This window comes from Bradyrhizobium sp. USDA 3397, from assembly GCF_054060965.1.
The window spans coordinates 3030135-3145477 of sequence record NZ_JBSSDS010000001.1; the positions used below are offsets into that span (position 1 = coordinate 3030135).

The window sequence follows — 115343 nt, forward strand, 5'->3', positions numbered from 1 at the left end:
GGGCAGATGACGCTGCCCGATCTCGACGCCGGGCAGGTTCGTCGGGATCAGCGCCACGGTGATGCCGAGCTCTTCCCGGCTCCCCACGAGATGATCGGGATCATAGGCCTTGAAGGCAAGACCGAGCAGCGTCGCGACGGGACCGAGCGTGATGTAGCGCTTGTGCCAGTTGAGGCGAAGGCCGACGACCTCGCGACCCTCGAATTCGCCCTTGCAGATGATGCCGGTGTCGACCATCGAGGCAGCGTCGGAGCCGGCTTCCGGGCTGGTGAGGCCGAAGCAGGGAATCTCGCGGCCGTCGGCAAGGCGCGGCAGCCAGCGCTGCTGCTGCTCTGTGGTGCCGAAGCGCATCAGGAGCTCGCCCGGGCCGAGCGAGTTCGGCACCATCACGGTGACCGCGGCCGCGATCGAGCGGGTCGAGATCTTGCGAACCACCTCCGAATGCGCGTAGGGCGAGAAGCCGAGGCCGCCAAACTCCTTCGGAATGATCATGCCGAAGAACTTTTCGCGCTTGACGAAGTGCCAGACGTCCTGCGGCAGGTCGCGCGTTTCCCAGAAAATCTTCCACTCGTCGAGCATGGCGCAGAGCTCGTCGACGGGGCCATTGAGAAAGGCCCGCTCCTCGTCCGTCAGCGTCGCCTGCGGGACCTTCAGCAGCTTCGACCAGTCGGGGTTGCCGGTGAAGAGATCGGCATCCCACCAGACGTCCCCCGCCTCCAGCGCCTCGCGCTCGGTGTCGGACATCGCCGGCAGCACGCCGCGCGCCAATGAGAAGATCGGCTTTGTGATGGTGTCGCGGCGGAAGCTCATGGCGGACCTCATGCATCGGCGCGGTTGTCAGGCATTTTAGCGGAAATCGGCTGGCGGAGGCGAGCATCTCGCCTGCAACATTGACGCGGCCGGGCGGCCGCCCGAGCGATAACGGCGGGGGCGTGGGTCCAGTTCCGGGAGGGGAAATGGGTTAACTATTTGTCGACGTCATTCCGGGGCGACGCGCAAGCGTCGAGCCCGGAATCCATAACCACCATCGGGAGTATGGATTCCGGGCTCGCGCCTAACGGCGCGCCCCGGAATGACCGTGTTGAGGGAGAGGGCCTAATCCGGCCGCACCATCTCGAACATGTTTTCCGGCTTGATCTCGAAATAATCGCCGCGCCGGCCGGCGCGGACGATGGGGCGGGCGGCGGCGGTCTGGTAGACGCCGTCCTTGATCAAGGCCTTGTCGATGTGGACGGCGACGACTTCGCCGAGCGTCAGCCAGGCGTCGGCCTCCTTGCCATTGGCGCCCTTGAGGCGGACGATGTCGGACACCTTGCACTCGAACGCGACGGGGCTCTGGCCGACGCGCGGGACATTGACGAGCTTGCCGGGCACGGCGGTGAGGCCCGCGACCTCGAACTCGTCGACCTCGGGGGCGACATGCGCCGCGGTCGCGTTCATGTGCTTGGCGAGATCCATCGTCGTCAGATTCCAGACGAACTCGCCGGTCTGCTGCATGTTCTCGACCGTGTCCTTCCAGTTGGTCGAGGAGAAGCCGATGATCGGCGGCACGTAGCAGAACGCGTTGAAGAAGCTGTAGGGCGCAAGGTTGACGTGGCCCCTGGCGTCGCGCGAGGAGATCCAGCCGATCGGCCGCGGCGCGATGATGGCGTTGAAGGGGTCGTGCTTGAGGCCATGGCCCTTGGAGGGCTCGTAGAAGTACAGGTCTTTGTCGGTCACGCGCTGCTTCCTTTTCGTCATTGCGAGCGCAGCGAAGCAATCCAGAATCCCTCCGCGAAGACAGTCTGGATTGCTTCGCTGCGCTCGCAATGACGGAGTTTGTGGGTCCGTCCCGGTCCGCCTCCGGCGGTCATGCCCGGGCGATCAGTCTGCTTATAGGAGGAAACCCGCTGCCGCGTCAGTGGCGCGGCGACAGACCCGCGATGACGAAATCGATCATCTGGTCAATGGTCGGGCCCGGCTTGGTGGCGCACTGGGCGATCATCTGAGGGTGGAAGAAGCGCATCATTGCCGTGCATGAGCAGAGCGCGGCCAATTGCAGGTCGGGCGCCTCGAACTCGCCGGAGGCGACGCCTTGCGCGATCATCTGGCCGATCATTCCGGCAATGCACTCCATATGGGTGACGCAGACCTCCCAGTCCTCCTGCATCGCGATCTCGACCATCTCATGCAGCTTGTTGTCGCCGACATAGCGCTCGGTATTCATGCGATTGATGGTGATGAGCAGCTCGCGGAAGCGCGGCAGCACCGGACCGGGCCTTGCCACGATCCGCTGCGCCTCCAGCTCGACCTCGCCCATCAGCGAGCGGGCCACCGCCTGATGGATCGCCTTCTTCGATTCGAAGAAGCGATACACGTTGGCGGGGCTCATCCTGAGCTCCTTGGCGATGTCGCCGACGGTCGTCTTCTGGTAGCCGATCTGGCGGAACAGCCGCTCGGCCACCTCGAGGATGCGATCCCGGGTGTCGACTTCGATATGTTCCGAAACAAGGGCCATCAGTCAGGACTCGCTGGTCAGCAGTCTTCTCATCTATTCAGCCGCTTCGGCAAGCGGAATTGCGTGCGGGTCATCGCTCCCATGCTGCGGCGCGGCCGGCTGCTCGGGCGTTCCGGCCTCGTCCAGGCTCTTGCGGAACCACAGGGCGTAGAGGCCCGGCAGGTACAGCAGCGTCAGGAAGGTCGCGACGAACAGGCCGCCCATGATGGTGATCGCCATCGGGCCCCAGAAAGCCGAGCGCGTCAGCGGGATCATGGCGAGAATGGCGGCGAGCGCCGTCAGCACCACCGGCCGGGCACGGCGGACGGTCGCCTCGACGATCGCCTCGCGCCGGGTCAGGCCGTGGCTGACGTCGGTCTCGATTTGGTCGACCAGGATGACCGTGTTGCGCATGATCATGCCGGCGAGCGCGATCAGGCCGAGCAGCGCCACGAAGCCGAACGGGGCATTGGCGACGTTAAGGCCGAGCGAGGCACCGACGATGCCGAGCGGCGCGGTCAGGAACACCAGGATCAGCCGTGAGAAGCTCTGCAGCTGGATCATCAGCAGCGTCAGCATCACCATGACCATCACCGGGAAGAGGATGAAGATCGAGGCGTTGCCCTTGGCGGATTCCTCGAACGCGCCGCCCGGCTCGATCCGGTAGGCCGGCTCGAGGTGATCCATGATCGGCTTCAGCTTCGGCGTGATCTGGTTAGTGACATCAGGGGCCTGCACGCCGTCGACCACGTCGGAACGCACAGTGATGGCCATGTCGCGGTTGCGCCGCCACATGATCGGCTCCTCGTGCGCGTATTCGATCTTGGCGATCTGCTGCAGCGGCACGGCGACGCCATTGCGCGAGGTGATGGTGAGATCGCCGACGCCGCCGAGGTCGAGGCGCTCGGACGGGATCGCGCGGGCGACTACGCCGACCTTCTCGATACCGTCGCGCACGGTGGTGACCTGCGAGCCCGAGATCAGCATCGCCAGCGCCTGCGAGACGTCCTGCGGGGTCAGGCCCATGGCGCGGGCACGATCCTGGTCGACGACGAGCTTGAGGTAGGGCGACTGCTCGTTCCAGTCGAGCTGGACGTCCTTGACGCTCTTGTTCTCCCGCATGACTTCGCGGACCTGGTAGGCGATCTCGCGGACCTTGTTGGCGTCGGGGCCGATCACGCGGAACTGGACGGGAAAGCCCACCGGCGGACCGAAATTGAAGCGGTCGACGCGCACGCGTGCCTCGGTCAGGAAGCCCTCGGCAGCCGCGGTCTCGATCTTGGCCTTGATGCGCTCGCGCGCCTCGACGCCCTTGGCGACGATGACGATCTCGGCAAAGGCCTCGTTCGGAAGCTGCGGGTTGAGGCCGAGCCAGAAGCGCGGCGAGCCCTGGCCGACATAGGCGGTATAGGTCTCGATGTCCTTGTCGTCCTTGAGCAGCGTCTCGGCCTTCTTCACCGCCTTCTCGGTGACGTTGAAGGCGGTGCCTTCCGGCAGGCGAAGCTGGAAGAACAGCTCGGGCCGCTCCGACAGCGGGAAGAACTGCTGCTGGACCTGGCCGAAACCGACGATCGAGGCGACGAAGACGCCGACGGTCGCGACCACCACGGTGATGCGGTGGTTGACGCACCATTTCACGATGGCGCGCAGGCCCCGATACATGCGGGTCTCATAGACCGCGTGCGGATCGTGATTGTGGTGCGCCTTCATCTCGGGCAGCAGCTTGACGCCGATATAGGGCGTGAAGATCACCGCCACGAACCAGGAGGCGACCAGCGCGATCGCCACGATCCAGAAGATGCTGCCGGCATATTCGCCGACCGCGGAATTGGCAAAGCCGATGGGGAGGAAGCCAGCGGCCGTGACCAGCGTTCCCGTGAGCATCGGAAACGCAGTAGATTCCCAGGCAAAGGACGCCGCACGCATGCGGTCCCAGCCCTGCTCCATCTTCACCACCATCATCTCGACCGCGATGATGGCGTCGTCGACGAGCAGGCCGAGCGCGATGATCAGCGCGCCGAGCGTGATGCGGTGCAGGTCGAGCGACATCGTGTTCATGACGATGAAGACGATGCCGAGCACGAGGGGCACCGACAATGCGACCACGATGCCGGTGCGCCAGCCGAGCGCCAGGAACGAGACGAACAGCACGATGACGAGCGCTTCCATGAAGGAGTGCACGAACTCGCCGACCGCGTGCTCGACCACCTTGGGCTGATCGGCAATCAGCTTGACGTCGACGCCCTGCGGCACCGCCTTCATGAAGTCGGCCGTCGCCTTCTCGACCTCCTTGCCGAGCTCGAGGATGTTGGCGCCCTTGGCGGTGACGACGCCGATGCCGATGGCAGGCTTGCCTTCCTGGCGCACAACGAAGCTCGGCGGATCGACATAGCCGTGGGTGACGGTGGCGATATCGCCGAGACGGAACACGCGGCCGTTGCTCTCGACCGGCGTTTCGGCGACGGCCTTGGCACCGTCGAGCGCGCCGGTGACGCGCAGCGGGACGCGCTGCGAGGAGGTCTCGACCGTGCCGGCCGGCGTCACGTTGTTCTGCTTGGCGAGCGAATCGAACAGCGCCTGCGGCGTGATGCCCAGCGTGGCGAGCTTGGCGTGGCTGAACTCGACGAAAATGCGCTCATCCTGGTTGCCGTAGACGTCGACCTTGGTCACGCCGGGCACCTTGAGCAGGCGCTGGCGAAAACCTTCGGAGACCTTCTTGAGCTGGGCATAATCGGCGCCGTCGCCGGTCATCATGTAGAGGATGGAATCGACGTCGGAGAACTCGTCGTTGACGACGGGCCCGAGAATGCCGGACGGCAGCTGGCCCTGCACGTCGACCAGCTTCTTGCGCAGGAGATAGAAGAGGTAGGGCACGTCCTTCGGCGGCGTGTTGTCGCGGAAGGTGACCTGGAGCGCGGTGAAGGCGGGCTTGGAATAGGTCTGCACCTTCTCGAAATAGGGCAGCTCCTGGATCTTCTTCTCGATGGGATCGGCAACCTGGGTCTGCATTTCCTGCGCGGTCGCGCCGGGCCAGATTACGGAGACGTTGACCACCTTCACCGTGAAGAACGGATCCTCGGCACGGCCGAGCTTCTCGTAGGAGAAGAAGCCGGCGACGCCGAGGATGATCATCAGGAAGAGCACCAGCGTCGGATGGCTGACGGCCCAGGCCGAAAGGTTGAAGCGCTTCATCGCACTCTCCGAAAGACGATCCAGTTGCAAACAACGACAGCCGCTCTGTTCAAACCGTCGTCGCGAGGCAGCGAAGCAATCCAGGGGGCTGGGCAGGTTCTGGATCGCTTCGCCGCTTCAGCCTTTGCTTAGGGACAAAGGCCGAAACTCACCTCACACGACGTAACTCACTTCTTTTGTCTCGCCGATCCGGGGCGACCGCAGGGCGAACCCGGAAAATGACAGGACTAGAAACTCAGTGACGACACGATCCGCACCCGCTGGCCGGGATCGAGCTTCTGCACGCCGAGCGCGACGATCTTGGCGCCCTCTTCGACGCCGCCGGTGATGACGACGTCCTTGCTCTCGTAGGATTTCACCGTGACCGGCTTGAGCGTGACGCCACCGTTGTCGTCGACGACGTAGAAGGAGGGCTTGCCGCCTTCGTTGAAGAGCGCCGACAGCGGCAACCGCGCGACGCGCTCGGTCGCGGCATCCGACAGCGTCAGCGTCGCCGTCATGCCGAGCGCGACCTTGTCGTCGGCCTCGGGCAGCGAGAACTTTGCCAGATAGGTCCGCGTGGCGGGATCGGCTGCCGGCGCGATCTCGCGCAGCTTGGCCGTGTATTTCTTGTTCGGCTCGGACCAGAGAGTGACGCTGGCGACGCCCGACTTGGCGCGTCCGACCAGCGTCTCAGGGATCGCGACGACCGCTTCCTTCTCGGCAAAGCGGGCAACACGGATCGAAGCCTGGCCCGCGGCAACCACCTGGCCGGGCTCGATCAGCGTTGCGGTGACGACGCCGCGGGCGTCGGCGTTGAGCGTCGCGTAGGAAAGGGAATTCTTGGTCAACTCGACCGAGCGCTCGGCCCGGTTCAAGCGCGCACGGGCTTCATCGGCGGCGGCGCGGCTCTGGTCGAGCTGGGCGTCCGTGGTCCAGCCCTTGGCCTTGAGGTCCTTGGCACGCTGCTCGGCGGCGGCGGCCTGGGCCAGCACGCCGGTTGCGGCGGTCTGCTCGGCAACGGCCTGCTCGGCCTGGAGCTTCAGGTCGACCTCGTCGAGGGTGGCGAGCGGCTGGCCGATTTCGACTGTCTGGCCGACTTCGACGAGGCGTTTGGCAACCTTGCCGGCGACACGGAAGCCGAGATCGCTCTCGATCCTGGGACGGATGGTGCCGACGAAGCTGCGCTCCGGGGTCTCGGCAGCGTAGTGGGCGGTTGCCACCAGAACTGGCCGCGGCGGCTCGGCCTTCTCGGCGACGGTATCGTTGCACCCTGCCAGCGAAACGGCCATCAGGGCGAGCGCGGCTCCTGCGAAAAGCTTGGAATAGCTCGACAAAATCGACCGGACGAACATCGAAGGACACTCCTGCATCTCGATTGAGAGGAATGTCGACTGTTCACTGATAAAAGTCAATAATCGTCAGTCATCAGGAATGCGTGATCGTGAAGGGGAGTGATAAGGAGGGTAGGCTGGGCCGCGAGGTGTTATTGTAGGGTGGGCAAAGCGGAGCGTGCCCACCAGACTGCTCTGCGGAGAAGATGGTGGGCACGGCGCGAAGAGCGCCTTTTGCCCACCCTACAAAAATCCCCTCACCGCCCCCGGTCGGCGAACTCGTGCTTGCTGTCGTGTCCGCCGACGAACACCAGGATGCCCGCGATCAACGGCAGCACGGCGAGCACCAAGAGGCCCGTCGAGGTCTGCCCCGTCGCCTCCTTGACCCAGCCGATCAAGTACGGCCCGCCGAAGCCGGCGAGGTTGCCGATCGAGTTGATCAGCGCGATGGCGCCGGCGGCCGCCGTGCCGGAGAGCCAGGCAGTCGGCAGCGTCCAGAACACGCCGAAGCAGCAGAACACGCCGATCGCGGCCACCGTCAGCGCCACCATCGTCAGCGTGGGATCGGTGAGATAGGAGGAGATGCCGAGCGCGACTGCGGTGAGCAGCAGCGGCGCGCCGACATGCATGACGCGCTCGCGGCTCGCATCCGAATGCCTCGCCCACAGGATCATGGCGATGGTGCCGAACAGATACGGGATCGCCGTGACGAATCCGGTCTGGGCGTTGGTGAGGCCGAACGCCTTGACGATCTGTGGCAGCCAGAACTGCATGCCGTAGAGCGCGCCGACGAAGCCGAAATAGACCAGGCTGAGCGCGATCACCTTCGGTGAAGACAGCGCCTCGCCGAGTGAGAAATGCTTCACCGCCTGCTTGGCCGCGATCTCCGCATCCAGCTTCGCCTTCAGCCAGGCCTTCTGCTCGGCCGAGAGCCAGTCCGCCTTCTCCGGCTTGTCGGTGAGATAGAACCAGGTGACGATGCCAAGCAGCACCGATGGGATGCCCTCGAGGATGAACAGCCACTGCCAGCCTTTCAGCCCCATCATGCCGTCGAGCCCGAGCAACAGGCCCGAGATCGGCGCGCCGATCACGGTCGAGACCGGCACCGCGATGGCGAAGGCAGCAAGGAAGCGGGCGCGATATTCGGCCGGATACCAATAGGTGAGATAAAGGATGATGCCGGGGAAGAAGCCGGCCTCGGCGACGCCGAGCAGGAAGCGCAGGACGTAGAAGCTGGTGACGCCGCTGACCACCGCCATCAGCGCCGAGATGATGCCCCAGGTCACCATGATGCGGGCGATCCAGCGGCTCGCGCCGAATTTCTCCAGCGCAAGATTGCTCGGCACCTCGAAGATGAAATAGCCGATAAAGAAGATGCCGGCGCCCCAGGAGTAGATCAGCGGCGTGAACTTCAGGTCCGCATTCATGGTCAGCGCGGCGAAGCCGAGATTGACGCGATCGAGATAGGAGAAGAAGTAGGCCAGCACCAGGAACGGAATCAGGCGCCAGGAGATGGCACGGATGGTCGAGGTTTCGATGTCCGACTTGGTGGCACCGGTGGAACCGGCATAGGTGGTGGTCTGGCTCATTGCTTCCCCCGGGGTTGTTGCTTTTTTCGGGTCTGCGGCCGTTTTCAGCATCGCTAGCAAAGAGTCAATGGAGCAAGCAATGCACGAGACGCAGCCGGGCACGCCTGTTGCGCCTCTACGGACCTCACTGATCCGCGCTGCTTTTGGGATTGCGTTTGGCATGTGGATCGATCGCGTTGCCATGCGCGGTCCCGCAGGGTGGGCAAAGGCGCCGTAGCGCCGTGCCCACGTCTCGTCGTCGAATAGGCGGCGCGCTTCGCTTTGCCCACCCTACAAGACTGCCGTCGGAGACTCACTCCGCCAGTTGAAACCGTTCGAAACGGTCCAGCTCCTCCTCGATCACGCGCTTCAGCTCCTTGCGGCCCGCCGTCTTCCTGCCCTGCCCGACCCAGGTCCATTTCTGCATCAACAGCTTCTTGTTCTGCCGGTCGGTCTTGAGATCGAGCGCGGCGACGATCTCGTCCCCGACCAGCACGGGCAGCGCGAAATAGCCGAGCTTGCGCTTGGCTTTCGGCACATAGGCTTCGAACAGGTGGTTGTAGCCGAAGATGAGGTTGGTGCGCTTGCGCTGGATGATCAGGGGATCGAACGGCGAGAGGATGTGGACGAGATCGGGCGACACCTCATGCGGCTCAAGCGCTGCAGGCGAGGCCCAGTGCTCCTGCTTACCGGCGCCCTCGATCGCGACGGGCACGAGCTCGCCGCGGCGGACGCGCGAGGCGATCAGGCGCGCGACCGGCTTCTTGCTGGGCGCATCGAGATGGCAGACCGAATCGAGGCTGACCACGCCCTGCGAGCGCAACGCGCGGTCGAGCAGATAGGCCGTGATCTCGCTTGCCGGCGCCGGCTTCGGCAGCCTATCCCAGCCGAAATGACGCGTCGTCAACTCGTAGGTCTTAAGCATGCCCTGGCGCGCGCTGATGGTGACCGCCCCGGTATAGAAGGCGAGCTGCAGCGCCCGCTTCGAGGGCTTGCGGCTCTGCCACAGATGCTCCTTCTCGACGAGCACGTCGTCGTCGATGTCACGGATCGTCAGCGGCCCGCCGCGCAGCAGCCGCATCACCTTGCGCGTGTCGGCCGGCTTCACCGCGGCGAACCATTTGTGTCCCTCGCGGCGGTGCTCGCGCATCGCCGGCAGGAAGAAACGGAAGTCGTTCGCCGGCACGTAGGAGAGCGCGTGCGTCCAGTACTCGAACACGGTCTTGTCGACACTCTGGGCGTGGCGCAGATCGGCGCGGCGATAGGACGGGATCCGGCTGAACAGGATGTGGTGATGGCAACGCTCGATGACGTTGATGGTGTCGATCTGCACATAGCCGAGATGGGCGACAGCGGCCGAGACGGCCTCTGCGCCTTCGCCGAACGGAGCGCGGTCGGTCAGCCGCTGGGCATGCAGCCAGATCTGCCGGGCCTGTGTCGTCGAGAGCGGAAGCGGCTTGGGCGTGCGGGGCATTGCAGCGTGCAATGTAGCGGGATTCGCCGCGAGGCAAAGAAGCAGAGACGCGAAAAAGCCGCGCTGCCATCTGCTGCCAGCGCGGCCAGAACGTGTCAATTCGGCGGGAATGTCTTACTTTTTCGCCATCGCCTTCTCGGCACTCGCGTAGTGCTTGCAGGCGCCGCGCATGTTGCCTTTGCTCATGTCGGAATTGGCCGCAGCCATCGACTTCCGCGCTGCCATCTTGCTGGGCGTGTCTTCGCCGCCCAGTCCGGCAACGAGCTTTGCCATGTTCGCACTGGTGCACGCCATCTTGGCAGCCGATGCGGGGGTCAGAGCGAGTGCTACGAATGCCGTCGCGAGCAACAGGGTCTTCATCAAGTTCTCTCCTCGAATAGGCAGCCGGCCTGATGCCGGCTAACGCGACCGCCATTCTTCCGACACGAGTTTGCAGGGAAAAGACAATTTCGTTGCTGCGCTGCAGTGGTACCCGCTTTTCAGCGTGCGGCTTTTGGGCGCTCCCCGACGCTGCCGGTGGCAACCTCCGGCTCGCACATAGCCTTGCCGCGTCCATCCGCCTGGCAGCGATAGACACTGCCGGTGAGGCGATCGACCAGCCAGATGTCCTCGTCGGTCGGCCCTTCGAGCCCGACATAGCGGGAGGTCAGCCCGGCGATCAGTGTCGAGAGCAGGATGGCCACCGCGATCATCGCCGCACCGATATAGATGGGCATTGCGTTCAGGGTCGCTGTCCGATCCGGCGGGCCGCTGCGATGGAACTGATAGTCGCGCTGATAGTCACTTGACCTCGGCACAGGATGGAACTCGCCCCCTCACGTCAAATTATCCAATGATTGAAGGATATTAGGCGGGCATCTGGACGAATTCTTGTTCGCGGGCAGGCGGCGAGGCGACGCCTTTGCGACGTTCGGGTTTCCCAGAAACCCGCTGCGGCCGGCTCGAAAGCAAACTGCGAAATGATCGAACCGGACCACAGTGCCCTCGGCTCGCCATTTCGAATGTGACCGAGATCACATCGGAGCCGTTGAACCTCCCCTACGCTCGCAGCATCAAATCGCCATCAGGCGTAACAGCGAGGATACCACCATGACGCATTTCAATAAGTCTTTTGGACTGACGGCGATCACCCTGACAGCCGTCCTGTCGATGACGGCCGGCCTTGCGCTGGCTGGCGACAACAACATCTCCGCCGGCCAGATCGTCGATGCGCTGAAGCCGAAGCCGGCGACGCGCGGCCTGTCCGTTGGCCCCCAGACCGACACGACTGTGCAGGCCAAGGAAGCGACCTTCCTGAACACCGTGCGCAACCGCTCGACCCGGTCGCTCTCGACAGGCGAGCGCGAGCAGATCGCCGAGCTCGCTGCGACCAAGCCGAAGATCGATCTGGAGATCCAGTTCGACTACAACTCGGCCGACATCGCCAAGACCTCGATGGCCTCGGTGCAGGCGCTCGGCAAGGCGCTGTCCGATCCGGCGCTGAAGGGCTCGACCTTCGTGGTCGCCGGCCACACCGACGCGACCGGCGGTGAAGGGTACAATCAAGGGCTCTCCGAACGGCGCGCCGATACCATCAAGAAGTACCTGATGCAGAATTACGGCCTCAACGGCAACGATCTCGTCACCGTCGGCTACGGCGAGACCAAGCTGAAGGATGCTGCCAACGGCGCTGACGCCATCAACCGCCGGGTCCAGGTCGTGAACATGGACACCAAGACCGCAGCGAAGTGATTCTCGGCTCCTGGAGTAAAACACGCCGCCTGCCGCAGCCCGGCGGGCGGCGAAATCATATCCAGCTTTGGAAAAGCATCAGCCGGTTGAAGCTCTCCATCGAGGTGCCGACGAAGGCCGCGGAAATCGGCAGCATCACGGCAAAGCCGGCTGCCGCGACGCCGACATAGGTCCACAACAGCCAGCGCGGCAGACCCTCGCGGCGCAGCACATAGACCAGTGCCAGGGACGCCGCGGTCGCGGCCGGCAGATAGTAATAGATGAAACCCAGCGTGCGGGGCAGCAATGCCCAGGCGAGCCAGGGACCGAAATAGAATGCGGCGATCAGGAATGCATCCCAGCGCCGCGCCACGATGAAATCGCGCAGCACTATGGCGAGTGCGGGCAGAGCCGGCCACAGCACGAGCGGATTGCCGAGGAAGACAATCGCGGCGATGTGGTCCTCCGCGGTCTTGTCGAACAGGAACCAGACCGGGCGCGCGAGCAGCGGCCAGGACGGCCATGCGCTCATATAGGTGTGGCCGGCGATGGCCGTCGTGGTGTTGTCGGCAAAGATCCGCCGCTGCGCCTCGATCAAGTCCGGCAGCGACAATCCGTAGAGCGGAACGAAGGCGGCAAGATAAGCCAATGCCGGCAGGACGGCGAAGCAGAGCGCGACCTGATGCAGCTTCGGGCCGGGCCAAAGCTCCGGCCGATACCAGTCGTCCGGCTTCGCATCGGCGAACAGCGTGTGCCAGCCCTGCATCAGGCGGATCACCGCAACAATGACGATGCAGACTCCGAGCGGGAACAGGCCGCTCCATTTACACGCAGCCGCAAGGCCGAACAGGCTGCCCGCCACCGCGAACAGCACTTGCGGCCGCTCTCGTCGAAACCCATGCATGAAGGCGGCGGTGGCGAGCAGGCCGAAGCCGAGCGCAAAGATGTCCAGCATTGCGATGCGCGCCTGCACGTACAGCATCTGGTTGAAGGCTGCGATCAGCGCGGCGGCGATCGCCGGCGACTGCGCGCCGAACAACGCGAGTCCGCACAGATAGATCGCGACGATCGCGAGCGCGCCGAACAAGGTCGCGGGATAACGCCAGCCAAGCGCGTTGTCGCCGAACGTTGCGATCGATGCCGCGATCAACTCCTTGGCCAGCGGCGGATGCATCGGATTGAGCATCGGCTCCGACATTGCAGGCATCAGCATCTGGCGCGCCGCCGGGACGTAATGCACCTCGTCGAACACGAATTTTTCCGGCGTCGTGACTCCGATCAGCAGCACCAGATGCGCGATCAGGAAAATCGCGACAGCAATCACTGCACTCCGCGACACCGCAGGAACCGCAGGCAATTCGCGAATCTTTTGTGGGGCTGTGTTGCGTGGCAAATCGGCTTCACCGCGGAGAAAAATAAACTGCTTCCCGTCATTGAACGCATTCTGCCGCAACTGTCACTAAGCATGACGCACGTCCGCGCCGCTTGTGATAATTCCGCCACATCAGAAGCGCGCGCGTTCCGGTACGATCAGGGACACATCGATCGGTTGCGAAATGAATTTGCGTTTTTGCCTTTTCTCCACACTGCTCACGGCCGCAATCTGTGCGGCATCCGGCGCCGAAGCACAGACGCGCGTCGGCCAGGCTGTCGTCATCCAGAACGAAGTGGTGCGGGTCGCCGCGACCACCACGCCGATCAATGTCGGCGACAGCATGCTGCGCGACGAGACCGTGCGGACCGGCGCCGACAGCGCGGCGCGTTTCGTGATGGCCGACAGCACCAATCTATCACTCGGGCCGAGCGCCACGCTGAAGCTCGACCGCACTGTCTTCAACGACGAGCACAGCTATCGCGACGTCGCGATTCGCATGACCACCGGCGCCTTCCGCTTCGTCACCGGACGCTCCGACAAGGCCGCCTACAAGATCACGACGCCGCTCGCCACCATCGGCGTGCGCGGCACCACGCTCGATATTCTCTCGCAGCGCGGGCGCTCCGTCGTCGTGCTTCAGGACGGCGCGGCCAGCGTGTGCACGAAGAGCGCCCAGTGCGTGCAACTCACCCAGCCCGGCGACACCGCCATCATCACCTCGACTGGCGGCAAGGTGAGCATCACCAAGAGCAACACGCCGCCCTGGACCTTCGCCGCCAATTGCGCCGCGAGCGCCGGGTTGTGCGCAGTCAACCAGTACGCCGGCGCCTCGCCGACCATCACGCCTGCCGTCGAGGACGACGCCATGCTGTGCGGGCGCTGACGATGGCGAAGTTCATCGTCCGGCACCTCATCCTTGCCGTTGCGCTGGCCGCATCTGCGGCGTTTGCGCTCGTCACGTTCGATGCCCGCCCGGCGGCTGCACAGGCCTCGGAGTGCGGGTCCGAGTGCGGTGAACCAGAGCCCACTCCCTCCCCAACCTATTCGCCGTCGCCATATCCGTCCCCGACCTATTCCCCGTCGCCGAATCCCTCGCCCACGCCGACCCCTTCCCCATCGCCCAGCCCCTATCCGTCGCCTTCACCGAGCCCGGCTCCGTCGCCGTCGGGACCGACGGGCGCGGATTCCAGTGGCAATTCGATCGGCGGCCTTGCCAATCAGCGCTTCAATCAGATGATCACCAACCGGGTGCTCGGCACGGTGCTGCTCGGCGTCAACGAGCAGATCAATTGCGGCGACTGCATCAGCGCGTTCGGCTCGGCCGGCTCGTTCTCGGCCGGCATCCACGGCCGCAAGCAGCTGACCAACAATCTGTCGCTGCTCGCCGGCATCGCCTACACACACTACGAAGGGGGCGGCTACGAGATCACGAGCGCACCGATCGGCGCTTTCGCGTTGCGCTACGACTTCACCGATTGGGGCTCGTCGCGCCCGTTCTTCGACGTCGGCGCGATCCTGACGCCATGGGAGAAAGCGCGCTACACGCGCAGCTACGACACCAGCCTCGGGCCGGTGACCGTGACGAGCTCGACCAACGCGTCCAACTACGCCGTTTACGGCCGCGCCGGCTGGATGAGCCGCCTCTCGCCGCGCGACGAGGTCGCGGCCTCGATCGAGGTCTGGCAGCTCTGGCAACGCGTCTCCGGCTATCGCGACAGCGCGGTGGCGTTCAACCCGTTCGACGCCAGCATCGCTGATGGCACCGACCGCACCAGCCTCGTCAAGATCGGCGGCCAGTGGACGCATCTGTTCGGCAGCAACATCGAGACCAACATCAATGGCGGCTGGGTGCAGTCCTTCGCCAGCCACAGCGGCATCGTCGCCACAGTGACCGGCCAGGGCACGGTGGTGCCGACCATGGGCAACCAGGGCTGGTTCGAATATGGCGGCCGCCTCGGCTTCCGCGTGCAGAAAGGCTGGATCGTGGACCTCTTCGCCAACGGCACGCTCGGCCCGCAGCCGGTCGGCAACACCATCCACGGCGGCGTGGGGCTGCGGATCAATTATTAGCCGGCGAGAATCCTGCCTCACATTCCGCTGTCATGCCCCGGCTTGACCGGGGCATCCAGTACGCCGCGGCCCATCGGTTTAATCACTGCCGTCTCGGAGTACTGGATCGCCCGGTCAAGCCGGGCGATGACAGTGAGTATGTGGCGAGAGCGACCCGCCCTCACGCGGCCGACTTGCCCTCGAACGCCCGCCGCAACACCTCAACGTCCAGCTTGACCATCTTCATCATCGCCGCCATCGCGCGTGCGGCTGCGGCCTTGTCCGGGCTCGACAGGAACTCGAACATCACCTTCGGCACGATCTGCCAGGCCACGCCCCAGCGATCTCTCAGCCAGCCGCACTGCTCCGCCTTGCCGCCATGGGCGAGGAACGCGTTCCAGACGCGGTCGACCTCGGCCTGATCGTCGCAATGAATCATCAGCGAGATCGCGTGGGTGTATTCCATCTTCATCCCGCCATTGAGCGCGACCAGCGGCTGTCCGGCCACGGTGAACTCGACGACGAGCACGGAGCCTTCCTTGCCGGACGGGCCGTCCGCAACGTTGCGCTGAACGTGTGTGATCGTCGAATTCGGGACCAGCGAGACGTAGAATTTTGCAGCGTCCTCGGCATCGCCGTTGAACCACATGCAGGGCACGAGCTTGGACATGGTGAATGCTCCTCTTGAGGTCTGCTGTTTCGGCTCAGGCGTTCGCCAGGTCGGGCTGCAGAGGGGCGGCGGAAAGGTCCATCCAGTTCACGCCCCACATATGGCCGTCCGGATCCTCGAAGCTGCGGCCGTACATGAAGCCGTATTCGTCCTTCGGGCTGGGATCGGCAACGCCTCCTGCAGCCTCCGCCCTGCCAACGATGTCATCGACCTCGCTGCGGCTGTCCGCGGACAGGCAGAACAACGCTTGGTTGGAGATCCTGGCGTCCGCGATCGGCTTCGGCGTGAACTGGCGAAATTTGTCGTGAGTCAGCAGCATGGCGAAGATGGTCTCGGAAAAGACCATGCAGCTCGCGGTCTCGTCGCTGAATTGCGGGTTCTTGACCGCGCCGACCGCCTCATAGAAGGCAGTCGCGCGCTTGAGGTCGGTCACCGGCAGGTTGACGAAGATCATCTTGGGCATCGGAAGCTCCTTGGCGGGGTACTGGCCAAGGACGGATGGCCAGGCCGCCATCCGACATGACTTCCGACAAATTTTTGGACCCCGACTGCGGGGGGCCCTGTCGCGCCGCTCTCCGCGCCCCTGAAGAGACTTACTTCTTCTCGTTGGGATCCCGGTGCACCGGGTCGATCCACAGCACGGTCTCGGGCTTCTCGACCGGCTCAATGTCGAGGTTGATGGCCACCGCCTCGCCGTCGCTGCGCACCAGCACGCATTCCAGCACCTCGTCGGGGCTGGCGTTGATCTCCTGGTGCGGCACGTAGGGCGGGACGAAAATGAAGTCGCCAGGGCCGGCTTCCGCGGTGAATTGCAGGCTCTCGCCCCAGCGCATGCGCGCCTTGCCCTTCACGACATAGATGACGCTTTCGAGATGGCCGTGGTGATGTGCGCCGGTCTTGGCATCCGGCTTGATGCTGACGGTGCCCGCCCACAATTTCTGGGCGCCGACGCGGGCGAAATTGATCGCGGCCGCACGGTCCATGCCCGCTGTCGACGGCACATTGGTATCGAGCTGATTGCCGGGAATGACGCGCACGCCGTCATGTTTCCAGCGGTCATCATGATGATGACCATGGTCATGGTGGGAATGCGAATGGTCATGGCCGGTCATGGGACTTGCTTTCTGTTGGTTCCGTGCGCGGCAAACTAACCCAAAGCCGCAGCCGCAAGCCATACCAAAATCGGAACCCTCATAGCCGCCCAGCGTTGTCATTCCAAGCAAACTGAAAGGAGATTTCCATGGGCAGCACGACCGACAAGATCAAGGGCACCGCCAACGAGGCGATCGGCAAGGCCAAGCAGGGCGTCGGTGAAGCCACCGGATCCGATCGGATGAAAGGCGAAGGCGTGGTGCAGGAAGTGAAGGGCAAGGGCCAGCAGGCCATGGGCGATGCCAAGGACGCCGCGAAGGATGCGATGGATCGCGCCGCCGCTGCGGCTCGCCGCGCCGCGGAGTGACGCGCGCTGGATTGAAAAATGAAAAGACCGGCCGCAAGGCCGGTCTTTTTGCTTGTATCGATTTCATCCGTCATGGCCGGGCTTGACCCGGCCATCCACGTCTAGACCGCACGGCACGAAGATCGTGGATGCCCAGGCCTTCGCCTCGCCGAAGCCGCTTCGGCCGCGCAGGCGGGACGATGGCGGGCATGACGATGTAGAGACGTCAGTCACTTCACCGCGAGCAATTCCACGTCGAACATCAGCGTCGCGTTCGGCGGGATCACGCCGCCAGCACCGCGGGCGCCGTAGCCGAGCTGCGGCGGGATGATCAGCGTGCGCTTGCCGCCGACCTTCATCGAGGCGACGCCTTCGTCCCAGCCGGCGATGACGCGGCCCTTGCCGATCGGGAATTCGAACGGCTCCTTGCGGTCGACGGAGCTATCGAATTTCTTGCCCTTCTGGCCATTCTCATAGAGCCAGCCGGTGTAGTGCATCACGCAGATCTGGCCGGGCTGCGGCGAGGCACCGGTGCCGACGGCGGAGTCGATGATCTGCAAGCCTGAAGCTGTGGTCATGGTCTTTCCTGCGGTCTGGGCCGAGGCCGTGGTGGAAACGAAATGCGACACGCTGGCGATCACGGTGATCGCGAGTGCCGACATCAGGGCGAGGAGCGCGCGCTGGAAACGCTGCATAAAACACCTTCCGTTTGAGGCGGGAGGTGTCTAACCCAAGGCGGTCGCCGTTTCCACCCCCTTTAGAGCTCGATATCTTCGAGCCGGACCGGCAGCCTGCGGATACGCTGCCCCGTTGCGTGGTAGATCGCATTGCAGATCGCAGCATTGGTGCCGACATTGCCAAGCTCGCCGAGGCCCTTTGCGCCCAACGGGTTGATGTGATCGTCCTGCTCGGACAGCATAATCACCTCGACGCCGGGCACATCGGCATTCACGGGCACGAGGTAATCGGCAAGATTGTCGTTGACGTAGCGCGCATTGCGCTCGTCGATCTCGGTGGCCTCGAGCAGCGCCGAGGACATGCCCCAGATCAGGCCGCCCATGAGCTGGCTGCGCGCGGTGCGCGGATTCATGATCCTGCCCGCCGCGAACGCGCCGACCAGGCGGGGGCAGCGGATCTCGTGCGTGAAGCGATTGACGCGGACCTCGACGAACTCGGCGCCGAAGGCATAGGCGATCTGGTCCTTCATTTGATGGCCGCCGACCAGCCGGACCTGCCCGCTGTGCATGGCCCTGAAGGAATCCAGCGGCGCGCCCTCCGGCTTCCACTCGCCATATTCTTCGACCACGCCGACGCCGAGCGCATCGAACGCCTTCTCGATGTCGAGCGAGCGATCGCCCTTGGCCGCCTGGGTCGAGGGAGCCGGGCTGATGCCGACGGTCTCCTTGGCCTTGTCGGCAAGGCTGTCGCTGGGCATCAGCGCCTTGAACAGGCGCTGTCGGATCTGATCGCACACCATCATCACGGCCGAGCAGGTGCTGGCAGTGGAATTGGAGCCGCCGGCAACCGGCGCGGGCGGCAGGTCGCTGTCGCCCATGAAGACCGCAACCTTCTCCAATGGCACGCCGAGCCGCTCGGCAGCAGTCTGGGCTATGACGGTGTAGGCACCGGTCCCGATCTCATGGCCGGCGATCTCGACGCGCGTGCGGCCGTCGCGCTGCAGGCGCACGCGTGCGGCGGACGGTCCCGCCAGCGTCGGATAGCACGTGGCGGCGCAGCCGTAGCCGATCAACCAGTCGCCATCCGACATCGATTTCGGCTGCGGCGAGCGCTGCGACCAGCCAAACGCCTTGGCGGCTTCGTCGAAGCACGCCATGAGCGATCGCGACGTGTAGGGCTTGCCATCGATGGGATCCCTGGTGGCGTCGTTGATACGGCGAAGCTCGACCGGATCCATGTTCAGCTTCACCGCGAGCTCGTCCAGCGCGCTCTCCAGCGCGAACAGATACGGCACCTCGGGGGGCGAGCGCATGAAGCCGGGCGTGTTGCGATCGGCACGCACAATCGAGACTAGGCTGTCCACGTTCGGGCAGGCATAGAGCCGCGTCGTGGTCTTGGTGCCGCCGACGCAATAGGCGTCGGGGCGCGAGGAGACCTCGGCCCCCTCATGCCTCAAGGCGACCAGCCTGCCGTCGCGGCTTGCACCAAGCTTGATCTCGTGACGGGTCTCGGCGCGATGAGTGGTAATCGTGAAGCCCTGGTCGCGGGTCGGGACCAGCTTGATCGGACGGTTCAGGCGCCTGGCCATGGCGGCGATGATGGCGGTGCGCGGCGTCATCGAACCTCGCGACCCGAATCCGCCGCCGACATAGGGATTGACCACGCGCACCTTGTCGGCGTCGATGCCGAGCTGCTCGGCCACGCCGTTCTTCAGGCCATGGACATACTGGCTGCCCTCGTAGATGACGAGATTGTCGCCCATCCAGGTGCAGCTGGTCGTGAACAGCTCCAGCGGATTGTGATGCTGCGTCGGCGTGGCGTAGGAGGCGGTCAGCTTGACCTCGGCCGCGTCGAACGCCTTGGCGAAATCCCCGACCTTCGGGTCTTCCTTGAACTGCGAGTTTTGTCCTTTCGCGGCGGCTGTCGTCGTCCCCGGCGAATCGAAAGTCGCGCTGGGCGTAGCAGCGCTATAGCTGACCTTGACGCGGTTGGCCGCTTCGCGCGCGGCCTCGTAACTCTCCGCCACCACCACGGCGATGATCTGGCCGTCATGGGCGATCTCGGCCGATTTCAACGGCTGGATCGTGGTGCCGGCATAGCCGCCATTGCTGAACAGTTTCGACTCCTTCAGCTTCGGGGCGTTCTCGTGCGTGACGATGTCGATCACGCCGCGGACGCGCTTGGCATCGTCGAGGTCGAAGCGGTCGATGCGGCCCTTGGCGATGGCGCTGGTGACCAGGAACGCGTAGGCTGGATTGTCCAGCGGCATGTCCGAGGCATAGGTCGCCCGCCCCGTCACCTTTGCGGCCGCATCATAGCGCGGCACGGGCTGCCCCATATTTGTCTTCGGCCCGGGAGCTGCAGCGGTCATGGTCAGATCTCCATCGTTACGGCCTGCTGGAGCGCGCGTGCCACGACCCGCTTGCCGAGCGCAATCTTGAAGCTGTTGTGCCGGCGCCCGCGGGCGTCCGCGAAGGCGGCATCGGCCACGCGCTGTGCCAGAGCTTCGTCGAACCTCTGTCCCTTCAACAGCGCCTCGGCCTCACGCGCCCGCCACGGCACGGTGGCGACGCCACCGAGCGCGACGCGCGCGTCGCGGATCGTGCCGTCCTGAACGTCGAGCGCGATCGCGGCTGACGACAGCGCGAATTCGTAGGATTGCCGGTCGCGGGCCTTCAAATACACCGAGCGTGGCCAGCGGCCGGAAATCGAGAACGACGAGATCAGCTCGCCGGGCTGAAGCGCAGTCTCGATGTCGGGCGTGCTGCCTGGTGCCTTGTGAAGCTGCGCGAACGGCATGCTGCGCGTACCGGCCTTGCCGGTGATCTCGACCATGGCATCGAGCGCGATCAGCGCCTGCGCGAAATCGCCAGGATACGTCGCGATGCACTGATCGGAGGTCCCGAGCACCGCATGAATGCGATTAACGCCGTCCATTGCGGCACAGCCGGAGCCGGGATTGCGCTTGTTGCAGTTCTCATAGGAGACATCGCGGAAGTAGTTGCAGCGCGTCCGCTGCATCACGTTGCCGCCGAGCGTTGCCATGTTGCGCAGCTGGGCGCTGGCAGCAAGCTTCAGCGAATCCGCGATCACCGGATAGTTGCGCTGGATCTCGGTATGCGCGGCGACGTCAGACATTTTTGCGAGCGCCCCGAGGCGCAAGCCATCTCCGCTCGGCGCGATCGCCGACCAGGCATGGGCCAGCGGAGTGATGTCGACGATCGTGGTGGGCCGCATCACGTCGAGCTTCATCAGATCGATCAGCGTGGTTCCGCCGGCAAGCGGCTGCGCCGTCGCCTTCGTCAGCGGATCGTTGGCGGCCGCGGCGGCGCCCAGAGCCCGCACGGCCATATCTGGATCTGATGCCCTTTGATATGAAAACGGTCGCATGCGCCTAGCCTTTCATGATCTCGGGCTCGGCCTGCTTCACGGCGGCGACGATGTTGGGATAGGCGGCACAGCGGCAGATGTTGCCGCTCATGTATTCGCGGATCTCGGCCTCGTTGCCGGCATGGCCTTCCTTCACGCAGGCGATCGCCGACATGATCTGGCCGGGCGTGCAATAGCCGCACTGGAACGCATCGTTGTCGATGAAGGCCTGCTGCATCGGATGCAGGCGGTCGTCGGTGGCGAGGCCTTCGATGGTCGTGATCTCCTGTCCCTCGGCGGCGAGTGCCAGCGTCAGGCACGCCACCACGCGGCGACCGTCGATCAGCACCGTGCAGGCGCCGCACTGGCCGTGGTCGCAGCCCTTCTTGCTGCCGGTGAGCTTGAGATGTTCGCGTAAGGCGTCGAGCACCGTGGTGCGCGCATCGATGCTCAGGCGCTTGTCCTTGCCGTTGACGTGCAGCGTGACCTCGACGGGAAGCGACGGATCCTGCGCGGCCGGCGCCCGGGCATCCTCCGACGCCGCGCGCGCCGTGATCGGGATCAGCGCGCTGCCCGCCGCCCCGGCCATGAAGGCGCGCCGGTCGAATCCGGATGATCTGGAACCTGGTTTGTCGGGCATGGCAGGCCTCCGCCGCTGATCTGCAAAGCAGCGCACGCCTGCACCGCTCATCGCCCCTTAACCTCGAGCAATGGGCGCAGTTCCGGATGAGAGAAGGGCGGCGCAGCAAATGCCGCGCCGCCCTTCGTCAACTTTTCCTGATCGCGCGTGGGGAACTGCGCCGGCGATCAATAACCCAGCGCGCAGCCGTCCTTGCGCGGATCGGAGCCGCCGGTGAGCGTGCCCTTGTCCCAATCGATCCAGATTGCCTGGGCGCCGCCGAGCGGGCTGACCACGCTGGTGGTCTTGTGGCCGAGCTTCTTCAGGCCTTCGACGACGGCTGCTGGCACGCTGTCCTCGAGCTGATACTGACCCTCGTAGTGCAGGCCGCGCGGCATGTCGATCGCCTCCTGCACGTCGCAGCCGTAGTCGAGGATGTTGGTCAGGAGATGCGTCTGGCCGGTCGGCTGGTACTGGCCGCCCATGACCGCAAACGACATCGTGGAACGGCCGCCCTTGGTGAGCAGGCCCGGCATGATCGTGTGCAGCGGGCGCTTGCCGCCTTCGATGCAGTTGGGATGGCCCGGCTGGATACGGAAGCCGCCGGCGCGGTTCTGGAACAAGACACCGGTCTTGTTCGAGACGATCGCGGAGCCGAAGGAATGCGCGACCGAATTGATGAACGAGCAGACGTTGCGGTCCTTGTCCACGACCGTGATGTAGATGGTCGAGGGATTCATCGGCGGCGCCACGTTCGGCAGGTCGAGCATGCCGTCCATGCGGATCTTGCTGATGTGCTCGTCGACAAACCCCTTCTCGAGCATCTCGGCGACGTTGATCTTCATGTGCTCGGGAGAGGCGACATGCATCTCGCGGTTCATGTAGGCGATGCGTGCCGCTTCCGCCTCGAGGTGGAAGCGCTCGACGCTGACGGGCGCGTACCTGGTCAGATCGAAGCGCGACAGGATATTGAGCATCAAGAGCGCGGTGACGCCCGGGCCGTTCGGCGGGCACTGCCAGACGTCATAGCCCTTGTACATGGTGCCGATAGGGGTGGTCACTTCGGTCGTGTGCGCGGCGAAATCGTCGAGCGTGTGCAGGCCGCCGATGCCCCTGAGGGTCTCGACCATGTCCTCCGCGATCTCGCCCTTGTAGAAGGCGTCGCGGCCGTCCTTGGCGATCGCGCGCAGCGTCTTGCCGAGCTCGACCTGGCGAATGACGTCGCCGGCGACCGGCGGCTGGCCGCCCGGCAACAAATAGCGCACTGTGTTGGTACCGTTCTTCAGCTTCTCGAACTGGTTCTTCCAGTCGAAGGCGATGCGGGGCGCCACGACATAACCTTCCTCGGCCGCCTTGATCGCCGGCTGGAGCAGCCGGTCGAAACCGAACTTGCCGTGATCGCGCAGCACGGTGGCGAAGGCATCGATCACGCCGGGGATCGAGACCGCATGCGCCGAGGTCAGCGGCACTGAATTGATCTTGCGTTCGAGATACCAGTCGGCATTCGCGGCCTTCGGCGCGCGGCCGGAGCCGTTATAGGCGACGATCTTGCCCTCGCCCCGCGGCTGGATCAGCGCAAAGCAATCGCCGCCGATGCCGGTCGATTGCGGCTCGATCACGCCGAGCAGGGCCGAGCCGGCAACCGCCGCGTCCACCGCGGTGCCACCCTCGCGCAGCACCTCGATCGCGGCGAGCGAGGCCTGCGGATGCGAGGTCGCCACCATCGCATTGGTGGCGTGGACCGTGGACCTGCCGGGGAAATGGAAGTTTCTCATCGAATGTCTTGCTCTCTTGGCCGTCGGCGCGGTTGGCGCGCCATCTCGAAAACCGCGTCTACATGGCACATTCCCGCCCCGCGGGGCAATGCTGGCATACCAGGAAAATGGCTGCTATCCGCTGAGCGTATGGACCTTTTGCAGGCTCTTGCGATGCGGGTTTTCCGGGCGCGGGCCGCCTGCTAAACGAGCGGCCATGACGTCGAGCAATACGCCTTACAAGGTCTGTGCCTTCTATCAATTCGTCGCCCTCCCGGATTACCGCGAGCTGCGCGAGCCGCTGCGCGCCTGCTGCGCCGGCCTTGGGCTGAAGGGCAGCGTGTTGCTGGCGCAGGAGGGCATCAACGGCACGGTCGCCGGTGCACGGGAGGCGATCGACGCCTTCGCTCACGAGCTCGCACGCGGCGACATGTTCGCCGGCAGGCTCGATAATCTCGAATTGAAATTCTCCGCTGCGGAGGCGATGCCGTTCGGACGGCTGAAGGTGCGGCTGAAGAAGGAAATCGTCACGCTGGGCGATGCGGCCGCCGATCCGACGCGCCAGGTCGGCACCTATGTCGATCCGCGCGAATGGAACGCGCTGATCGCAGCACCCGATACCCTCGTGCTCGACACCCGCAACGCCTTCGAGGTCGCGATGGGCACGTTCGAGGGCGCGCTCGATCCCGGCATCAAGAGCTTCGGCCAGTTTAAGGACTTTGCCGCCGAGCAGCTCGATCCGGCACGGCACCGCAGGATCGCGATGTTCTGCACCGGCGGCATCCGCTGCGAGAAGGCGAGCGCGCATCTGCTCGCACGCGGCTTTGCCGAGGTCTATCACCTCAAGGGCGGCATCCTGAGATATCTGGAAGAGGTGCCGGAGGCGGAGAGCCACTGGCGCGGCGAATGCTTCGTGTTCGACGAGCGCGTGGCGCTCGGCCACGGCTTGCGCGAGAAAAACAAGGACGTAACGCGTGACGAATGAGATCAAGACGCTGAGCGAGCGCATCGACACGCTGGAAACGCGCCTCGCCTATCAGGACGATACGATCGAGACGTTGAACCAGACCATCACCGCGCAGTGGAAGCAGATCGACAGGCTGACGCGGCAGATCACCGAGCTCAATGCTCGGCTGCAGGACGCCGAGGCAAATGCGCCGGGGCCTGCCAACGAGCCGCCGCCGCATTATTGAGCGGTGTTACTGGCCGGACGCCTTGGGCAGCAGGTCCATGACCTCGCCGGACATTACCAGGCGGTTGCGGCCTGCGGCCTTGGCGGCATAGAGCGCCCGGTCGGCAGCTTCGACCAGCGCAGCGACCCCCGCGGTTCGTTCGAACGCCGGTCGGCAGGCTGCGCCGCCAAGCGAGGCAGTGACGCATCCAGCCGCCTGGTTGCTGCTATGGGCGAGGCCGGCCTCGTGAATGGCGATGCGGATCCGTTCGCCGACGCGGGCGCAGCCGGCGGCATCGATGTTCGGCATCAGCATGGCGAATTCCTCACCGCCGTAACGCGCCGCCAGATCGCCGGCGCGCTGCGCTTCGGCCGCGATGATCTTGGCGATCAGGCGCAGGCAGGCATCGCCCGCGGGATGGCCGTATTCATCGTTGTAGGCCTTGAAGTGGTCGACGTCGATCATCAGCAGAGCAAGGCTGGAGCGGTCGCGATAGGCGCGCGCCCATTCCTCCTTCAGGCGTTCGTCGAAACGACGGCGATTGGCGAGGCCGGTGAGACTGTCCTCGATCGCCAGCGTCTCGAGCCTGGTTTCCAGCCTCTTGTGCTCGGTGATGTCGCGGGAGATCGCAACCACACCGTCGACGCGGCCATCGTCCTTGCGTGTCACCCGCATGGTCGATTCGAGCCAGATTTCGCCGTTCTGCCGATGCGAGTTGCGGTAGGTGAGACGCGCCTCCTCCTTCTCACCGCGCTTCATCGCGTCGACGATCGCCTGGACCTCCGGCAGGTCTTCCGGATTGATACCCGCGAGGCAGGCGTGCCGATCAACTGATTTGGACGCCAGCCGACGACACGGACTGACGAGGGCGAGACATAACGCAGCCGCTCATCGAGGCCGATCCGCGTCACCATGTCGCTGGAGCCTTCGGCGAGCAGGCGGAAATGCGCCTCCGTCTCGGTCAGCGCGACGGCCATGCGCTGGCCGCGCTGCAACTGCCGCACCAGGACGCCGCCGATGACTGCGATCAGCATCACCAGCGCGAGCACGTAGAGCATGCGGGAGATCGCCGCCGCGCGCCACGGCGCGAGCAGCTCGTCCTTGTCGACGGTGGCGAGCAGGAGGAGCGGGAATCGACTGCTGCGATTGAAGAAGCTGACGCGTTCGGCACCGTCCAGCGGCGAGGTGAAATGATAAGCGCCGCTCGGCCGTTGCAGGCTCGGCTCGCGGAACAACGGCTTGTCGGCGACACTACGCCCGACGAACGTCTCGTTGCTGGGATTGCGCGCGACGATCAGTCCGTCGCCATGCGCCAGTGACACGGAGCTGTTGCGGCCGATTTCGAACTGCTTGTAGAAATGCGACAGATAGTTCGAGCTGATGGTCGCGAGCACCACGCCGCCGAAGCTGCCGTCCTGCTTGCTGAAGCGGCGTGACAGGGTGACGACCCATTCGCCGTCCAGCAGGCTCTTCACCGGACGGCCGACATGGGCCTCGCGCTTCGGCGAGAGCTGGTGATATCGGAAGAAGGCATCGTCGCTGAAGGTCGTGCCAATCGTACCGGGTGAGGTCAGCCAGTTGCCCCGATCATCGATGATGGCGAGGCTGTGAATGCGCGCGATCGCCTTCTTGCGCACATCCAGCAAGGTGCGCAGCTTCGCGATCGTGACCGGGGCGGTGCCATCCATCTCCAACCGGCTGACCACGCCGACGACACCGGAATCCAGGAGATCGAGGCTGTCTTCGGCATGCTGGGTCAGCGAACGGGCAACGTTCGCCATCTCCATCTCGGCGTCCTTAAGCACCGCATCGCGAGCCGTCCATTCACGCCAACCGCTGACGCCGAGGATGGTCGCGCAGGTCAGCGCGACGAAAGCCGCCGCGCGCAGCGGCAGGCGGCTCCATCCGGCTCGTTGGGTAGCACTCATGCGGCAGGGTCCTCCGATCGCTCGGAAACCTCTGCCGCTTGTGTTATTTAATTCTGAAATCGCTACCGGACTACGCGGCGGTTTCCGCCCTTTCCAGTAGTCTTACGGACGCGGCGATCGGCGCATCGCTAACAAGACATTAGCGGGCCGATCGGAATCCGGCGCCCGCCGCCGCTAGCTGAAGATGGCCTTGACCTTGGCCCAGAGCGAAGGATGCTCGGCATCGGCGTCGGCCTTCGAGGGCGTCGGCTGCGCCGCGCTCACGGGATCGGACGCTGGGAACGTGTCCCTCAGCCCGTCGTCGAGCTTGGACTGCCGATCGGCAGCGAGCGCCTCGCGCAGGTCTTCGGCGTGCTTATCGTGCGGCGCGGGGTTGAATGTCTCAGCCATGATCTCCTCCATTGGCTGGTCAACGCGGCCCGATTGCGCTGGTTCCACTGTTCCGCTGAGGGCCGCAGCGGTGTATCAGGAGGCACAACCTTTTTCAGGACCATTCGTGCCCCAGCCTTCGACGAAACCCTTCATCGACGTCCTCTCTGGCCAGCGCCAAGCCATCCCGCCCATGTGGATGATGCGCCAGGCCGGGCGCTACCTGCCGGAATATCGCGAGGTGCGCGCCAAGGCGGGCGGCTTCCTCGATCTCTGCTTCAACCCGGAGCTTTCCGCCGAGGTGACGCTGCAGCCGATCCGGAGGTTCGGTTTCGATGCGGCGATCATCTTCTCCGACATCCTGGTGATCCCCTATGCGCTCGGACGCTCGGTGCGGTTCGAGGTCGGCGAGGGCCCGCGGCTCGAGCCGCTGGACGATCCGGCCAAGGTGGCGACGCTGGCGACGCGCGCAGATTTCGGCAAGCTCGAGCCGGTGTTTGAGGCGCTGAAGATCGTGCGCGGCGCGCTCGATCCCGAGGTCGCGCTGATCGGCTTCTGCGGCGCACCGTGGACGGTGGCGACTTACATGGTCGCGGGCCACGGCACGCCGGACCAGGCGCCGGCCCGGATGATGGCCTACCGCCATCCGGAAGCTTTCTCAGAGATCATCGACGTCCTGGTCGACAACTCTATTCAATATCTGCTGGCACAGCTCGACGCCGGGGCCGACGCGTTGCAGATCTTCGACACCTGGGCCGGCGTGCTGCCGCCGACCGAGTTCGCGCGCTGGTCGGTCGAGCCGACGCGGCGTATCGTGGAGGGCGTCAGGGCCAAGGTGCCGGACGCGAAGATCATCGGCTTCCCGCGCGGGGCCGGCGCGCAGCTCCCCGGTTACGTCGAAGCCACCGGCGTCAACGCCGTCAGCATCGACTGGACCGCGGAGCCTGACTTCATTCGCGAGCGGGTGCAGAGCAAGGTCGCGGTGCAGGGCAATCTCGATCCACTGGTGCTGATCACGGGCGGCGCCGCACTCGATGGCGCGGTCGACAACGTGCTGGCCAATTTTGCTGCCGGGCGGCTGATCTTCAACCTCGGCCACGGCATTCAGCCGGAAACGCCGATTGCGCATGTCGAGCAGATGATCAGGCGCGTGCGGGGGTAGCGGTCGGCATCTCGGTTTGCGGCCATCCTTCGAGACGCGCGCTAGGGCGCGCTCCTCAGGATGAGGCTTGTGTTCACTTCGAAATCCCCTGGACCCTCATGGTGAGGAGCGCCGCCTTACGGCGCGTCTCGAACCATGAGCTGAGGGAAAAGAAAGCCGTCAACAAAAACCGCGAAAACAACCCCATGCACAGTACAAATCATTGAAGAATTTCGCACGGCGCAGCTTCAGATCCGGAAGCGACGAGATTTGACCCGTCGGGCAAAACAGGGGCATAATGGCATCATCGCCCCCATGAGAAAAGTTGGTGAGAGTCTAGCGCGGCCGGCTGCGCTCGATGATCTCCGCCGCCCCCTTCGCCAGCAGCTCGAGTCCCACCGCGCGGCCGAGCTCGCGCGGACGATTGGCAAAACCTGTGCCCCCGGCCTCGATGATGGTGTTGCCGGAGAGGTCGAGCACGGACGCCGTCAGCGCCATCCGATCGACAATGACGGTCGAAAATGCCGCCACAGGCGAATTGCAATGGCCGTTCAGCACCCACAGCACCTCGCGCTCGGCGTCGGCACAAGCATGCGCGGCGGGGTCGTCGATCGACGACAGGATTTGTCGCGTTTGCCAGTCCTGCGCGGCGCATTCGACGGCAACGATGCCCTGCCCTGCCGCGGGCAGCATCTCCGCTGCCCTGAATTCATAGGCAATGCGGCCAGACAAGCCGACGCGATTGAGGCCCGAGCGCGCCATGATCAGTGCGTCGGCCGGTCCGACCGCGCCGCCATCGGGCAGCCGCTGCTTCTCGCCGTTGTCGAGCTTGCGCACACGCGTGTCGGCGGCGCCACGGAAGTGGATCACCTCGACATCGGGGAACAGCCGCCGCGCATAGGCTGCGCGGCGCACCGCGTTGGTGCCGATCTTGAAACCCTTGCCGCGGGACTGCCGTAGCGCCTCCAGCGTCACACCCTCGCGCAGCACCAGCGCATCACCAGGCGGATCGCGCGACAGCGTGGCGCCGATGACGAGGCCGGGCGTGTCCTCGTTGCCCGGCATGTCCTTTAACGAATGCATCGCTGCCTGGAGCTCACCCGACAGCACGGCGGCGCGGATCTGCGCCACGAAGGCGCCGCCTTTGCCGCCATGCGGCAGCAGCTTGCTGGTCTGGTCGAGATCGCCCGTGGTATCGAACTTGACGATCTCGACGTCGAGACCGGGCACGGCGGCGGTCAGGCGGCGCGCAATCTCTTCCGTCTGTGCCAGCGCCATCGCGCTCTTCCGCGTGCCGATCCGAAATCGAGTAGCCAAGTCGAACTTCCTTTCAGGGCGAATTTATCGCGCATCCTCCAATATCATGTCGGACGCCTTCTCGGCGATCATAATGATCGGCGCATTGGTGTTCCCCGATACGAGGTCCGGCATGATCGAGCCATCGACGACGCGAAGGCCGTCGAGCCCCCTCACCTTCAGCCGCTGATCGACCACCGCGAGCGCGTCGTTGCCCATACGACAGGTCGAGGTCGGATGGTAGATGGTGCTGCCGCGCTCGCGGCAATAATCCAAGATCTCGGCGTCCGTGGATACCTTTTCGCCGGGGTCGTACTCACTGACCACGAAAGGCTTCAGCGCCGGCGCGTTCAGTATCTTGCGCAGGATCTTGATGCCCTCGACATTGGTGGTGCGGTCGGTCTCGGTGGACATGTAATTGATCCGGATCTCCGGCGGCACGGTCGGGTCTGCGCTCTTGATGCGCAGGGTGCCGCGGCTCTCGGGCCGGAGCTGGCACACCGAGGCGGTGAATCCGGAGAAGGCGTGCAGCTTCTCGCCCATCTTGTCGGTCGAGAACGGCAGGAAGTGCACCTGGATGTCGGGCGAGGCGAGACGCGGACTGGTCTTGAAGAAGGCGCCCGCCGTGCCGGCAGCGATCGTCAACCAGCCCTTGCGAAACAGCGCATAGCGTGCGCCGGCCATGGTGCGGCGAAGCGGATGATTGATGGTGTCGTTGAGCGTGATCTTCTGCGAGCAGCGCATGACGATGCGGACCTGCATGTGATCCTGCAGATCATGGCCCACGCCGGCAGCATCGAGCACCACCTCGATGCCATGCTTGCGCAGGAGATCGCCGGGCCCGACGCCTGAGAGCTGAAGCAGCTGCGGCGAGTTGTAGGCGCCGCTCGACACGACGACTTCCCGCCGTGCACGCGCGCGGCGCAAAGCTGCGCCCTGCCGGTATTCGACGCCGACGGCGCGGCGCCCCTCGAACAGGATGCGTTGGGCGTGCGCAGAGGTCTCGATCTTGAGATTACTGCGGGACTTGGCAGGCCCGAGATAGGCGACCGACGTCGAGGCGCGCCGGCCGTTGCGCGTCGTGGTCTGAAACAGGCCGACGCCTTCCTGCGTCGCGCCGTTGAAATCAGGATTGTAGGGCAGACCGCTCTCGACGGCGGCGTCGATGAAGGCCTTCGACAACGGATCGGTCACAATCATGTTGGACACCGGGAGCGGCCCGCCCGTGCCGTGATACTGATCGGCGCCGCGCGACTGATTCTCGGCCTTCTTGAAATAGGGCAGCACGTCGTCATAGCCCCAGCCGGTGTTGCCGAGCTGGCGCCAGCGGTCGTAGTCCTCGTGCTGGCCGCGGACATAGAGCAGGCCGTTGATCGAGCTCGATCCGCCCAGCGTTTTTCCGCGCGGCTGGAACACCTGGCGGCCCTTCAGCTCGGGCTCCGGTTCGGTCTGGTACATCCAGTTGACGCTCTTCTCCTTGAACAGCTTGCCGTAGCCGAGCGGGACGTGGATCCAGATGTTGGAATCCTTCGGGCCGGCCTCGAGCAGCAGCACGCTGTGCATGCCGTTCGCCGAGAGCCTGTTGGCGAGCACGCAGCCGGCGGAGCCGGCGCCGACGATGATGTAGTCGAATTCGGGATCGGTGGGTGCGAGCGAGGAAGTTGCGTTCATGCGCTACTGTTCTTCTTGTTGGCGTGGGCGTTTCGAGCTCGTGAGTAGCACAATCAAGCCCTGACGCGCAGCGCCTCGACCAGCGACTTGAACGCACGGGCATATTCCGCGCCGGCCTTTGCGACATCGACGCGTCCGGCGCAGGCGACCGCGGCCTCGGTCACCGCGCCGAGCAGCAGCCGGGCCAGCGGCTCGACCGGCTGGCGCGCGATCAGGCCAGCCTCCATCGCTGCGGAGAGCGCACGCGGCAGCTTGCCGCCAAAATGTTGTGCGTCTATCTCGCGCCAGCGCTCCCAGCCGAGCACGGCCGGGCCGTCACGCAAAATGACCTGGCCGGTCGGACCTTTCGCGGTGGCCGCAAAATAGTGCTGGGTGCCGGCGACCATGGCGGCGAGCACGTCCTTTTCAGTGCGCGCCGTGCGGTCGATCTCGGCAACGAGGTCGCGCGAGACCTGGTCGAACACGGCTGCGAACACCGCCTCCTTGGTCTTGAAGTGATGATAGACCGCGCCCTTGGCGACCGAAGCGCCTTCGGCAATGTCGTCCATGGTGGTGGCGGCAAAGCCGTGCGTCCCGAACAGGCGCCGCGCCGCCGCCAGGATCGCTTCCGATGTTGCCGCCCGCCGCTCCGCCTGTTTGGCCATGAGTCTCGTCTAGTTGAATTCGGTACAGCCGGCCAGTTGACTTTTCGACTATCGGTCGGTATTTACCGACTATCAGTCGGTTTTAATTGTGAGGTCGCCATGCCGAGCCGAGAGATCGTCGAAGCCTTTGCCAAGCGGCTGGAGGATGGCGACTTCGTCGGCGCCATCCTCGATTACTACACTCCGGACGCCGCGACCTATGAGAACCTGGCCGAGCCCGTGGTCGGGCGCGACAAGCTCGCGGACAAGGAGCGCGGCGTGCTGGCGGCGTTCAAGAAGGTCACGGCCGTGCGGCTCGGCCCGAGCCTGATCGATGGCGACGTCGTCGCCAGCCGCTGGAAATTCTCGTTCACCCACGCCGAGGGCGCGACGCGGACATTGGAAGAGGTTGCGTGGCAGACCTGGCGAGGCAATGAGATCGCCGAGGAGCGCTTCTTCTATGATCCGAAGCAACTCGGACGCTGAGCGGGAATGCCCTATCGGTACAGCACGACCACGGCCAGGCCGACGAGAGGCGCAAGAAACTGAACCGCCTGCCATGCAGATCCGTTGATGGACCACCGTCCATAGACGATCGTGCCGGCGGGCTGTGATGACGATCCGGCCCGATCCCCGAAGGCTTTCCATCGCACCTCGGCAGGACCGAGAAAATCTTCCGGCTTGACCGCCATGTCGGCGCTGCTCAGCACCACCTGCATCATCTCGCCTTTCGGCTGGAACATGGCCTCTGCCCCGGGTGGCGCGAAGAAGCTGCGCTTCGAGGCGATGTGCTGCTCATAGAAGTCCCGCCCTACCGTGACGGCCGCAGCGTATGGACTGACGTACGGCACCCCCGAGATGCCGGGAACGACCAGATGGCCCACCCCGCGCACCTCCTGCCAGGGAATGAAGAGACCTTTGAGCCATGGCCTGTGGAAGTGGATGCCCGCGGAAGACATGGAGACGACCGCCCGATCCGCGTAAAAGTGCCGGTAAGCTGAAAACGCGATCCATCCCAATCCCAAGTAAAGCATCATCCAGCCGAAAACATTCAGCGATGGGTTCACGAGATGGCTCCAATAGAGACTGCGCATGGCGCCGACATAGCTGGAGCGGCCGCTTGGCCCGCCGACCAACACGCTGATCACACCGATCACGCCGGAGACGATGATCAGGACAAGGACGCCGATCAACAATTCCAGCAGCAAGGGCAGGCCGGACCGTCCGATCAGGCTCGTCAGTGCATAGCCTGCGAATGCCAGACCCAATAGAGCCACATAGACGACGGCCAAAACGGCTCCATTCTGGCCGCGACTCTCGGCGTTAAGCGCGACCGCAAGGCCGGCGACGCAAGCCCACATCGCCCATGGGACCCGGTCCATCCGCCACTTGTCCATCGTGTATTCGACAGTTGCCGACACGTCGGCTGAAGGCTCGCTCATGGACAGGCCCCCGGGATTTCGAACGCATCCGTGCCGACGCGGCGCATGGTCGCCTGATCGGTCCAGGAACGTATCACGCGATCAATGAGACGTCTCGATCCGCTGACGAGCAAACGGCAGCGGAGCAATTGCTGTTGACGTCCGACTGGGAAGCAGATGATCCCCAGAGCACGGTGCGCTGCGATTGCGAGGGGCTTGTCATTTATCGACTGATCGGTCTATATATCCGCATGAGGCAAAACACCCCAGCGCCGTTGCCCCGTGGCCGACCGCGAAGTTTCGACATGAACGCCGCCGTCGAACGCGCGATGGATGTGTTCTGGTCGCGCGGCTATCACGCCACGGCGCTGCCCGATCTCCTTCGTGCGACCAGGCTGTCGCGGGGCAGTCTCTACGCCGCTTTCGGTGATAAGCATTCGCTCTTCTTGCGCGCGCTCGATCGCTACATTGCGGATGCCTTGGCGCGGATGGATGTCGAATTCGATCCTCGAAACGACCCGGTCGACGGCCTGCGGGCCTATCTTGCCGGCTACGTCGAGCGCACCAGCGGCAGCAATGGTCGGCGCGGATGCCTCCTGGTGGCCACGGCCATGGAACTGGCTGGCGGGGATGCCGAAGTCGGTCGACGCGTTGCGAGCTTCTTCAAGGCGATGGAGGCCAAGGTGACGGAGGCCCTGTCCCGCGCGAAAGCGGCGGGCAGGTTGGCCGACGGCATCGAGCCAGCAACGGCCGCCCGGGTTCTCGTCTGTTTCGTTGAAGGGCTGCGCGTGGTCGGCAAGACGGCACCGGTACGAACGACATCGCAGGCCGCCGTCGACGTTCTCATCGGTCGTTTCGTCAGGTAAGGACCCCGCAATGCTTCCGCTGATGATGGGCCTATATTTGGACTGATCAGTCTTGAAAGGGACGTGCGCCATGTCTGCCATCCAGATCGTCTGCGCGATCGCCGTTCCCCTGATCTGGGGTTATCAGTTCGTGGCCATCAAGGTGGGCGTTGCGGAGTTTCCGCCGCTCTTCTTCCTCGCACTGCGCTTTCTGGCCATCGCACTGCTGCTCGTGCCGTTCGTCGCCAGGCCCACGCATCGACAGCTCGGCCCGGTCGCAGCCATTTCGCTTTTCCTGGGCGGACTGAATTTCGGGCTCTTCTACGTTGGCCTTGGGCTCGGCTCTGGAAGCATGTCGGCCGTCGCATACCAACTCGCCACGCCCTTCACCGTCCTGTTGGCCTGGCCGCTGCTGGCGGAGAGACCGTCACTTGCCACCTGCGCCGGGGTGATGCTTGCATTCGTCGGCGTGACCGTGTTGGCGGCGGAGCCGGGCCAGTCCGCGAATCCCCTTCCGCTGCTGCTTGTGGTCGGAGCAGCTTTCGCCTTCGCGGTATCCAACGTGCTGACGAAACGCTACGGCCCCTTTGACCCCTTGATGCTGATGGGATGGTCGTCGCTGCTCACGGTGCCGCAGGTCATGTTGATGTCGCTGCTGCTGGAGTATGGACAAGCGGCGAGCCTTGCGACAGCGGGCGAACGGGGCTGGCTGGCGCTCGCCTACACGATCTTCGTGGGAGGAATTGTCGGGTTTGGCCTCTGGTTCTGGCTGATCGCCCGTTGCTCGATGGTCCGCGTCGCGCCCTTCGGTCTGCTGCTTCCGGTGTTCGCCTTGCTTTCGAGCGTACTGTTTCTCGGCGACCGACTGACGCCGAAGCTGATCGTCGGCGGACTGCTCGCGATGTCGGGGGTCGCCATCACTCAGCTGAGGCCGCGCCCTCGCCCCGTTTGATGTCCGGCTTGCCGGGCGTTTGTATCGATTTGTTATCGATACTTCGTGATGAACACGCAGAAGTGGTGGCGGCCGGCGCGCCAAACGGGGGATAATTCATAGTTCGTCAAAGGTTTGCGGCGAATTCTCGGTTACGCGCCCGACGAAAGACGCTCGCTGCCAGGCTCCTTAATGCGGACTCGAACGACCAACTATGTCGCACGGCTGTTCGCCGGCGATCTGTCGGCCTTTGGCGGTCCCGCAACCGACGAGGCGGTGGCCGGGCATATCCGCGCCGAGCAGATGTCGCTGGTGCTCGGCTATTCGGTCGGGATCATGCTGGCCAATGCCTGCAACGCCATTGTGCTAGCCATCGCGCTGTGGCAGTCGCCGGACAGGATGCCCGCCCTGATCTGGGCGGCGGCTGTCGCCAGCGCCGCGATCGGATTTGGCCTGCAATCCCACGTCGCGCGCCGCATCACCAAGCCGCAATTCGTCTCGCGTCGCGCGATGTATCGGCTGGTGCGCAACGCCTTCATCCTCGGCGCGGCCTGGGGCATCGTCCCGGTCGCCTTCTTCGCCGACGCTTCCAGCGGCGGCCAGCTCGTCATTACCTGCCTGTGCGCGGGCATGCTGGCCGGCGGCGCGCTCGCCTTCGCGACCATCCCGATCGCGGCGATCGCCTTCACGGCGCCGATCTTCCTAGGCATCGCCATCTGCCTCGGCCGGAACGGCGATCTCGCCTTTCTCCTCATCGCCTTTCTCGTCGTGATCTACGGCAGCGTCCTTTTGCGCGGCGTGTTCGTCAATTCGTTCTCGTTCGCGCGGCGCGTCATCCGGCAGATCGAGGCCGAGCGCACGGTGCGGCTCGATCCCCTGACCCACCTGCCCAACCGCGTCGCCTTCAACGAAACGCTCGATGCCGCGCTCAAGCGGCTGGCGCTATCGGGCGAGGAATTCGCGGTGCTCCTGCTCGATCTCGACCGCTTCAAGGAGGTCAACGACCAGTTCGGCCATCCCGCCGGCGACGAATTCCTGGTCCAGGTCGCCAGCCGCCTGCAACGCTGCACGCGCGCCGCCGAGCACGTCGCGCGGATCGGCGGCGACGAGTTCGCGCTGGTGATGGCCAATCTGACACGGCCCGAGGATGCGCTCGAGATCGCCGAACGCTTCGTCGCGGCGTTCAGCGAGCCGTTCCAGATCGAGGGCCGCCAGATGGTCGGCGCGATCAGCGTCGGCATCGTGCTGGCGCCACGCGACGGCAACACGCCGCTCGACCTCATGAAGAATGCCGATGCCGCGCTCTACCGCGCCAAGAAGGTGGGGCCGGGCACGGTCTGCTTCTTCGAACAGGCCGACGACAAATCGTCCCGCGAGCGCAAGGCGCTGCAAGCGGACCTCGCAGGCGCGATTGCGCGCAACGAGCTGTTTCTGGTGTTCCAGCCGTTCCTCGATCTCGGCACCAACCGGATCACCGGCTTCGAGGCGCTATTGCGCTGGCAGCATCCTTCGCGGGGGCTGGTACCGCCGAGTGAATTCATACCAATCGCGGAGGAGACCGGGCTGATCCACGAGATCGGCGAATGGGTCATCCGCCGCGCCTGCGCGACGGTTGCGGATTGGCCGGAAGAGATCAGGGTCGCCGTGAATTTCTCGGCCGCGCAATTCCACAACACCGCCATCCTCCAGACCATCGTGCAGGCGCTCGCCGACGCCAGGATCGCCCCGCATCGGCTCGAGATCGAGATCACGGAATCGATGCTGCTGGCGAAATACGGTTCGGCCGCGACGGTCCTGAACGCGCTGCTGGAGCTCGGTGTCACCCTCGCGCTCGACGATTTCGGCACCGGCTTCTCCTCGCTGACCTACCTCCGCAAGCTGCCGTTCAGCCGCATCAAGATCGACCAGTCCTTCATCCGCGACATGCTGGTGCAGCCGGACTGCGCGGCCATCGTGAAATCGGTGATCTCGCTTGCGAGCGATTTGCGGATCGGCGTCGTTGCGGAGGGGGTCGAGACCGCCGACCAGCTCGAATATCTCAGGCAGATCAGTTGCGACGAGGTGCAGGGCTATCTGATCAGCCGGCCGGTGGCCGCGGATGGGGTGATGGCGCTGCTGGAGACGAAGAAATATCGGGCGATCCACGCGGCGTAGGGCTCTACCGATTGGTCCTTCGTAGCCCGGATGGAGCGGAGCGCAATCCGGGACGAGTGTGCGCCGGAGCAACACCGCCCCGGATTTCGCTGCGCTCCATCCGGGCTACAGGGATTCCCCCAGAGGAGAGAACCCTCACCCGCGCCTTCGGCGCGACCTCTCCCGCAAGCGGGAGAGGTGGAGCCCGCGGCGCCGTCTGCTTGCTCCTAGGAGAGTCCCGCTCCGGCCTCCTTCAAACCGCATCCGCGCGCAGCAACGTATCTACCGTGATCGTGCCGCGCGCCCGAGAGACGCAGGTGCAGATCTTGTGGTTGCTCTTCTTCTCGTGGTCGCTGAAGAAGACGTCGCGATGGTCGATCTCGCCGTCGACGTCGACCACGTCGATGGCGCAGAGGCCGCATTCGCCGCGCTTGCAATCGGATATCACCTCAAAGCCGCTGGCATTGAGCACGTCGAGCATCGAGCGCTCGCGCGGGATCTCGAGCTCGACACCGGAGTCCTTGAGGCGCACCGTGAACGTTTCGGTCGGCAGCGTACCGCTGGAGCCGAAGGTCTCGTAGCGGAGATCGGGGAGCGGATGGCCGGCGCCGATCCAGGCATGGCGTGCGGCGTCGAGCATGCGCATCGGGCCGCAGAAGAGCGTCAGCGTGCCTTGCGGTAATGAGGCGAACAGCGCGTCGAGATCGAGCCGGCTGCCCTCGTCGCTGGCATGAACCACGAGACGATCGCCAAGCATTGCGCCGAGATCGTCGAGATAGGCGGCCTCGCGGCGCGAGCGTACGGCATAATGCAGCGTGACATCCGCCCCGCGCCGCGCCAGCGCCTGCGCGGCGCCGAGGATCGGGGTGATGCCGATGCCGCCGGCAATCAGGCAATAATTGTCGCGGGTCCAATCGACCGCGAGCAGCGAGGCGGGCTGGGTGATGTCGAGCCGCGCGCCCGGCTGCAAGGACCACATGTAGCGGGAGCCGCCACGGGAATCCTCGGCGCGGCGCACAGCAATTCGGAGGCCGTGCGAGGAGACCTCACCGACCAGCGAATAGGACCGCGTCTCCGGCAGGCCGTCGATGGTGATGCTGACATTGATGTGGCTCCCGACCGGATAGGCCGCGGCCTCGAACTGATCCGGCTTGATCAGGAATTCGCGGACGTTCGGGGTGAGATCGCGGGTGGTGACGAGCGTTGCCGGGGTCCAGGTCTCGATGAAGCGCATGGTGACTGCCCTCAATCGGTTGCGGTCTTGAGCAGCGCGAGCGCCGGCAAGAGGTCGAGATGGGTGCGGTTGCGCAGCGCGAGCCGCAGGTTTCGCACCGCGAGCCGGGCATGCTCGCGCATGACGGCCTCGGCGCGCGCGCCTTCGCGGTTCTCGATGGCGTCGATCACGACGCGATGGTGCTCCTGGGCGATGATCAGGATCTGCTGCGCCTCCGGCAGCGCCGATTGCGCCATCACGAAGCCGCTCGGCGAGGCAAACGGCAGCGCCGAGGCGCGGTCGATCTGCCGGATCAGCGGGGGGCTGCGCGACAGTTCCGTGAGCTGGGCGTGGAAGCGCGCATTCAGCGCGACGTAGGACGAGAAGGCATCGACCGAGATCGGCACCTGCCCCAGCAGCTCGTCGATCGCAGCAAGGCACTCCTTCAGCGGCTCGAGCTCGCGCGCGGAGACGCCGCGCTCGGCGGCAAAGCGCGCCGCCAGGCCTTCCAGTGTGCCGCGCAGCTCGATGGAATCGGAGATGTCGCGCTCCGAAAACGCCTTCACCATGAAGCCGCCGGAGGGGATCGCCTCCAACAGCCCCTCCTCCTCCAGCCGCACCAGCGCCATGCGCACCGGCGTGCGCGAGGCGCCTGTCGTCTCCACCGCCTGCAGCTCGGAGATGCGCTCGCCCGGCCGCAAGGCGCCCGACAGGATCTGGTCGCGCAGCGCGAGCTGCGCCTTCACGGTTTGCGAGATGGAGCGGTCGACCTCACGCTCGGCCATGTTCTACTCCGCGGCCTGAAGGTGCTTTGGGGCGTTCTCCTTCGCCACCATCCGGTCGATCAGCTTGCGCGACCACATCGCGCCGGCGTCGATGTTGAGGTTGTAGAAGATGCGGTCGGGGTTTTCGTCCATCGCGCGCTGCTGCGCTTCGAGGATCAGCTCGTCCTCGCGGAAGATGCCGGAGACGCCCTCGCGGATCTCGGTGGTGAGGCGCTGCTCACCGAGACGATAGTTGCGGACGAAAGACCAGAAGTAATGACAGGTCTTCTCGGTCTCCGGCGTGATGGTGTTGAGCACGAAGCCGTTGACGCCTTGCGAGCGGTCGCCTTCCGGTGCACCGGTCCCCGTCGGCGCGACGCCGACGTCGATCGCGATGGTGCACGGCGCCTCGAAGCGGATGATCTGCCAGCGGTCGACGAGGCCGGGCTTGCCGAGCTGCTTGGCCCAGAACGGCGGCGGCTCGATGCCCCGCATCCAGCGCGTCACCGTTACCGTCTTCTCGCCGTGGGTGACGTCGAACGGCGCCTCGGCGACGGCGTCGTTACCGATGGAGGAGCCGTGCACGAAGGTCTCATGGGTGAGGTCCATGAGATTGTCGAGCACGAGGCGGTAGTCGCATTTGACGTGGATGGTCTTGCCGTCGCCGGCCCAGGCCGGATCGTGATTCCAGTGCATGTCGGGGACGAGCGCGGGATCGGCGAGCGCGGGATCGCCCATCCAGAGCCAGACGTAGCGGTGACGCTCGACCACGGGATAGGCACGCACGCAGGCCGAGGGATTAATGGTCTCCTGCGAGGGCATGAAGGTGCAGCGGCCCTGCGCATTGTACTTGAGACCGTGATAGCCGCAGACGACGGTGTCGCCTTCAAGCCGGCCCTTGGACAGCGGCACCAGGCGATGCCAGCAGGCGTCCTCCAGCGCGGTCACCGTGCCGTCGGCCTTGCGATACATCACGACATGCTTGCCGCAGATCGTTCGCGGCAACAGCGCCGCCTTGACGTCGGCGTCCCACGCCGCGGCGTACCAGGCGTTCATGGGGAAGGGTTTTGTCATGTCTCACTCCCACGGCTTATGAATACGTTATGTATACAATAGCTGAAGGATAGAATTGTTCAAGATAGAATCAGCTCTACCTCAATACCTTTATCCTTGTGATTGTATACATAGCGGGGGAATGACCGCGTCCGGCTCCGGCTCCGCTTACCCTCCCCTGGAGGGAGGGCCCTCCAGGGGAGGGTAGGACAGCGGCGACCTCTCGGAACAACTTACGCCGCGAACACCTTGGCTAGGCCCGCCTGGGCGTCCTCCTGGATCCGTTTCAGGTGCTCGGGGCTGCGGAAGCTTTCGGCGTAGATCTTGTAGACGTCCTCGGTGCCGGACGGGCGCGCCGCGAACCAGCCGAAATCGGTTTCGACCTTGATGCCGCCGAACGGCTGGCCGTTGCCGGGCGCCTTGCTCAGCGTCGCACGAACGGGATCGCCGGCGAGGTCCTTGAGGCCGAGCTGCTCCGGCGTGAGGGACTTCAGGATGTTCTTCTGCGGCCCGGTGGCGGCAACGTCGATGCGGGCGTAATGCGGCATGCCGAACTCGGCGGTGAGATCATTGAAGATCTGGCTGGGATCGCGGCCGGTCTTGGCCATGATCTCGGCAGCGAGCAGGCCGAGGATGACGCCGTCCTTGTCGGTGGTCCACACCGCGCCGTCGCGGCGCAGGAACGAGGCCCCTGCACTCTCCTCGCCGCCGAAGCCGAAGCCGCCGGTGACGAGGCCGTCGACGAACCATTTGAAGCCGACCGGCGTCTCCACCAGCTTGCGGCCGAGCTTTTTGGCGACGCGGTCGATGATCGAGCTCGACACCACGGTCTTGCCGATCGCGGCATCCTTGCCCCAATCCGGACGGTGCGCGAACAGGTAGGAGATCGCGGTCGCCAGGTAATGGTTCGGATTCATCAACCCGCCGGTGCGCGTGACGATGCCGTGGCGGTCGGCGTCGGTGTCGTTGGCAAAGGCGACGTCGAAGCGGTCGCGCATGCCGATCAGGCTCGCCATCGCGTAAGGCGAGGAGCAGTCCATGCGGATCTTGCCGTCCCAGTCCACCGTCATGAAACGGAAGGTCGGGTCGATCGCCTCGTTCACGACCGTTGCGTTGAGGCCATAGCGCTCGATGATCGGATGCCAGTAATGCACGGCGGCGCCGCCGAGCGGATCGATGCCGATCTTGACGCCGGCGGATTTGACGAGGTCGAGATCGACGACATTGCCGAGATCGGCGACGTAAGGCGTGATGAAGTCGTAGGCGTGGACATTGGCGGCCTTGCGCGCCTTGGCATAGTCGATGCGCTTCACGTCCTCGAGCTCGCCGGCGAGATAGGCGTTGGCGCACTTCTCGACGGCAGCGGTCACGTCCGTATCGGCCGGGCCGCCATGAGGCGGATTGTATTTGTAGCCGCCATCCTCGGGGGGATTGTGCGAGGGGGTGATGACGACGCCGTCGGCGAGGCCGCTGGTGCGGCCTTTGTTATAGGTGAGGATCGCATGCGAGATGACGGGCGTCGGCGTGTAGCCGCCATCCTTGTCGATCATGACCTCGACGCCGTTGGCGGCGAACACCTCGATGGCGCTTGCAAGCGCCGGCTCGGCCAGCGCATGGGTATCGATGCCGATGAAGAGCGGGCCGGTCAGGCCCTTCTCCTTGCGGTAATCACAAATCGCCTGCGTGGTGGCGAGGATGTGGCCTTCGTTGAAGGTGTTCTTGAATGAGGTGCCGCGATGGCCCGACGTGCCGAATGCCACGCGCTGTGCCGGATCGGACGCATCCGGCTTGCCGGCGAAATAGGCCGTCACCAGCCGCGGAATATTGGTGAGCGCGTCCGGCGAGGCCTGCTTGCCCGCCGCGGGATGAACATCAGCCACTGGAATACCCTCGTCCTGTCGTGAGTGCGGGACACCATAGCATCGGCCAAGCCCCCGCCAAGAGCACAACACGCGCGAGCGGGAAGGCGTTCCTTGGCGGCGTTGCAGTCCCGATGAGCGGCCTTCGTGCTATGCTCGGCAGCACCGCCCGTCGAATCGTCTCATGATCCCTTCGCGCAAGCTGCTCGTGCTGATCGCCGGCCTCGCCCTGGCCGGTGCACCGGCGCGCGCCGCGGAGTTCTACACCGAGGACCTGCGCATCCCGATGGCGGAGGCCGGACCGCAGGGGCTGGAGGCCTTTCTGGTCCGACCAGTGGGGACCAAGCGCTATCCGCTGGCGCTGCTCAGCCACGGCTCGCCGCGCAAGTTCGAGGACCGCGCGACCATGTCGGCGCACAGATATTATGGCATCGCGCTGGAATACGCCCGGCGCGGCTTTGCGGCGCTGGTGGTGATGCGGCGCGGCTACGGCACCTCGCCGGGCGGGCGCGTCGACAGCGTCGGCAGTTGCGCAAGGGCCGCGTACCTGCCGGCGGCCGCCGTCGCGGTTGCCGATCTGCGCGCCGCGATCGATGCGATGGCGCACCGGGCCGACGTGACGACATCGGGCATGATCGCGGCCGGCCATTCCGCAGGCGGCCTTGCAACGGTGGCGCTGAGCGCACAGGCGCCGGCGGGCCTCGTCGCCGCGATCAATTTTGCCGGCGGCCGCGGCTCGCGCGAGACAGAGGATGTCTGCAATCCGGATGGGCTGGTGCAGGCCTTCGCCACCTTCGGCAAGACCTCGCGCGTGCCCATGCTGTGGGTCTATGCCAGCAACGATTCCTATTTCGGTCCCGATCTCGCGCGCCGGCTTCATGACGGGTTTCGCGCCGGCGGCGGCAATGCGAGCTTCGTGGGGGCACCGGCTTACGGCGAAGACGGGCATTATCTCTATTCGGTCGCGGGCCGGCCGCAATGGACGCCGTATCTCGACGCCTTCCTGCGCGAGCGCGGGCTCGGCCATGACCTGTTGAGCCTGCCCGATCCGCTGCCGCCGCCACGCCAGCTCAACGAGGCCGCGCGGGCCGAGTTCGCGCGCTATCTCGCCAGCCTGCTGCCGCACAAGGCCTTTGCGGTGTCGCCGAACGGCGGCTACGGCTGGCGCGCTGGACGTGCGACGACCGAGGAGGCCCGGCGCGACTCGCTGGCAGCCTGCATGAAATGGTCGCCCAGCTGCACGCTCTATGCGGTCGATGACCAGCTGGCGGAGCCGTCGCAGGCCAGTTCCACCGACCAGAGCGCCCGCGCGCGACCGTGACGCACACACGCCTGAGGCCGGTTTGTTAACTCCGGCGCTCTATGACAAGCCCATGCTGCGGGATCGGGCACGCTTCATTCTCGGCGCGACGTGGAAGCACGTCGCGGTCGTCCTGCTCGTGTCGACTCCGATCGGCGCACATGCGGCCGACGGCAGCAGCGAGCTCGGCGCCGGCGAAACGCCGTCGTCGCGGGCCACGATCCGGAAGATCATCGAGAGGGAAACCAAGAACACCAATCTGCCGGCCGATATCGCCGAGGCGGTCGTCTTCGTCGAAAGCGGCTACAACCCGGCGGTCATCGGCAGCGCGGGCGAAATCGGCCTGATGCAGGTGCGCCCCGAGACCGCGGCGATGCTGGGCTTCCGCGGCAGCAGCGCGGAGCTGGCCGAACCCGACGTCAACATCCATTACGGGGTGCTCTATCTCAGCCAGGCCTGGCGGCTTTCGGGCGGGGATCTCTGCCGCGCCCTGATGAAATACCGGGCGGGTCATGGCGAAGAGGAGATGACCGCGCGGTCGCAGGTCTATTGCAACCGGGCCCGCAACCGGCTTGTCGCGATGAGCGCGATGCCGGGAGAACGCGAAACTGCGGCTGCTCCGGATCCGGCGTCCACGGTTGCAGCTGCCGCTGCGGTTGCGGCCGCGGCGCCCGTGAAACCGGCGAGCCGCCCGAAGATGCCGGTGCAGCCCAAGGCGGTCTATGCTCGTTATCGTCAAGGCACCGCGGCCGCCAGCCGCGCCTATTGGGCCGCCCATGAGGCCAGGGTCGGCCAGATCAAGGCGCGCATCGAAGCACGTTGGAAGCGCGTCGCGTCGCGCTGACGGCGATGTCCTATTGTCTGAGCATGATCTTGCCGGAAAACCGCTGCACGCTTTTCCGGATCATGCGCTACAGCCGCTCGCTGAGCGCGAGCTTGTAGCCGACGCCGGTGACGGTCGCGATCACGGGCGTGCCGCTGCCGACGAGCTTGCGGCGCAGCCGCGCCACCAGCGCATCGACGGTGCGGATGTCGACCTGGCCTGGCGATTACTGACCACCTCGATCAGATAGTCGCGGCTGAGCGGCCTGCCGTCGGCGCCGACGAGCGCCGCCAGCAGGTCGAATGCGGCGCGCGTCAGCGCCACCGGCCTGCCGTCATTGCCAAGCAATTCGCGCCGGGTCAGGTCGATGATCCAGTCGCCGAACGCGATCGAATTGTGGCTGCGCGCCGCCTTGCGGTCGATCGAGCGGCGCCGCAGCACGCTGCGCGCACGCGCGAGCAGATCGCGCAGGTTGATCGGCTTGGTGACGTAATGGTCGCCGGCGACCTCGAGGCCGAGGATGCGGTCGACGTCGGTGTCGCGCCGCGTCACATTGGTCATGCTCTTGGCACATTAAGTATGAATTGGCCCACAATTCTCATTCCGCGCACCGTCGCGCCGACAGCCTCTCGATTCGGAACATCAGCTCGTACTTCGAGCGGCCGCCTGCGGCTTGCTCCCCTGTGAGCTTCGCATCTACTGTGCCTCCAAAAGCCTGCACTCGGAGGTGGCGCATGGAGGTCATACTGCTCGGCACCGGCGGCCCGCGCCCGGACCCGCGCCGCATGGCGACGACCACGCTGATAAGGCTTGGCGAGGAGAACATCCTGTTCGACGCCGGTCGTGGCGTCATGGTGCAGCTTCACAAGGCGGGCGTGCCGCTCGGCGCCATCAACACGGTCTTCCTCACCCATCACCATTTCGATCACATCGGTGATCTCTACGATGTGATGTTGAATTCGTGGATGCACGGGCGCAAGGACGCGTTGCGCGTCTACGGGCCGCCCGAGACCGAACGCCTCGTCAACACGCTGGTCACGCAGGTCTACGACAAGGACATCGCCTGGCGCGACCAGGGCGAGCCGACCTTCGGCGGCTGGAAGCCCGTCGCCGCAACGGACATCATTCCAGGCCCCGTGGTCGACACCGGTCGCTGGAAGATCAGTGCCGAACTGGTCTCGCATGGCGACGGCCTCGACATGTCGCCGGCCTTTCTGGCGCGCTGGATGTGTCTCGGCTATCGCTTCGAAGCGGAAGGCAAGGTCATTGCTATTTCCGGCGACACCGTCCCCTGCCCCGGGCTCGAGCGGCTGGCCGAGGGAGCCGACCTGCTGGTGCAGTGCTGCTTCCTCGCCACGCCGGAGATCAACAACGAACATTTGCGCCGGCTCGCGAAATATACGATCGCCTGCGGCGACACCGTCGGGAAGATCGCGGCCAAAGCCGGCGTCAAGAAGCTCGCGCTGACCCATCACCGTCCGCGCACCGACGATGCCATGCTGAACGCATTGCTTGATGACGTCAGGCGGGACTATGCAGGACCCGTCGTGGTCGGCGAGGATCTCACGCGCATCGAGGTCTGAGGATGATCGAAGATCGAAGCACGCGCGCCGCAACAAATCATGCGTGCGGAAGCCGTTCGGCGTCAGGACGATCCGACCTCGATCCGGTAGGATAACTCTTCCTCAGCGCCCGGCGCGATGTGCATCAGTCCCGGCTTGTCGGCGAACTCGCCATGGAAGCCGGCGGGACTTGCGTAGCCGCGCCAGGGCTCGATGCAGAGGAACGGCGCGCCTGACGGTTTCGACCAGACGCCGAGCTCGCGAAATCCGCGCCAGGACATTTTCAGCCATGGCCCGGTCGATGCACCTCCCGCCGCGGCATAGCGGACCGAAGTGCTCTCGATGCGGTCAAGGATGATGGCGTCGTCGACGAACAGGGAGTCCGACAAGGGAAGCGAGGTGCCTTTGACCGGGCTCGGCTCCGCTGCCGGCCGCAGCAATCCACCTTCGAGACGGCGGACCGGAGACGGTTCGGCGCTCGCGAAAGTCAGCGCATGGCTCTCCTTCGCCGCGCCGGGCTGCAGCGGCCAATTGAAGGCGGGATGACCGCCGAGCGAGGCCGGCAACGTCTCCTTGCCGGTGTTGGCGATCGTGAGCGTCAGATCGAGGCCGGACTCATCGAGAGCATAGGCCGCCGTCAGCCGGAACGGGAACGGATAGAGCGCGCGCGTCGTCTCATTGTCCTCGAGCACCAGGGTGCAACGGCTCTCGCCGCGTTCTGCCCACGCAAAGCGGCTGTCGCGGGCGAAGCCGTGCTGCGTCATCCGATACGTCTTGCCCTGATGCCGCAATTCGTCGTTGGCAAGGCGCCCGACGATCGGAAACAGCAGCGGCGCGTGACGCGGCCATTCCGGCCCCGCCTGCCAAAGGAATTCGGTGCCGCCGCCCTTCAGCGAGCAGAGCTCGGCGCCGTGCGCCTTGACGGTCGCGGTGAGCGAGCCGCAGCGGAAGGAGTGGGTGTCATCGGTCATGGCCGACCTCTACACCCCGGCCTGGCACGCAGCAAGGCGACGCCGGGCCATGCAGGCGGCGCCTCCGAGCCATGCCCGGCTGCGTCATATTTCTGTACCTAACGATTGCTCACGTGCGGCTCCTCCACCGCGAGCTCCCCGCGAACCCGGCCGGAACTCCATGAACCATCGTGGTCCTCAATTGAAATTCTTCATCAACGGCCGCTTTCTGTCGCAAAAGCTCACGGGCGTGCAGCGCTATGCCGCTGAAATGGTCAAGGCAATCGACGTGCTGCTCGCGTCGGAGCAGATTCCGGCCTCGCTGCGCAACGCAGACTGGCAATTGTTGAAGCCCGCGGATGCAAGCGAGGAACTTAATCTCGACCGGATCAAGATTCGCGCTGTCGGCCGGTTGCATGGGCACGCGTGGGATCAAATCGATCTCGCCCGCGCTGCCGCCGGAGGCCGCTTGATCAGCCTGGCCAATTCCGGGCCTGTCTTCCATCGCGACCATATTGTCGTGCTTCACGACGCCCAGGTCTTTCGCAGGCCCGACTTCTTCAATTGGCGCTATCTGACCGTCCATCGCACGATGGGCCGGATGCTCGCGCGGCACGCAAGCATCGCAACGGTGTCGGGATTTTCCCGCAAGGAGCTTGCGGACGTGCTGAATCTCTCGGCATCGCGCATTCCCGTCTTCCCCAACAGCGCCGAGCACTTTGCAGCCACGAAGCCCGATCCCAGCATCCTGGCCCGACTTGGCGTTCAGCCGCAGAAGTTCTTCCTCTTCGTGGGCTCGAAAACCAAGAACAAGAATCTGTCCGTCGCGATCCGCGCCATCCAGCTGCTCGACCGGGCCGACGTTCCCCTGGTCATTGTCGGCGGCGATAACAGCAAGGTCTTTCAGGATAATTCGGGCGAAGGGGCTTCCGGCCTGGTGCTGGCCGGCCGTCTGACCGACAGCGAGATTGCCGCGCTCTATGCGCACGCATCGGCCTTCGTGTTTCCCTCGCTCTACGAGGGGTTCGGCGTGCCGCCGCTCGAAGCCATGATCTTCGGCTGCCCGGTGATCGCCTCGAGGGCCGACGCCGTCGTGGAGACGTGCGGCGACGCGGCTGCGTATTTTGACGCCACTGATGCCGATGCGCTGAAGCAGCTCATGCTCGAAAGATTGGCAATCGGCGCGATCTCGGACCAGGAACGCCGGCGGCAACAGGATCGCCTTGCACTCTATTCGTGGAAGAAATCGGCGAAGACGTTGCTCGATCACCTCGCAGTGCCGGCGAACGTCGCCAGCGCTGCGTGAAACGAGGCGCGGTTCGCCTATCGCGCGCAACGGTTCTTGCACAAACGGTTTGCAACTCGCAGCTCTTTGCCTGGTTCCATGATTCTTTTTCTTCGTTCTTGCGGTGATCGCAAGCACGAGTGCCTTGGCGCAACATCACCACATCGCTGCCCCAATATCGCTACGTATTCGAGGAACTGTGTTTCGCACTAGCGAACACAGAACAGGGATACAGATGTCCGGCTCTCCAACGCGGCCCTACGCAAGGCAAACGATGAAAGTGCTGCACATCGCCGAAACGATCCGTGGCGGGATCGCGAGCTATCTGAACGAGTTGCATCCTCAGCAGCAGGCCAGCTTCGGTGCCGAGAACGTGCACTATGTTGTACCGTCGGATCATCGGGGCGACCTCGGTGCGATCGATGACAACCAGATTACAACATTCGAACGATCCGGCCGCAGCGTCGCCGGCCTATTCCAGATGCTGCGTGCCACCATGCAAGCGCTGGATGCCTTCAGACCGGACGTGGTGCACCTGCATTCTTCCTTTGCAGGGCTCGTGCTCCGGCCCGCGCTCGCAGCCCGCTCGGGCGGACCGCGCGTCGTCTATTGTCCGCACGGCTGGGCATTTTCGCGCGAGACCGGCCGCTTCAGTCATAAGCTGACGAAGGCGGCGGAGAACCTGCTTGCGCGCACCTCGGACCGAATCATCTGCATCTCCGGCGACGAGTATAGCGAGGCGGTGCGCGCGGGAATTCCTGCCGACCGCCTCACCGTGGTCCACAACGGCATCTCGAAGAGCCGCACGCCGCAGCCCGTCGCGGCTGACTGGACCTCGAAGAAGGTCAAGGTGCTGTTCATCGGACGCCTGGACCGGCAGAAGGGGTTCGATCTGCTGATCGAAGCGGCACGCGCGCTCGAGGATGTGCTGGACGTCCGCATGATCGGCGCCTCCGTCGTCAACAAGTACGAAGGTCCGACCGTCCCGTCCAACGTGTCCCTGTTGGGCTGGCTCGACCGCCCGACCATCGAGACCCAGCTCGAGGCCGCCGACCTCGTCGTGATTCCGTCACGTTGGGAAGCCTTTGGCCTCGTTGCGCTCGAAGCGATGCGGGCGGCCAAGCCCATCCTGGCGTTCCGTAGCGGAGCTTTGCCCGAGATCGTCGTCGATGGCGTGACCGGCGTGCTTTGCGAACCCGTCGCGGTCCAGCCGCTCGTGGATGGTTTCCGGCGCGCACTCGATCTCGATCTCAAGGTGCTGGGGCAGCGCGGCTACGACCGGTTCAAGCAGCTCTATGACGTCGAGAAGACGCATGCGCAATTGCAGCAGGTCTATGTCGAGCTGCTTCAGGACGACCAGACGCCCGTCGCAGCGAAGGCGGGGCTGCAGTCGGATCTCTCCAAGAATTTCTGATGGCTGCACCGCTCCCACGCACTTTGGTTCGCGACAGCCTCCGCCTCGCGAGCCTCATCGCATCCATTCTCCTTCCGGTCTCGGTCTGCGCACAGCAGGCGCAACCGCTCGATGCCCGATTCCTGCTCGGGGTCGGCACGCATCAGGGGCTGGGCGGCCCGGTGAGCGCGCGCGGATACGTGCCTTCGGAAAACGTCGCCCAGATCAAGCAACTCGGTCTCAATTCCTTTCGCGATGATTTTCCCTGGTCCGAGTTCGAGGTTGGGGGACGCCGGATGGGCTTCACACCCCGACTGGGCAGGCTCGAAGCGCAGGTCAAGGCCGGCGTCGCGCGCCCTCTCCTGATCCTCGCCTTCGGCCATCATCTCGTTCCGAATTCCTCGCCACCGACGACCGACGAGGCGCGGCAGCGGTTCGCCGATTATGCGGCGGCGGCGGCGCAATCGGTGGTGGCGCAGCATCCGCTGTTCGAGCTCTGGAACGAATGGAACCTGGCGGCGAAGAAAGATCCTGCGTTCTCGCCGGAAAACTATCGGGCGCTTGCCGAGGTCACGCGGCCGGTAGTCAAGCGGGTGGCGCCAAATGCGCCGTTCTTGGTGGGCGCGCTCGGCGACGATCTGGGCTGGACATGGACCGAGAAGATGCTGCGGACCGGCATTCTTCAATATGCGGACGGCGCATCGATCCATCTCTACAATTTCTGCATGGGCCCGAGCAAACGCACCTCGGCCGAAATCATAGAGCGGCTCACGGCGTTTCACCGCCTGGTCGGCCAGGCCAGCGGAAACCCCGATTTTCCGATCTATGTCACCGAGACCGGGTGGACCACGGCTGCCACCAATAAATGCGGCGTCAGCGAACAAGCCCAGTCCGACAATACGGCACAGCTCATCTTGTGGGCATCGACCGCGGCGCGCTGGCTCAAAGGAATGTGGTTCTACGAACTCAAGGACAGTGGAAAGGACGCATCGGACCTGGAGCACAATTTCGGGCTCTACCGTTTCGACAATTCGCCGAAGCCGGTCGCCTGCGCGGTTCAGGGCGCCTGGGCTTTCATCCGCTCCAGCCTGAGCGCCGAGAAACGCGAGCTCGCCACCGGCGTCGTGTCGATCAATGCAACGACGACGTCCGGCGCCAGAGTTGCGGTGTGGTCCGAGACTCCCGAGCGGCGTTACGAGGTCCGGATCAAGGGCGATCAGGACGGCGCAACCTTTGCGATGCCGTGCGACTCGGCCGCAAGACCTGCGTCCGGTGCCTGGATTCCGGTTTCGACCACGCCGGTCCTCATTGCAGCGAGCAACGGTGCCATGCCCGCTTTGGAGATAAGGCCGGCGCGGTAAGCGCGATTTTGCAAAACATGAGGTTCAGTGATGAAAGTTCTTTTGACGTCCACGCTTTATCCGACGCCTCAGGCCCCTAAGATCGTCGGCGGTGCAGAGATCTTCGCACGGCGCTTCGCCGAAGGCCTGGTGCAACGCGGAGACGAGGTCGAGGTGATCCGGGCCGCATCGTCTCCTGGGCAGGAGCGCGAAAGCTGCAACGGCATCAACGTCTATTCCGCGCCGGTCCAGAACATCTACCGGCCCTTCACGGAGCAGAAGAACGCCGTCTTGCGCAGCATCTGGCATGCTGTCGACGACTGGCAGATGCAGGCGCCGCTGATCGCGGAACGCATCCGGGCCTTCAAGCCGGACGTGCTGCACTCCAACAATCTGTCCGGTCTGACCACCGCGATCTGGCGCGTTGCCGCCCAGCTCGGCGTGCCGGTGCTGCACACGCTTCACGACTATTATCTGACCTGTCCGCGCTGCTCGCGCTTCGACAAGGGACGCTCCTGCGAGCACACCTGCACGAGCTGCAGCATCCTGACCTTCCATCGCAAGCGGGCGACGCATTGGCTCAGCGCCGTGGTCGGCGTGAGCGAGCGCGTGCTGTCCATTCATACCGACATGGGCATGTTCGCGGAGACGCCGATCCGCACCGTGATCCGCAACGCCTCGACCGAGCCGCCGCGCGAGCCCTACCCTCGCCCGGTCTGCACCACGGAAGTGACGTTCGGGTTCATCGGCCGGCTCACTGAGGAGAAGGGCATTGACAATCTGATGCGGGCACTTGCCATGCTGCCCCGGGATCGCATCCGGATGCTGATCGCCGGTCGCGTCAGCGACGAGGAACAACGGCGCCTCAGGGCGCTCGCGCCGGATGCGCGTATCGAGTTCATGGGATTCGTGGTGCCGGACGATTTCTACAAGCAGGTCGACGTGGTGATTGCCCCCTCGATCTGGCACGACCCTGGTCCGCTCGTCGTCGCCGACGCCAAGGCGGCCGGCAGGCCGCTGCTCGGAACGCGCTTTGGCGGCATGCCCGAAGTGATCGAGCATGGCGTGACCGGCTGGCTGACTGAAGCCGATCCTCGATCCTTGGCCGACAGCATGCTCGCAGTCGCCTCCGATCCGCACAAGATCGACGAGATCAGCCGGCGCCTGATCGCGGATACCAACAAATGGATATTTGCCGACGTGCTGTCGTCATACAAGAATCTGTATGAACAATTGCGCGAGCAGCGAATGTCGCGCGTGCGCGCAGCAACGACTGAAGCGCCGCGGGCCGTCGGCAAGGAGCGCCTCATTCCGAGATGACACGCCTCTTCGCGATGGCGGGCTACCTCTATCAGAGCGCCGCGGCGATCATCCTGATCTTCGCGATCAGTCATCTGTTGCCCGCCGCCGACTACACCAATTTCTCGTTGGCACTGGCCTCGAGCCAGTTGCTCTGCGTCCTGATGTTCGAGTGGCTGCAGCTCGCCGGATTGCGTTTCCTGGCAGCAGCCGGGGAGAACGAGGCGGCGCGGCTGAGGTGGTCGCTCTTTGCCGCGGGCCTGTCGAGCGCAGGCGCGCTCGTCGTGGTCGGCGGCTGCGCATCTCTGGCCAGCGTGCTCCCGGCCGGGATCATCGCGCTGGGCCTCGGCATCTCCGTGCTTCAGGGCCTGACCGACCTTTATTTGCTGTCGGTCCGCCTGTCCGACCGGCTGGGTGTCGCCTCCTCTCTCCTGGCGTTTCGCGCTACCGCCCTTCTGACCGGAGCCGCCGCGGGTGCGGCGATTTGGGGAACGGCGGAAGCGGCGCTGCTCGGCGTCAGTGCGGGCCACGCCCTGGGCCTGCTCGCGGGGCTGGTGGCCTATCGCACCCCCCTGGAGCGCGTTCCGCTGCGGACGATGCTGGCCGACTGGAAGGATTTCTCCCGCTACGGCATGCTGGCGGCGGGTGCGTCCGTCATCCATCTCTCGGTGCCGGTGCTGCTCCGCTTCATCATCATCGGCCGGCTGGGCGCGACGGGCGCCGGCGCCGGATTTTCGATCGCGCTCGACCTGCTGCAACGCCCGTTCTGGGTCCTCAATGCAGCGATCCACACCGTGAGCTATCCCGATGTCGTGAAGGATTTCGAGCACGGAACCGTCATGAGGTCGGTGCAATCGACGCGGCGGATGTTCGAGTTCATGGTCTGCACGACCCTCGTGCTGCTCGGCGGTCTCGTCGGCTTCATTCCGGATGCAGCCCGTATCCTGGTGCCGCGGGAGAGCCTTGATGGCTTCCTGACGACGGCACCTGTTGTGGCCGTCTTCTATTTCCTGCACACGCATCTCCAGGCGACCGTCGCGGTCGTTCCGCACCTGGAGAAGCTCGCAACGAGGCTCGTGATCGTTGCGGCCGGCCAGCTCGCGATCGTCGCTGCCGTCGCGCTGGCCGCGGCATGGGCCGGCCTGTCGCCGCAACAGGCGGTCGGCTGCGCTTGCCTCGCCACGCTCGCGACGATCGTGGTTGCGCTCGGTCCGACCCTGCGGTTCGAGGCATTCCCGCGCTGGTCACTGGTCGCGCAGGCGATGGTGGCCGCCGTCCTGATCGGATCACTCGGCGCGATGCCGACCGAGCCCGCGACATGGCTTGCCGGCAAGATCTTGATCGCCGGAATCGCGACAGCCGTCATCGGTTGGCGCGGAGATTTTCTGATGTTGGCCCGCCGCGACTAATTCGCCGCACCGGCATGGATCGGAACGCAGCGTGCGAGCAACTGAGCCGTTGGGCCACCGCGCTGATTCAGTTCCTGGACGGAACCATTGCGCCTCCCCGGTCCAACCAAATGGCAATATCCGGGAAAATACGGACGCAACCAACGCGATAGAATCTGTCAACTTACTCGCCCGTGAAAATGGCATCTGCCGGGTCCCTGTGCAATCCGATGACGCAGACGAAGAGTCGCACCCCAGCGCCGCGTTCGTATGACACGCTCTCAAGCCGAAGCGTTGGATCGAACTCGCACCGCTTGCGCATATATTTAGCAGCGTGAATCGTGGAAATCTTGAAAGCGCCTTTCTCACGCCATCCTGCACGGGCATCGCATCAGCATTCTGCTGCAACACGAGTCGAGCTGTTCCTGCGCAAGGAACCGCATTTCACTCGCGATTTGTAGCTTCGATTTTTATCTGAAATTCACACTCGACAGAGAAGCTTCGACGCAAATCCCTGCGAGCAATTTCGTTCGCGCTCAAACTCGAGTTTGCAATGTCTGATCAAACCATCCTGTCCGCCAGCGGCTTCATCAACTCCATCGGCGTCAATACGCACGCCGGTTTCGGATGGACCGGCTACAACAACCTCGCGCTGATGGCCGACAGCCTCGAATATATCGGCGTCACCCATCTCCGCGACGCGATGGGGACGAGCCCCGCTGCGCAACCGGTGGTCGAGGGCCTCGCCGCGGCCGGTTACAAGTTCGACTTCTTGGTCTCCTCCGCCCTGCCGCAGACGGGGACGGCCGGACTTCAGAAGTACATCGACTCGCTCGAGAAGTTCGCGGCGACCCACGCGGGCAGCATCAGCGCCATCGAGGGTCTCAACGAGGCCAATCACCAGCCCTTCAGCTACAATGGCAGCTCCAGCCTCTCGGCCGCGGCTCAGTTCCAGAGCGCGCTCTATCAGGCCGTCAATTCCAACGCGGCGCTCGCCAGCATCCCCGTCTACAATCTGTCATTGGCCTACAACGATCCGCAAGGCTACAGCCAGCTCGGCAACATGTCGGGCTCGGTCGACTATGCCAACGCCCACGCCTATGTCAGCACCGGCCTCAATCCGAGCAACTCCATTGCGGCGACGCTGAGCGCCGTCATGGGCGCGGCACCGGGAAAGCCCGTCGTCATCACGGAAACCGGTTATACCACGCAAAACAATACCCAGTATCTCGGCGTCAACGAGACGGTGCAGGCCAAATCGATCCTGAACACGCTGGTCGTCGCCTACAAGGCCGGCGCGAGCGCGACTTACCTCTACGAGCTGTTCGACCGCGACTCGTCTGCCGCCAACACCAATCCCGAAGCCAATTTCGGCCTGTTCAACTCCGACGGCACGCCCAAGCTCGCCGCGACGGCGATTCACAACCTGACGACCATTCTGGCCGACGACGGCAAGGGCGGCCTGCAGCCGACTGACCCATTGAACTACACGCTGAGCAACATGCCGGCCACCGGCAACAGCATGGTGCTCGGCAAGAGCAATGGCGCCTACGAACTCGTCGTCTGGGCCGAGCCGAAGCTCTGGAACGATGCCACCGATACCGAGCTGTCCAATGCGGCCCAGACGGTGACGGTGAACCTCGGCGCCGTCCATCATACCGTGAAGGTGTACGACACGCTGACCGGCACCACAGCGATCGCCAGCTACACCGACGTCAGCACCATCACCATTCCGGTCAGCGATCACCCGGTGATCATCGAGATCGACGCGCCCCCGACTACGCCGCCCGCCCCGGACACAAGGACCAGCGTCACCGGAACGGCTGCGGAGATCGTGCCGCAACTGTCCGATCTGAGCGACTCGACGGCGCTGCAGACAATCACCCTGACCGACTCCCACGTCCTGCAGGTCGCCTCGAAAGCGACCATGGACTACATGATCGCCCATTACGGCAACGCGCTGTCCAAGATCCAGGGCGGATATACGTTCTCGGTAACGAACTCGGCGGCGACCTGGACCAGCACGAAGACTTACGATTCGAGCGGCAAGCTGCTCTCGAAATCCGACACCGGCCTCAATTCAAGCGGACAGCCGACCTCGACCACCATCGTCCACAGCGACGGCTCCAAAGACGTGATCAGCTACACCGGCGGCGTGCAGACGAAATTCGTTCATGTCGGAACCGACGCAACCCGGACAACCGACACCTACAACACGGCCGGCACCCTGCTGAGCGAAGTCGTCCAGAAGTCCGACGGCTATTACTCCACCACGCTCTACACGAACGGCGTGAAGACAGCCGCCTATGTCAAGAACGCGGACCGCTCGCAGGACAACTATACCTACAACATCACGGGCAAGAGCTTCACCACCCAGGTGCAGCACCTCGACGCCTCCGGGAAGGTCACCTCGGTGATCCGCAGCCACGCCGACGGCACGCTGGACTCGACCCAGGTCTACAATAGTGACGGCAGCAGCGTGATCACGTTGTACAGCGCTACGGGAGTGAAACTGATCGAGACCGCCTACCATGCCGATCGCAGCAAGGATGTCTGGACGTACAACATCAAGGGCCAGAACTATACGACCCAGCACGACGTTTACGATTCGACCGGATTCCTCACGACCCTGACGCGCCTGCATGCCGACGGCAGCCTGGCCTTCGAGCTGATGCAAACCGCCGACGGCACCAAGACGACCAACTGGTACAATGCCGCCGGCAGCCTCACCAGCGAGGTGGTCCAAAAGGCCGACGGCTTCACCTCGACAACCCTCTACAGCAACGGCGTCAAGACTAAAGCCTATATCAAGAACGCCGACGGCAGCCTGGACAACTATGCCTTCGGCATCACCGGCCAGAGCTACACCACGCTGATCCAGCACATCGATCCGTCCGGCAAGGTCACGTCCGTCACCCGCAAGCACGCGGATGGCACGCTCGACTATACCCAGGTCGTCAACAACGACGGGAGCAGCGTCGTCACCATCTATGACTCGACGGGAGTACGGACGAAGCAATCCGAGTACCACGCTGATGGCAGCAAGGACGTCTTCCTCTACAACATCACCGGCCAGAACTACACGACCGAACACAATGTCTACGATGCAACCGGCTTTCTCACGACGCTGATCCGGAAGCACGCGGACGGCAGCATGGCGTTCAAGCTGGTGCAGAGCAAGGACGGGACCAAGACGACGGACTGGTACGATGCCAAGGGGGTCCTCACCAGCGAGGTGATCACGAAGGCCGACGGTTACAGCTCGACAACGGTCTATACCAACGGCCTGAAAACTGCGGCCTACATCACCAATGCCGACCTGAGCCAAGACAATTACACCTACAACATCACCGGCCAGAGCTATGCCACGCAGCACCAGCATCTCGATCCGACCGGCAAGACGACGGAGGTGACCCGCTGGCACGCCGACGGCACGCTCGACTATACCCAGGTCGTCGGCAGCGATGGTGGCAGCGTCGTGACCAATTACGACGCTGCAGGCCTCAAGAAGACACAAACCGACTATCACTCCGACGGCTCGAGGGATGTCTATCTCTTCAACGTCGTCGGTCAGAACTACACGAAAGAGCACGATACCTACGATACCACCGGTTTCCTGACGCACATCGTGCGGACCCACGCCGACGACAGCCTGGCATTCACCCTTGTGCAGAGCGCCGACGGCACCAAGACCTCGGGCTGGTATGACGCCAAAGGAATTATCACCAGCGAGGTGACGACCAAGAGCGACGGCTACAGTTCCACCACGGTCTACACCGGCGGTATCAAGACCGCTGCCTATATCAAGAACGCCGACGGCACGTCGGACAACTGGAACTACAACATCACAGGCCAGTCCTACACGACGCAGCACCAGCACCTCGATGCCTCGGGCAAGATCGTCGAGATCACAAGGACCCACGCCGACGGCACTCTGGACTATACGCAAGTCATCAACAATGACGGCAGCAAGCTGACCGACATCTATAACAGCGCCGGCATCAAGACCCAGGAGATCGCCAGCCACGCCGACGGCTCGAGGGACGTCTTCCTGTTCAACTTCAACGGACAGGCCGGCGTCACGCAGCACGAGAGCTACAACACCGCCAAGGCGCTCGAGTTCATCGATCAGACCAAGTCCGATGGCACCCACAACGTCACGGCCGTCGCCAGCGGCGTGACGATCCAGGGCGGGGCCGGCAATGACGTGTTCTCGGCGGCGCCGAACTCGACGACCATCGCGTACGACCACGGCCAGGACCAGATCCTCAACTTCCAGGCCGGCAGCGGGACGACGCACGACACGATCGCGATCTCGAAACTGCTGGCGGAGGACTACAGCCAGCTCCAGATCACGCAGTCCGGCACGAACGCGCTCATCACTTTCTCGGCGACCGATTCGATCCTGCTGAAGAACGTCTACGTCTCCAGCCTGACCAGCCACGACTTCGTGTTCGTCTAAGCACGGCGAAATCTGCCCAAACGGGCGCCAACAGCGCTAAGGGAGCCGGGACCGAGCAGGGTCCCGGCTCTGTTCGTTTGTCGCCTGCCTCATCGATGAGCAGAGCTGACTCCCATTCGCAATTGGATAGGCCCCATGAATTCGGGCGGGCCGCCGCGCTTGCGAACTTGCGTCACAATTCGACTCTAGAAGGGAAACGAACCGCGCAAGGACTCCGAGGCCCGATGGAAGCCAGTGAAGCAAGACGTTTTGTCGTTCTCGACTTCTACCGCTTCGTCGCCGCGCTCGGGGTCTTCATCTTCCACCTGAAGCTGATCGACAAGGGCATCTCACCGGCCTGGAACGGGTCCTATGGCCTGTTCGTGGACATGTTCTTCATCCTGTCCGGCTTCGTGATCTCCTATTCCTATCCTTCAAGCTCGACCGGCCTGCGCTCCTATGCGCGCTTTCTCGTTAGGCGGATCGCGCGGATCTACCCCTTGCATCTGCTCACCTTGTTGATATTCGCCGTGCTTGCTCTCATCGGCATATCCGGTCCGACCTCGCACGCGAGCTGGACGGATTTCATTCAAAACCTCTTCCTCGTGCAGGCGTGGGGTATCACAGATCATCTCAGCTTCAACTCGCCGGCTTGGTCCATCAGCGCCGAGCTGTTCTGTTACCTATTATTCCCATTGTTCATGCTGCTGGCCGGGAAGATCTCGCCGCTGATGCTCGCGATCATCGTCGCGCTCTCTTACGGCATCCTTGCCCATGCTCACCTGCCGATCTGGCAGGAACGCTCACAGATGTACGGGGCAACTTTCGATTTCGGGATGTTACGGGCGCTTCCGAGCTTCCTGAACGGGATTCTCCTAACCGTCCTGTTCAGGCTCTCGAGCGACTATCGCAAGAAGCCGGTTGCATTCGCCGGAATAGCGCTGTTTGCCGTCTCGATCCTGGTTCTCAACTTCTTTGCCAAGCCCGACCTTGCAATCATACTGTTCTCTCTCGCGATCCTCGTCACTGCCACGGGAGAAAGCGCCTTCGCGCGGTTTCCCGGCTCCGATTGGCTCGGCCGCCTCGGCAACACGTCATATGCCATCTACATGGTGCACGAAGTGCTGTTGATCCTGCTCTTCAAGCCGGCCTGGCACTATTTCGGACTTCAGCCAAGCATGTTTCCGGTGTTTGCATTGGTCTGCTGCATCGTTCTGACCGTCGTTGCCGACGTGACATATCGCTACGTCGAAGATCCCGCTCGAAGATTGATCAACCGGCTTGCGCCTGGCGGGGCAAGATCAGCCCGCGTCCCGAAGCCCGAGCCGCTCGGTCTTGCCGAGGCCAGACAGGCGGCCAACGCAAGCTAGCTGGTGCGTGCAAGCCGAATTCTGGCTAGGTCTTAGACGATCGCCGCACACGACCCCAGACTTCCTGGCATATCCGCACCACGGCCGGCCGGGCGACCGCCATGACAACGGCAAGATAGACCGAAGAACCAAGCAGCACGAGCGCGGCGAGACGCAGCCATGGCGACGCGGCCGGCATGGTTACGGAGGCAGCAACGACTGCGCATGCCATCACCGCGGAGCCCGCAAGTGCGGGCATCAGCGCCGCGGCATAGGGCCTGATGCCGAGCGACAAGATCCGCATCGAGGCTCCGGCGGATAGCGGATACAGCAACAAGGCGCGAACGACATAGCCGACAGCGATCGCGATAAGGCCAAATGGCGCAGCGAGGATGAAGATCGTTATGTTCGAAACCGCGTAGATCAGCGTCAGCCAAGTCTGCCAGTGCGGTTTGCCGAATGCCAGGATCACCGAGTGATTGTAGAGGCCGATCGTGGTCAAGAACCCGGTGATCGACATGATCGCGAGCAGAGGGGCGGCCTCGCCCCACTTGGATCCGAAGAAACCGACGATGAGATCCGGCGCCAGAGCCGCTATCCCCGCGAAAAGCGGGGCTGTCAGCAGTGACGTGTATTTGACGAAGTCGACCAGCGTCGAACGCGATGCTTCCCGGTCATGCTGGAGGCCAGCGATGGTCGAAAAGAACACGCGGTTCAACGCATTCCCGATCACGGTACTCACGGCGTTGACCAGGCGCTTGGCAAGGCTGTAGAAGCCCGCGCCGGCGGCGCCGGTATACCAAGTGACGAAAATCAGATCGGAATTGGCATTGGCAAAGTTCGTGATTCCCGTCAGTGCCACGTAGCGCGCATAACTCAGGAGATCGATGACAGCCTGCCGGCTGACCCGGAGCCGAGGGCGCCAGGGCGTCAGGATCCAAAGGCTGACCAGCGAGATCAACGAAGTCGAGACGAGCTGTCCGACCAGCGCAACGACCCCGTAACCCTGTATCGCCAGCGCGATCCCTACCGCCCCGCCGATAGAGATTGAAGAAAGCGAGCGGATGGCGAGGGATCGAAAGAGTTGATTGCGCGTCAGCCAGGCTTCGTGCGTCCGTGACAGGCCTTGCACAGCCACCACGATGCAAAATCCCTTGAGAACGATGGCAATATCCGAAAGACCCGAGAATCGTTCGATGGCGCCGCTCGAGGCGAACAGTGCGAGTGCTGCAAACAAGGAGAGGCCCGCGATGAGCCAAAACGAGGCAGTGTAATCCTCATCCTTCGGATCGGGACGCGCCTGGACGGCAATCGCGATGCTCTCGATCAGGACTGCCCTGCAGAACTCGAGCGCCAGCGCTCCCGTTGCCACGATGCCGAGAATCTGCGGCGACAGCAGCCGCGCCATGATCATGTAGATTGCGAGCGTGAGCGCCTGCCCGACCGCGGAATCGAGCGCCGACCAAATGACGCCCGAAACGATCGAGCGCGGCTTGATAATCTCGTGGCGCAATTGGAAGCCTGTCACAATTCGGGGTTAGGTCGACAACCGTCGATGAGCCATTGGCTGCTATGGTCCAATAGTCGCCTTGTTTACGAGGACACTACGGCAAGAAAGCAGCTACATCCGAGGCAGCATGAATTTTCGAGGCAATCTACGACGGCTGATCAACGAGGTCGGCTGCGACTTTATTCATCAACTGCCCTATCCGCACGTGGACTTGTTCTTCTGGCGTCCCGACGACGGAACGATCAATTTCGGTGATCATCTTTCGATCGTTGTCGTTGACCATCTCTTGCGGCAATTCGGCTATACGCTCGCCGATGAGGTGCCGCGGCAAGCGCGCTTGTTCGCGATCGGCTCCGTGCTCCACTACGCGCGAAATGGCGATGTGATCTGGGGAAGCGGCGTAAACGGACGCCCCGGCCAAGGTGACCTCAACCACCGCGTGCAGAATTTGGACGTGCGAGCGGTGCGCGGCCCCCGTACCCGGGAAGTTCTGCAGCGCCGGGGCATCGCGGTTCCCGAAGTGTTCGGAGATCCGGCGTTGCTACTTCCTCAGCTGTTTCCAAATCGTTTTCGCCCTACTGCCAAGAAGCCGTGGGTGTTTGTTCCGAATTTGCACGATTTGAGTCTCGTCGACCCTGGCGCCGATACGGTGGTCTCACCGCTGGGATCCTGGAACCGGCGAATTGACGCCATTCTCGAAGCTGAACTGGTTCTGGCCAGCTCGCTCCACGGCATCATCGTCGCCGAGGCATTCGGGATACCGGCTCGATACGTACGGCTGAGCAGCGGAGAGGCCGAGTTCAAGTATCATGACTATTATGAGGGCACCGGCCGGTTCGCCGTCGAGTTTGCGACGAGTATTGACGAAGGTCGCGAGATGGGGGGAGCTGCGCGCCTCAACTTTGATCATCGTGCCTTGATGAGTGCATTCCCGATCGACCTCTGGAGCGGAAAGAACTAACATGGCCAAGCGCCTCCGCGTGGCCATCTACGCGCCGCATTTTGCGGAATATTCCTACCGCCTCGCATCGGGATTGGCGCATCATTGCGACGTTCGGCTTGTGCTCAACCGCAAAGACGCGAACCAGCAATGGGAGCTTGCCGATATCGCCGTGACGGCGCCGTTCGAGACACGGATTCGCGACCTCAGTCTGCGGCGCGGCGGCGCAATCGGCATCCCTGCCTCGTTCATCGACATAATTTCCTTCCGCCCGGACGTGATCCATTGTCACGAAGTTCCCGAGATCTACACGTCCAAGCTGATTCAGCTCCTGCGTCCGCTCGGCATTCCCTTGGTACTGACCGTTCACGATGCTATCCCGCACTCGGAGGGCGGCTCCGGCACCTCGCCCCGTGAAGATGCCTGGCGCGGGCGCATGCGTGCGGCCGCCTCGATCGTCACGACGCACGGCGAGAGCTGCATTGCCGATTTTCATCGCGCCTCGCCCGACTTCAAGGGCGAGACGGTTTCCAGCATGCACGGCGTGCTGATGGTTCCGCCGGACAAAAGCTCGTTCACCGAGCCCGAATCCGGACGCATCCTGTTTTTTGGACGGATGTGGGCTTACAAGGGCCTCGACGTCTTCATCGACGCGATCGACATGTTGGCCCAGCGCGGCGTCACGCATGAAGCGATCGTCGCCGGGCGCGGCCCCGAGATGACACGGCTCGGCGCCCGGATGGAGGCAATGCCGACGGTCAAGACCATCAATGCCTACATTTCGCCTGCGGATACCGGACGTCTATTTCAATCTGCTACGGTGGTTGCCTTGCCCTACAAGGATGCATCACAAAGCGGGGTGCTCGCATCCGCCTATGGGAATGCGCGTCCCGTCGTCGCCAGCGCCACCGGTGGCATTCCCGACGTCGTGACGGACGGCGTCAATGGTCTCCTGGTTCCTCCCGGCGATGCCACTGCGCTCGCCGATGCACTCGAGCGCGTGCTGACGTCGAATTCACTCGCCGCAACGTTGGCTGACGGCGCGCGGCAGACCGCGGCCGGCCCTCTGAACTGGGACCACATTGCCGAACGGTTGCTTGGATCCTATCACAGGCTCGCCGGTCGTACCGTGAAGTGAGCGCGACACGCGCTCTCTCAAGCCGATTGCCCCACTTTCAGCGGTCGAAAGAACGTGCTGCGGAACGCGCCGTCCAGCAAGCGCCTCAGCCGGACCTCGATCAGTTCATAGCTGATCGCACTTGCAGCCAATGACATCACCAGCCCAAGTCCGATGAAAGCCGCCCATAGCAGCCAGCGGTCGACGCCGGCGGCAACCAGCTTCAGGCCAACCACTTGCAAGGGGAAGAGCACGAAGGGGTGCACGAGATAGAGGCTGTAGCTGATCTTGCCGATATATTGGAGCGCCGGCGTGCTCAGGGCCTTCCCGAGGCCAGATTCCGGGGCGAGCACCATGGCGAACAGCAGAAATCCGGGAATGAGGCCCACGAACGGATGAAACAGCACCAGGCTCGCATACAGCGCGGCCCCGCAGACGAGCCCTGCGACCAGACCGAGCCGTCCGGGAATGGAAATGCGAAATCCCGTCGCGCTGAACAGCATCCCGATGCAGAAGAACGCGGTGATAGGCCAGCGCATCAGGCAGGCCACGCCCAGCAGGATCAGAGGCGCAGCCAGCAGCCTACCGCCGGCGCGCCACATCGAGAATGTCAGCGCAAACCAGATGTAGAACGCCCACTCATAGGTCAGCGTCCAGGCATTCTGCTGGGCAATGGGCAGGCCGAGCGCGTCCTGCACGAAGAACAGGTTGGCCGCAAAGATCCCGAGATAGCTGGTGAGATCGATGCCGCGGAAGAATTTGTAGGCCACGATCGGCCCGATCGCGAACAGCGCAAGATGCAGCACGACGAACACTGGCATGATGCGCAGGACGCGGTCGAAGAAGAACCGCGACAGCGAACCGTGGCGTATCAGACTGGCCGGGATCAGGAAGCCGCTGATCATGAAGAACAGCTCGACACCGTGCCCGCCGACATTGATCACCGACTGCAGCCAGGGCCAGAGCGGCGGCAGAAAACCGGGATTGGGGATGTCGTACATGCCTGCCTTCGGCATGTCGTAGAAATGATCCATCAGCACGCTCAGCGCCGCGATGGCACGAAGGCCCTGGACCGAAGGAAGGAACGATCCATCATAGGCGGCGCCCGGCTGGTGAGGTGCCTTGATCACTCTGCGGCACCCTGGGTGCTGAGCACTGGCTCGAGGACGACAGGCTTTCTTCGCGCGGAGCGGAATCTTTGCCCGAAGGAAATGCTGGGCTTCTCGATGAACGTGTATGTCATCCAACTGACGAGGATCGACAATGCCAGGATGACGACCAGGAAGATCGACCATCCGAGGGGTCCGTCGCCGAACCATACCAGGCGATGGACGTAGACAATCGCGAACGGCGACATCAGATAGACCGAATAGCTGATCACGCCGACGAATGCCATCGGGCGCCAGGCCATCCGTTCGCCGAACACGGCAAAGCCGATGAAGACAACCGCCGCGCAGATATAGGCCGATCCGATCGAATAACTGTAGAAGAAATTCTCCTGATACACGCCGCCGAACCGGCGGTCGGACAGGGTGGCGGCGAAGACCGCATACAGAAGCGTGCAGACGGTCACATGCGTCCACCGCAGCTTGCCGCCAATGACGGTGTCGCGGATGATCTTGCCCAGGAACATCGCCGATAGGTTCAAGCCGACCTCCATCACCGAGGAGACTGCCCTACTCTCAACGAAAAGTGCAGCTGTGGTTCCCACCAGCGCGGCGGCAACGACGATGGTCACCGCCGTGAAGCGCCGGTTGAGCAGCCCCATCGCAAAGAGAATGGTGCATCCGACGTAAAACAAAAGTTCGATCGCCAGCGTCCAATAGAATACCCAGAGATTCGGGACGTTCACGAAAGTCTGCAACATCGTCACGTTAGCGGCGATCTGCCCCAGCGGAAAACTCTTCGAATCCAGCAGCTGCACCGACACGAGCCCGACAACGATCGAAGTCCAATAAGCCGGATAGAGCCGGAAGAAGCGGCTGATCGTAAAATCCCGCACAGGCGTGGCGCTGTCCGGGAAGCTGAACGGAATGACGAAGCCGCTCACGAAGAAGAACAACACGACGCCGAACCGGCCAAAGTTCATGTAGTAGCCGAATATGTCGTGGAGGGGCCCGTAATAAACACCCGTCGGGTGCTTTTCCAGGATGACCTCGAACACGTGCTGGACCAGGACGGCCAGCACGGCAATGCCGCGCAGCGTGTCGATGAATGCGAGCCGTTTATGCATAGTTCGTTCTCACCTGCTTCCGCTCGCCGCCGGTACATCCGGGCGGAAGCCTTCTAATGACGGCATCGGTGGCCGTACGATGATTGGCACGGCGTCGCCCGCCCGCGCCGTGGCGGCGCGCCGCGAGAACACTTCGCTGAAGCTCAACGCGATGATCAGCAGGCCGGACGCCGGGCCGTAATTCAGAACGGTGATCGTGAACAAGTTGACGACGAAGATCAGCGTCAGCTTGTAGACGTCGGTCGTGCCGAACGTCGCCCGGAATACCATCACCATGAATGCGACGAACGGGAGTCCGAACATCAGATACGTGCCGATGTAGAAATTGTCGACGGGAACCCAGAAGGGGGCGAGCGGCGAGAACAGCTTCTGCGGATAGTTGAAGCAGCCCACGCCGCAGCCAGTCACGAGACCAACGGGCATGAGCTGGCTCAGGTAGACGAACGGCAGTTGCCAGCTGTTGTTGATGCGGTCGACGATGCTGAACAGGGTCGTGTGCGGCACCGCGGCGGTACCCGAAGCGAGCACGATCATGAAGAACGGCACCAGGATCGCGGCAAACGACCACAATGCAATGTTTCGTATCGCGGAGAAGCGCGACTTCTCCGGGAGCATCCGCACGAACACCAGCAGAATCAAGTAGAGCACGAGGACGATCATGGTCGTCTTGCTGGTCGTCAGACGGATGATGTAGACCGCAAGAGAGCCGTACAGAAGGCACCAAATCGTGCTCTTACGGATCGACGTAATTGCGAAGGACACGAGTATGAAGAAGGCCGCCATGGTACTTTCGGCAGCAAAGCCCGTGAGACGCTGATCGTCACCGCCATAGGCCCACCATAAGCGACCCGCCTCACGAACGGCGCCGAAGGACTCATATTTGTATCCGACCCAGGGCATGAAGTAGAATTTCGTCAGCAGCACGCCGATCAGCGAGAGGTAGAACGTCGCGGCGATGACCGACAGCAACTTCTTGTAGGAGCCCAGACTGGTGTCGCAGAAACAAAATCCGACGAACACCGGGAGCATCATCTTAAACGACGACATCGCCGCGTTGACCGTCCCCAGCATGAAGTAGCCGAGCACCAGCGACAGCATGATCTGCACGAGGACAACTGCAGCCATGATACTGCGATTGCGCAAGATGCAATGCACGACGAACTGGACCAGGCACAGAAGCGCAATGCCATCCGGCACGAACCAAAGCGCGTCCAAATGCATGATGCTGGTGTAGTACCGCATCATACCGCCGAAGGCATCCCGGACCAGATAGGCTGCGAGCGCGATCGCCTCGATATTGAGGCTGATCAGCATCATCCTGCGGGGTTGCAGCGCGAAGGTGCTCATGCGCGGCTCAGTTGCTCAGCCGCGCCGATTGGGCGGGGGATGGCGCAAAATCCGGGGGGCTTCCGAATGCATTTCGCAGGAGCCTGCCGCCGGGAATTTCGACATAGAGATAGGTGAGGTGCGAAACCGCGAGCACGGCGGCCAGTGAAACGACGAGATTCAGCGTCGCCGGCAGGCCTGCCCAGATCGAATCCAGGGCGGCGATTCGCCCCGCCCCCACGCCCCGCACGAAGTATTCAGCCAGCAGCACCACGAGCGCGTGCACCATATAGATCGAGTACGAACGACGCCCCAACCAGATCAGCGGCTTGGCCACCAGGATCCGCGGCACCAGCAGCGCATCCGGAAAGGCCAGCAGGCTGCCGAGGAAGATCGCGAACATCACTGGCGCGAGGAAGGTCGCGGCAGGATTGGCCTCCGCCAGTGACACCAGGACGATGCTCGCGATCATGGCGACGAATTGCAATGCGCCCTGCACGGCAGGCCCCGGCTTGGCCGGCAGGCGATCGACGATCCTCACCATCAAGACGCCCAGGAAAAAGCCGACGAAGCAGCGTAGCAAGCCGAAATCCGTCTGAAGCTCGATGCTCTTCTTTTCGAGCACGAAGATGATGAAGACGAGACTTCCGACCGCGAGCAGCCCGGAGAGGACATAGAACCACGCCAGCGAGCGCATGCGCAGGGCAATGAGAACGATCAGACCAAACACCAGGTAGGTGTAGAACTCAACGCTGATGCTCCAGCTCGGCGCATTCCAGCTGAGATAGTCGATGAACCCCATCGAGTGGAGAAGCAGGACGTTGAGGCCGAAGGAATAGGCATTGTTCACTTCGAACGCCGCAGGCGCGGCGACGACCACCCCCGCCATGACCAGGCCGATGCGCAGCAGGCGAAAGACGAGGTTTGCCAGCAGCATGACGATATGCAGCGGGTAGACTCGCGCCAGGCGCCGTACCATAAATTCGCGCAGCGAGAAGCGCGTGAAGTCGTTCTCGACATAGCTGAGCGCCATGACCATTCCGCTGAGAACAAAGAACAGATCGACCAGCAGCCATGCACTCCTGAAGAAGGAGCAGTTGATCCAGGCGTTGTGCGGGAATGCCGCGAGAAAGGTTGGCATCAGCAGCAGATGGTGGATCACCACGGAAGTCGCGGCGATCCCCCGGATGCTGTCGAGCGGCAGGACGTGCGCCTTCTCACGATGAACCAACTCCGTCACATCAACATTCCGTAGCTGTTGCACCGCAGCAGTGTGTATCAGGTCTCAACGCGTGATCAATCTCTGCAATCACGGAGCCGCATTCGATGCATGACGACCGACAATAATTTCAAAGCTTGCAGATCATTCGGACATGCGAGCGCCAAGTTCATGCCACTTTTCATCCGACGTGCGCCTGCTTCGGCGCGCAAGCCAATCGGCATGGGATGATTGCGGGTATTTGCGCGCAAAGTGTGCACGAAATTCGGCACTGTTGCGATCGAGGCCCTTGCAGCACATTGATTGCTGCGTGCCAATGTCGCACGAAAAATTCTTTCGCCAACGGGGAACAATAACGCGCGTCGTGACTTGTGTCGGCTTTGCGACGAGCGGCTGCGCGAGTGCCCGATATGTTTTCAGGTTGCAACATTCATGGGCGTGATTTGCCGATCTCGCAGGCATTGTAGAGCTTGTTTTTGCAACCGGCGAACAAGCGAGCTCGGGTTGTTTTGTCGCCAGCTTTGCACCAGCTTTTGCGTCGCACAAAAAGATGACACAGTTACCTGTCAAGTTTCACCTGTTCTCCTATTGCAACAGAAGCAAGGAACACGGATGGGCCGCGGACTAATACGTCGTCATGCGCAGCCGCGATGGCTAGCGATTGTCTTGATTGGTTCTGCGCTGATCGTGTCGAGCGCCGGTGCTTGCCGCGCGCAGTGCGTCGAATTCTCGGACCGCGCCTCGCAACTCGAACTCGACACCTTCGTGAAGTCGCCGTCCTCGCTCCTCGAGCGGTTGCGCAATGACAAGGAGAAGTTGCGGTATTGGCTCGCGCGCTACGTCGCGACGAATCCGTCGGTCCTGCCGTCCGTCCAGACGCTCATCTCGGCGTCGGCTTCAGCCGATCGCTCGTCCATCGGCGCTGCGCTGCGCCTTGCCGAAGCACGTTGCACGTCGACCAAGCCGGACGCCGCGCGCAAGATCAGGGATTTCGTGCAGCGGATCGGCGATCTCAACGTGCAGGCCGGTTATTCCGGCGCCGGAGAGGACAGCTCCGGCGTCCAGGCCCAATCGCAAATCAAGACCTCGCCGCAGCCGGGCCGCGGCGGCGCCCTGCTCGAGGGCGAGTGGAGGACCAAGCTGGCCAATCCATTCAAGCCCGTCCCCCTTCCGAATTGATCCATGATCGTCAAAGGCAGCGAATTAGCACATGTACCAGCCTAGGGAACATTTCCAGTCGGGGCACCGATTCGGCATCGAATTCGGCGGGGCGGTCCTCAGCTTCGAGCGCGTGGCCGACGTCCTTCGCCGCCAATGGCCAATCATCGCGGTCTGTACGGGAGCTTCGCTGGCCCTGGTGATCGTCTACCTGGCCATGGCGCAGCCCATGTATACGGCAAATGCCCGCATCATGATGGATACGCGGCAGACGCAAGTTCTGGACAAGGACAGCAACGCCAGCAGCGCCCTGATCGACACGGGCTACGTCGACAGCCAGGTGGAGATCATCAACTCGGACGACCTCATTCTGTCCGTCGTCCGCCGCCTGAAGCTGACAGAAGACCCGGAGTTCAACGGCTCCAATCCCGGCCTGCTCTCTATCATCATCGGCAAGCTGACATCGCTATTCGGCTCCGGCGAACCAGCAAGCCAGGAGCGAATCGAACATGCGGTCGTCCAGCAGGTTCAGAAGAATCTGCGTACGGAGCGCGTGCTGACGACATATGTCCTGTCGCTGAGCTATAAAGCGCGGAGCCCCGACAAAGCCGCCAAGATCGCCAACGCGATCGCCAGTGCCTATCTCGTCGGCGCCCTGGAGGCCAAATATCAGTCCACCAAGCGGGCCACCGAATGGCTGCAGCAGCGCAGCCTCGAGCTGAGCGAGCAGGCATCGGCCAGCGATCGCGCCGTCCAGACCTTCAAGGCCGAGAACAACATCGTCGGAACCAGCCGCGGCCTGATGTCCGAGCAGCAATTGTCCGACCTCAACACGCAGCTAGTTCAGGCGCGGGCTGCGACCGCCGAAGCCAAGGCCCGGCTTGACCGGATCGACACGATTTCCGATCAGGATGTTGCGCAGTCGACCGTGACGGATGCCCTCAACAACTCGGTGATCACCCGTCTGCGCGCTCAATATCTCGACCTCCAGGCGCAATATGCCGACTGGTCCAGGCGCTACGGCAAGTCCCACCTTGCGGCGGTCAATCTGGCCAACAAGATGGAGGAGCTGCGCAAGAACATTGCTGACGAGCTGCGTCGGATCGCAGACGCCTATCGCAGCGACTATGAGATCGCGAAGAGCCGGGAGGCCTCGCTCGAGAAGAACGTAAAGGACCTCGTCGCCCAGGCCGGCAACAAGGGCCAGGCTGAGGTCAAGCTGCGCGATCTCGAAAGTGCCGCCGACACCTACCGCAATCTCTACAACAACTTCCTGGAAAAGCTGCAGAGCGCGACGCAGAACCAGAGCTTTCCCCTCAGCGAGGCCCGCCTCATCAGCACCGCCACCAAGCCGGACCGCAAGAGCTCGCCCCGGACGGTCCTCGCCCTCGTGGGCGGCCTGGTCGGCGGCCTCTGCCTCGGCTTCGGCGCGGCATTTGCGCGTGAACTGCTGAGCGACGTGCTGCGGACCCCCGGCGAGGTCGAGGATGAGCTCGGCGTGAAATGCCTCGGCGTGCTGCCGGACATACGTCCGCCGACGAAGGCCGGCGCGTTGCTCCCGACGTCAGCGAAGACCGGCTCTCCCGATCTCTCCCGCTACGTCGTCGATCATCCGTTCTCACGCTTTGCCGAGACCTTGCGCAACATCAAGGTTTCGATCGACGTCGCGCGTCTGACCCGCGAGATCAAGGTGATCGGAATCGTCTCCTCGCTTCCAAAGGAGGGCAAGACGACGGTGGCCGCCAATTTCGCGCAGCTGATCGCCCTCACCGGGCATCGCACGGTTCTGATCGACGGCGATCTGCACACGCGCTCGCTGACGCGGGAGCTCGCGCCCAACGCCAAGACCGGCCTCGTGGAGGCTCTCAACGATCCCGCGAACCTCGGCTACCACGTGCAGCGAAGCAAGGAGACGGGACTGGATTTCCTGCCCTCCGTAGTGGCCTCGCGCATGGTCAATTCGGCCGACGTCATCGGATCCAAGGCAATGGCCGAGCTGCTCAAGGTGCTGAAGGAGCACTACGAGTACATCGTGATCGATCTCGCCCCGGTGATGCCGGTGGCCGATTCCAAGGCCGTCAGCTTCCTGATCGACGCCATGGTCTACGTCATCGAATGGGGCCAGACCACGCGAACCGCTCTGCAGGAGTCGGTTTCGGGTTCGGAAGTCCTCCAGAAGAAGCTGATCGGCGCCGTGCTCAACCGTGCGAACCCGAAGATGCTCAAGCGCATCGAGGCCTACAAGGGCAAGCACCACAACAGCTATTACGTCGAGCACGCCTAGGCGGAGGCGAGGCGCCGCTCCCACTGAACAACTGGAATGAGCTCGGGCCCGTTGCCAATTGGCAGCGGGCCTTATTCGTGCTTGGCGGTCGCTTGGATGGGCATCCCCTGCGCCCTCGCGCACGGACCGGAGATGCGGCAAGCGCTCCGGACCTGCTCGCGGGCTCCGTATTCGTCCGGAATCCACAACTTGCAGTTATTGCTCTAGCCAAAAGCAAGGATTGACGGATACGGTGGTCGCCGGGAAAATTGTGCCGGTGCCATCAGCTGTCAATATGACGAGACGATCCGAGCCTTGAGGCCTGAAAATGCCGAAACTTTAGGCATCTTTCTTTCTCGGTTCCCCGGGGCTAATCTCGGCTCATTACTCGCAGTTATTTTTCCGGTAGGCTCGGATGCTGATCGTCCTGACGATTTTGACTATTTGGGTCCTGCTCAACATTCTGTTCGTGTTGATCGTGGTCCCTCCACGCAAGCCGCTCCGCCACCCCATGGCGACGACGCTCTCACCCGCGCCCATCGACCCGAGCCGGCGCCAGATCGAGCAGGACGAGCCTTTCTCGATCCGCCATGTCATCGTCTCCGTCGCAATGGGAGCCTTCTTCGTGCTCGTGCCGCCGCTGCTCGCGCTGCGCGATGCGATCATGCGGCTCTTCCGCAGGCCGCCGCGAAATGGAACCTGAAACCCCGGGACGGAGGTTTCCGGCGATTGAGAGATCGAGCGGCTAAAGCGCGATGCGATTAGGACGAATCGCCATCGCGCCTTTAGGAGCATGATCTTTTCGGAGAACCGCTACGCACTGTTCCGGATCATGCTCTAGTAGGCCTCCTGGAACATCACTGCGGACGCGGTGCGGGCCATGATCTTCAGGTCGAGCCAGATGCTCCAATTGCTGACGTACCAGACGTCGTACTCGACCCGCTTTTCCATCAGATCAATCGTTGGCGTTTCGCCCCTGAATCCGTTCACCTGAGCCCAGCCCGTCAGGCCCGGCTTCATGTGATGGCGGTAGACATACTTGCTGATCAGCTCGTCGTAGTAATTGTCATGGGCGAGCGCGTGCGGACGCGGTCCCACCAGCGACATGTCCCCCCGTAGCACGTTCCAGAGCTGCGGCAGCTCGTCGATGCTGGTCATGCGCAGGAAGCGCCCGATCTTGGTGACGCGGGCATCCCCCTTGGTCGCCTGGGTCACCGTGTCGCCATTCTCGGCCACCGTCATGGTGCGGAACTTCCAGATCTCGAACGGCTTGCCGTTGAAGCCGCGGCGCGACTGCCGGAATATGACGCTTCCCGGCGAATCCAGCTTGATCAGCACGGCTACCGTCAGCAGCAGCGGCGTCAGCAGCACGAGCGCGAACAGAGCGACGCCGACGTCGAGACAGCGCTTCTGCAGCCGCTCGAGAATGGTCAGCGGCGGCCGCTGAATCTCGACCGCGACGGTTCCGCTGACCGGCAGGAACGGACGGGTCACGAGGTCGGCAACGGAATCGTCCGGCAGCAGGCGAATGGGCTGCGGAACGGCGCGCAAATACGGCCCGAGCTTGCGCAGCATCGGCAATTCGTTCCAGTCGATCGCGAGCAGATATTCGTCGACGTTGGCCGCGCGCGACTGACGGATGACGTCGCGAATCTGCCGCTCCCATTGGCCGTCATCCCGGTCCTCTCCGAGCACGAAATGGCGCATGACGTCGAAGCCGTTCCTGCGCAAATCCTTGAAGCGGCTCGAGGTGAAGTCGAGCGGCTTCAGGCTGAGCAGGATCACCTTGCGGTCGACCAGGCGGCTTCTCGCAAAGCTCGTGCCGAACACGGCCTGCCAGACGAAGCGCAGGCTGATCAGACCGAGCCCGCCGATCACGGCGAAGACGATGACGGTGCCGCGCGACAGATTGTCGGTCGATTTCAGCAGGAAGGCCGCAACGGCGAGGATCGTGAGCGACGTCAGCCAGATAAAGGCCGCCATTCGAAGCTGCCAAACCAGATTGAGCAGGCGGTGCGTGGAATAGACGTCCCGGAAATAGGCGATCCCGACGAACACCACGCCGACAAACAATCCGGCTCCCACCGATGCACCGTCGGGCGGCGATGCGACCACCACGCCATACAGCGAAGCTCCCGCCGCGTAGCTCAGCAGGATCAACAGAAAGTCAGCAGCGATGACGACGACCTGAAAGGGCCTCTGAAGCGCACTGCCGCGCGCAGATGACAGCGCATGAGCGCTTTCAGAACCGTAAGTTGCAACAGCCATTCGAACCTCTGCGTATAGAGAGTGCCTGACGCTCATCGTGATGCTGAAGACTCGTCAATTCCCCGCACGGAAAGTGTTGGTCGATCGCAGCGACATTGTGGCGCTGCACGCGAAACTTTTGCGGCGCACGGACGATGTGTCGCGTTGAGATGCGCGGCGAAATTCGATGCGCTGAAAATGTCGTCACAGTGCTGACATACGAGCGAACGAACTGCCCTATTTTGAATCAAGTTCCGCATCCGATGCGACGCTATCGTTGCACGGGCCGCTGTTCGCTCAAGTTTGAGGCGCTGCTTGCTGCCGACGAACACAAACATCGGATCACTTGCGAGAATTTCCAGAGATTTCTATCTGCGGGTGTATGCGAGAATTTGCGACGAGTCATGCAGACTTGCCGCACACGCCGAGGCAGCGATGCAATTCCTACGGCCCCCTCTCGTTCCCGAAGAACATCAAACAAGTCGGCAAAAAATGCCGTGCCCTTCTTTTGGCGTGATCGGCACCGACAACGAGCTGCGGCCCCACGGAACTCGCGTTGTTCGCGTTGGATGGACGCTCTCCGGTGCCGGTGACTTGGGGATATTTTTCCGACCACCCGATCGATGAGCGCCATGAAATCTTTTGCGCGATCCCACCCGTCGCTTCCCAAACCGCAATTGCCGGACGGCGTCCGCATTTACGCGATCTCTGATATTCACGGCTGCGCGCATCTGCTCGAGCCCATGCTGCGGGTGATCGACGCCGACGTTGCGCGCAGCCGGCCGCGCTATGCCGTCGAAGTCTTCATGGGTGACTACATCGATCGCGGCCCGGATACGCGGTCCACCCTCGACATCCTGGTCGAGCGGAGCCGCCGGGGAAATGCGGTCTTCCTCAAGGGCAACCACGAGGCCTTTCTGGTGAGGGTGTTCGAAGACCCTTCATTGTTCGAGGACTGGATCGCCTTCGGCGGGACCCAGACATTGATGTCCTACGGGCTTGCTCCGCCCGATCTCAGGCGCGACGAGCCGGCATCGATCCTGCGCGACTTGATTCGCGCCATGCCGACCGAGCATCTGGAATTCCTGGACAATCTGCGGCTGAGCTTCAGTTGCGGAGACTTCTTCTTCGTCCACGCCGGCGTTCGCCCGGGCGTGCCGCTCGCCGAGCAGACCGAGCGCGATCTGCTCTGGATTCGCGAGGAATTCCTGCAGAGCGAGGAGCAGTTCGGCAAATATATCGTCCACGGCCATACGCCGGTCCGCAGCGCCGAACTACTGGCCAACCGCGCCAATATCGACACCGGCGCCTATGCGACCGGCAACCTCACCCTGATGAGCATCCAGGGAAGCCGCATGCTCGCGGTGTGATGAGCTTCAGCCTCCTGCCACCGATGCGCGAGACCGTCTCAGGGAGGAAATGGACGTTCGCGATCTCTAGTTGAGCAATTGCGGCTGCGCCGGCCGCGCACGCGTCTGGGCCATCCAGTCGCTCCAGGCTCGCTCGTGCTTGACGTAGAGCTCCACCCAACGTTCGCCATGCCTGGCCTCTCGGACGCGCGCCGCCTCCCCGAGCAGCTCGGCGCCGGGACGGGTGTCCGGCTTGTCCAGCGCTTCGAACTCGATCGTTTCCGAGATCGTCAGACCGACGAGCACGCGCTGTCCGCCGCCGTCCACGATGTAGCGTCGCGGCGCATCCTTCTTGGGCTCACTCATGTCGTCATGTCCCATCGGGTTCAGTGTGAAGCTGGATACCGTCATCGAATGGGACGATGCCTAGAAGGCTCGCCGAGCGTGGCCGAACGTCGAGGTCGGAGCGGGCCGCGAGGCCCGGCGCGAGGCGCTGCTGGATGAGCTCACGGCTCTTCGTTGGACGCGCCAGGCGCGTAGCGCGTATCCGAGAATGAGACCAGCGCCGAAAATGGAAGCAGAGACAAACGCAGTAGTCATGAGAGTCGTCCTGGGAGTCGTCCTGGATCGTGCGCGTCCTATCAAGAGTGAGCAGTGTGTCGACATCATGGTTCTCGAGGATTCACGAGCGCCGAAAAAATGTTCAAGGTTCGATCGCTTCCATGCATGCCGCGCGCGTGGCAAAGCTGCCGACCTCTGTCTGACCTCGTCACGGCCGGAGGTGATCATCGAACACTCTCTATATATGACGACCACATATCTAAGAGACGTTCTCGCAGCCCAATGCATCAAGGCTCGTCGCGGTCGATCCGACGCGCCTCGGCGAGACCATGCGCTCCTGCAACCGGAAATTCGGCGTCAGCCGGCCTGCCCGTACCCTTGCAACCATCCGGAACCCGTCGCATTATCACCCATCGCATTTCATGAGGGATTCAATCCAATGAACTTCCGCGCCCTTATTCCAACCATTGCCCTGGCCGCTCTCGGCCTCACTTTGGCAGCATCCGCGACATCAGCCGCCGAGCTCGCGCTTGCCCCGTCACAGCGGGCGGCCGCCGTCCAGGGCGGACTTGTGTTCTGGGACGACGTCTACCCGCCGGCGGTCTATGGCCCGCAGCTTCGCCCGGCCGAAGAAGTCGCAGCGATGAAGGCGCAGGCACGGCCGGTGTCGCAGCGCTGGTGGGGTTATTGGTACGTGCGGTAAAGGCAACCGGAGCGACACGCTAAGCGCACCCAACCGTCCTCATCAACCGCCGCGCCCGAGCAAACGGCCGCGGCGGTTTTTGTTTGACTCACTCTCTTAGTGCTTTTGGGAGAGCGGCCGAACAAGCGTGGCCGACGGCGAACAGGGAAACTCGCGCCTCCGCCCGCCCATAGCCCAAGCTACGCCGACATTAAAAACGCCCGTCTAAAAGTGCAAAAAGCGCCGGCGATCAATTCCCTGCTTACAGGGAATTTTGCAGGGAAAAATGCCCGTCGCAGGGGCGCCAACGGGCGTAAAATCCGAAATGAGGGTTGAAATCGCAGGCATTGCGTCGCGGCGCATTGAAATCCTAACAGGGAAATTCCGTCGATGATCAGGGAACATGCTCGCGTCAATCAGGCAAGACCTCTTGCCGCCTCATGTTGGAAGGGATTGGGTTTGGCTCTGGGGTATTGAGGTCCGCAAGGAGAGGCTCTCCCACGAGCGCACGATGGCCCAGCATGCAGTTGCCAACAATGCAGGATCAGGTCTCGAAGTGACAACATCTCGGACGGGTTAAATGCAGCAGCGCATGCGATCATGGATCGGGACCGCTCTTCACCGACGGCCAACACTGCCACTTACTGAGACCCGTCACGCATGCCGGCGTGACTCAGTCTGAGTTGGCCGTTGCTGCGGTTCGTTGCGGGACCTCTGCCCGATGTGGCCGCCATGGTTCGCAAGCAACCCCATCCCCGTCGCGATCGTGGTGCTGCCAATAGCCGGGCTCTCCGCGCCGCGCGGGTGCTAAGCCGACCAAGCGGGCAAAATCGCAATTGGGAGCGGACGCGATGTGTTTGAGCGTTGTCGTGACCGGCCACGGGCTCGAAACAAGCAGCGAAATTGCCGGATATGCGGCCAACAAGGCAGCGATTGCGATCAATGCCGTGATGGCCCTGCGCAGCCTAGCAGAGCGCAGCTTGGGGGTACGATCATGGCGCGCCGATACCGCACGGAAACGACGCTGCAAATCGCGCAGTCGCTGTTCAGGACCGGGACCGGGACGAATGGGATTGAGGTTGGGAAGGTGGGGCATGACATGATCAAAGTAACGTCACTGAAATCTTCTATCACGAACCAGGATCGCGCCCGACCTGCTCCGTCACGCCCGGCTCAGTGGGGGCGAATGGGCGCAACGGGACTGATCCTAGCGGCCGCAGCTTCGGCCAGTCTCCTGCACAAATTGAGCGCGGCGTCAGTATTGCGGCCATAGAAGAACATGGTCGTGGACCGGCCCGCCAGGCTGGACGCTGCAAGTTTCGCGGCTTGGCTTCATTCCGCATCTAGCCTAGCATTGACTTGGTTTTAAGCGAAACCGCCTCGGCCCACGACCTTCATAGCGATGCGGACCTTATCGCGACGGCGATGTCGTTGGCCGATCGACTTGCTTTGTATGAGCCGCACCCTGCGATGCGCCTTCAAAACCTCAGCTTTGATGATTGGCTGGAGCACGCCTTTGGACGCGAGGTTCGCTTTCAGCAAGCACCGTGGTACTTCGATCCCGAGCATGATTGGTGGGATCCGCCGGCGGTAGAAGCCGTGTCTTATCTCACCCGACTGTTTGAAGACCCGGAGCCAGCGTTACAGGGATTTGCTGACAGCCAAATCGCACAGGGCCTAACCTACCTTGTGAATACCAATGCCGGCGGCGATAGCAGGTGGCTTTGTTCAACTGATGTTCCGGTCGAAGACCGTGTTCGCGGCGTCACCTCTGTCGCGGCGCTGTTTGCGAAATTGTTCGAGCCTCGTTGCGACCCTAGCCTGTCCCACCTGAGCGAAGCCGCCAGCAAAGCCCTAAACGGTGTTTGCTACATGTGGTGGGATGCGTTTCCGAGCTTGGCTCTCCCCGACGATCCCGCCCTGCCAACGCTCCACGATTGCGCGCTGCAAACCATGGACCGCATCCTTCAGCTTAAATCGATCGCCTGTCAGGAAAGTGCTCTCCACGGCCTTGGGCACTGGCACCGCGACTACAGCGATAAAGTCAGCCAGATCATCGACCGCTTCTGCGAGGCGCATGCCGGGATCGACCCGCGCCTGTCGGCCTATGCCCAATCGGCTCGGTGCGGATGCGTCCTGTGATCCCGCGGCAGTGGCGCCATGGTTGCGTCCTGCATTGAGGACATCATCGAGACCTCGTCTAGCGAGTCGGCGGCGCCCGAACAGGGAACGGCGGTGAGTCCGAGCGTCGGAAGTGTCTATTGTCGCGCACCTACTCGAGGGTCCGAATAACAATCCACGGCGGCGACGTAGTCGATTATAAAGCTAAATTACTCAAGCGCCCGGAATTTCGCGCTGTGTAGCGAATTCCTCTTGCCGCTCGATTAAATTGGTTATTAAATGTATATTTAATTAGCGCTTAGCATTAACCGTTCCGGCAACTCAGAGCAGGTCACGTACGAGGCCTCGACGATGCACCGACCGGACGTTGCCGCCGTTCTGCAGAAGGCAAGCAAGTTCCGTTCGAATGTGGTTCGCGGTTTTTTTAGCCAGATCGTTGCGCACGGATCTTGGGACCGCAGCAACTCGGAGGAGAGAGGGGTTATGGCAATCCAGATCGTAATGGACCAACGTGGCGACAGCCGTCGGCATTCGACCCCGGCGACATAGAGGAAGTGGCGAGGGCGGAGCAGCGGTTTTACGAGCTGACGAAATTCGTTGTCACTTTGCGCTGCTTCGACATGCTGGCGATTCTAGGCCAGATCGGCGCAAGAGTGCGGTTGCTCATTTTTCATTGATGATGGGCGGGGCATGTCTGTTTCCACCAGAGCTTTGCTTGAAACAGTCGATCAGATCTACCAGGCGGGCTGTGATCCTGCACACTGGCCGGAGGTGGTCGCGAGCTGCCACAGTCTGTTTCCAGGGACAGCCTTCAGTCTGTTCATCTGTATGGACGGCATTGGCCATCTTCCGCCGACAACGACAGCCGGCTGGGATCCGGAATCCATCCGGCAATACCTCGCGCACTATTACAAGCTGAATCCGTACAACGACCTGTTGCGGTGCGTTGCGCCGGGACAGGTGGCGCGAGCGTCCCAGATGTTCGGCCGGCAATGGCTTGACCGGCAGCCCTTCTATCACGAATGGCTGAAACCCGCCGGCGACTATACGCACGGCGCCAACCTGACGTTCAAGCGATCGCGCGGCTCCCTGACGCGGCTCAGCTGCGATATCCCGGAGCGCCTGTCGCATCTCGAAGCGCCCGCCGCGCAGTTCTTGCACAGCGTCGGTCGGCCCTTTGCGCGGGCGCTCGAAGTGACCTCCCGCCTGCGCGCGGCGCGGGCTATCGAGGGGGGATTGCAAGGGCTGCTCGATCGAATCTCCGGGGCCGTGTTCTTGGTGCGTCCGCCGCGCAAGGTGGTGGCTGCCAATCGACGGACCGTCGATTTGCTGGAGCAACGTCGGCTCGTGCGCATCTCGCTCGCATCGGAGCTGACGTTCGTCGCGTGTCGGGCCGACGAAGCGTTTCGTCGCGCGCTCCAGAGTGGTTTCGTGACGGCGAAGGCGCCGCCTCCGGCGAGCTTTACGGTGACGAATGGGGGCCACGGGCGCTATCAGGTTCTCGTGTTGCCGTTCAGGATCTCGAAGACGCTCGCGACTCTGGGCGCGGATCCAGGGTTTGCCCTCGTATTGATCAACGACCAGCGACGTGCGCCAAGTCCCCCGAGCGAGGTGCTTAAGGACCTCTATGGGCTGTCGCAAGCCGAAGCGAGTGTAGTCCTGAGTATCACCGAGGGTGACAGCCTGCAGACAACTGCCGATCGGCTTGGCATATGCCGCGCCACCGCTCGCAACCAGCTGGCAGCCGCGATGGCCAAGCTCGGTGTTCATCGGCAAGCGGAGCTGGTTGGCGTCGTGACGGCGCTGGCGCCATGTCTGGACCTCGGTCCGGACGAGTGACCGGAGGGGCGGCGCCATGCGTATCTTCCACGAGAAAGAGTTGCCCCGACTGCTAGATATGCTCTACGACTCGGCGCTCGATCCCGAACGATGGCAGGCGTTCCTCAATGCGCTGCCGGGACCCTTTGGCGGCGCGCGCGGCATCTTGCATTTCTATGATGTGGCTACGGCAACCACACCTGTATTCCAACATTTCGGCGACGATCCCGGACTCAACTCGTCTTATGCCGAGCATTTCCACAGCATTAATCCGTATCCACCGGCACGCCTCGAAACCATCCCAGTCGGCAAGGTAATTTACGCAAGCGATCTTCTTGACCCTGAGATCGCTGAACGCACCGAATTTTACGCCGATTTCATGAGACCGCAGGGCATCACCACCGATCATCTGGGTGTATCGCTCCACAACGACGGTCATGGCGTGACGCTGCTAAGCATCGCTCCGCACGAGTCCGTGTACCGCAGCAACAGAGAGAGCTACAGACGTCAGTTGGCGGTGCTGGTGCCGCACCTGATGCGCGCCATCGAGATCAATCGCCTTACGACGGCTGCGCGCACGGCGCAGCGAGCGCTCGGAACCGGTCTTGATGCGCTGAGGCTGGCCGCGTTCCTGGTTGATGGGACTGGACGACTCCTGCTCGCCAATCGAAAGGCTGAAGACCTGTTACGGCGAGACAGCGTGCTGTGCACCGATCGCTCCAAGCGGCTGCGCGCGGCCAACTGCGCCGACAACGCTGCGTTCGAGGTCACCATGATGCACGCCTTGCGCCCGCCGACGGCGCTCGCAACCCAGCCCGTGCGTTTGACCTCAACCGTCTCCGGACGGGCGTTCGTCGCCTGGGCCGTGCCCATGCGGTCGGAGCGGTCAAACGTACCGAACCATCGCTCGCAACTTATGCTCGGTCTCCGCGCTGAGGTGACGACCGTTCTCGTGCTCGTGGTCGCGGCCGGGTGCGCGTTATCTATTCCCCCAGGGGCGATCCAGGTGGCATTCAAATTGTCCGCCGCCGAGGCGCGGCTCGTCAGCGCGCTGATCGCGGGCCGGACACTGGCGCAGTACGCGCGCGACAGCGGCCACTCGCGCAACACCGTCCGCAACCAGCTCGCATCCGCGCTCGAGAAGACCGACACGCGGCGACAAGTCGAGCTCGTGGCCGCGATCGTCGGAACGCTGGGCATACTCGAATCTCGGCGAGACACCGGCGAGCATCTGGATCTGAAGCCGAACGAGTGATGAAACGTGCGATGCGGAACTGCCCCGAGCCAGAGTTTGCGGCAATCGAGGCGATCTACGACGCTGCTCCCTTTCCAGCTGGCCTGCAGTGCTTCAGTCTATCGCGGAATGCTTTGGCGATTTTGGAGCCAATCTTTTCTGGGCCCGCGACGATGGTCGCATTAGTGTTGTTGTTTCTCCCAGTCTGGCGCTCGCCGGCTCCGACTACGCACGCAATTGGGCGGACCGTGACATTCGCGCTATCCGTTTCAACGATCGGCTCTATCAAGTTCGGGGAGACGCGGTCACTGATCGTGATCTCACCTCCAATGAAGAGGTCGAAACCCACCCCTTCGACACCGAGTTTTCTCGCCAGCTACGGCCTCAGATGGGTAGCCTCGATAGCGATCTCTCACGACCCCCGAGTCATGGTTGGATTATCCATCCAGCGCCGTGAAACCAAACCGCCGTTCTCGGGACGGGAAATGTTGATGCTGACACGACTTGGCCGCCACGCTGAGAAGTCCTGGCGGCTTAGCATCCGCCTGTTCGAAGCCGAACTGGTGAACGTGAGCCTCGGCGACGCATTAACCCGGATCGATATCGGGGTACTCGTAATCGACATACTTGGTCGCGTGGTATTCTTCAATCGGGCGGGACAATGTCTCCTTGGTGATGGATTGGACATCGTCGACGAACGGCTGCGCACTCACCCGGCGGGTAACGCGGCGATCGGGCAGATGCTGAGCGATGGGGCAGGCTGCGCAACACTCGATCCCAAACCCATGCTGGTTGAACGCCCCAGGTCACATCGGTCCCTCGCGATTTATGTATTGCCCGTTGCTCGCCACGAGGTGGTGGCACACGACTTCCTGGTCAATGCACACGCCATGGTCCTTGCGATCGACCCATTGTCCATCGGACCACCCGACCCGAGTGTCGTCCGCGATGTTCTTGGTTTGACGTTCGGCGAGGCCAGGGTTGCGGCCCTCGTTGGCTCCGGTCACTCTCCAAGGGAGACGGCCGAGAAGCTCGGAATCGCGAACGAGACCGTACGAAACGTGCTCAAGCGAGTGTTCTCCAAGGTCGGCGTATCGCGGCAGAACGAGCTCGCCGCGCTGTTGTCGAAGCTTGTATTGCGCTGATGCTCGCTCCGGTTCGCGGACTTGTGGCGTTTCGCGTCCTGCTGAGTACCCTGGGCAGATGGCCTGGTGATTTCACGGGACCTTGTGCCTGTTGATCGTCATGGTTCGTCCCGACGAACAATCGCGGCTGCCCCTTCCAAGCAAACCTCTGGGATCGAGATCGGAAGGGTGTGCGGGATTTACAGGGTTACGCGATCCTCGCTAGACCCACTTGGGTCACGGCAGTCCGTCGCAACGTCGCTAGGGTGGAGCAGAGGCTTGGCGACCGCAAGCATCGCTTAGCTCCTACGAGGTACATGGCGATTGGTACATTTGCATCATTCGCGCCGCTCGCAGCCTGTTCAGAATTCGAGCGGCCATGCGCCCAAGAAAACAAAAACTAGGACGCGGCCACGGAGGGGAGACGACAATGACTATTCAGGCCATCGGATCTGAATTTCTGGTCAACGCCACGACGGCAAACGATCAGTCCCAGCCAATCATCACCGGGCTGGCCGACGGGCGTTTTGTCGTCGCATGGGCTGATTTCAGTCAGACGGGCGGCGACACGTCCTCGTGGGCGGTGCGGGCGCAGGTGTTCAACGCCGATGGCACGCCGGCCAGCTCCGAGTTCCTGGTCAACACGACGACGGCAAGCGATCAGATCGAACCCACCATTACCGCCCTGGCCGACGGGCGTTTTGTCGTCGCATGGACTGATGACAGTCCGACGAGCGGCGCTGCCGTGCGCGCGCAGGTCTTCAACGCGGACGGCACGCCGTCCGGGTCCGAGTTCCTGGTCAACACCGTGACGACTAGCCAGGTCAGGCCCGCCATAACCGCTTTGGCCGACGGGCGTTTCGTCATCGCGTGGGACGATTTCGACGTGGGCGAGTACGAAGTGCGGGCGCAGATATTCAACGCCGATGGCACGCCGGCCGGCTCCGAGTTCCTGGTCAACACCACGACGGCAAGTAACCAAGTTGAGCCCGTAGTCACCGCCCTGGCCGACGGGCGTTTCGTCGTCGCGTGGATGGATGTCAGTGAGACTGGCGGCGACACGTCCTCGTGGGCGGTGCGGGCGCAGGTGTTCAACGCCGACGGCGCGCCCTCAGGGTCCGAGTTCCTGGTCAACACGACGACGGCAAGCTTTCAGTACCTGCCAACCATCACCGCGTTGACCGACGGGCGCTTTGTCGTCGCGTGGACCGACGACAGCCGGACGGGCGGCGACACATCCGGGCTCGCCGTGCGGGCGCAGATACTCAACGCGGATGGCGCGCCGTCCGGATCCGAGCTCCTGGTCAACAGCACGACGGCAGGCAATCAGTCCGACCCAACCATCACCGCGTTGGCCGACGGGCGTTTTTTGATCGCGTGGACCGACGACAGCCAGACGAGCGGCGACACGTCCTCGTGGGCCGTGCGGGCGCAGGTATTCGACGCCGATGGCGTGCCGTCCGGCTCCGAGTTCCTGGTCAACACTACAACGGCAGGTAACCAAGTTGAGCCGGCAATCACCGCCCTGCCCGATGGGCGTTTTCTCGTCACGTGGACTGATACCAGCCAGACGGGCAGCGACACTTCCGGCAGCGCCGTGCGCGCACAAATCTTCGAGGTCGTGCCCGACAACCAGGCACCGGCCATCACCTCGAACGGCGGCGGCGACACGGCGAGCGTCTCGGTCGCGGAAAACATGACGGCGGTCGCGACGGTGACAGCCACCGACCCGGACCCCGGGCAGACCCTGACTTATGCGATCGCCAGTGGGGCGGATGCGAGCCTTTTCAACGTCGATCACAGCACGGGGGCACTTTCCTTCAACACCGCGCCGGACTTCGAGGCGCCGCTCGACGCCGGCAGCGATAACGTCTACGACGTCACGGTGCAGGTCTCCGACGGCAATGGTGGGACTGATACGCAGGCGATTGCCGTGACGGTCGGCAACGTCAATGAGGCGCCGACGTTCGTCGGCGATGGCATGACGACGACGGCCATCGGTCCGGCTGATGACTTTGGTCGAGGCGTAGCCGTGCAGCCTGACGGGAAGATCTTGGTGGCTGGAAGTAGCTTCAACGGCACGGGTGTCGACTTCGCCGTGGTTCGCTATGACGTAGATGGCCGCCTGGACACGACTTTTGGCAGTAATGGAAAGGTAGTCAGCGATTTCGGCGGTGCCGATGACAATGGCTATAGTGTTGTCGTAAACCCTAACGGCAACATTCTGGTTGCAGGCTATACTGGGTCGGGGGCGGACTCCGATTTTGCCATCGTGCGATTCAACGCCGACGGCAGTCCGGACACCGGTTTCGGCGACGGCGGCAAGGTCATTACAGATCTGCTGGTCGACGACTTTGGCCAGAGTGTAGCGCTGCAATCCGACGGCAGCATCGTAGTTTCAGGTTACAGCTTTAATGGCTCGAGCTTCGACTTCGCGATCGTGCGATACAGCGCGGATGGCAGCCTCGACACCACCTTCAATGGCGATGGAAGAGTTACCACGGCAGTCGCGTTCCACGACGCCAGCTACAGCGTCGCCTTGCAACCGGACGGCAAGATCATCGCCGCGGGCCATAGTTTTACCGGGAACGGGCCGAACGACTTCGCGATCGTTCGCTACAACCCGGACGGTAGTCTCGACACGAGCTTCGGTGGCGACGGCACGGTCACCACGGACTTTGGCGGTACCAATGACGTTGGTCAAAGCGTCGCCGTTCAGGCCAACGGCAAGATCGTAATTGCGGGCATCAGCCAAACGGGCCCGAATGCCGACATCGCCGTCGTGCGGTACAACGCCGACGGCAGCCTCGATACGTCGTTTGCCGGCGACGGCACGGTCAGGACTAGCGTTGTGCCGGGCAGCGACGTCGGGAGCAGCGTCGCGATCCAGCCCGACGGCAAGATTCTGGTCGCAGGCAATAGCTTCAACGGATCGAACACGGATGTAACCCTTGTCCGCTACAATGTTGACGGCAGCCTCGATACGGCCTTTGGCATTGGCGGAGTGGTCACGACGCAGATGGGCCTCGGCTCGGACGAAGGCTACAGCGTCAAATTGCAGCCCGACGGCAAGATCCTGATTGCGGGATATAGCAACAACGGGTCGAATGCCGATTTCGCGCTCCTTCGCTACAACGCTGACGGCAGCCTCGACACCACTTTCGGCGCGCCCGACCTGCTGTCGATCTCGATTGCGGAAAATATCACGGCCGTGGCGACCCCCGCCGCAACCGATCCGGAGGCTGGGCCGGCCCTCACCTATGCGATCACAGGCGGTGAAGACGCCAGCAAGTTCGTGATCAATGCCGATACTGGCGCGCTCTCTTTTGCCTCCGCCCCAAACTTCGAGACACCCACCGACGCCGATGGCGACAACGTATACAGGGTGACCGTGCAGGTTTCCGACGGTAGTGGTGCAACGAATACGCAGGCAGTTGCAGTGACCGTGACCGATGTCGACGACATCGCGCCGACGGTCATGAGCGTCACGCGCAGCGACGATACGCCGACGAATGCGCAAACAGTGCACTACACCGTCACGTTCTCCGAGGCGGTGACCGGCGTGGATGAGAGCCAGTTTTCTCTGACGACGACTGGCGCCGTGATCGGCGCCAGCATTGCCAGCGTGACGCCCGTCACGGGCAGCGATGGCGCACAATACGTAGTGACCGTCGATACGGGCTCTGGTGATGGCACGGTGGCACTCGGTGTCACCGGCGCGGAGGTGCGCGACCTCGCCGGCAATCCCCTGGCGGGAGGCGCCTTCCAGGTCATTTCGTCCATCTCAGGGATCGCTGGGCATGTCGCGAGCGGTGACCTGAGCGGCGATGGCAAGCAAGATCTCGTGTCCGAAGCCACCTCGGGCGAAATTTCGGTCATGCTGGGCAATGGTGACGGCACCTTCCAAGGGCCGGTGAATTACGCTGCAGGCCATGATCTCAACGGCGTTTCGATCGCCGATGTCGACAACGACGGCCTGCTCGATCTCGCTATATCGAACGCAGGCGCCAACGGAGCCATTGCCATACTCCTGGGCAATGGCGACGGAACATTCCAATCGGCGATTTCGTCCCCGACTAACCGCGCCCACTCATCGGATTCCGCGCTGGCGGACCTCAATGGCGACGGTCGACTCGACGTTCTCGTTGCGAACACCGGCGAGAATGGCGGCGTTTCCGTGCTCCTTGGAAACGGAGACGGTAGTTTCAGTCTCTCTACCGTGCTGGCCTCGAACGCGGATCCTCTCGGCGTTGCGGCCGCCGATCTCAATGGCGACGGCATCGTAGATGTCGCCTTCTCAAACGTTCCAGGGGCATTCGGCATTCAAATCTACCTCGGGACCGGAGCTGGGACGTTCACGGCGGCTCCCAATGTTCCCGCCTCCACACACACAGCTTCCGTCGCGCTCGAGGACCTCGACGGCGATGCCGATACGGACTTGGTGTTCAGTAGCTACGACGGAACCGTATCGGTGGCGCTAGGAAATGGCGATGGAAGTTTCCAGGCGCCGTTCTCCTATACACTCGGCATAGCAAGTGACGGTGTTGCACCTGGCACCGTGACACTCGCCAATGTCAATGGCGATACCGCATTGGATCTTGTGTACGCCAACCCGTTGTTGGATTCCGTTTCGGTTCTGTTCGGCAATGGTGATGGTACGTTCCAGAGCCAACAGCTATTTGCGACTGCCGGCACCCAACCCGGCTGGGCAGCAGTCGGCGACTTCACCGGTGATGGGCGGCTAGATATTGCAGTCGCAAACTTCGGCTCGAATTCGATCTCCATTCTGCAAGCCAGCCCTCAGACCCTTGTGGGGGATGCCTATGTCATCGACAAGAATGATACGCCAGCCATAACCTCCCATGGCGGGGAGGCAGCGGCAGGTATTGCGATCGCCGAGAATACGACGGCAGTCACGACTGTGACCGCCGCCGATCCGGACACGGGACAGACGCTCACCTATACGATCGGTGGCGGATCAGACGCGAATCTCTTCACGATTGATGCCAGCACCGGCGTGCTGTCCTTCAACGCCGCGCCTGACTTTGAGACGCCAATCGACGTCGACGCGAACAACGTCTACGACGTCATCGTCCAGGTCTCCGACGGCAATGGCGGAACAGATACGCAAGCCATTGCGGCTACGATCCAGAATGTGGCCGGCATATCCCTGATCGGCAACGGTGCCGCCAATACTCTGAACGGGACCGGTGAGGAAGATACGCTCAGCGGCCAGGGCGGCGGTGATACGCTGCCTGGGGCTCGCGGGCAATGACGCGCTTGATGGCGGCGCTGGTGGCGACCTGCTCGATGGCGGTACGGGCAACGACAGGATGGCCGGCGGCGCGGGTAACGACGCTTACGTGGTGGACAGTTCTGAGGACGTCGTCGTCGAGAATACCAGCGAAGGGACCGACACGATCCGGACGGCACTCGCGGTATTCACGCTTTCCGGAATCGCCAATGTCGAGAATCTCACATTCGTCGGCACCGACGATTTCGCAGGTACCGGCAACGCGCTGGCCAATATCATCACGGGCGGCGCCGACAATGACACGCTCGATGGCGCAGGAGGCGTCGACCGGCTGGTCGGTCTGGCCGGCAACGACACCTATCTTGTCGACAACTCGTCGGACGTAATCGTGGAAGCCGCGAATGCTGGCACGGACACCGTCCTGGCGACCAGCACGACCTATTCTTTGTCCGCAGATATCGAGAACCTGGCCTATGGCGGCACCGGCAGCTTCAATGGTACCGGCAACGGTTTGGCCAACACGATCACCGGCGGCAGCGGTGCTGACACGCTGTCTGGCGCTGGCGGCAACGACACGATCATTGGCGCCGGTGGGAATGACACAATCAGCGGAGGAGCGGGCGATGACATGTTCGTTGCCGCGGCAGGCGATGGCAACGATAACTATACCGGCAATGGCGGGAACGACACCTACAGCCTCGCCGGACTCAGCGCCGATGCAGTCATCAACCTGACTGCAGGGACGGCAACGAGCAGCGAGATCGGCACCGATAGTCTGACATCCGTTGAGAACGTGGTGGGGGGCTCCGGCCAAGACACGATCACGGCCAGCAATGCGAGGAGCGAGCTTTTTGGCGGAGCAGGCAACGACACATTCACATTCGCTAGCACCGCGGCGGCCGGCTTTGGCACCAATCGAGATCTGATAATCGATTTTACGGCTGCAGCAGATCGCATCGATGTCGGTGGGATCGACGCAAACGGAGGCCAAGCTGGCAATCCCGAGTTCGTGTTTGTTGGCGAAATCGCCAACGTGGTCGGCGGCGTGGGCCAACTCGGGCGGGGCCAACTCGGCTACCACTATGAGACCGACGCAAACGGCGCCGAGCATACCATCGTGGAGGGGAGTGTCGACTCTGACCCGAGCGCGGAAATCCAGATCGACCTGGTCGGCCGGCACACGCTCTCGGTAAGTGACTTCGTACTCTGACGTGCGCCGTTGTCGTTCGTGCCTAACGGAAACGAAGGGGGTCTCCTAGAGACGGGAACGGGCTTGCTAGCTATTGGCCGAGAGCCTTTGCCGATCAACGATGAACAACAAGGATGTCGGCGGCAGCGTGTACGAACAGGAACTGGTCAGTACTTGCCCATACCAAACCCGCGACCGCGCGATCGATGTTGCTAAGGAGGACGGAGGTAGGCCTCGTCTCCATCCCCTATTCGAAGGAGGCATCAACAGTAGGGAGTAACACTCATGCGCATATTGGGAGCTGTATGTCTTTCACTGTTGCTATCAACGGTCCCTGCGACTGCATCAGATCAAAATCTCAGGGACGAATTCGGCAGGTTGACGACAGCGTACGAGCAGCACTTCAACAAGAAGGATGCTGCAGGGATCACGTCGCTTTTCACCAAGAACTACCTGCGAGTGACCCAGAATGGGATTGAGCCGGACAACACCAAATATTATGAAGGCGCATTCAAGCGAGGGGCGGATCATCTGGCAATCACGACCAACGCTATTCAGCCTTTATCAGAGAACATGGTCATCCGCACCGGCGAAGCGCACGTCACCGGCAAGACCGAGAAGGGTGATCCTATTAACTTGAACATTGTCTGGACGACCCTTGATGTTCGTGAGAACGGGCAATGGAAGATCCGTATGCTGACATCGGTTCCCAAGCCGCAGCCGCCACAAGCAGCAAGGTAACTCGAGGAGAACTTGCGAGCGCGATCAAAGCGGCGGTGGGCGAACACTGCCGTTTTGCAATTAGCACTTGATATGCTTGCAGGAAGCGACTTTAGGAAAGCCCAAGCGCCCGTTGAACAAGGTTCGCTATGCCGCCGCTGTTGAGGATAGGCAGACAGGGGGCCATCTGGCGATCATTGGGCCACGCGAAAAATAGCCCTCTTAAAGCAACGCCATGTGGCGCACACCATAAATGGATGCTTCGCAAATCGCTACGCTCTCGTAGGCTCGGAGGGATGTCACCGTTCCTTCGACGAAAATCACTTATGGAGAACATGAAGCCGAACTGGCCTCGCTGCGCACGCGCGCCGACCCTGAATAATCACAATTCAGGCGATCCACCACAACGTTGAGGCTGGCAAATGGCCACTTTCATTGACAACGCACAGGCGCAAATCGACCGGGCAGAGCCTCTAACAAGAAGGGCGCAATGCGGCCGGGTGTCAACCTGTCGGAGGTCGCCGGACACTCTGCATCGCGGGACGCCTGCTGTTCCGCGGGAAAGCAGGCGCTGACTGTGGCAGCGCCGGTGTTCCTTGCCGTCAAGGAGGTCGATGGCGGTCATGTCGGCCGAGGAGCAGGTACCATGACGCGGCTTCCTCGGGGCGCGAAGGTTCACGCCGCCTTGGACTTCATCGACATGCGCAAAGGCCTCGATGATCTCGCCATGCTGGTGCCGGGCGTGCTGCGGCACGATCCGTTCACCGGATCTGACGGCGTCGACCCGCTGGGCGACCGTCTGCTCCTCATCACCACTGGAAGCGCAGCGACTTCGGGCCCCTCGCCTATCCTGAAGACGTGCTCCAGCGCATGCCCCAATGGGCACCCTCATTAGCCGGCTCGACGAGCTCCTGCCCTGGAAACTGGCGACCAGCGCCGCCGTCAACTGACATCACGCGTCAGAATGGACGTTTACGAACGGCCGTCGAACGTACAGACCCAAGGCCCCAAGGCTCGCAATAGCTGAACACCAAGCCCTTCTACGGCAGCTCGGAATGATGCTCGATCTGCTCCAGCTCCGCTTTGCTCAAAAGCTGCCTGTAACCCTGCTACCCGCCCCGGCATGATCCCCGGTGGTAATCGATGGGGTCGTGTTTGCTGTTGGGTACCAACGATCAGGATCACCGTAGTGGTTACGACCGTAGCGCTACGGATTGAGCATCAAGCGCCTGCGCCCCACGTTGATCTTGGGCTCCATTAGCATGCAGAGGGACAACATGCCCCGTAGCGAATGGCTAGAACCGGAAGGACGCAATCACCGGCGCTCGATTGCCGATGCCATTGACGTTCTGCACAAGCACGCCGCTTTCGACGGGCGGTGTACCGTAGAAATCCGGATCCGTCGCTTGCAGCTTCTCTCACGAGACGTCGTCGGCTTGGTCGCTGTTTTTGCCGAGAACACGACGGCGGAGACAACTTTCGTCGTCACGCTCCGCACCTGCAAGAAGTTTCGCGCCGAGCGTCACGATAGCCGGGAAATGGAGGAATTCGACATCTTTCGTCTCGACGGATCGACCGTCGATGGCGGCGGCAATGTCGAGCTTGTCGATGGCACGCAGCTTTGCGCGGTCGATGTGATCCCCGCGTTGCTACCCTATCACGTAACCGACCTCGAGTGGCGTATTCTGCATTACACCATCGCGATGATGAAGGCTGAGCGGGGGTGCTACACGTACCCGATCCGCTTTGCCAGACCCTGCGACGCACTGGATTGCAGCGCCCTGCCGAGCCTTGAGGGAAGGGTTCCCCTGCTAAAGCAGATCCAAGGTTACATTGCTGCGCAAGAGCCCGGGCTTGAAGGCCTCTCGCTGCAAAAGATAGCCGATACGCTGCACAAGTTTGGCGTGCGGATACCCAGACGGCGCCTACGCGACCCCTCGGATCAGCGACCGTAGGCCAAGGCGCTTTATTGCCACAATTCGACTGGGATCACGCTTGATGCAAGCATCCGAAAAAAGTTGAATATCACCAGCTCCTTCAACAACAAGGAGCAGCAACATGACGGTGGGTCGAACAAAGGCCGCCTCCAAACCACGGCCTGACAGACGTACCGCGCTTTCCAACTCCAGTAAACGAACTAAGCACCTCGACCGTCCCATTGGAGGAGATTTGAAGGCTGCCAAGACAAGCACTGGCTTGTCGCCAGCTGTTCTACGCGACCTGATGCTTCTGCCGCTCGGAGATCTCAAGCGAGCTACCAAGAACGCGCGAACCCACACCAAGAAGCAAATCAAGCAAGTCGCCAACTCGATCCTGCGATTCGGATTTACCTACCCGATCCTAGCGGACGCAAATCGGCGGATCATCTGCGGCCATGCCCGCTGGGAGGCGGCCAAGCAGCTTGGCCTGAAGGAGGTCCCCGTTTTGGTGATGCGCGGCCTGAGGGACGCGGAAAAGCGGGCGCTGGCTCTCGCCGACAACAAGATACCAGCGAATGCAGGCTGGGATCGCAAGCTGCTCGCCGAAGAACTCGGTGAGCTCGCGTCCTTGCTGCCGGAATGCAATCTCACCCTCGACATCACCGGGTTTGCGCCGGCCGAAATCGACGGGTTGATGCTCGATTTCGGCAGCTCGGAGCATGATTCAGGTGACGCGCCCTGCACGATCGGCGAGCAGCCCATCAGCCGCAGGAGCGAGCTGTGGCAGCTTGGTGCGCATCGGGTACTGTGTGGCGATGCCTGCGATCAGAGCGATTGGGCGCGGTTGATGGGATCCGATCGGGCCAGCATGCTGATCGCCGACTGTCCATACAATGTGCAAATTTCCAAGACGCTCGGCCGCGGCAAGATCAAGCACCGCGAATTTGCGGTTGCCTCTGGTGAAATGTCCGCACCCGAGTTCACCGACTTTCTCACGCGCTGGATGCGCCTAGCCGCCCAATTCTCGCAGGACGGCTCACTGCACTTTGCGTTCGTTGACTGGCGCCACCTTGGCGAAATGCATGCCGCGGGCCGCGCCGTCTACGGTCCGCTGCAGAACCTCGTGGTCTGGAACAAAACCAACGCCGGCCAAGGCAGCTTCTATCGCTCGCAGCACGAGCTGATCTTCCTCTACAAGAACGGCGATGCGCCGCACCTGAACAACATCGAGCTTGGTCGCCACGGCCGCAACCGCTCCAATGTGTGGACCTGTGCCGGCGTCAACACTTTCCGCAAGGATCGCCTCGATGATCTCACGGTGCATCCCACGGTAAAGCCGGTCGCCCTGATCGCGGATGCGATCAAGGACTGCACCCGGCGCGGCGATCTCGTGCTTGATCCCTTCCTGGGCTCGGGCACCACCGTGCTGGCGGCCGAGCACGTCGGCCGCAGGGCCTGCGGGTTGGAGATCGACCCATTGTATGCCGATGCCGCAATCCGCCGCTGGCAGGACGTCACCAAGCGCGATGCCATCCTGGTCGCGACCGGCCAGACCTTCGATGAGGTGGCGGCCGAACGAGCGACCACGTCAGCGGAGCGCAGCACATGAGCCGCCGCAAGCAAACCGGACCGGGCGGCGGGCGCGGGAAACGAGCCGACGTCGGCTACGGCCGCCCGCCCCCTGAGCACCAATTCAAGCCGGGTCAGTCCGGCAACAAGCACGGTCGGCCCAAAGGCTCAAAGAACGAGGCGACCATCATCAACGAGATTCTCGACCGAAAAATTTCCATCCGTGACAACGGTAAGGCGCGGAAGATCACCGTGCTCGAAGGGATCCTGACCAAAGCTGCCGACGATGCGCTGAAGGGCAAGGACAAAGCGGCCGCCTTCCTTCTCAACCGCAAGCAGCAGGTCGAGTCCAGCGAACAGCCTGCAGCGCCGCAGCTCGACATCGACGATCGCAAGGTCTTGGATTTTTATAACGCACAGCTCTACGAGAAATTCAAAAAGCAAGGAGACTCCGAATGACTGCCCACGACTTCGCATTGCTCAACGCCATCTTGCGCGCTGACTTCGTCAGCTTTGTCTACCGCTGCTTTCTTCACCTCAACCCCGGCGCTAAATTCCTGCCCAATTGGCACATCCAGGCGATTGCCTATCAGCTCGAGCGCGTACGTCGCGGCGAGCTGACGCGTTTGATTATCAACATGCCGCCGCGCTACCTCAAATCGATCACGGTATCGGTGGCCTTTTCGGCATTCCTGCTGGGGCACGCGCCGGGCCGCCGCATCATTTCCCTCAGCTATGGCGATGACCTCTCGGCCAAACATGCCAGCGACTTCCGCTCCATCGTGCATTCCGACTGGTACCGGCGCGCGTTTCCCGAGATGCACATCGCGCGCAGCACCGAATCCGAGCTGATCACGACCCGGCGCGGTTCACGCCGGACGACATCGGTTTCAGGGACACTGACGGGACTAGGCGGTGACCTGATCCTGATTGATGATCCGCAAAAGCCGGCCGATGCGCAATCGGAGTCGCGCCGAACTGCCGTGAACCAATGGGTGACCAATACGCTGATGTCGCGGCTCGACAACAAGCTGACCAGCGCGGTGATCTTGGTGATGCAGCGTGTTCATCTCGACGATCTGTCCGGGTTTATGGCCAGTTCATCCGATGAGTGGGAGATGCTGAACCTGCCCGCGATCGCCGAGAGCGACGCCGCGATCCCGATCGGGCCCAACCAATTCCATCTCCGGAAGGCAGGTGAGGCGCTGCATCCGGCCCATGAATCGATCGAGATGTTACGGAAGCTACAGCAGACGCTTGGGCCCGATGTGTTCGCTGCGCAATATCAGCAGGCGCCGGTGCCGGCCGGCGGCGCCCTGATCAAGCGCAATTGGCTGCGATATTACGACGAGCCCCCATCACAAGATGGGCTGGGCTGCCGCATCATCCAGAGCTGGGATACGGCTGCGAAAAACGGCGCCCAAAATGACTGGTCGGTGTGTACGACCTGGCTGGTCGTGGACGGGACCTACTACCTGCTGGATCTCGTGCGCGGCCGGTTCGAGTATCCGGCGCTGCGGGATACCGCGATCGAGCTCGCCAGGCGCTTCGAGCCGCACGAAATCCTGATCGAGGAGGCCTCCACTGGAATTGCCTTGGCCCAGGAGCTCAGCGATCGGACGGATTGCTTCGTCAACCCGATCAAGGTCGAGCACGACAAGATCGGTCGCCTTTATGTGCAGCAGGCCAAGTTTGCCGCCGGACGGGTGCGGTTTCCCAGGAACGCGCCATTCTTGCCCGATCTCGAGATGGAGCTATTGACCTTCCCGCAAGGCCGTCACGACGATCAGGTCGACAGCATCAGCCAGGCGCTTGCTTACGATGACACCAATGGCTACGACCACACATTCAGTTGGCTCTGATGATTGCCGCTAAGTGAGGCTCTTCATCATCCAATCGTGCAGCCCCAGCTGTATGATGGTCAAACCGAGCTCGCGACCGGTCCAGACGCGACTGTCGGAGCGGTAGTCGGGGGGGCGCTCAGCGCCCTCGACCAATCCCATCAACCGTCGGTGCGCGGTCGAGGAGCTTTGCCGCAGCCGTGGGGCGCCGCGCCCTTTTTCAGAACGAAGCCACCTGACCTTGCCTCAGTCGCGTGCCAAACCTAGCAAGCGAAGCGTCCGCTTCTGCTGCACCAAAGCGGCGCGGTCGTAGCGCTCCAGCCCTTGGAGGCCTTTCAGATCGGCGGGCAGCGGGCCGGTCAGAAGCGCAGCCAACATCGCTTGCCGCAGGCTGCGGATGTGCAGCCGTGCGAGCTTGGAGCGCGCAAGCGCCATCGCCGCATCGAGCGTGGCCTGAGGCCCGAGCTCGGAAGCAATCGCGACGGCAAGATTCGCCGCCTCGGCAGGATCGCTGATATCGCTGCGCGCCAGCCCGTGACGCAGCGCGTTGCGGCTGGACCTCGTCTTCCCACCCGCCGTTTTCGGCCCGGTGCTGCGCTTGGCGTTCTTGCGATTGGCTTCAATTTGTCGAACTGACGTCATGTCGGAGCGCCTCTGTCGGGGCGGGTTGCGCCCCCCGAAGAATCGCTCCAACCTTCTGAACTCTCAACGCTTTTCACGCCGAACGAAACGCATAATTGCTGCAGAAAGGACTGGCATTCCCGGGCAAAAGGAGCGTTAATCCTCGGACCGGCCTTTCGGCCCTTGGCCCCGGTCTGCCCCTCGCAGCGGCGGGGGTTTTGGCGGTGCGGCGGCAAGCCGCATCAACCAAGGAGAGACCGGTGACCAAAACTGCAACCGACGGCGCCGAGGCGCCGCGCTCCGTCATCAGTTTGAACCGCCACGACCGCCGCGCCTTCATTGGCGGCTCCGACGCGCGCATCATCATGGGCCAGGACCAGAACGAGCTCATTCGCCTGTGGCGGGAAAAGCGCGGCGAGATCGCGCCACCAGATTTGTCCCGCAACCTGGTGGTGCAACTCGGCAACGCCACCGAGGCGCTCAACCGTGCCTGGTACCAGGCCGCCACCGGGCGCGTCATCACCGACATCCAGAAGCGGGTGCGGCATTCCGTGCACGGCTGGATGGCGGCCACGCTGGACGGCATCGTCGAGCAGACCGGCGCGGTGTTCGAGGCCAAGTTCATGCTGCCCTGGGGCTTTACCGAAGAGGCGGCGGCGGAGAAGCACATGGCGCAGCTGCAGCACAACATGTGGGTGGTCGCATCGCGCGCGGCCGTGCTCTCGATCATCACCGGCGGCGGCAAATGGGTCGAAATCACCGTGCATGCCGACCCGCTCTACCAGCACCTGCTGCTGACTGCGGAGAAGAAGTTTTGGCGCTGCGTGCAGAGCGGCGAGCCACCGCTGCTGTTTGGGATCGAGACCCCACGGCCGCGGCTTGCCGCGGTCAAGGTCGTCGACATGAGTGCGTCCAATGTCTGGGCCGAATGTGCGGCGATCTATCTGCGCACCCGCGAGGCCCATGCCGAGCACGAGCTGGCCAAGGCCGAACTCAAGAAGCTGCTGCCGGAGGATGCCAAGGAGGCGTTTGGCCACGGCGTTCGCGCCAAGCGCTCCAAAGCCGGCGCGATCAGCTTTGATCCGGTTGAGATGGAGCGCGTCCATGCACCAGGCCAGTGAGCAAATCGGCGCGATCGCGGCGGCGCTGGCCCGCGCGCAAGCCGAACTGACCAACCCGGAGAAGACCCTGACCGCTCAGATCCGCTCGCCGTTCCTGCGCGATGACGACCGCACCTTTCGCTACGCCTCGCTGGCGAGCGGCCTCGACATCGTGCGCAAGACCTTGAGCCAGCAGGAGATCGCCACCATCCAGACCACCCGGGTCGAGCCAACCAGTGGCCACATCCACCTCACCACCCTGCTCGCCCATTCCTCCGGCGAGTGGATCTCCTCGGACTGGCCGGTCTGCGCCGCACGGGACATCGAGGCGCCGCATCGCATGGGTGCGGCGTTGACCTACGCCCGACGCTACGCCCTGTTCGCGCTGGTCGGGATTGCCGGCGAGGATGATCTCGACGCCCCGGATACGGTCGCCGTTCCACCCGCACCGCCCAACCTCAAGGCCGCGCCCGGCAAGGGCGCGCTCAACCGTGCCCCGGTGCTGCGGCCGGGGGAGTCCGCCGCACTCCGGGAGCAGCTGTTGCGCCAGCTCGAAGCGCTGCCTGCCAGCGCCGATCTGCTCGGCTGGGCCATGGCGAGCCTCCCGCTGAAGAACAGCCTGCAGGAGCCGGATGCCCGGCGCGTCGAGGCCGCCTATCAGGCCAAGCTTGAGGACGCCGCGCGTCCCGCCGAAAGCCAGACCGACCAACCGGCCGTCCTGGATGGCGCCCCAAGCCTGCCCGCCGCGGCGGCTGCGGATGCCGACGCCGCGCTGCAGCCCACGCCACCCGAGGCCGGGCTCGCTCATCCCAAGGAGCCGCCGCGCAAGCGCAGCAAGGCGCACCTGCTGTTTGTCCGCGAGCAGCCCTGCCTGGTGTGCCGGCAAACGCCGTGCGATGCCCATCATTTGACATTCGCCCAGCCGCGGGCGCTCGGGCGCAAGGTCAGCGATGAGTTCACGGTGCCGCTGTGCCGCGCCCATCACGAGGAGCTGCATCGGCACGGCAACGAGCGGGCGTGGTGGGCGAACCTGCAGATCGCCCCACTGCCGGTCGCGCAGGAGCTGTGGGCAACGAGCCCGGTGCAGGGTCCGACCGAGACAGCGGGCGGCAGCGCAGCCGCCCTCGCCAGCCTGGGCGCGGAGACCGCATCCCGATGAACGGCCCCTTCCAAACCGCGCCCGAGCTGACCGCCACTGCGCTCCCGGCGGAGTTTGCCGCCTTGGCGCCGCCGCCCCTGCTGCTGCCCGGCGAACATCTCAACCATTACCATGCGCTGCGACAGGCCATCTTTGCGGACCTTGCGCCCCGGTCCGCCATCGAATGGCTGCTTGCCATCGACGTGGCCGAACTGTCCTGGGAGATCCTACGCTACCGCATGTTACGGCACAAACTACTCGAGACCTATCGCCAAAAGGCGATCGAAGCGGCGCTCCGGCGCATTGACATGGTCGGGATCGATCCCGACTTCGAGCCCCAGGCCGAATACTACACCCAGCAAAATGCCCTGAGCTGGCGCACTGACCCGATCGCTGCGACCGAGATCGAGGCGCGCCTTGCCGCCTATGGCTGCGATCAAGACGCCGTCACCACCGAAGTCTACGTCCAGGCGCGCGAGGTCCTGGTGCTGTTCGAAGGCTTGCTCAACGCCGCGCAAACCAAGCGCACGCTGCTGCTGCGCGAGATCAGGCATCAGCGCTTCGTCAGCGCACCGATGCGCCGGCCACGCTGAAAGATCAGATCGATATTCCCGACCGCGCAGTCTCGCATCTCGCTTGCGCTCACAGATGTGTTCGCTTGATCAGAGTTCCAAAAGCGAAATGCGAAGCAACATCGGAGTAGCGGCATGTACCCGCAAGCTTCGGGGTCGCCTACCGCTGCGAACTCCGCCACAGCAGGCGCTCACAACTCGTTCACTCGGACGAACGCAAATACAGGCTGCGCCTAAAACGGTTTCTGCCGATCGATCGTGCGGCCCCTGCCTACCTTTTGATCATCCGATACGGTTGATAACCGCTCCGACACAGGGCCAGATGTTCGCGCCGCTCGCCTCATTGCACCGAACACGAACTCTGGATCATAACAGACATGGTCAAGTTCTTTCTCGCCTCGGGATGGTTGGCTCTCGCCCTCGTCGCTTTCGTGACGCTCGCTCCCATTTACGATCGGCCCATGATTGCGCCGCCTAACGTCGAGCGCTTTGCCGCATTCTTTATCCTCGGTCTCGCGCTCGTGCTGGCCTACTCGAATCGCATTATCCTCATAACTCTGATCGTCGTCGGCAGCGCAGTTATCCTCGAAGCCTTGCAGCTGCTGACTCTCGATAGACATGGTGACCTCATGGATGTGCTGGTCAAAGTGGCTGGTGGTGTCTGCGGGATCTCTGTCGTCACTCTCGCGCGCGTCGGTATAGCTCAGGCAATGACCAAGATCGTATCTCGCGGATGAGCGGCACGGCTCTGAAATACGTCTGCTGCTAGCGACCGCTACAAGCTAAGGCGGCGCGAATAACAAGGCCAGCCCGTCATGGACGATCTCTGGCTGATCGCAGCTATGTGTCGCTCGGCTTGAGAGCCGGGTGCATTCTGCGGGACCAAGAGCCACCGCGATGGCACCGCAAATTGGGCCGGCGGCTGCTCGAAATGACGCTGGCGCCTCAGTGTGCCAAGCAGTTTCCTGGACAGCGAAGCCAATTTTTTCAGGTGGAAGTCTGTCCCGTTTCTCTGGAGCGGTGATCGTCCTCGTGACCACGTTCGCAGCAGCGCCGCGTTGTTGGTTAGGCAAACAGCTGCGGCAGCGACGCTTCAAGGCTAGGCATCAATTGCCCCATAATTGATATAGCGCTCCCATTCTTGCGCCTGCAATATGCAGCGATGGTGTAGTCGTTTCTGTCAGGCACCCAAGTGATGATCCGATATGCTGCAAGCACACTTGCCATAATGTATTGGATTTGCGGCCAACCGGCCTATTGCGGTTTTGAACAGCAAGTCGCCGCCCCCCTTTCGTTCGCGCTGTTCTGCGTCCGATATCCCGAAGATTGCCAGCAACATGGCGATCTGCGCATCACAGATTTCCGTTCTCGTAGTCAGCGATGGCGACAGCTCAACCAGATCAATTCCATGGTCAATTTCAGCATCATGCCGAAGGCGTTAGCGGCAAGCCGGAATGACTATGACTGGCAGATCTTTCCCAGCGAGGGAAACTGCGCGGACTATGCTGTCACAAAGCGCCATCTCCTGCTGCGAGCTGGTTGGCCGAGTTCGTCTCTTCTCCTTGCGGAGGTTGGCATTCGGGCAACCGGAGAAAACCACCTGGTTCTGCTTGTCCGAGAAGGCAGAGCTATTTTGGTTCTCGACAATCTGAGTACGGCCATTCTCAACGTCAACGAAGCTTCCGACCAATACGCTTTCCTGCGCATACAATCGCGTCACGACCCGCAACTCTGGACACGTAGGCTTACCGTATCGTAAGTCCGTGGAATGGCCGAGAGTCGACGAGACCTGGTCCATGCGCGCCTTGGTCCGAAGTCATGGCGGGTTGGCTTATGACGCGCTATCAGCCGACCGCAGCTGACTGGCTCGGCCCAAGCCCACTGCTCTGCGTCTGTTGTGATTCAAGAGAATTGACGCAGTACCGCGAAGTCAGCGTCCGCGCCGGGAAATCGCCTAAAATTGGTGCAGGGATGCGCTTCCCTCACCATGCACTTCCAGGCTTGACGAGCGTATAGTCGAGAGAGATCGCGGTGATCCGGTCCTTTGAATTTGCTCTTCAAGGGCGTGCGGTAGGTCAGGCCCTCACATGCCGACACTGACGGTCCGATCCGTGTGAACTGTCTACTGACGCAAGTTTGATACTCCGAGCCGTCGAACGATCAACGCATCGCGAGCAAGTCTCTCACAGCTTTCACTGCAGCAACTTAAAGCATTCGTTTCTCGCGCAGATATTTCGTTCGTACCGCTCAGGGCTTTACTCGCGGAGATTTTCGATGATCGATCTTAGCGGCTACAAGCTGACGTTTGACGATGAATTCAATTCCAGGAGCATTTCACTTACTGGCGCCGGCACGAAGTGGGCCGACACCAGAGCCGAATGGCGGGGCGATGCGGCGTCCGACGTTGGCTTCGGCACCAGCTCGTTCGTCGACCCCAGCTCGGGATACGATCCTTTCTCTGTTTCCCAAGGAGTGCTTGCGATTACCGCTGTTCCGGATCGTACTCCATTCGGAGTTCCCGAAAGCTGGGAGTCCGGACTGATAACAACCCAGAGAACCTTCTCGCAACAGTACGGTTACTTCGAGATTCGGGCAGAGTTCTCGTCGTCACCAGGTGCTTGGGATGCATTTTGGCTGCTGCCCGTGAACAATCTTCCCGATCCGAATGGGCTCGGACGGTGGCAAGAACTCGATGTTGTTGAGCGCTATGGCGTCTGGAGCAAAGGGGTATACAGCACCATCCACACCACGGACCGAGCGTTGAATGACAACTGGCAGACGCAGCTCCAAGTCTACAGCGAATTGCCCAATCCTGGTGGCTATCATACCTATGGCGTAAATTGGCAGAAAGAGCAGATCAGTTTCTATGTCGATGGCCAGCTGGTTGGGAGTCGCGCAACGCCGAGCGACATGCATCAACCCATGTACCTTCTGGCGAATCTTGCTACGCAAGAGCCCGCAAGCCTCGCACGGGTGCCTATCACCAGTAAGATCGACTACATCCGCGTTTATTCTGCCGAGCCATCCGCCACAGCTGTTTCTCTGGAGCCGGTCTCGTCTCCAGCGGGTAATGATCCCGGGACCTACGGTGCTGCAACTGCCTCGAGCACACCCCAAGTCACACCGACATCAACATCGATCGGCGCCGGTCCCGATCAACTCGTGTTCAAGATCAGCGAAGATGCCTATCTTGGAGACGCGCTCTACACCATCTCGGTCGATGGCAACCAGGTCGGCGGGACATTGACGGCCCATGCATCGCATGCCGGCGGTCAATCCGACACGATCGCGGTGCACGGCAATTGGGGACCCGGCGATCACACCGTCCTGGTTCACTTCCTTAACGACCGCTGGGATGGCACCCCGGCTACCGACCGTAATCTTTACGTGGACTCCGTCAGCTTCAACGGTGCGAACCTTCCGCAAGGTGCCATCGGAAACGTACTCGGACAGACCTTCAGCTTCCATGATGGTGCACCGGCCGAGCCGACCACACCGGTGATAACGACCCCACCTCCGACAAATACAACCGGTACGCCTTCACAAACACAAAACGGCTCATCACTATCGATCGGTGCCGGTCCGGATCAACTCATCTTCAAGATCAGCGAAGATGCCTATCTTGGAGACGCGCTCTACACCATCTCGGTCGATGGCAACCAGATCGGCGGGACATTGACCGCCCATGCATCGCATGCGGCCGGTCAATCCGACACCATTGCCGTGGACGGGGATTGGGGACCCGGCGATCACACCGTCCTGGTTCACTTCCTTAACGACCGCTGGGATGGCACCCCGGCTACCGACCGTAATCTTTACGTGGACTCCGTCAGCTTCAACGGTGCGAACCTTCCGCAAGGTGCCATCGGAAACGTACTCGGACAGACCTTCAGCTTCCATGATGGTACATCGCCCGACACGAGCGCGCCAGCGACCACGCCTGTACTGCAGACAAACCCGACCGGTACGCCTTCCCAAACACAAAACGGCTCATCGACATCGATCGGCGCCGGTCCGGATCAACTCGTGTTCAAGATCAGCGAAGATGCCTATCTTGGCGACGCGCTCTACACTATCTCGGTCGATGGCAACCAAGTCGGTGGGACATTGACGGCCCATGCATCGCATGCGGCAAATCAATCCGAGACTATTGCCGTGCACGGGGATTGGGGACCCGGCAATCACACTGTCCTGGTCCACTTTCTCAACGACCGCTGGGACGGCACACCCGACACCGACCGCAATCTTTACGTGGACGCTGTCAGCTTCAACGGAACGAACCTGCCGCAGGGCGCGATCGGAAACGTGCTCGGCCAACTCTTCAGCTTCCATGATCTAGTTGGGTAGGTGGGTTGAACGATAGCTCCGCCCGTCACGGCAACGGCTCCCAAGGCTGAATGGCGACATCGAGAAGGGCCGCCACTGAGCCAATGCAGCGCCTTATCTAGCGCCGCAAAGCCAAACGGAGACGTCCCGATCGTCTCCGGTTCCGAGACCTGTAGGCCATCAACGCTCTGGCTGGTTCGTGAGGCAGCATGGCCGCAAGCACAAAGAAAGCAAGCAGCGCCATTTTTTGAACGATCGGGAACGGCTCAGAGCCAACACTGGCGATCAGTTTCGGCAACATCGAAGCGCGTGAGCTGCCCGATACAATCTGGAGGCAGAAGCTGCGCTCGCGATAGTAAAAGGCGCCTTGCGGCTCAACCAATCTTCGGCCCGGAGCCACCCGAGCGAGAATGGCGCGCAAGTGCTCGGTCCGCGCCACAAACCTCTTGATATCGCGCTGTAGCAACGAAGCGCTTGGAAGCTGACCGAGCTGCGAATCGTTGAGGCCGTGCACACGGTAGTTGCCCAGCTCTTCGGAAAGGCTGACCACGTCCCCAAAGAACGGAGCAACAAACAAGATCACTCCATCAACGGCCTTGTCATAGTCCACCTCGCGCAGCAGTTCGCAGACATCCCGACGAAACACGTTTCCGGACGTCGGTGGCGTCTTGTAGACACCGCGGCTGAGCACCTCATCAACCAATCGGTCGCGCTCCCGAAACGATTCGAGCAACGAAAACGATCCGATAGGCCTGCTTTCGGCATCGATGAGCGTTAGACCAAATTGAAGTTTTGCAACGCGCTCGTCCAACTCGGCCAAGATTCTGGCCAGTGAACCTGGCTTGAGCTCATCGTCGGCGTCGAGGAACAAGACGAATCTTGCTTGGGTCTTTTCTAGACCAAACAGGCAGGCGCCTAGCTGCCCTCTGTTTTCAATCTTGAATGCGGTCACCGCGCAGCGGGTAATCGTCGCCCAGGAGCCGTCAGTTGAGCCATCGTCCACCACCAGGAGTTCGCAGGCATCGCAGTTCTGGTCTAAGACGCTCCTGATCGCTCGCTCAATGTAAGCCTCGTAGTTGAAGCAGGTGATGATGACGGCGAGCTTGGGAAAATCGATGGCCGCTATTCTCGAGCACGTCGTCGCTGTAGCTGGGTCACAGACATCACTTGCTTCAGGCGTGGGCATGAATGTGACCAGACGCCTCTTCGTAAATCGCGAGCGTTTGACGAGCGACTCGCTCGATTGTAAGAAACTCTAGATTGAATTGACTTTTCTTTTTCCATTCCTGCACGGCTTGTTGGTCTTGGAGCAAACAGCGCAATACTTCGGCAAGTCTTTGCGGGTTGCCCACGGGGACGAGAACGCCTGCTTGTCCCTGTTCAAGCAATTCAGGAATTCCGTCGACATCGGTCGCCACGATGGCGCAGCCAGCTTCCCGCGCTTCCGACAGCACCAGCGGAGCGGGATCCGCATGCGACGGCAACACGAAGATGTCGGCTCCTGACAGGAACGGAAAAGGATTATCTTGAGCGCCCAAGAAGGTCACCGCCGACGCGCATGCCATCGAGCTGACCTGGGCGGCATATTGCTCGCGGTGCGGACCGTCGCCCACAATATACAAGCGTCCTGCTCCGAGCGCCGCGTAAACCATATCGAACGCGGAAAAGAGGTCCGATAGCCCTTTTCGCGGATGCAGTCCGCCAACGAAAACGATCGCCGGTGATTGAAGCGAGGCTGGCGTGCGATCCTTTTGCTCGAAACGCGCTGCACCGATTGTTCCATTCAGAACCACGCGGATCCTCGACTGTGGGATGCCTCGCCTTCGCATTGACTTACCAACGGCTGCACTAACCGCGATCACTCTCGCTCCGAGGCCCATGAGCACGGCGCTCCGCTCGAATTCATTGTGAACGGTCGTGATGAGCGGAATTCCGAGCAACTTGCAAATTGGCCAGGCAAGGACGGCGCTGGTCATCATATGGGCATGAACCACCTCTGCCCGCCAATCGCGCATCAGCCGGTAGAGCGACAGCGTGGCCTGCAGCAGCTCCTTAGGTCGACGCTCCAAACCGATGCGGATGGTTTCGACATTGTTTTTCGCGAGCAGCGCATCAAAATCGCCGCCGCCGCTCACCATTGCGACTTGATGGCCGAGTTTCACCTGCGCACAGGCGAGGTCCACGGCGGCATGCACATGACCATTCAGCCGGCGTGTGTGATTGAGTAATTGTACAATACGCATGCACACCTGCGGCAAATTGCCTGGAAGATGCAAGACACCAGTGCTTGGTCCAGCGCGTTCACCGGGACGATTGATCTCAAGATGAAAAAGCAGCCAACCGTGCTTACGGTGCAAATACCCTGCCAAGGTGACAGCGGTCGAAACACTAAACCCTGTACCGAAAAAAGCCGTTGACGGGGAATGCGCCAACTTGATCTGGCGGTTCCACTTGCTATTGTGGCTCGTCGGCACAGGACTCGGCCTGCAAGCAGACCTAAGTTATTGTTCGGATGCATCAAACCGGCTTTGGCGCCCCGTGAGTGCTGCACCGCCACAAGATTTTGCCACACTGCGAGTTTACGTTCTCGCAACAGGTGATCTGTCACTTGACCGGTTCGTCGGTTGGGCAAGCGAGGCGAGGTGTCGAACTCCGGCCGGCGTGAGGGGGCGCGAAACCGATCGCAAGGACGTTGTTTCAGCTCAGCTCTTCCAGGGGACTTCGCGTATCGCGGGACACTGTAATGGAATACGCGGCTATCGGACTGGCAATTTTCGGAGCGGTGTTGGGGCTGCGCTTCCGATTTCGGGCATTGCTCCCCTTTGCCTTGCTTGTCCTGTTTGTCACGATCTTCCTGACACTTAATCAGCGCCTCGGCGGGCTTGAAACCGTTCTTGCCGTCTTAGCCACCCAAGCCATCTTGCAAGGCGGTTACTTTGTCGGCGTCATTATCCGCGCGCTGTTTCGTGCCTATCAGCGCAAGCTGATTGCGCCAGACGAGCTGGCTGCAGCGGATAAGCGCAGCTCCAATTCAGGATCGATCGCCTCCAACTGAGGCCGATCACCCGGCTCAGCCTATGACCGCAACCCAGCCGACTTGCGCCGGTCCTCATTTTGCGAGGACCAACAGCGAGTAGCCGCCTAGCAAACGCACAGCGAGATCCGCATTGAAGGCAAACATCAGGCGGCGGGGCACTCGCATGAGACGGCTTGTGAAGGCCTGATTGGGCAATTCCAACCGACTAGCGGTGTAACAATGATCGACAATCGTGTAGCCGCAATCCTCGAGCGTGGCCAACGCTGACTGTTTGAAGAAGTAGTGAATGTGTCCGACATTGCGTCTGAGGTCGGCAATCGGCCAAGCCCGCAAAATGGATTGCACGGAGAGATCCAACGGGATGTGAAAGATCTTAAATGTTCCAAACCTACGCAACTGCTTTATGAATGAAACATAGTCCTCAACGTGCTCGATCACGTCAATCGCGAGGATAACATCAAATTCTAAATCGTGTTCTCCGAGGAGGTTGCTTAAGTGAAACTTCGTACGTTGAGTACTTTTTGCTGCTGCGCGCCTGAACGCATCGGGCGAGATTTCGTACCCCGATAAGCGCGCATCCGGAAACGTCCTTTCCAGGTTCAACAAGATCTCGCCCGTCCCGCAGCCGATCTCGCATATGCGCTGGGTCGGGATGTTGTTTCGCCGGATCATCTGCGCGACGTGACCCGCCTTCCACGGCGCATCCTCCTCATGCCATGTCGGATTGTTCTTTCCGTAAGCATCACCCTCGTATAATTGCTTCATTACGCAAACCTTCTCAAAAGATGGGGGAGCGTCGCCTATGATTTCCTGCCTCATGCCGCTAAGATAAAGCCTCCAAGTTCAAGCTTGATTCCGCCGCGGTGGCTACAGCGCGATGAGCGGATTTTCGCAGACTATCTGCCAGCTCCGCGTACAGCTTCTCCGCATTGTAGCTTTGGTGGACAGTTTCGATTGCTGCTCGGCCAAGTGATTGGTGATTGCCCCAGGCATCGAGGATGGCAGCGGATAGACCTGTTACGTCACCGACGGGAAATAGCACGCCATTAACTCCGTGCGTGACCAATTGCTCAAACGCCCGTATGCGGCTCAGAACCACCGCCGCACCGCAAGCCATTGCCTCCAGGACAGCAAGTGCCACCGCCTCGTTCGCCGAGGGCATCACGTATACGCCGCACCGGCACAGCAAGGAGCGCACCTTGGATCGGTCGACAAATCCATGAAATCGCACCCGGTGCGACAAGCCGAGCTTCGCGGCGAGCCCCTGCATCAGGTCCTTGTCGGGCCCCGTGCCGACAATATCCAGCGTCCATTCCTCTGGCAGGTTGGCGAGTGCGCGAATGAGGTCGGTCGTGCGCTTTTGCCTGTTGGTCAAACGCGTGATTGTCAGGATCGTTTTGGAACGGCTCGCGGCCGCATCCGGAAAGAACTCCGATACGTCGCAGCCGTTCGGCTGGAGACGGGATCGACCGCCATAACGACTGACGATGCGACACTCCTGCTCGGTTTGACCATAGAGCAACGCCGCCCTGCAAAAGCTATCGCGTTTGAACAGCTTCACGACACGATCCGGCAGGCCGCCATGATCTGCACCGACTATTGGCAAATCAATTCGACCTGCGAGGTGATCGAACCTGCCGCTCCAATATTCCTGCACGTACAGCAGATCAATTCTATCCGCTGCCAGCGCTTTCCGAAGCGGCCGCATAAATGCAATCGTGTTCAACCGTTCCTCAGCATATAGGGACCAGCGCGAACGGCGCGACAGGCGCTTGACCCACACCCGTTCGATCAGCTGGTACCAATTCTCGAGCGGCAGAAATCGAACGTCGATCCCAACATCGGTGGCGAACTTTCCCGACTCCCGCAGTGCGGGGATATAGAGCATCGGCCTAATCCCGTTTCGACTCAAACCGCGAGCATAGTACCACGCCCAATCGTTTCGATACCGCTCGAGATAGCTAGCGCGCGTCTGACCCTGCACCCACCCAAAAAACCCTTCGAAGGAACTGCAGCTGAGCAGCATCGCGACATTGATACGCTTTGCTTCAGCCGCGGGCTCTAACGATGACATGTGCGGCATTCTTGCTCGTGCTGAAAACTCTTTCATTCAAGCTCAGTCCGGGTCTGGTCAGCCATTCGTTTTCTCGACCAACGCTACCTGCGCGGGGCTTGCGCCAATTGCCCGTCAAGATTCGTGCCACGCCGAGAGGTCATGCGCTCCGAATGCACATACCAGCCGTCCCACTGCGAGAACTCCTCGAAGACTCGCTTGTATCCGTGCGTCGCAAGAAGCGCCTGAATCGCAGCTTCCGTTTGTCGATTCTGCTCCACGCTGAGTAGATCGATGCTGTAGCGGGAGAAATCGAAGCTCTTTAGGATATCGTACTCGCTCCCCTCGGTATCGATCGACATGTAGTCAATCCTGCGAGGAGCATTGCAGTCCGCTAGCAGCTGGTTAAGCGAAACCGTCTCGACTTCGATCTCTTGTCCGGCTGAACGCACAGCTGCAAAATGATCACCCGAGGCGAATTCGGCTACCCCGCTGAGCTCCGGATCCACGTCGTTCGTTACCAGGAAGCGTACCTTCTTGCCTGAACTAGAGCTGATGCACCGATGATCCTTGCGCGAAGTCCGGTTCTGTGTGAGCGCGTCGTGCCAGATTGGATTTGGCTCAGCTAGAATTCCTTGCCAGCCGTATTCCTTTTCCAACAGCCAGGTGTTGCTATTCGTAACGCCGTTGGTTGCACCAAACTCAACAAAGAACCCGCCCTGCTTCTCTCCGAGCTCGTAGCTGACCCAGAGGTCTTGAAATATTTGCGATCGCGATCGATCGCGATTCAGAAAGCAATGGGCCAAGAAGCGGATCTCGTCCATTCGACCAAAACGTTCCACTTCAGGGCGCCGCAACCGGATGCCATTGAAGATCATCCTGCGCAACGACGCGCTTTGTGCAGCCCTGGAGGCAACAGAAGCGAGCGCAGACATCCCATGCTTAGTAAGCGATCGCATCATTATTCTCTAAATACCCATCGCTGGAACGATCAGCTGAGACCGTGAGAATTCGGCTGGTAATTCGCCGGTCCATACAATTCTTAAATATGAACGCCCCTCAGAGTTGGCACGCAAAATGCTACAAGCAATTTATTGATCTGAGCAACATCTAATTGCGGAGCCCGCCTAGCACAAATCAATTTGCGACCGTTACGCGTGTTCTGCGTCATTCGGTGCGTTGGAGTTTGGTAATTTATGAAGTCACATAGGCTAGCCGAGCGCGTCAGAGCCGCCGATGGAATCGATCTGATATCCGTCGACGTCTTTGATACGCTTCTCCTGCGAACCGTGCGTTCCGCTCGCTCACGTATTGTGCAAGGTGAGCATTTATTCAGCAACCTTCTTCGGGCGCGCGGCTGGCAAATTGAACCTGTTCTGCTGGCGAGAGCCAGACAAGAAGCCGAGCGAATTGCCTTCCGAGTGCTCGCCGTGCGCGGTTCCGGTGAAGTCCGACTGCCCGACGTGATCGATCGGCAACTTCGCTTGCTAGGTCTTCCGGATTCCTTGAGCGCTGCGCGATTGGCAATTGAACTCGACATCGAGAAGACCTCGCTCGTTGCAAACCGGACCTTGGCCGGGTTTCTGCGCGCACGTCGAGCGGCGGGCAACCGCGTTGTCGCCGTCAGCGACACCATGCTGTCGTCTGCAGACCTCGATAGACTAATCTCGCATTTTCATGGGCGCGATGTTGTTGATCAGATCTACAGCAGCGCCGATCAGAGATGCACGAAGCGTGACGGTGCCCTGTTTGCCCGGGTCGCCGAAGCAGAAGGGGTGTCCCTAGGACGAATTCTGCACATCGGCGATGATCCGCATGCCGACGTCCGTCGCGCCTCGGCACATGGATTAACTGTCATTCATACACCCCGGCCGGTCTGGTTCAGCTATTTGCGCAAGGCGAATGGCGGTTTGGTTGCTGCTCGGGCCGCATTGTCGCGACCAAAGCGCGGCAACCGCTCGGCAGCGGAGCCACCCGAAAATGCGTACGCGTTTGGACGTGTTGTCCTTGGGCCCATCGTCACTCAGTTTTGTTTGCTGATTTGGCTATACGCCGCCGAAGTGAACGCATGCGACAAGGCGACCTTGCTGTTCTGCGCCCGGGGCGGTGTTGGAATAAGGGAAGTCTTCGAACGAGTCATCGCTCGGCTTTCGCTGCCGCTCGGCATGCCACGGCAGAACTTCATGGTCTCACGCCTCGTTGCGGCGCGCGCCGCGGTGTTGGTTCGCAGCGCTTCCGCGCTCGAGGAGATTGCCCGTGAGTTTCGCGGCCGCTCGTTTCTTGATGTAGCTTGTGCCCTTGGTGGAGGACGCTACGAGCTGCCAGAGGAATGGAACCAGCCATTTCGTGCAGACGTATTCTTGACCATGTTGTTCGACGATCGCGCGAAGGCGGTTGTGTCTGACATCCGCGTGCAGAACGCGTTGTTCGAGCGGCACTTTGCCAAACTCCGGGGCGATGCTCGCCGAATTCTGCTGTGCGATACCGGTCTCTACGGAAGCACACAGCGGCTATTGGCCAGTGCCTTTCCGGCGCTACAAATTGAAACCATTCAGTTTGCCCGATCAAACTATAAGGGACACAGCGAAGAACATTTCAAGCAGGTTCTCGGTCTCTTGGTTGAGCGCAATCGCTATAGTCCGCTCGACGTCCGTTCCTCAGTCCTGCGGTATTGGCATCTGATTGAGAGCCTGTTCGAACCAAGGATCCCCTCGGTCACTTCTTTTGTCGACGAGGGAGCGGATGTCGCGGCCAATTGCGGCGACATCCGGTTTGGGATCAGCGATGCCAGCCTCGGAAACGAATTGCTGTCCGGCGCGCTCAGTTATGTAGACAGCCTTCCGATCGACGGCGGGGCAGCGGCATTACGCGATGCCGATGCCGCCTGGGTTCGGCTCAAGCGGGCCATTACGCGGCCTACCGCCGGCGAATTGCGATGCCTCGAAGTGCCGGGCCGATCCGTCGACTTTGGCAGGCCCGATGTGCTGCAGGCATTGCGCGCCGAGCAACCCCAGCCGGTGTTGAGCAGGCTGGCATCGCTGCGATTTGAACTCTGGCGTGAGGGCGCAATCGCTCGGCAATTCCCTGTCCTTAAGCACGCTCTGCTGCCGATGCTTGATTCCATACATTCTATCAGGGGCATGATGGCTCGCCAGCATTGAAAAAGCCGATGCCGAATCCAGCAGCACTTCACGTGCCGTCTCCGGTCAGCCGCCCTGGCTCCGCGACTCTGGTCAGGACGTGTCGCAGCGTACTCGAGTCAAACCCCGGCGGTGCGCCATGTCGCTAGAACCGATCGGGATTTTGACCATCCTACTCGGGTTGCTCTGCCTGCCGCTCGGTTATCGCGCCACTTTCGGCGTGCTGATGGGCACTGCCCTGTTTGGCGCGGCCGCCGCCATCCTCGTCGGCGGCGCAAACATTCAACCGGCACACCTGTTCTTAAGTTTTGCCATGGCGGCAGTGCTCGCTCGGCGCCACGAGGCTGCCGCTGCGATGCGAGCCATGAGCTTCGGCCAACCCGGATTCTGGCTGTTGTGCTTGGTGATCTTTGGTGTCGGCTCTGCTGTCCTGATGCCGCGCTTACTGGCTGGCGCAACGCAGATCGTTCCTCTTGGCGCGTCGGAATACGCCGACACCGGCTCAACCGTCCCGCTTGGGCCAGTGTCCAGCAATTTTACTCAGTCCGTCTACATGGCAGCGGATCTTGCCTGCTTCGGGATCACGGCCGCGATCGCAACGACTCATGCCGGCTTTCGCGCCGTTGTCGCCGCAGTACTCGGCTATTGCGCCGGAAACGTCCTGCTCGCCATGCTGGACATCGGAACGTATGCGACAGGCACCCAAAGTTTCCTCGATTTCATGCGGAACGCCCGGTACACAATGCACGCCGATGATCAGGTCAACGGCGTAAAGCGGATCGTGGGTTCATTTCCCGAAGCTTCCGCATTCGCGCGCGCCACTCTCGGAGCGTTCGCGTTCACCGGCACCCTCTTTCTGAGCGGCAGGATGCCAATGCTCACCGGCCCGATGGCGCTTGCATCGCTGGCGCTGGTCGTTCTGTCAACCTCCTCGACAGGATTTGCTGGGACTCCACTGGTCGGCTTGATCCTTTACGCCGGACTTCTGCGGCGATCGGGCTTTCAACCGAACCGTCCGCTCAGTTCCGCGGCCGTGCTATGCACGCCGATCCTCTTGGTCATCGTGATCTTGGGCGTGCTCCTCGACGAGCGAGCCAGCGAAACGGTGCGTACCTATGTCGATACGTTGATTCTCAACAAATCCTCTTCGACCTCGGCCGTCGAGCGCAGCTCGTGGAACGCGGCTGCCCTACAGAACTTCTTTGACTCCTTTGGTTTCGGCGTTGGGCTCGGAACCATCCGCACATCGAGTTTTCCGATCGCACTGCTTGCCAACGTTGGTATTCCGGGAACTGCCTTCTACCTCCTTTTTGCGGCAACAGCCCTGTTCGCACCATTGAATGGTCCGCGGGCTTATGAGACCGACGCTCGCCTAGCCGCGCGCAATGCATGTTTTGCTCTCATCATTGGCGACACGTTGGCAGCTCCATCCGTGGAGCAAGGTCTGCTGTTTTACGCCCTCGCCGCGCTGGCTTGCGCTTCACCGCGGGATCACCTCGAAGGAGTGTTGCTCACGCCGTCCGAACCATCGGGAGCCAAAGCATGAATGCCTCCAGCAATTTTGCCGTCAATGGCCGCTATCTGACTCAGCCCACGAGCGGCGTGCAGCGCTACGCCCAGGGCGTCACGGCGGCAATGAATCAGGCACTCGTCGGGTCCGGCGCAAGCGTTCCGATCATTGCCCCCGCGGCCGCCCCCGATCCTCGGCTTCAGGCCATGCCGCTCATTACGGCGGGGCCGCTCGGCGGGCACCTCTGGGAGCAATTGGTTCTTCCCGGGCGGTGGCCCGGACCGTTGCTCAATCTCGGCAACACAGCGCCGGCCGTCAAACCGGATCAGGTCGTGTGTATTCACGACGCCAACGTGTTCGACGCACCGGAGAGCTATCGACCAGCGTTTCGCGCGACCTATCGCGTGCTGCAACCGCTGTTGGCAAAGCGCGCTGCAAGGATCACCACCGTTTCAGCCTATTCGGCCCGACAACTGGCCCGGCACCTGCCGCTACGCGCCGCGGACATTGCGGTGCTTCCAAATGGACACGAGCACGCCTTGGCCTGGGACCCGAGCCTTGCGCGCAAGGATTGCCAGGTTGCGGCCGGCACCCGGTTCGTGCTGGCGCTCGGATCGCGCGCTCCGCATAAGAACCTGCAGCTGGTTAGCACGATCGCCCCGGAGCTCGCCGCTATGAACATCGGCGTGATCGTCGCCGGTGCCGGGGCGGACATATTTTCCCCTGAACCTTTAACGGACGCATACGACTTAACCCTCCTCGGCCGCGTCACAGATGACGATCTCGCCTATCTTATGGATCGCGCCTTGTGCTTGATCTTTCCATCATGGACAGAAGGTTTCGGACTTCCGATCATCGAAGCCATGGCGCGTGGTTGTCCCGTCATTGCCTCGGATCGCGCCAGCATGAGCGAAGTATGTGGCGATGCCGCTTTGCTCGCCCCCCCCGACGATCCACGACGCTGGGTTCAATGCATTCGGCAGCTCTCGACATCCGGCGATCTGCGCGATGAACTGGTCGGACGTGGCCGCGAGCGGATCAAGATGTTTTCTTGGGCGCGCACCGCGGCTGGATATGTCGAGCTGATGGAAGAGCCTACATCGGCTCTGAGAAGACCTGAGACCACCGTTGGACGCATGCCCAGGGTGGCAGTGGCAATCGCAACACGAGGACGACCCGAAACGGTGACGGCAACCCTGACTCACTTGCTGCAAACCCAAACCCTCAAGCCGGACGCCGTCATCGTGTCTTGCGTCAACCTTGAAGATGCGGGCGATGCCGCCAAGCTGCCCGGCGTTCGGCTTGTCACCGGCCCCGGCGGCTTGCCGGCTCAGCGAAATACCGCGTTGGCCGCGCTCAGTAATGAGGCCGACGTGATCGTGTTCTTCGACGATGATTTTCTGGCGGATCCCGATTGGTTGGCCGCGGCCGCGCAAACATTTCGAGACGAACCAGAGGTCGTCGGCTTCACTGGTTATCTTTATGCTGACGGCATCCTCGGACCGGGTCTCAGCTTTGATGAAGCGCGGCGCATCTTGACGGAAGGCACGCTGTCGCCCGAAGCACCGCGCATCGAACCATTCAGCCCGTACGGCTGCAACATGGCTTTCCGCATGTCTGCGATCGGCAACATTACCTTTGATGAGCGGCTCGTCCTCTATGGGTGGCAGGAAGACCGGGATTTTGGCGCAGCGCTCGCAAAGCGAGGCGGCCGCCTGATCAAATCCCCCCGCGCCCGAGGCGTGCATATGGGACTGAAGGCGGGTCGTGTTGCCGGAGATCGCCTGGGCTATTCCCAAGTGGTCAATCCAATCTACCTGCTGCGCAAAGGCACGATGACGCCTCGGCAGGCAACCATGCAGATCTTTCGGAACGTCGCCATCAACCTGGCGCGCGCCGCCAGACCTGAACCTTTCATCGACCGGCGGGGCCGGCTTCGCGGTAACGTGCTCGGTTTCGCCGACGTTCTGAGAGGCCGTCTTGAACCCGAGCGCGCAGCGACCATCATACCGAGCGACAAGAGCTCGGGCCCGCGACCACTATCTCCAAGCACAGGCACTCGCGATGACGCCACTGCCTCATGAAGCCGCGCGAGCCGGCACTCTTTCCGCATCGGCGACCAGGCAATGCGTCGTCGCAACGTGCAGGCATTGAGTCGTGCTTGCCCGCAAAACCCTCTTGGGCGCCGCTTGGACTGTGTCGTCCAGGCTAACAGCCCGGGCTATCGATTTCGTCACGCTTCTGGTCCTCGCACGCATCCTGACGCCCGCTGATTTCGGCCTCACCGCCCTCGCCGCTACCGTAACGATCATCGCGGACATGGTGCTCGAGGTACCAACGCTGCAGGCTCTGACGCGCTTGCCAAGCGTAACGAAGTCGCACTTGGACACTGCCTTCACCTTGAGCGCTCTCAGAGGCATCGCCTTGACATTGGTGCTTTTGCTCGTGGCGTGGCCCTTTGCTCAGATTTACCAGGATTCCCGCTTGGCCAGCTTGATCATCGTGAGCGCCATCGGACCCTTGGCTCGCAGCCTGTATAGCCCTGGAATGGTCGAGCACACCCGCAGCCTGGCTTTCAGGCCAGTCTTTGTTGCCGAGATCTTTGGCAAACTTGCCGCAGCGATCATTGCAGCGACAGCAGTCAAACTTGGCGCTGGGTACTGGGCCATCGTCGCCAGCGGCATCGCAGCGTCCTTGGCCGCCACATCGATGTCGTACCTGTTGGCCCCTTACAGACCAAACCTCTCGCTGTCGAAGTTTCGGGAGTTCTCGGCTTTTCTGGGTTGGCTGAGTGGCGCTCAGATCATCATCGCGCTGAGCTGGCAGTTTGATCGAATCCTACTCGGCTATTCCTCGAGCAAGGCCACGTTGGGTCAATATACGATGGCGAGCGATCTATCGGTGATGCCAACCCAGAGCCTGATCGGCCCGGCGATGCAGCCTCTCATGGCCGCACTGTCGCAGATCAACCAGAACCAGGACCGGCTCCGTCATGCCTATTCGAAGGCGTCCCGGCTCACGATGTCACTTGCCGCGCCGGCTTGCATCGGAATGTCGTTGACCGCGGACTTGATCGCCGAAGTCTTGCTGGGGCCCCAGTGGGGCGAGGCTGGACTCTACTTGCGGTGGCTCGCATTGTCGACCGTCCTCAGCGCGTTCTATCAGCCCCTGCATTCGTTGGCGCTGGCCACCAATCGAACCCATCTGGTGTTTCGCCT

At 62.5% G+C, this 115343-nt stretch carries 93 protein-coding genes and 2 pseudogenes (2 of these 95 cut by a window edge); 51 read left to right on the plus strand and 44 right to left on the minus strand.

Annotated features, from left to right (window positions below; genetic code table 11):
* From ACVWYQ_RS14345 to ACVWYQ_RS14385, 9 genes are all read right to left on the minus strand, one after another.
* Positions 1-810: the start of an acyl-CoA dehydrogenase gene (locus tag ACVWYQ_RS14345; RefSeq protein ID WP_404543445.1), read on the minus strand. It extends 1458 nt beyond the left edge of the window; only the first 810 of its 2268 coding nucleotides appear in the window; the start codon lies at positions 808-810; its stop codon lies off the left edge, out of view.
* A gap of 285 nt (positions 811-1095) precedes the next feature.
* Complete coding sequence (locus tag ACVWYQ_RS14350) at positions 1096-1719, minus strand: flavin reductase family protein (protein ID WP_456725717.1); 624 nt, start codon at positions 1717-1719, stop codon at positions 1096-1098.
* 178 nt (positions 1720-1897) lie between these two features.
* Positions 1898-2497 (minus strand): TetR/AcrR family transcriptional regulator, encoded by a 600-nt coding sequence (locus ACVWYQ_RS14355; RefSeq protein WP_157286426.1) that lies wholly within the window; start codon positions 2495-2497, stop codon positions 1898-1900.
* A gap of 33 nt (positions 2498-2530) precedes the next feature.
* Positions 2531-5668, minus strand: coding sequence for an efflux RND transporter permease subunit (locus tag ACVWYQ_RS14360; protein WP_404543447.1), 3138 nt, complete (start codon positions 5666-5668; stop codon positions 2531-2533).
* Between the two features lie 227 nt (positions 5669-5895).
* Complete coding sequence (locus ACVWYQ_RS14365) at positions 5896-7002, minus strand: efflux RND transporter periplasmic adaptor subunit (RefSeq protein ID WP_157286428.1); 1107 nt, start codon at positions 7000-7002, stop codon at positions 5896-5898.
* Between the two features lie 236 nt (positions 7003-7238).
* Entirely contained in the window at positions 7239-8570 is a 1332-nt protein-coding gene (locus ACVWYQ_RS14370) for an MFS transporter (protein ID WP_456725718.1), read from the minus strand.
* A 292-nt stretch (positions 8571-8862) separates the two neighbouring features.
* The gene (locus ACVWYQ_RS14375) at positions 8863-10023 is read right to left on the minus strand and encodes a winged helix-turn-helix domain-containing protein (protein WP_271538414.1); all 1161 of its coding nucleotides are present in this window, start codon (positions 10021-10023) and stop codon (positions 8863-8865) included.
* A gap of 114 nt (positions 10024-10137) precedes the next feature.
* Positions 10138-10383 (minus strand): hypothetical protein, encoded by a 246-nt coding sequence (locus ACVWYQ_RS14380; RefSeq protein WP_271538416.1) that lies wholly within the window; start codon positions 10381-10383, stop codon positions 10138-10140.
* A 119-nt stretch (positions 10384-10502) separates the two neighbouring features.
* Positions 10503-10739, minus strand: coding sequence for a hypothetical protein (locus ACVWYQ_RS14385; protein WP_404653429.1), 237 nt, complete (start codon positions 10737-10739; stop codon positions 10503-10505).
* A 373-nt stretch (positions 10740-11112) separates the two neighbouring features.
* Between ACVWYQ_RS14385 and ACVWYQ_RS14390 the strand changes: the two genes are divergently transcribed.
* On the plus strand, positions 11113-11754 hold the full coding sequence (locus ACVWYQ_RS14390; protein WP_128262984.1) for an OmpA family protein: 642 nt from the start codon (positions 11113-11115) through the stop codon (positions 11752-11754).
* Positions 11755-11809: 55 nt separating this feature from the next.
* Here the strand turns inward: ACVWYQ_RS14390 and ACVWYQ_RS14395 are convergent, their stop codons facing one another.
* Positions 11810-13090 carry a phospholipid carrier-dependent glycosyltransferase gene (locus ACVWYQ_RS14395; protein ID WP_456725719.1) on the minus strand — a complete coding sequence of 427 codons (1281 nt, stop codon included), beginning with the start codon at positions 13088-13090 and terminating at the stop codon, positions 11810-11812.
* Between the two features lie 199 nt (positions 13091-13289).
* Here ACVWYQ_RS14395 and ACVWYQ_RS14400 point away from each other — a divergent pair, with 199 nt between their 5' ends.
* Positions 13290-13991, plus strand: coding sequence for a FecR family protein (locus ACVWYQ_RS14400; protein WP_057026234.1), 702 nt, complete (start codon positions 13290-13292; stop codon positions 13989-13991).
* Between the two features lie 2 nt (positions 13992-13993).
* Positions 13994-15178: a hypothetical protein gene (locus tag ACVWYQ_RS14405; RefSeq protein ID WP_456725720.1), complete on the plus strand. Its 1185-nt coding sequence runs from the start codon at positions 13994-13996 to the stop codon at positions 15176-15178.
* 160 nt (positions 15179-15338) lie between these two features.
* Here the strand turns inward: ACVWYQ_RS14405 and ACVWYQ_RS14410 are convergent, their stop codons facing one another.
* From ACVWYQ_RS14410 to ACVWYQ_RS14420, 3 genes are all read right to left on the minus strand, one after another.
* Positions 15339-15827, minus strand: a complete 489-nt coding sequence (locus ACVWYQ_RS14410; RefSeq protein WP_404653431.1) for a VOC family protein — start codon at positions 15825-15827, stop codon at positions 15339-15341.
* A 34-nt stretch (positions 15828-15861) separates the two neighbouring features.
* The gene (locus ACVWYQ_RS14415; protein ID WP_128262979.1) at positions 15862-16290 is read right to left on the minus strand and encodes a VOC family protein; all 429 of its coding nucleotides are present in this window, start codon (positions 16288-16290) and stop codon (positions 15862-15864) included.
* 130 nt (positions 16291-16420) lie between these two features.
* A complete protein-coding gene (locus tag ACVWYQ_RS14420) occupies positions 16421-16939 on the minus strand; it encodes a cupin domain-containing protein (RefSeq protein WP_128262978.1) in 519 nt (172 codons plus the stop codon).
* A 128-nt stretch (positions 16940-17067) separates the two neighbouring features.
* Here ACVWYQ_RS14420 and ACVWYQ_RS14425 point away from each other — a divergent pair, with 128 nt between their 5' ends.
* Positions 17068-17286, plus strand: a complete 219-nt coding sequence (locus ACVWYQ_RS14425; RefSeq protein WP_036013900.1) for a CsbD family protein — start codon at positions 17068-17070, stop codon at positions 17284-17286.
* Positions 17287-17495: 209 nt separating this feature from the next.
* Here ACVWYQ_RS14425 and ACVWYQ_RS14430 read toward each other — a convergent pair whose 3' ends face one another.
* The 5 genes from ACVWYQ_RS14430 to ggt all read right to left on the minus strand — a co-directional run bounded on the left by ACVWYQ_RS14430 (position 17496) and on the right by ggt (position 23706).
* Positions 17496-17960, minus strand: coding sequence for an FKBP-type peptidyl-prolyl cis-trans isomerase (locus ACVWYQ_RS14430; protein ID WP_157287563.1), 465 nt, complete (start codon positions 17958-17960; stop codon positions 17496-17498).
* Positions 17961-18022: 62 nt separating this feature from the next.
* The gene (locus tag ACVWYQ_RS14435) at positions 18023-20314 is read right to left on the minus strand and encodes a xanthine dehydrogenase family protein molybdopterin-binding subunit (protein ID WP_271538430.1); all 2292 of its coding nucleotides are present in this window, start codon (positions 20312-20314) and stop codon (positions 18023-18025) included.
* A 2-nt stretch (positions 20315-20316) separates the two neighbouring features.
* Positions 20317-21333: an FAD binding domain-containing protein gene (locus ACVWYQ_RS14440; protein ID WP_456725721.1), complete on the minus strand. Its 1017-nt coding sequence runs from the start codon at positions 21331-21333 to the stop codon at positions 20317-20319.
* A gap of 4 nt (positions 21334-21337) precedes the next feature.
* Complete coding sequence (locus ACVWYQ_RS14445; protein ID WP_456725722.1) at positions 21338-21952, minus strand: (2Fe-2S)-binding protein; 615 nt, start codon at positions 21950-21952, stop codon at positions 21338-21340.
* 167 nt (positions 21953-22119) lie between these two features.
* Positions 22120-23706 (minus strand): gamma-glutamyltransferase, encoded by a 1587-nt coding sequence (ggt, locus tag ACVWYQ_RS14450; protein WP_456725723.1) that lies wholly within the window; start codon positions 23704-23706, stop codon positions 22120-22122.
* A gap of 196 nt (positions 23707-23902) precedes the next feature.
* Here ggt and trhO point away from each other — a divergent pair, with 196 nt between their 5' ends.
* Both trhO and ACVWYQ_RS14460 read left to right on the plus strand, forming a co-directional pair.
* Entirely contained in the window at positions 23903-24670 is a 768-nt protein-coding gene (gene trhO / locus ACVWYQ_RS14455) for an oxygen-dependent tRNA uridine(34) hydroxylase TrhO (protein WP_456725724.1), read from the plus strand.
* Positions 24660-24878 (plus strand): SlyX family protein, encoded by a 219-nt coding sequence (locus ACVWYQ_RS14460; RefSeq protein ID WP_036024763.1) that lies wholly within the window; start codon positions 24660-24662, stop codon positions 24876-24878. The genes trhO and ACVWYQ_RS14460 overlap by 11 nt, the downstream gene beginning before the upstream one ends.
* 6 nt (positions 24879-24884) lie before the next feature.
* Here the strand turns inward: ACVWYQ_RS14460 and ACVWYQ_RS14465 are convergent.
* Both ACVWYQ_RS14465 and ACVWYQ_RS14470 read right to left on the minus strand, forming a co-directional pair.
* A pseudogene (locus ACVWYQ_RS14465) lies at positions 24885-26785 on the minus strand (diguanylate cyclase).
* 174 nt (positions 26786-26959) lie between these two features.
* Positions 26960-27175 (minus strand): hypothetical protein, encoded by a 216-nt coding sequence (locus ACVWYQ_RS14470; protein ID WP_036035323.1) that lies wholly within the window; start codon positions 27173-27175, stop codon positions 26960-26962.
* Between the two features lie 106 nt (positions 27176-27281).
* Between ACVWYQ_RS14470 and hemE the strand changes: the two genes are divergently transcribed.
* Positions 27282-28316, plus strand: a complete 1035-nt coding sequence (gene hemE / locus ACVWYQ_RS14475; RefSeq protein WP_456725725.1) for a uroporphyrinogen decarboxylase — start codon at positions 27282-27284, stop codon at positions 28314-28316.
* Between the two features lie 315 nt (positions 28317-28631).
* On the opposite strand, the gene hemC is transcribed toward hemE, so the two are convergent.
* From hemC to ACVWYQ_RS14490, 3 genes are read right to left on the minus strand one after another with little or no spacing between them, the layout of a single operon-like run.
* Positions 28632-29612 carry a hydroxymethylbilane synthase gene (hemC, locus tag ACVWYQ_RS14480; protein ID WP_456725726.1) on the minus strand — a complete coding sequence of 327 codons (981 nt, stop codon included), beginning with the start codon at positions 29610-29612 and terminating at the stop codon, positions 28632-28634.
* A 24-nt stretch (positions 29613-29636) separates the two neighbouring features.
* On the minus strand, positions 29637-31262 hold the full coding sequence (locus tag ACVWYQ_RS14485; RefSeq protein WP_271538448.1) for a GMC family oxidoreductase: 1626 nt from the start codon (positions 31260-31262) through the stop codon (positions 29637-29639).
* A 53-nt stretch (positions 31263-31315) separates the two neighbouring features.
* Positions 31316-31906 (minus strand): TetR/AcrR family transcriptional regulator, encoded by a 591-nt coding sequence (locus tag ACVWYQ_RS14490; protein ID WP_271538450.1) that lies wholly within the window; start codon positions 31904-31906, stop codon positions 31316-31318.
* Between the two features lie 99 nt (positions 31907-32005).
* Here ACVWYQ_RS14490 and ACVWYQ_RS14495 point away from each other — a divergent pair, with 99 nt between their 5' ends.
* Positions 32006-32371 carry a nuclear transport factor 2 family protein gene (locus tag ACVWYQ_RS14495; RefSeq protein WP_271538452.1) on the plus strand — a complete coding sequence of 122 codons (366 nt, stop codon included), beginning with the start codon at positions 32006-32008 and terminating at the stop codon, positions 32369-32371.
* An 11-nt stretch (positions 32372-32382) separates the two neighbouring features.
* On the opposite strand, the gene ACVWYQ_RS14500 is transcribed toward ACVWYQ_RS14495, so the two are convergent.
* The gene (locus tag ACVWYQ_RS14500) at positions 32383-33327 is read right to left on the minus strand and encodes a hypothetical protein (protein WP_271538454.1); all 945 of its coding nucleotides are present in this window, start codon (positions 33325-33327) and stop codon (positions 32383-32385) included.
* Between the two features lie 284 nt (positions 33328-33611).
* Between ACVWYQ_RS14500 and ACVWYQ_RS14505 the strand changes: the two genes are divergently transcribed.
* The 3 genes from ACVWYQ_RS14505 to ACVWYQ_RS14515 all read left to right on the plus strand — a co-directional run bounded on the left by ACVWYQ_RS14505 (position 33612) and on the right by ACVWYQ_RS14515 (position 37236).
* Positions 33612-34172, plus strand: a complete 561-nt coding sequence (locus tag ACVWYQ_RS14505) for a TetR/AcrR family transcriptional regulator (RefSeq protein WP_271538456.1) — start codon at positions 33612-33614, stop codon at positions 34170-34172.
* A 70-nt stretch (positions 34173-34242) separates the two neighbouring features.
* Positions 34243-35103 carry a DMT family transporter gene (locus ACVWYQ_RS14510; protein WP_271538458.1) on the plus strand — a complete coding sequence of 287 codons (861 nt, stop codon included), beginning with the start codon at positions 34243-34245 and terminating at the stop codon, positions 35101-35103.
* 171 nt (positions 35104-35274) lie between these two features.
* Positions 35275-37236 carry a putative bifunctional diguanylate cyclase/phosphodiesterase gene (locus ACVWYQ_RS14515; RefSeq protein ID WP_271538460.1) on the plus strand — a complete coding sequence of 654 codons (1962 nt, stop codon included), beginning with the start codon at positions 35275-35277 and terminating at the stop codon, positions 37234-37236.
* A 232-nt stretch (positions 37237-37468) separates the two neighbouring features.
* Here ACVWYQ_RS14515 and ACVWYQ_RS14520 read toward each other — a convergent pair whose 3' ends face one another.
* The 4 genes from ACVWYQ_RS14520 to pgm all read right to left on the minus strand — a co-directional run bounded on the left by ACVWYQ_RS14520 (position 37469) and on the right by pgm (position 42125).
* Entirely contained in the window at positions 37469-38449 is a 981-nt protein-coding gene (locus tag ACVWYQ_RS14520) for a PDR/VanB family oxidoreductase (RefSeq protein ID WP_128262965.1), read from the minus strand.
* A gap of 11 nt (positions 38450-38460) precedes the next feature.
* Positions 38461-39213: a GntR family transcriptional regulator gene (locus ACVWYQ_RS14525; protein ID WP_271538464.1), complete on the minus strand. Its 753-nt coding sequence runs from the start codon at positions 39211-39213 to the stop codon at positions 38461-38463.
* Positions 39214-39216: 3 nt separating this feature from the next.
* On the minus strand, positions 39217-40266 hold the full coding sequence (locus tag ACVWYQ_RS14530) for an aromatic ring-hydroxylating dioxygenase subunit alpha (RefSeq protein ID WP_271538465.1): 1050 nt from the start codon (positions 40264-40266) through the stop codon (positions 39217-39219).
* Between the two features lie 212 nt (positions 40267-40478).
* On the minus strand, positions 40479-42125 hold the full coding sequence (pgm, locus tag ACVWYQ_RS14535) for a phosphoglucomutase (alpha-D-glucose-1,6-bisphosphate-dependent) (protein ID WP_271538467.1): 1647 nt from the start codon (positions 42123-42125) through the stop codon (positions 40479-40481).
* Between the two features lie 163 nt (positions 42126-42288).
* Between pgm and ACVWYQ_RS14540 the strand changes: the two genes are divergently transcribed.
* Together ACVWYQ_RS14540 and ACVWYQ_RS14545 are read left to right on the plus strand one after the other, a co-directional pair.
* Positions 42289-43425: an alpha/beta hydrolase family protein gene (locus tag ACVWYQ_RS14540; protein ID WP_404543467.1), complete on the plus strand. Its 1137-nt coding sequence runs from the start codon at positions 42289-42291 to the stop codon at positions 43423-43425.
* Between the two features lie 52 nt (positions 43426-43477).
* Positions 43478-44248, plus strand: a complete 771-nt coding sequence (locus tag ACVWYQ_RS14545) for a transglycosylase SLT domain-containing protein (protein WP_404543469.1) — start codon at positions 43478-43480, stop codon at positions 44246-44248.
* Positions 44249-44315: 67 nt separating this feature from the next.
* Here the strand turns inward: ACVWYQ_RS14545 and ACVWYQ_RS14550 are convergent.
* Positions 44316-44779, minus strand: a pseudogene (locus ACVWYQ_RS14550) (winged helix-turn-helix domain-containing protein); the annotation flags it as partial.
* Between the two features lie 182 nt (positions 44780-44961).
* On the opposite strand from ACVWYQ_RS14550, the gene ACVWYQ_RS14555 reads away from it, so the two are divergent.
* The gene (locus tag ACVWYQ_RS14555) at positions 44962-45810 is read left to right on the plus strand and encodes an MBL fold metallo-hydrolase (RefSeq protein ID WP_404543470.1); all 849 of its coding nucleotides are present in this window, start codon (positions 44962-44964) and stop codon (positions 45808-45810) included.
* Between the two features lie 62 nt (positions 45811-45872).
* On the opposite strand, the gene ACVWYQ_RS14560 is transcribed toward ACVWYQ_RS14555, so the two are convergent.
* On the minus strand, positions 45873-46760 hold the full coding sequence (locus tag ACVWYQ_RS14560; RefSeq protein ID WP_404653448.1) for an aldose 1-epimerase family protein: 888 nt from the start codon (positions 46758-46760) through the stop codon (positions 45873-45875).
* 181 nt (positions 46761-46941) lie between these two features.
* On the opposite strand from ACVWYQ_RS14560, the gene ACVWYQ_RS14565 reads away from it, so the two are divergent.
* From ACVWYQ_RS14565 to ACVWYQ_RS14595, 7 genes are all read left to right on the plus strand, one after another.
* Positions 46942-48045 (plus strand): glycosyltransferase family 4 protein, encoded by a 1104-nt coding sequence (locus tag ACVWYQ_RS14565; protein WP_404546335.1) that lies wholly within the window; start codon positions 46942-46944, stop codon positions 48043-48045.
* A gap of 253 nt (positions 48046-48298) precedes the next feature.
* Positions 48299-49438, plus strand: a complete 1140-nt coding sequence (locus ACVWYQ_RS14570) for a glycosyltransferase (protein WP_456725727.1) — start codon at positions 48299-48301, stop codon at positions 49436-49438.
* Entirely contained in the window at positions 49438-50778 is a 1341-nt protein-coding gene (locus ACVWYQ_RS14575) for a hypothetical protein (RefSeq protein ID WP_271538481.1), read from the plus strand. The genes ACVWYQ_RS14570 and ACVWYQ_RS14575 overlap by 1 nt, the downstream gene beginning before the upstream one ends.
* A 30-nt stretch (positions 50779-50808) precedes the next feature.
* Positions 50809-52077, plus strand: a complete 1269-nt coding sequence (locus ACVWYQ_RS14580; RefSeq protein ID WP_404543476.1) for a glycosyltransferase family 4 protein — start codon at positions 50809-50811, stop codon at positions 52075-52077.
* Positions 52074-53465 (plus strand): hypothetical protein, encoded by a 1392-nt coding sequence (locus ACVWYQ_RS14585; RefSeq protein WP_456725728.1) that lies wholly within the window; start codon positions 52074-52076, stop codon positions 53463-53465. The genes ACVWYQ_RS14580 and ACVWYQ_RS14585 overlap by 4 nt, the downstream gene beginning before the upstream one ends.
* Positions 53466-53997: 532 nt before the next feature.
* Positions 53998-57906, plus strand: a complete 3909-nt coding sequence (locus tag ACVWYQ_RS14590; protein ID WP_456725729.1) for an RHS repeat protein — start codon at positions 53998-54000, stop codon at positions 57904-57906.
* A gap of 224 nt (positions 57907-58130) precedes the next feature.
* Positions 58131-59255 (plus strand): acyltransferase family protein, encoded by a 1125-nt coding sequence (locus ACVWYQ_RS14595; RefSeq protein ID WP_271538490.1) that lies wholly within the window; start codon positions 58131-58133, stop codon positions 59253-59255.
* 25 nt (positions 59256-59280) lie between these two features.
* Here ACVWYQ_RS14595 and ACVWYQ_RS14600 read toward each other — a convergent pair whose 3' ends face one another.
* The gene (locus tag ACVWYQ_RS14600; RefSeq protein ID WP_271538492.1) at positions 59281-60762 is read right to left on the minus strand and encodes a lipopolysaccharide biosynthesis protein; all 1482 of its coding nucleotides are present in this window, start codon (positions 60760-60762) and stop codon (positions 59281-59283) included.
* A gap of 109 nt (positions 60763-60871) precedes the next feature.
* On the opposite strand from ACVWYQ_RS14600, the gene ACVWYQ_RS14605 reads away from it, so the two are divergent.
* Both ACVWYQ_RS14605 and ACVWYQ_RS14610 read left to right on the plus strand, forming a co-directional pair.
* Positions 60872-61705, plus strand: a complete 834-nt coding sequence (locus ACVWYQ_RS14605) for a polysaccharide pyruvyl transferase family protein (RefSeq protein WP_271538494.1) — start codon at positions 60872-60874, stop codon at positions 61703-61705.
* 1 nt (position 61706) lies between these two features.
* A complete protein-coding gene (locus ACVWYQ_RS14610; protein ID WP_157286758.1) occupies positions 61707-62822 on the plus strand; it encodes a glycosyltransferase family 4 protein in 1116 nt (371 codons plus the stop codon).
* Positions 62823-62839: 17 nt separating this feature from the next.
* Here ACVWYQ_RS14610 and ACVWYQ_RS14615 read toward each other — a convergent pair whose 3' ends face one another.
* From ACVWYQ_RS14615 to ACVWYQ_RS14630, 4 genes are read right to left on the minus strand one after another with little or no spacing between them, the layout of a single operon-like run.
* Positions 62840-63931, minus strand: coding sequence for an acyltransferase family protein (locus ACVWYQ_RS14615; protein WP_225151646.1), 1092 nt, complete (start codon positions 63929-63931; stop codon positions 62840-62842).
* Positions 63928-65034 carry an acyltransferase family protein gene (locus ACVWYQ_RS14620; RefSeq protein WP_271538497.1) on the minus strand — a complete coding sequence of 369 codons (1107 nt, stop codon included), beginning with the start codon at positions 65032-65034 and terminating at the stop codon, positions 63928-63930. The genes ACVWYQ_RS14615 and ACVWYQ_RS14620 overlap by 4 nt, the downstream gene beginning before the upstream one ends.
* A 9-nt stretch (positions 65035-65043) precedes the next feature.
* On the minus strand, positions 65044-66381 hold the full coding sequence (locus ACVWYQ_RS14625; protein WP_271538499.1) for a hypothetical protein: 1338 nt from the start codon (positions 66379-66381) through the stop codon (positions 65044-65046).
* Positions 66382-66388: 7 nt separating this feature from the next.
* Entirely contained in the window at positions 66389-67600 is a 1212-nt protein-coding gene (locus tag ACVWYQ_RS14630; RefSeq protein ID WP_404653461.1) for an acyltransferase family protein, read from the minus strand.
* Positions 67601-68083: 483 nt separating this feature from the next.
* Between ACVWYQ_RS14630 and ACVWYQ_RS14635 the strand changes: the two genes are divergently transcribed.
* The 3 genes from ACVWYQ_RS14635 to ACVWYQ_RS14645 all read left to right on the plus strand — a co-directional run bounded on the left by ACVWYQ_RS14635 (position 68084) and on the right by ACVWYQ_RS14645 (position 71703).
* Positions 68084-68758: a hypothetical protein gene (locus tag ACVWYQ_RS14635; RefSeq protein ID WP_246732458.1), complete on the plus strand. Its 675-nt coding sequence runs from the start codon at positions 68084-68086 to the stop codon at positions 68756-68758.
* A gap of 31 nt (positions 68759-68789) precedes the next feature.
* Positions 68790-71021, plus strand: coding sequence for a Wzz/FepE/Etk N-terminal domain-containing protein (locus ACVWYQ_RS14640; protein ID WP_370129452.1), 2232 nt, complete (start codon positions 68790-68792; stop codon positions 71019-71021).
* 394 nt (positions 71022-71415) lie between these two features.
* Complete coding sequence (locus ACVWYQ_RS14645) at positions 71416-71703, plus strand: hypothetical protein (RefSeq protein WP_036013954.1); 288 nt, start codon at positions 71416-71418, stop codon at positions 71701-71703.
* 134 nt (positions 71704-71837) lie between these two features.
* On the opposite strand, the gene ACVWYQ_RS14650 is transcribed toward ACVWYQ_RS14645, so the two are convergent.
* A complete protein-coding gene (locus tag ACVWYQ_RS14650) occupies positions 71838-73268 on the minus strand; it encodes an undecaprenyl-phosphate glucose phosphotransferase (protein ID WP_370129450.1) in 1431 nt (476 codons plus the stop codon).
* Positions 73269-73879: 611 nt separating this feature from the next.
* Here ACVWYQ_RS14650 and ACVWYQ_RS14655 point away from each other — a divergent pair.
* Positions 73880-74617: a metallophosphoesterase gene (locus ACVWYQ_RS14655; RefSeq protein ID WP_081492935.1), complete on the plus strand. Its 738-nt coding sequence runs from the start codon at positions 73880-73882 to the stop codon at positions 74615-74617.
* 66 nt (positions 74618-74683) lie between these two features.
* Here ACVWYQ_RS14655 and ACVWYQ_RS14660 read toward each other — a convergent pair whose 3' ends face one another.
* On the minus strand, positions 74684-74962 hold the full coding sequence (locus tag ACVWYQ_RS14660; protein WP_271538510.1) for a hypothetical protein: 279 nt from the start codon (positions 74960-74962) through the stop codon (positions 74684-74686).
* A 634-nt stretch (positions 74963-75596) separates the two neighbouring features.
* Between ACVWYQ_RS14660 and ACVWYQ_RS14665 the strand changes: the two genes are divergently transcribed.
* On the plus strand, positions 75597-75860 hold the full coding sequence (locus ACVWYQ_RS14665) for a hypothetical protein (protein ID WP_271538512.1): 264 nt from the start codon (positions 75597-75599) through the stop codon (positions 75858-75860).
* Positions 75861-76512: 652 nt separating this feature from the next.
* Here ACVWYQ_RS14665 and ACVWYQ_RS14670 read toward each other — a convergent pair.
* Entirely contained in the window at positions 76513-76935 is a 423-nt protein-coding gene (locus ACVWYQ_RS14670) for an excalibur calcium-binding domain-containing protein (RefSeq protein WP_456725730.1), read from the minus strand.
* Positions 76936-77270: 335 nt separating this feature from the next.
* Here ACVWYQ_RS14670 and ACVWYQ_RS14675 point away from each other — a divergent pair, with 335 nt between their 5' ends.
* The 12 genes from ACVWYQ_RS14675 (at position 77271) to terL (ending at position 94649) form a co-directional block, all read left to right on the plus strand.
* Positions 77271-77981 (plus strand): hypothetical protein, encoded by a 711-nt coding sequence (locus ACVWYQ_RS14675; RefSeq protein WP_456725731.1) that lies wholly within the window; start codon positions 77271-77273, stop codon positions 77979-77981.
* A 669-nt stretch (positions 77982-78650) separates the two neighbouring features.
* Positions 78651-79799: a helix-turn-helix transcriptional regulator gene (locus ACVWYQ_RS14680; protein ID WP_456725732.1), complete on the plus strand. Its 1149-nt coding sequence runs from the start codon at positions 78651-78653 to the stop codon at positions 79797-79799.
* Positions 79800-79815: 16 nt separating this feature from the next.
* On the plus strand, positions 79816-81033 hold the full coding sequence (locus ACVWYQ_RS14685; RefSeq protein WP_456725733.1) for a helix-turn-helix transcriptional regulator: 1218 nt from the start codon (positions 79816-79818) through the stop codon (positions 81031-81033).
* A gap of 470 nt (positions 81034-81503) precedes the next feature.
* On the plus strand, positions 81504-82157 hold the full coding sequence (locus ACVWYQ_RS14690; RefSeq protein ID WP_456725734.1) for a helix-turn-helix transcriptional regulator: 654 nt from the start codon (positions 81504-81506) through the stop codon (positions 82155-82157).
* Positions 82158-82566: 409 nt separating this feature from the next.
* Positions 82567-87411 carry a beta strand repeat-containing protein gene (locus tag ACVWYQ_RS14695; RefSeq protein WP_456725735.1) on the plus strand — a complete coding sequence of 1615 codons (4845 nt, stop codon included), beginning with the start codon at positions 82567-82569 and terminating at the stop codon, positions 87409-87411.
* A complete protein-coding gene (locus tag ACVWYQ_RS14700; protein ID WP_456725736.1) occupies positions 87380-88600 on the plus strand; it encodes a calcium-binding protein in 1221 nt (406 codons plus the stop codon). Before ACVWYQ_RS14695 ends, ACVWYQ_RS14700 begins: the two co-directional genes overlap by 32 nt.
* A gap of 264 nt (positions 88601-88864) precedes the next feature.
* Positions 88865-89320: a YybH family protein gene (locus tag ACVWYQ_RS14705; protein ID WP_456725737.1), complete on the plus strand. Its 456-nt coding sequence runs from the start codon at positions 88865-88867 to the stop codon at positions 89318-89320.
* A 625-nt stretch (positions 89321-89945) separates the two neighbouring features.
* Positions 89946-90194 carry a hypothetical protein gene (locus ACVWYQ_RS14710; RefSeq protein WP_456725738.1) on the plus strand — a complete coding sequence of 83 codons (249 nt, stop codon included), beginning with the start codon at positions 89946-89948 and terminating at the stop codon, positions 90192-90194.
* A 382-nt stretch (positions 90195-90576) separates the two neighbouring features.
* Positions 90577-91254, plus strand: coding sequence for a hypothetical protein (locus ACVWYQ_RS14715; protein WP_456725739.1), 678 nt, complete (start codon positions 90577-90579; stop codon positions 91252-91254).
* Between the two features lie 268 nt (positions 91255-91522).
* Positions 91523-92827, plus strand: coding sequence for a site-specific DNA-methyltransferase (locus ACVWYQ_RS14720; RefSeq protein WP_456725740.1), 1305 nt, complete (start codon positions 91523-91525; stop codon positions 92825-92827).
* Complete coding sequence (locus tag ACVWYQ_RS14725; protein WP_275497472.1) at positions 92824-93246, plus strand: DUF5681 domain-containing protein; 423 nt, start codon at positions 92824-92826, stop codon at positions 93244-93246. Before ACVWYQ_RS14720 ends, ACVWYQ_RS14725 begins: the two co-directional genes overlap by 4 nt.
* Complete coding sequence (gene terL / locus ACVWYQ_RS14730) at positions 93243-94649, plus strand: phage terminase large subunit (protein WP_456725741.1); 1407 nt, start codon at positions 93243-93245, stop codon at positions 94647-94649. Before ACVWYQ_RS14725 ends, terL begins: the two co-directional genes overlap by 4 nt.
* A 225-nt stretch (positions 94650-94874) precedes the next feature.
* On the opposite strand, the gene ACVWYQ_RS14735 is transcribed toward terL, so the two are convergent.
* Positions 94875-95270, minus strand: coding sequence for a hypothetical protein (locus ACVWYQ_RS14735; protein ID WP_456725742.1), 396 nt, complete (start codon positions 95268-95270; stop codon positions 94875-94877).
* Positions 95271-95509: 239 nt separating this feature from the next.
* Here ACVWYQ_RS14735 and ACVWYQ_RS14740 point away from each other — a divergent pair, with 239 nt between their 5' ends.
* The 6 genes from ACVWYQ_RS14740 to ACVWYQ_RS14765 all read left to right on the plus strand — a co-directional run bounded on the left by ACVWYQ_RS14740 (position 95510) and on the right by ACVWYQ_RS14765 (position 102406).
* Positions 95510-96370, plus strand: a complete 861-nt coding sequence (locus ACVWYQ_RS14740) for a YqaJ viral recombinase family protein (protein WP_456725743.1) — start codon at positions 95510-95512, stop codon at positions 96368-96370.
* Positions 96354-97508, plus strand: coding sequence for an ERF family protein (locus ACVWYQ_RS14745; protein WP_456725744.1), 1155 nt, complete (start codon positions 96354-96356; stop codon positions 97506-97508). Before ACVWYQ_RS14740 ends, ACVWYQ_RS14745 begins: the two co-directional genes overlap by 17 nt.
* A gap of 62 nt (positions 97509-97570) precedes the next feature.
* On the plus strand, positions 97571-98080 hold the full coding sequence (locus tag ACVWYQ_RS14750; RefSeq protein WP_456725745.1) for a hypothetical protein: 510 nt from the start codon (positions 97571-97573) through the stop codon (positions 98078-98080).
* A gap of 356 nt (positions 98081-98436) precedes the next feature.
* Complete coding sequence (locus ACVWYQ_RS14755; protein WP_456725746.1) at positions 98437-98796, plus strand: VanZ family protein; 360 nt, start codon at positions 98437-98439, stop codon at positions 98794-98796.
* A 458-nt stretch (positions 98797-99254) separates the two neighbouring features.
* Positions 99255-99818, plus strand: coding sequence for a transglutaminase-like cysteine peptidase (locus ACVWYQ_RS14760; RefSeq protein WP_225136188.1), 564 nt, complete (start codon positions 99255-99257; stop codon positions 99816-99818).
* A 515-nt stretch (positions 99819-100333) separates the two neighbouring features.
* Positions 100334-102406 (plus strand): carbohydrate-binding domain-containing protein, encoded by a 2073-nt coding sequence (locus ACVWYQ_RS14765; RefSeq protein ID WP_456725747.1) that lies wholly within the window; start codon positions 100334-100336, stop codon positions 102404-102406.
* Positions 102407-102503: 97 nt separating this feature from the next.
* On the opposite strand, the gene ACVWYQ_RS14770 is transcribed toward ACVWYQ_RS14765, so the two are convergent.
* Both ACVWYQ_RS14770 and ACVWYQ_RS14775 read right to left on the minus strand, forming a co-directional pair.
* Positions 102504-103571, minus strand: coding sequence for a glycosyltransferase family 2 protein (locus ACVWYQ_RS14770; protein WP_456725748.1), 1068 nt, complete (start codon positions 103569-103571; stop codon positions 102504-102506).
* Positions 103558-104628 (minus strand): glycosyltransferase family 4 protein, encoded by a 1071-nt coding sequence (locus ACVWYQ_RS14775; RefSeq protein ID WP_456727143.1) that lies wholly within the window; start codon positions 104626-104628, stop codon positions 103558-103560. The genes ACVWYQ_RS14770 and ACVWYQ_RS14775 overlap by 14 nt, the downstream gene beginning before the upstream one ends.
* A 500-nt stretch (positions 104629-105128) precedes the next feature.
* Between ACVWYQ_RS14775 and ACVWYQ_RS14780 the strand changes: the two genes are divergently transcribed.
* Positions 105129-105440 (plus strand): hypothetical protein, encoded by a 312-nt coding sequence (locus ACVWYQ_RS14780; RefSeq protein ID WP_157286778.1) that lies wholly within the window; start codon positions 105129-105131, stop codon positions 105438-105440.
* A gap of 54 nt (positions 105441-105494) precedes the next feature.
* Here the strand turns inward: ACVWYQ_RS14780 and ACVWYQ_RS14785 are convergent, their stop codons facing one another.
* The 3 genes from ACVWYQ_RS14785 to ACVWYQ_RS14795 are packed head-to-tail and all read right to left on the minus strand — an operon-like array spanning position 105495 to position 108410.
* The gene (locus ACVWYQ_RS14785; RefSeq protein ID WP_456725749.1) at positions 105495-106187 is read right to left on the minus strand and encodes a class I SAM-dependent methyltransferase; all 693 of its coding nucleotides are present in this window, start codon (positions 106185-106187) and stop codon (positions 105495-105497) included.
* A 58-nt stretch (positions 106188-106245) separates the two neighbouring features.
* A complete protein-coding gene (locus ACVWYQ_RS14790; protein WP_456725750.1) occupies positions 106246-107532 on the minus strand; it encodes a glycosyltransferase family 4 protein in 1287 nt (428 codons plus the stop codon).
* Positions 107533-107579: 47 nt separating this feature from the next.
* Positions 107580-108410 carry an FkbM family methyltransferase gene (locus ACVWYQ_RS14795; RefSeq protein WP_275497460.1) on the minus strand — a complete coding sequence of 277 codons (831 nt, stop codon included), beginning with the start codon at positions 108408-108410 and terminating at the stop codon, positions 107580-107582.
* 261 nt (positions 108411-108671) lie between these two features.
* Here ACVWYQ_RS14795 and ACVWYQ_RS14800 point away from each other — a divergent pair, with 261 nt between their 5' ends.
* From ACVWYQ_RS14800 to ACVWYQ_RS14815, 4 genes are all read left to right on the plus strand, one after another.
* On the plus strand, positions 108672-110636 hold the full coding sequence (locus ACVWYQ_RS14800; protein ID WP_456725751.1) for a hydrolase: 1965 nt from the start codon (positions 108672-108674) through the stop codon (positions 110634-110636).
* A gap of 118 nt (positions 110637-110754) precedes the next feature.
* On the plus strand, positions 110755-112161 hold the full coding sequence (locus tag ACVWYQ_RS14805; protein WP_456725752.1) for a hypothetical protein: 1407 nt from the start codon (positions 110755-110757) through the stop codon (positions 112159-112161).
* Positions 112158-114209, plus strand: coding sequence for a glycosyltransferase (locus tag ACVWYQ_RS14810; protein ID WP_456725753.1), 2052 nt, complete (start codon positions 112158-112160; stop codon positions 114207-114209). The genes ACVWYQ_RS14805 and ACVWYQ_RS14810 overlap by 4 nt, the downstream gene beginning before the upstream one ends.
* Before the next feature lie 73 nt (positions 114210-114282).
* Positions 114283-115343: the 5' portion of a lipopolysaccharide biosynthesis protein gene (locus ACVWYQ_RS14815; protein WP_456725754.1), read on the plus strand. It continues 361 nt past the right edge of the window; only the first 1061 of its 1422 coding nucleotides appear in the window; its start codon is at positions 114283-114285; its stop codon lies off the right edge, out of view.

What these genes read in the sequence shown, in the direction of transcription:
- ACVWYQ_RS14355 (WP_157286426.1), bottom strand. Translation starts at nt 2,497, where the DNA reads ATGGCCCTTGTTTCGGAACATATCGAAGTCGACACCCGGGATCGCATC.
- ACVWYQ_RS14360 (WP_404543447.1), bottom strand. Translation starts at nt 5,668, where the DNA reads ATGAAGCGCTTCAACCTTTCGGCCTGGGCCGTCAGCCATCCGACGCTG.
- ACVWYQ_RS14365 (WP_157286428.1), bottom strand. Translation starts at nt 7,002, where the DNA reads ATGTTCGTCCGGTCGATTTTGTCGAGCTATTCCAAGCTTTTCGCAGGA.
- ACVWYQ_RS14370 (WP_456725718.1), bottom strand. Translation starts at nt 8,570, where the DNA reads ATGAGCCAGACCACCACCTATGCCGGTTCCACCGGTGCCACCAAGTCG.
- ACVWYQ_RS14375 (WP_271538414.1), bottom strand. Translation starts at nt 10,023, where the DNA reads ATGCCCCGCACGCCCAAGCCGCTTCCGCTCTCGACGACACAGGCCCGG.
- ACVWYQ_RS14380 (WP_271538416.1), bottom strand. Translation starts at nt 10,383, where the DNA reads ATGAAGACCCTGTTGCTCGCGACGGCATTCGTAGCACTCGCTCTGACC.
- ACVWYQ_RS14385 (WP_404653429.1), bottom strand. Translation starts at nt 10,739, where the DNA reads ATGCCCATCTATATCGGTGCGGCGATGATCGCGGTGGCCATCCTGCTC.
- ACVWYQ_RS14390 (WP_128262984.1), top strand. Translation starts at nt 11,113, where the DNA reads ATGACGCATTTCAATAAGTCTTTTGGACTGACGGCGATCACCCTGACA.
- ACVWYQ_RS14400 (WP_057026234.1), top strand. Translation starts at nt 13,290, where the DNA reads ATGAATTTGCGTTTTTGCCTTTTCTCCACACTGCTCACGGCCGCAATC.
- ACVWYQ_RS14405 (WP_456725720.1), top strand. Translation starts at nt 13,994, where the DNA reads ATGGCGAAGTTCATCGTCCGGCACCTCATCCTTGCCGTTGCGCTGGCC.
- ACVWYQ_RS14410 (WP_404653431.1), bottom strand. Translation starts at nt 15,827, where the DNA reads ATGTCCAAGCTCGTGCCCTGCATGTGGTTCAACGGCGATGCCGAGGAC.
- ACVWYQ_RS14415 (WP_128262979.1), bottom strand. Translation starts at nt 16,290, where the DNA reads ATGCCCAAGATGATCTTCGTCAACCTGCCGGTGACCGACCTCAAGCGC.
- ACVWYQ_RS14420 (WP_128262978.1), bottom strand. Translation starts at nt 16,939, where the DNA reads ATGACCGGCCATGACCATTCGCATTCCCACCATGACCATGGTCATCAT.
- ACVWYQ_RS14425 (WP_036013900.1), top strand. Translation starts at nt 17,068, where the DNA reads ATGGGCAGCACGACCGACAAGATCAAGGGCACCGCCAACGAGGCGATC.
- ACVWYQ_RS14430 (WP_157287563.1), bottom strand. Translation starts at nt 17,960, where the DNA reads ATGCAGCGTTTCCAGCGCGCGCTCCTCGCCCTGATGTCGGCACTCGCG.
- ACVWYQ_RS14435 (WP_271538430.1), bottom strand. Translation starts at nt 20,314, where the DNA reads ATGACCGCTGCAGCTCCCGGGCCGAAGACAAATATGGGGCAGCCCGTG.
- ACVWYQ_RS14440 (WP_456725721.1), bottom strand. Translation starts at nt 21,333, where the DNA reads ATGCGACCGTTTTCATATCAAAGGGCATCAGATCCAGATATGGCCGTG.
- ACVWYQ_RS14445 (WP_456725722.1), bottom strand. Translation starts at nt 21,952, where the DNA reads ATGCCCGACAAACCAGGTTCCAGATCATCCGGATTCGACCGGCGCGCC.
- ggt (WP_456725723.1), bottom strand. Translation starts at nt 23,706, where the DNA reads ATGAGAAACTTCCATTTCCCCGGCAGGTCCACGGTCCACGCCACCAAT.
- trhO (WP_456725724.1), top strand. Translation starts at nt 23,903, where the DNA reads ATGACGTCGAGCAATACGCCTTACAAGGTCTGTGCCTTCTATCAATTC.
- ACVWYQ_RS14470 (WP_036035323.1), bottom strand. Translation starts at nt 27,175, where the DNA reads ATGGCTGAGACATTCAACCCCGCGCCGCACGATAAGCACGCCGAAGAC.
- ACVWYQ_RS14485 (WP_271538448.1), bottom strand. Translation starts at nt 31,262, where the DNA reads ATGAACGCAACTTCCTCGCTCGCACCCACCGATCCCGAATTCGACTAC.
- ACVWYQ_RS14490 (WP_271538450.1), bottom strand. Translation starts at nt 31,906, where the DNA reads ATGGCCAAACAGGCGGAGCGGCGGGCGGCAACATCGGAAGCGATCCTG.
- ACVWYQ_RS14495 (WP_271538452.1), top strand. Translation starts at nt 32,006, where the DNA reads ATGCCGAGCCGAGAGATCGTCGAAGCCTTTGCCAAGCGGCTGGAGGAT.
- ACVWYQ_RS14500 (WP_271538454.1), bottom strand. Translation starts at nt 33,327, where the DNA reads ATGAGCGAGCCTTCAGCCGACGTGTCGGCAACTGTCGAATACACGATG.
- ACVWYQ_RS14505 (WP_271538456.1), top strand. Translation starts at nt 33,612, where the DNA reads ATGAACGCCGCCGTCGAACGCGCGATGGATGTGTTCTGGTCGCGCGGC.
- ACVWYQ_RS14510 (WP_271538458.1), top strand. Translation starts at nt 34,243, where the DNA reads ATGTCTGCCATCCAGATCGTCTGCGCGATCGCCGTTCCCCTGATCTGG.
- ACVWYQ_RS14515 (WP_271538460.1), top strand. Translation starts at nt 35,275, where the DNA reads ATGCGGACTCGAACGACCAACTATGTCGCACGGCTGTTCGCCGGCGAT.
- ACVWYQ_RS14520 (WP_128262965.1), bottom strand. Translation starts at nt 38,449, where the DNA reads ATGCGCTTCATCGAGACCTGGACCCCGGCAACGCTCGTCACCACCCGC.
- ACVWYQ_RS14525 (WP_271538464.1), bottom strand. Translation starts at nt 39,213, where the DNA reads ATGGCCGAGCGTGAGGTCGACCGCTCCATCTCGCAAACCGTGAAGGCG.
- ACVWYQ_RS14530 (WP_271538465.1), bottom strand. Translation starts at nt 40,266, where the DNA reads ATGACAAAACCCTTCCCCATGAACGCCTGGTACGCCGCGGCGTGGGAC.
- ACVWYQ_RS14540 (WP_404543467.1), top strand. Translation starts at nt 42,289, where the DNA reads ATGATCCCTTCGCGCAAGCTGCTCGTGCTGATCGCCGGCCTCGCCCTG.
- ACVWYQ_RS14545 (WP_404543469.1), top strand. Translation starts at nt 43,478, where the DNA reads ATGCTGCGGGATCGGGCACGCTTCATTCTCGGCGCGACGTGGAAGCAC.
- ACVWYQ_RS14555 (WP_404543470.1), top strand. Translation starts at nt 44,962, where the DNA reads ATGGAGGTCATACTGCTCGGCACCGGCGGCCCGCGCCCGGACCCGCGC.
- ACVWYQ_RS14560 (WP_404653448.1), bottom strand. Translation starts at nt 46,760, where the DNA reads ATGACCGATGACACCCACTCCTTCCGCTGCGGCTCGCTCACCGCGACC.
- ACVWYQ_RS14570 (WP_456725727.1), top strand. Translation starts at nt 48,299, where the DNA reads ATGAAAGTGCTGCACATCGCCGAAACGATCCGTGGCGGGATCGCGAGC.
- ACVWYQ_RS14575 (WP_271538481.1), top strand. Translation starts at nt 49,438, where the DNA reads ATGGCTGCACCGCTCCCACGCACTTTGGTTCGCGACAGCCTCCGCCTC.
- ACVWYQ_RS14580 (WP_404543476.1), top strand. Translation starts at nt 50,809, where the DNA reads ATGAAAGTTCTTTTGACGTCCACGCTTTATCCGACGCCTCAGGCCCCT.
- ACVWYQ_RS14585 (WP_456725728.1), top strand. Translation starts at nt 52,074, where the DNA reads ATGACACGCCTCTTCGCGATGGCGGGCTACCTCTATCAGAGCGCCGCG.
- ACVWYQ_RS14590 (WP_456725729.1), top strand. Translation starts at nt 53,998, where the DNA reads ATGTCTGATCAAACCATCCTGTCCGCCAGCGGCTTCATCAACTCCATC.
- ACVWYQ_RS14595 (WP_271538490.1), top strand. Translation starts at nt 58,131, where the DNA reads ATGGAAGCCAGTGAAGCAAGACGTTTTGTCGTTCTCGACTTCTACCGC.
- ACVWYQ_RS14605 (WP_271538494.1), top strand. Translation starts at nt 60,872, where the DNA reads ATGAATTTTCGAGGCAATCTACGACGGCTGATCAACGAGGTCGGCTGC.
- ACVWYQ_RS14610 (WP_157286758.1), top strand. Translation starts at nt 61,707, where the DNA reads ATGGCCAAGCGCCTCCGCGTGGCCATCTACGCGCCGCATTTTGCGGAA.
- ACVWYQ_RS14620 (WP_271538497.1), bottom strand. Translation starts at nt 65,034, where the DNA reads ATGCATAAACGGCTCGCATTCATCGACACGCTGCGCGGCATTGCCGTG.
- ACVWYQ_RS14625 (WP_271538499.1), bottom strand. Translation starts at nt 66,381, where the DNA reads ATGAGCACCTTCGCGCTGCAACCCCGCAGGATGATGCTGATCAGCCTC.
- ACVWYQ_RS14640 (WP_370129452.1), top strand. Translation starts at nt 68,790, where the DNA reads ATGTACCAGCCTAGGGAACATTTCCAGTCGGGGCACCGATTCGGCATC.
- ACVWYQ_RS14645 (WP_036013954.1), top strand. Translation starts at nt 71,416, where the DNA reads ATGCTGATCGTCCTGACGATTTTGACTATTTGGGTCCTGCTCAACATT.
- ACVWYQ_RS14650 (WP_370129450.1), bottom strand. Translation starts at nt 73,268, where the DNA reads ATGGCTGTTGCAACTTACGGTTCTGAAAGCGCTCATGCGCTGTCATCT.
- ACVWYQ_RS14655 (WP_081492935.1), top strand. Translation starts at nt 73,880, where the DNA reads ATGAAATCTTTTGCGCGATCCCACCCGTCGCTTCCCAAACCGCAATTG.
- ACVWYQ_RS14660 (WP_271538510.1), bottom strand. Translation starts at nt 74,962, where the DNA reads ATGAGTGAGCCCAAGAAGGATGCGCCGCGACGCTACATCGTGGACGGC.
- ACVWYQ_RS14665 (WP_271538512.1), top strand. Translation starts at nt 75,597, where the DNA reads ATGAACTTCCGCGCCCTTATTCCAACCATTGCCCTGGCCGCTCTCGGC.
- ACVWYQ_RS14670 (WP_456725730.1), bottom strand. Translation starts at nt 76,935, where the DNA reads ATGCCCCACCTTCCCAACCTCAATCCCATTCGTCCCGGTCCCGGTCCT.
- ACVWYQ_RS14680 (WP_456725732.1), top strand. Translation starts at nt 78,651, where the DNA reads ATGTCTGTTTCCACCAGAGCTTTGCTTGAAACAGTCGATCAGATCTAC.
- ACVWYQ_RS14685 (WP_456725733.1), top strand. Translation starts at nt 79,816, where the DNA reads ATGCGTATCTTCCACGAGAAAGAGTTGCCCCGACTGCTAGATATGCTC.
- ACVWYQ_RS14690 (WP_456725734.1), top strand. Translation starts at nt 81,504, where the DNA reads ATGCTGACACGACTTGGCCGCCACGCTGAGAAGTCCTGGCGGCTTAGC.
- ACVWYQ_RS14695 (WP_456725735.1), top strand. Translation starts at nt 82,567, where the DNA reads ATGACTATTCAGGCCATCGGATCTGAATTTCTGGTCAACGCCACGACG.
- ACVWYQ_RS14705 (WP_456725737.1), top strand. Translation starts at nt 88,865, where the DNA reads ATGCGCATATTGGGAGCTGTATGTCTTTCACTGTTGCTATCAACGGTC.
- ACVWYQ_RS14710 (WP_456725738.1), top strand. Translation starts at nt 89,946, where the DNA reads ATGACGCGGCTTCCTCGGGGCGCGAAGGTTCACGCCGCCTTGGACTTC.
- ACVWYQ_RS14715 (WP_456725739.1), top strand. Translation starts at nt 90,577, where the DNA reads ATGCCCCGTAGCGAATGGCTAGAACCGGAAGGACGCAATCACCGGCGC.
- ACVWYQ_RS14720 (WP_456725740.1), top strand. Translation starts at nt 91,523, where the DNA reads ATGCTTCTGCCGCTCGGAGATCTCAAGCGAGCTACCAAGAACGCGCGA.
- ACVWYQ_RS14725 (WP_275497472.1), top strand. Translation starts at nt 92,824, where the DNA reads ATGAGCCGCCGCAAGCAAACCGGACCGGGCGGCGGGCGCGGGAAACGA.
- terL (WP_456725741.1), top strand. Translation starts at nt 93,243, where the DNA reads ATGACTGCCCACGACTTCGCATTGCTCAACGCCATCTTGCGCGCTGAC.
- ACVWYQ_RS14735 (WP_456725742.1), bottom strand. Translation starts at nt 95,270, where the DNA reads ATGACGTCAGTTCGACAAATTGAAGCCAATCGCAAGAACGCCAAGCGC.
- ACVWYQ_RS14745 (WP_456725744.1), top strand. Translation starts at nt 96,354, where the DNA reads ATGCACCAGGCCAGTGAGCAAATCGGCGCGATCGCGGCGGCGCTGGCC.
- ACVWYQ_RS14755 (WP_456725746.1), top strand. Translation starts at nt 98,437, where the DNA reads ATGGTCAAGTTCTTTCTCGCCTCGGGATGGTTGGCTCTCGCCCTCGTC.
- ACVWYQ_RS14760 (WP_225136188.1), top strand. Translation starts at nt 99,255, where the DNA reads ATGATCCGATATGCTGCAAGCACACTTGCCATAATGTATTGGATTTGC.
- ACVWYQ_RS14765 (WP_456725747.1), top strand. Translation starts at nt 100,334, where the DNA reads ATGATCGATCTTAGCGGCTACAAGCTGACGTTTGACGATGAATTCAAT.
- ACVWYQ_RS14770 (WP_456725748.1), bottom strand. Translation starts at nt 103,571, where the DNA reads ATGCCCACGCCTGAAGCAAGTGATGTCTGTGACCCAGCTACAGCGACG.
- ACVWYQ_RS14775 (WP_456727143.1), bottom strand. Translation starts at nt 104,628, where the DNA reads ATGCGTATTGTACAATTACTCAATCACACACGCCGGCTGAATGGTCAT.
- ACVWYQ_RS14780 (WP_157286778.1), top strand. Translation starts at nt 105,129, where the DNA reads ATGGAATACGCGGCTATCGGACTGGCAATTTTCGGAGCGGTGTTGGGG.
- ACVWYQ_RS14785 (WP_456725749.1), bottom strand. Translation starts at nt 106,187, where the DNA reads ATGAAGCAATTATACGAGGGTGATGCTTACGGAAAGAACAATCCGACA.
- ACVWYQ_RS14790 (WP_456725750.1), bottom strand. Translation starts at nt 107,532, where the DNA reads ATGAAAGAGTTTTCAGCACGAGCAAGAATGCCGCACATGTCATCGTTA.
- ACVWYQ_RS14795 (WP_275497460.1), bottom strand. Translation starts at nt 108,410, where the DNA reads ATGTCTGCGCTCGCTTCTGTTGCCTCCAGGGCTGCACAAAGCGCGTCG.
- ACVWYQ_RS14800 (WP_456725751.1), top strand. Translation starts at nt 108,672, where the DNA reads ATGAAGTCACATAGGCTAGCCGAGCGCGTCAGAGCCGCCGATGGAATC.
- ACVWYQ_RS14805 (WP_456725752.1), top strand. Translation starts at nt 110,755, where the DNA reads ATGTCGCTAGAACCGATCGGGATTTTGACCATCCTACTCGGGTTGCTC.
- ACVWYQ_RS14810 (WP_456725753.1), top strand. Translation starts at nt 112,158, where the DNA reads ATGAATGCCTCCAGCAATTTTGCCGTCAATGGCCGCTATCTGACTCAG.